At 63.1% G+C, this 115,343-nt stretch carries 100 protein-coding genes and 1 tRNA gene (2 of these 101 running past the window's edge); 42 read left to right on the top strand and 59 right to left on the bottom strand.

Translation table 11 applies throughout. The annotated features are described in order from the left end of the window. From ACP15R_RS11880 to yajC, 8 genes are all read right to left on the bottom strand, one after another. A protein-coding gene (locus ACP15R_RS11880; protein ID WP_424986622.1) for a heme ABC transporter permease crosses the window boundary here: on the bottom strand, positions 1-214 show its beginning. The gene continues 560 nt to the left of window position 1, outside the view; the window shows 214 of its 774 coding nt (coding positions 1-214); it begins with the start codon at positions 212-214; its stop codon lies beyond the left edge, outside the window. Between the two features lie 45 nt (positions 215-259). After that, positions 260-916 carry a heme exporter protein CcmB gene (gene ccmB, locus ACP15R_RS11875; RefSeq protein ID WP_424986621.1) on the bottom strand — a complete coding sequence of 219 codons (657 nt, stop codon included), beginning with the start codon at positions 914-916 and terminating at the stop codon, positions 260-262. After that, complete coding sequence (ccmA, locus tag ACP15R_RS11870) at positions 913-1,527, bottom strand: heme ABC exporter ATP-binding protein CcmA (protein WP_424986620.1); 615 nt, start codon at positions 1,525-1,527, stop codon at positions 913-915. The genes ccmB and ccmA overlap by 4 nt, the downstream gene beginning before the upstream one ends. A 37-nt stretch (positions 1,528-1,564) precedes the next feature. Continuing rightward, positions 1,565-1,918, bottom strand: coding sequence for an Mth938-like domain-containing protein (locus tag ACP15R_RS11865; RefSeq protein WP_424986619.1), 354 nt, complete (start codon positions 1,916-1,918; stop codon positions 1,565-1,567). A gap of 1 nt (position 1,919) precedes the next feature. Then, positions 1,920-2,675, bottom strand: a complete 756-nt coding sequence (locus ACP15R_RS11860) for a sulfite exporter TauE/SafE family protein (RefSeq protein ID WP_424986618.1) — start codon at positions 2,673-2,675, stop codon at positions 1,920-1,922. Positions 2,676-2,754: 79 nt separating this feature from the next. Further along, positions 2,755-3,723 (bottom strand): protein translocase subunit SecF, encoded by a 969-nt coding sequence (gene secF, locus ACP15R_RS11855; protein WP_424986617.1) that lies wholly within the window; start codon positions 3,721-3,723, stop codon positions 2,755-2,757. Position 3,724: 1 nt separating this feature from the next. Beyond that, positions 3,725-5,386: a protein translocase subunit SecD gene (gene secD / locus ACP15R_RS11850; protein WP_424986616.1), complete on the bottom strand. Its 1,662-nt coding sequence runs from the start codon at positions 5,384-5,386 to the stop codon at positions 3,725-3,727. A 33-nt stretch (positions 5,387-5,419) separates the two neighbouring features. Then, a complete protein-coding gene (gene yajC, locus ACP15R_RS11845; RefSeq protein WP_424986615.1) occupies positions 5,420-5,704 on the bottom strand; it encodes a preprotein translocase subunit YajC in 285 nt (94 codons plus the stop codon). A gap of 219 nt (positions 5,705-5,923) precedes the next feature. On the opposite strand from yajC, the gene ACP15R_RS11840 reads away from it, so the two are divergent. From ACP15R_RS11840 to ACP15R_RS11830, 3 genes are all read left to right on the top strand, one after another. Next, positions 5,924-7,621, top strand: a complete 1,698-nt coding sequence (locus ACP15R_RS11840; protein WP_424986614.1) for a pentapeptide repeat-containing protein — start codon at positions 5,924-5,926, stop codon at positions 7,619-7,621. 88 nt (positions 7,622-7,709) lie between these two features. Then, entirely contained in the window at positions 7,710-9,002 is a 1,293-nt protein-coding gene (gene serS, locus ACP15R_RS11835) for a serine--tRNA ligase (RefSeq protein ID WP_424986613.1), read from the top strand. Beyond that, complete coding sequence (locus tag ACP15R_RS11830; RefSeq protein ID WP_424986612.1) at positions 8,999-9,715, top strand: hypothetical protein; 717 nt, start codon at positions 8,999-9,001, stop codon at positions 9,713-9,715. The genes serS and ACP15R_RS11830 overlap by 4 nt, the downstream gene beginning before the upstream one ends. 35 nt (positions 9,716-9,750) lie before the next feature. On the opposite strand, the gene ACP15R_RS11825 is transcribed toward ACP15R_RS11830, so the two are convergent. From ACP15R_RS11825 to ACP15R_RS11770, 12 genes are all read right to left on the bottom strand, one after another. Next, positions 9,751-10,977 carry a hypothetical protein gene (locus ACP15R_RS11825; RefSeq protein ID WP_424986611.1) on the bottom strand — a complete coding sequence of 409 codons (1,227 nt, stop codon included), beginning with the start codon at positions 10,975-10,977 and terminating at the stop codon, positions 9,751-9,753. 9 nt (positions 10,978-10,986) lie between these two features. Beyond that, positions 10,987-12,792, bottom strand: coding sequence for a cysteine peptidase family C39 domain-containing protein (locus ACP15R_RS11820; protein ID WP_424986610.1), 1,806 nt, complete (start codon positions 12,790-12,792; stop codon positions 10,987-10,989). Further along, positions 12,779-14,383 (bottom strand): hypothetical protein, encoded by a 1,605-nt coding sequence (locus ACP15R_RS11815; protein ID WP_424986609.1) that lies wholly within the window; start codon positions 14,381-14,383, stop codon positions 12,779-12,781. Before ACP15R_RS11815 ends, ACP15R_RS11820 begins: the two co-directional genes overlap by 14 nt. Positions 14,384-14,464: 81 nt before the next feature. After that, on the bottom strand, positions 14,465-14,941 hold the full coding sequence (locus ACP15R_RS11810) for a hypothetical protein (protein ID WP_424986608.1): 477 nt from the start codon (positions 14,939-14,941) through the stop codon (positions 14,465-14,467). A gap of 244 nt (positions 14,942-15,185) precedes the next feature. After that, entirely contained in the window at positions 15,186-18,035 is a 2,850-nt protein-coding gene (locus ACP15R_RS11805) for a hypothetical protein (RefSeq protein ID WP_424986607.1), read from the bottom strand. A gap of 93 nt (positions 18,036-18,128) precedes the next feature. Beyond that, complete coding sequence (locus tag ACP15R_RS11800) at positions 18,129-19,619, bottom strand: radical SAM protein (protein WP_424986606.1); 1,491 nt, start codon at positions 19,617-19,619, stop codon at positions 18,129-18,131. Continuing rightward, positions 19,612-20,178 (bottom strand): type II CAAX prenyl endopeptidase Rce1 family protein, encoded by a 567-nt coding sequence (locus ACP15R_RS11795; RefSeq protein WP_424986605.1) that lies wholly within the window; start codon positions 20,176-20,178, stop codon positions 19,612-19,614. The genes ACP15R_RS11800 and ACP15R_RS11795 overlap by 8 nt, the downstream gene beginning before the upstream one ends. A 436-nt stretch (positions 20,179-20,614) precedes the next feature. Further along, complete coding sequence (locus ACP15R_RS11790) at positions 20,615-21,670, bottom strand: adenylate/guanylate cyclase domain-containing protein (RefSeq protein ID WP_424986604.1); 1,056 nt, start codon at positions 21,668-21,670, stop codon at positions 20,615-20,617. Further along, positions 21,667-22,035, bottom strand: a complete 369-nt coding sequence (locus ACP15R_RS11785; protein ID WP_424986603.1) for a group I truncated hemoglobin — start codon at positions 22,033-22,035, stop codon at positions 21,667-21,669. Before ACP15R_RS11785 ends, ACP15R_RS11790 begins: the two co-directional genes overlap by 4 nt. A 170-nt stretch (positions 22,036-22,205) precedes the next feature. Continuing rightward, positions 22,206-22,694, bottom strand: a complete 489-nt coding sequence (gene rpsI / locus ACP15R_RS11780; protein WP_424986602.1) for a 30S ribosomal protein S9 — start codon at positions 22,692-22,694, stop codon at positions 22,206-22,208. Positions 22,695-22,701: 7 nt separating this feature from the next. Further along, positions 22,702-23,160, bottom strand: a complete 459-nt coding sequence (gene rplM, locus ACP15R_RS11775) for a 50S ribosomal protein L13 (protein WP_369953157.1) — start codon at positions 23,158-23,160, stop codon at positions 22,702-22,704. 221 nt (positions 23,161-23,381) lie between these two features. Continuing rightward, entirely contained in the window at positions 23,382-23,804 is a 423-nt protein-coding gene (locus ACP15R_RS11770; protein WP_424986601.1) for a PaaI family thioesterase, read from the bottom strand. Between the two features lie 56 nt (positions 23,805-23,860). On the opposite strand from ACP15R_RS11770, the gene ACP15R_RS11765 reads away from it, so the two are divergent. The 4 genes from ACP15R_RS11765 (at position 23,861) to gluQRS (ending at position 27,762) form a co-directional block, all read left to right on the top strand. Next, positions 23,861-24,646 carry an enoyl-CoA hydratase gene (locus ACP15R_RS11765; RefSeq protein WP_424986600.1) on the top strand — a complete coding sequence of 262 codons (786 nt, stop codon included), beginning with the start codon at positions 23,861-23,863 and terminating at the stop codon, positions 24,644-24,646. Positions 24,647-24,903: 257 nt separating this feature from the next. Continuing rightward, the gene (gene trmFO, locus ACP15R_RS11760) at positions 24,904-26,259 is read left to right on the top strand and encodes a methylenetetrahydrofolate--tRNA-(uracil(54)-C(5))-methyltransferase (FADH(2)-oxidizing) TrmFO (protein ID WP_424986599.1); all 1,356 of its coding nucleotides are present in this window, start codon (positions 24,904-24,906) and stop codon (positions 26,257-26,259) included. Positions 26,260-26,281: 22 nt separating this feature from the next. Further along, positions 26,282-26,896 carry a class I SAM-dependent DNA methyltransferase gene (locus ACP15R_RS11755; protein ID WP_424986598.1) on the top strand — a complete coding sequence of 205 codons (615 nt, stop codon included), beginning with the start codon at positions 26,282-26,284 and terminating at the stop codon, positions 26,894-26,896. Beyond that, positions 26,893-27,762, top strand: a complete 870-nt coding sequence (gluQRS, locus tag ACP15R_RS11750) for a tRNA glutamyl-Q(34) synthetase GluQRS (RefSeq protein WP_424986597.1) — start codon at positions 26,893-26,895, stop codon at positions 27,760-27,762. Before ACP15R_RS11755 ends, gluQRS begins: the two co-directional genes overlap by 4 nt. A gap of 61 nt (positions 27,763-27,823) precedes the next feature. Here the strand turns inward: gluQRS and hisI are convergent, their stop codons facing one another. After that, entirely contained in the window at positions 27,824-28,183 is a 360-nt protein-coding gene (gene hisI, locus ACP15R_RS11745) for a phosphoribosyl-AMP cyclohydrolase (protein WP_424986596.1), read from the bottom strand. A gap of 67 nt (positions 28,184-28,250) precedes the next feature. On the opposite strand from hisI, the gene ACP15R_RS11740 reads away from it, so the two are divergent. After that, the gene (locus ACP15R_RS11740) at positions 28,251-28,703 is read left to right on the top strand and encodes an iron-sulfur cluster assembly scaffold protein (RefSeq protein WP_424986595.1); all 453 of its coding nucleotides are present in this window, start codon (positions 28,251-28,253) and stop codon (positions 28,701-28,703) included. Positions 28,704-29,160: 457 nt separating this feature from the next. Here the strand turns inward: ACP15R_RS11740 and recG are convergent, their stop codons facing one another. The 4 genes from recG to ACP15R_RS11720 all read right to left on the bottom strand — a co-directional run bounded on the left by recG (position 29,161) and on the right by ACP15R_RS11720 (position 34,595). Next, complete coding sequence (recG, locus tag ACP15R_RS11735; protein ID WP_424986594.1) at positions 29,161-31,251, bottom strand: ATP-dependent DNA helicase RecG; 2,091 nt, start codon at positions 31,249-31,251, stop codon at positions 29,161-29,163. After that, on the bottom strand, positions 31,248-33,356 hold the full coding sequence (gene ligA / locus ACP15R_RS11730; protein ID WP_424986593.1) for an NAD-dependent DNA ligase LigA: 2,109 nt from the start codon (positions 33,354-33,356) through the stop codon (positions 31,248-31,250). The genes recG and ligA overlap by 4 nt, the downstream gene beginning before the upstream one ends. Positions 33,357-33,500: 144 nt before the next feature. Beyond that, positions 33,501-34,217 (bottom strand): response regulator transcription factor CtrA, encoded by a 717-nt coding sequence (ctrA, locus tag ACP15R_RS11725; protein WP_424986592.1) that lies wholly within the window; start codon positions 34,215-34,217, stop codon positions 33,501-33,503. Positions 34,218-34,316: 99 nt separating this feature from the next. After that, positions 34,317-34,595 carry a DUF1153 domain-containing protein gene (locus ACP15R_RS11720; RefSeq protein WP_424986591.1) on the bottom strand — a complete coding sequence of 93 codons (279 nt, stop codon included), beginning with the start codon at positions 34,593-34,595 and terminating at the stop codon, positions 34,317-34,319. A gap of 131 nt (positions 34,596-34,726) precedes the next feature. On the opposite strand from ACP15R_RS11720, the gene mnmA reads away from it, so the two are divergent. Then, positions 34,727-35,869, top strand: a complete 1,143-nt coding sequence (gene mnmA, locus ACP15R_RS11715) for a tRNA 2-thiouridine(34) synthase MnmA (RefSeq protein ID WP_424986590.1) — start codon at positions 34,727-34,729, stop codon at positions 35,867-35,869. A 13-nt stretch (positions 35,870-35,882) separates the two neighbouring features. Here the strand turns inward: mnmA and ACP15R_RS11710 are convergent, their stop codons facing one another. The 3 genes from ACP15R_RS11710 to guaB all read right to left on the bottom strand — a co-directional run bounded on the left by ACP15R_RS11710 (position 35,883) and on the right by guaB (position 41,047). After that, the gene (locus tag ACP15R_RS11710) at positions 35,883-38,174 is read right to left on the bottom strand and encodes an ATP-binding protein (protein WP_424986589.1); all 2,292 of its coding nucleotides are present in this window, start codon (positions 38,172-38,174) and stop codon (positions 35,883-35,885) included. A 107-nt stretch (positions 38,175-38,281) separates the two neighbouring features. Then, the gene (locus tag ACP15R_RS11705) at positions 38,282-39,460 is read right to left on the bottom strand and encodes an RsmB/NOP family class I SAM-dependent RNA methyltransferase (RefSeq protein ID WP_424986588.1); all 1,179 of its coding nucleotides are present in this window, start codon (positions 39,458-39,460) and stop codon (positions 38,282-38,284) included. Positions 39,461-39,598: 138 nt separating this feature from the next. Beyond that, positions 39,599-41,047 carry an IMP dehydrogenase gene (gene guaB, locus ACP15R_RS11700; protein WP_424986587.1) on the bottom strand — a complete coding sequence of 483 codons (1,449 nt, stop codon included), beginning with the start codon at positions 41,045-41,047 and terminating at the stop codon, positions 39,599-39,601. 239 nt (positions 41,048-41,286) lie between these two features. Between guaB and ACP15R_RS11695 the strand changes: the two genes are divergently transcribed. Then, the gene (locus tag ACP15R_RS11695) at positions 41,287-43,329 is read left to right on the top strand and encodes an ASKHA domain-containing protein (RefSeq protein WP_424986586.1); all 2,043 of its coding nucleotides are present in this window, start codon (positions 41,287-41,289) and stop codon (positions 43,327-43,329) included. A 91-nt stretch (positions 43,330-43,420) separates the two neighbouring features. After that, complete coding sequence (locus tag ACP15R_RS11690; protein ID WP_424986585.1) at positions 43,421-44,812, top strand: T6SS phospholipase effector Tle1-like catalytic domain-containing protein; 1,392 nt, start codon at positions 43,421-43,423, stop codon at positions 44,810-44,812. Position 44,813: 1 nt separating this feature from the next. On the opposite strand, the gene ACP15R_RS11685 is transcribed toward ACP15R_RS11690, so the two are convergent. Beyond that, the gene (locus ACP15R_RS11685; RefSeq protein WP_424986584.1) at positions 44,814-45,239 is read right to left on the bottom strand and encodes an Lrp/AsnC family transcriptional regulator; all 426 of its coding nucleotides are present in this window, start codon (positions 45,237-45,239) and stop codon (positions 44,814-44,816) included. A 107-nt stretch (positions 45,240-45,346) separates the two neighbouring features. Here ACP15R_RS11685 and rocF point away from each other — a divergent pair, with 107 nt between their 5' ends. The 4 genes from rocF (at position 45,347) to ACP15R_RS11665 (ending at position 49,578) form a co-directional block, all read left to right on the top strand. Next, positions 45,347-46,261, top strand: a complete 915-nt coding sequence (gene rocF / locus ACP15R_RS11680) for an arginase (protein ID WP_424986583.1) — start codon at positions 45,347-45,349, stop codon at positions 46,259-46,261. Positions 46,262-46,272: 11 nt separating this feature from the next. Next, positions 46,273-47,187 carry a citrulline utilization hydrolase CtlX gene (gene ctlX, locus ACP15R_RS11675; RefSeq protein WP_424986582.1) on the top strand — a complete coding sequence of 305 codons (915 nt, stop codon included), beginning with the start codon at positions 46,273-46,275 and terminating at the stop codon, positions 47,185-47,187. 11 nt (positions 47,188-47,198) lie between these two features. Continuing rightward, positions 47,199-48,245, top strand: coding sequence for an ornithine cyclodeaminase (locus ACP15R_RS11670; protein ID WP_424986581.1), 1,047 nt, complete (start codon positions 47,199-47,201; stop codon positions 48,243-48,245). A 352-nt stretch (positions 48,246-48,597) separates the two neighbouring features. Then, positions 48,598-49,578, top strand: a complete 981-nt coding sequence (locus ACP15R_RS11665) for an HAD family hydrolase (protein WP_424986580.1) — start codon at positions 48,598-48,600, stop codon at positions 49,576-49,578. Between the two features lie 64 nt (positions 49,579-49,642). Here the strand turns inward: ACP15R_RS11665 and ACP15R_RS11660 are convergent, their stop codons facing one another. Then, positions 49,643-50,227: an HNH endonuclease gene (locus ACP15R_RS11660; RefSeq protein ID WP_424986579.1), complete on the bottom strand. Its 585-nt coding sequence runs from the start codon at positions 50,225-50,227 to the stop codon at positions 49,643-49,645. Between the two features lie 238 nt (positions 50,228-50,465). Between ACP15R_RS11660 and ACP15R_RS11655 the strand changes: the two genes are divergently transcribed. Next, a complete protein-coding gene (locus ACP15R_RS11655; RefSeq protein WP_424986578.1) occupies positions 50,466-51,038 on the top strand; it encodes a pseudouridine synthase in 573 nt (190 codons plus the stop codon). Positions 51,039-51,050: 12 nt separating this feature from the next. Continuing rightward, on the top strand, positions 51,051-51,482 hold the full coding sequence (locus ACP15R_RS11650) for a VOC family protein (RefSeq protein ID WP_424986577.1): 432 nt from the start codon (positions 51,051-51,053) through the stop codon (positions 51,480-51,482). 7 nt (positions 51,483-51,489) lie between these two features. Here ACP15R_RS11650 and ACP15R_RS11645 read toward each other — a convergent pair whose 3' ends face one another. The 4 genes from ACP15R_RS11645 to ACP15R_RS11630 all read right to left on the bottom strand — a co-directional run bounded on the left by ACP15R_RS11645 (position 51,490) and on the right by ACP15R_RS11630 (position 54,015). After that, entirely contained in the window at positions 51,490-51,789 is a 300-nt protein-coding gene (locus ACP15R_RS11645; RefSeq protein WP_424986576.1) for a putative quinol monooxygenase, read from the bottom strand. Positions 51,790-51,799: 10 nt separating this feature from the next. Then, complete coding sequence (locus ACP15R_RS11640) at positions 51,800-52,465, bottom strand: alpha/beta hydrolase (protein ID WP_424986575.1); 666 nt, start codon at positions 52,463-52,465, stop codon at positions 51,800-51,802. Between the two features lie 162 nt (positions 52,466-52,627). Next, entirely contained in the window at positions 52,628-53,263 is a 636-nt protein-coding gene (locus tag ACP15R_RS11635) for a DNA-3-methyladenine glycosylase family protein (RefSeq protein WP_424986574.1), read from the bottom strand. Then, a complete protein-coding gene (locus ACP15R_RS11630; RefSeq protein ID WP_424986573.1) occupies positions 53,260-54,015 on the bottom strand; it encodes a cobalt-precorrin-6A reductase in 756 nt (251 codons plus the stop codon). Before ACP15R_RS11630 ends, ACP15R_RS11635 begins: the two co-directional genes overlap by 4 nt. 75 nt (positions 54,016-54,090) lie before the next feature. On the opposite strand from ACP15R_RS11630, the gene ACP15R_RS11625 reads away from it, so the two are divergent. Next, complete coding sequence (locus ACP15R_RS11625) at positions 54,091-55,323, top strand: MFS transporter (RefSeq protein ID WP_424986572.1); 1,233 nt, start codon at positions 54,091-54,093, stop codon at positions 55,321-55,323. A 5-nt stretch (positions 55,324-55,328) separates the two neighbouring features. Here the strand turns inward: ACP15R_RS11625 and ACP15R_RS11620 are convergent, their stop codons facing one another. The 4 genes from ACP15R_RS11620 to cysS all read right to left on the bottom strand — a co-directional run bounded on the left by ACP15R_RS11620 (position 55,329) and on the right by cysS (position 59,947). After that, positions 55,329-56,114, bottom strand: coding sequence for a squalene/phytoene synthase family protein (locus tag ACP15R_RS11620; RefSeq protein WP_424986571.1), 786 nt, complete (start codon positions 56,112-56,114; stop codon positions 55,329-55,331). Beyond that, positions 56,111-56,824 carry a class I SAM-dependent methyltransferase gene (locus ACP15R_RS11615; RefSeq protein WP_424986570.1) on the bottom strand — a complete coding sequence of 238 codons (714 nt, stop codon included), beginning with the start codon at positions 56,822-56,824 and terminating at the stop codon, positions 56,111-56,113. The genes ACP15R_RS11620 and ACP15R_RS11615 overlap by 4 nt, the downstream gene beginning before the upstream one ends. Continuing rightward, positions 56,821-58,443, bottom strand: coding sequence for a citramalate synthase (gene cimA, locus ACP15R_RS11610; protein WP_424986569.1), 1,623 nt, complete (start codon positions 58,441-58,443; stop codon positions 56,821-56,823). The genes ACP15R_RS11615 and cimA overlap by 4 nt, the downstream gene beginning before the upstream one ends. Before the next feature lie 121 nt (positions 58,444-58,564). Continuing rightward, on the bottom strand, positions 58,565-59,947 hold the full coding sequence (gene cysS / locus ACP15R_RS11605) for a cysteine--tRNA ligase (protein ID WP_424986568.1): 1,383 nt from the start codon (positions 59,945-59,947) through the stop codon (positions 58,565-58,567). A gap of 256 nt (positions 59,948-60,203) precedes the next feature. Here cysS and ACP15R_RS11600 point away from each other — a divergent pair, with 256 nt between their 5' ends. Both ACP15R_RS11600 and ACP15R_RS11595 read left to right on the top strand, forming a co-directional pair. Then, a complete protein-coding gene (locus ACP15R_RS11600; protein ID WP_424986567.1) occupies positions 60,204-61,385 on the top strand; it encodes a pyridoxal phosphate-dependent aminotransferase in 1,182 nt (393 codons plus the stop codon). Positions 61,386-61,633: 248 nt separating this feature from the next. Then, positions 61,634-63,184, top strand: a complete 1,551-nt coding sequence (locus ACP15R_RS11595) for a trimethylamine methyltransferase family protein (RefSeq protein WP_424986566.1) — start codon at positions 61,634-61,636, stop codon at positions 63,182-63,184. Between the two features lie 105 nt (positions 63,185-63,289). Here ACP15R_RS11595 and ACP15R_RS11590 read toward each other — a convergent pair whose 3' ends face one another. From ACP15R_RS11590 to ACP15R_RS11580, 3 genes are all read right to left on the bottom strand, one after another. Then, a complete protein-coding gene (locus ACP15R_RS11590) occupies positions 63,290-63,526 on the bottom strand; it encodes a hypothetical protein (RefSeq protein WP_424986565.1) in 237 nt (78 codons plus the stop codon). A gap of 335 nt (positions 63,527-63,861) precedes the next feature. Then, positions 63,862-64,806 carry a calcium-binding protein gene (locus tag ACP15R_RS11585; RefSeq protein WP_424986564.1) on the bottom strand — a complete coding sequence of 315 codons (945 nt, stop codon included), beginning with the start codon at positions 64,804-64,806 and terminating at the stop codon, positions 63,862-63,864. A gap of 489 nt (positions 64,807-65,295) precedes the next feature. Continuing rightward, positions 65,296-68,970: a vitamin B12-dependent ribonucleotide reductase gene (locus ACP15R_RS11580; protein WP_424986563.1), complete on the bottom strand. Its 3,675-nt coding sequence runs from the start codon at positions 68,968-68,970 to the stop codon at positions 65,296-65,298. A 558-nt stretch (positions 68,971-69,528) separates the two neighbouring features. On the opposite strand from ACP15R_RS11580, the gene ACP15R_RS11575 reads away from it, so the two are divergent. Further along, positions 69,529-69,975, top strand: coding sequence for a hypothetical protein (locus ACP15R_RS11575; protein WP_424986562.1), 447 nt, complete (start codon positions 69,529-69,531; stop codon positions 69,973-69,975). 105 nt (positions 69,976-70,080) lie between these two features. On the opposite strand, the gene ACP15R_RS11570 is transcribed toward ACP15R_RS11575, so the two are convergent. The 4 genes from ACP15R_RS11570 to pdxH all read right to left on the bottom strand — a co-directional run bounded on the left by ACP15R_RS11570 (position 70,081) and on the right by pdxH (position 72,034). After that, positions 70,081-70,157, bottom strand: a tRNA-Pro gene (locus ACP15R_RS11570). A gap of 145 nt (positions 70,158-70,302) precedes the next feature. Next, positions 70,303-70,767 (bottom strand): DUF192 domain-containing protein, encoded by a 465-nt coding sequence (locus ACP15R_RS11565; RefSeq protein ID WP_424986561.1) that lies wholly within the window; start codon positions 70,765-70,767, stop codon positions 70,303-70,305. A 1-nt stretch (position 70,768) separates the two neighbouring features. After that, on the bottom strand, positions 70,769-71,305 hold the full coding sequence (locus tag ACP15R_RS11560; protein WP_424986560.1) for a cold-shock protein: 537 nt from the start codon (positions 71,303-71,305) through the stop codon (positions 70,769-70,771). A gap of 123 nt (positions 71,306-71,428) precedes the next feature. Next, positions 71,429-72,034: a pyridoxamine 5'-phosphate oxidase gene (gene pdxH, locus ACP15R_RS11555; RefSeq protein WP_424986559.1), complete on the bottom strand. Its 606-nt coding sequence runs from the start codon at positions 72,032-72,034 to the stop codon at positions 71,429-71,431. Positions 72,035-72,151: 117 nt separating this feature from the next. Here pdxH and fabI point away from each other — a divergent pair, with 117 nt between their 5' ends. From fabI to ACP15R_RS11495, 12 genes are all read left to right on the top strand, one after another. Then, positions 72,152-72,958 carry an enoyl-ACP reductase FabI gene (gene fabI, locus ACP15R_RS11550; protein WP_424986558.1) on the top strand — a complete coding sequence of 269 codons (807 nt, stop codon included), beginning with the start codon at positions 72,152-72,154 and terminating at the stop codon, positions 72,956-72,958. Positions 72,959-72,964: 6 nt separating this feature from the next. Beyond that, positions 72,965-73,573 (top strand): LysE family translocator, encoded by a 609-nt coding sequence (locus tag ACP15R_RS11545; RefSeq protein ID WP_424986557.1) that lies wholly within the window; start codon positions 72,965-72,967, stop codon positions 73,571-73,573. Positions 73,574-73,637: 64 nt separating this feature from the next. After that, positions 73,638-74,144 (top strand): xanthine phosphoribosyltransferase, encoded by a 507-nt coding sequence (gene gpt / locus ACP15R_RS11540; RefSeq protein WP_424986556.1) that lies wholly within the window; start codon positions 73,638-73,640, stop codon positions 74,142-74,144. Positions 74,145-74,174: 30 nt separating this feature from the next. Continuing rightward, positions 74,175-75,344 carry an aminotransferase gene (locus ACP15R_RS11535; protein ID WP_424986555.1) on the top strand — a complete coding sequence of 390 codons (1,170 nt, stop codon included), beginning with the start codon at positions 74,175-74,177 and terminating at the stop codon, positions 75,342-75,344. A 101-nt stretch (positions 75,345-75,445) separates the two neighbouring features. Continuing rightward, a complete protein-coding gene (locus tag ACP15R_RS11530) occupies positions 75,446-77,269 on the top strand; it encodes a peptidyl-prolyl cis-trans isomerase (RefSeq protein WP_424986554.1) in 1,824 nt (607 codons plus the stop codon). Between the two features lie 6 nt (positions 77,270-77,275). Next, positions 77,276-78,790 carry an anthranilate synthase component I gene (trpE, locus tag ACP15R_RS11525; protein ID WP_424986553.1) on the top strand — a complete coding sequence of 505 codons (1,515 nt, stop codon included), beginning with the start codon at positions 77,276-77,278 and terminating at the stop codon, positions 78,788-78,790. Between the two features lie 253 nt (positions 78,791-79,043). Beyond that, on the top strand, positions 79,044-79,451 hold the full coding sequence (locus ACP15R_RS11520; RefSeq protein ID WP_424986552.1) for a hypothetical protein: 408 nt from the start codon (positions 79,044-79,046) through the stop codon (positions 79,449-79,451). Positions 79,452-79,454: 3 nt separating this feature from the next. Further along, positions 79,455-80,822, top strand: a complete 1,368-nt coding sequence (locus ACP15R_RS11515) for a hypothetical protein (protein WP_424986551.1) — start codon at positions 79,455-79,457, stop codon at positions 80,820-80,822. A gap of 56 nt (positions 80,823-80,878) precedes the next feature. Beyond that, positions 80,879-81,133, top strand: coding sequence for a hypothetical protein (locus tag ACP15R_RS11510; protein ID WP_424986550.1), 255 nt, complete (start codon positions 80,879-80,881; stop codon positions 81,131-81,133). Between the two features lie 10 nt (positions 81,134-81,143). Then, on the top strand, positions 81,144-81,413 hold the full coding sequence (locus tag ACP15R_RS11505; RefSeq protein WP_424986549.1) for a hypothetical protein: 270 nt from the start codon (positions 81,144-81,146) through the stop codon (positions 81,411-81,413). A gap of 3 nt (positions 81,414-81,416) precedes the next feature. Beyond that, positions 81,417-81,863, top strand: a complete 447-nt coding sequence (locus tag ACP15R_RS11500) for a helix-turn-helix domain-containing protein (protein WP_424986548.1) — start codon at positions 81,417-81,419, stop codon at positions 81,861-81,863. Positions 81,864-82,418: 555 nt separating this feature from the next. Further along, entirely contained in the window at positions 82,419-84,629 is a 2,211-nt protein-coding gene (locus ACP15R_RS11495) for an NADP-dependent isocitrate dehydrogenase (protein ID WP_424986547.1), read from the top strand. A gap of 82 nt (positions 84,630-84,711) precedes the next feature. On the opposite strand, the gene ACP15R_RS11490 is transcribed toward ACP15R_RS11495, so the two are convergent. After that, positions 84,712-86,544 carry a calcium-binding protein gene (locus tag ACP15R_RS11490; RefSeq protein ID WP_424986546.1) on the bottom strand — a complete coding sequence of 611 codons (1,833 nt, stop codon included), beginning with the start codon at positions 86,542-86,544 and terminating at the stop codon, positions 84,712-84,714. A 246-nt stretch (positions 86,545-86,790) separates the two neighbouring features. Here ACP15R_RS11490 and ACP15R_RS11485 point away from each other — a divergent pair, with 246 nt between their 5' ends. Together ACP15R_RS11485 and typA are read left to right on the top strand one after the other, a co-directional pair. Next, entirely contained in the window at positions 86,791-87,126 is a 336-nt protein-coding gene (locus ACP15R_RS11485; protein ID WP_424986545.1) for a DMT family transporter, read from the top strand. Between the two features lie 85 nt (positions 87,127-87,211). Further along, entirely contained in the window at positions 87,212-89,032 is a 1,821-nt protein-coding gene (typA, locus tag ACP15R_RS11480) for a translational GTPase TypA (protein WP_424986544.1), read from the top strand. A 91-nt stretch (positions 89,033-89,123) separates the two neighbouring features. Here the strand turns inward: typA and ACP15R_RS11475 are convergent, their stop codons facing one another. From ACP15R_RS11475 to recA, 3 genes are all read right to left on the bottom strand, one after another. Continuing rightward, entirely contained in the window at positions 89,124-89,411 is a 288-nt protein-coding gene (locus tag ACP15R_RS11475; protein WP_424986543.1) for a DUF1330 domain-containing protein, read from the bottom strand. A 1-nt stretch (position 89,412) separates the two neighbouring features. Continuing rightward, a complete protein-coding gene (alaS, locus tag ACP15R_RS11470; RefSeq protein ID WP_424986542.1) occupies positions 89,413-92,070 on the bottom strand; it encodes an alanine--tRNA ligase in 2,658 nt (885 codons plus the stop codon). Between the two features lie 174 nt (positions 92,071-92,244). Next, positions 92,245-93,318 carry a recombinase RecA gene (gene recA / locus ACP15R_RS11465; RefSeq protein WP_424986541.1) on the bottom strand — a complete coding sequence of 358 codons (1,074 nt, stop codon included), beginning with the start codon at positions 93,316-93,318 and terminating at the stop codon, positions 92,245-92,247. A gap of 194 nt (positions 93,319-93,512) precedes the next feature. Between recA and ACP15R_RS11460 the strand changes: the two genes are divergently transcribed. Then, the gene (locus ACP15R_RS11460) at positions 93,513-94,106 is read left to right on the top strand and encodes a hypothetical protein (protein ID WP_424986540.1); all 594 of its coding nucleotides are present in this window, start codon (positions 93,513-93,515) and stop codon (positions 94,104-94,106) included. Positions 94,107-94,164: 58 nt separating this feature from the next. On the opposite strand, the gene pgi is transcribed toward ACP15R_RS11460, so the two are convergent. Genes pgi through zwf form a run of 3 tightly spaced genes read right to left on the bottom strand, consistent with a single transcriptional unit; the run spans position 94,165 to position 97,913 of the window. Continuing rightward, entirely contained in the window at positions 94,165-95,784 is a 1,620-nt protein-coding gene (gene pgi, locus ACP15R_RS11455; RefSeq protein ID WP_424986539.1) for a glucose-6-phosphate isomerase, read from the bottom strand. Positions 95,785-95,787: 3 nt separating this feature from the next. After that, the gene (gene pgl / locus ACP15R_RS11450) at positions 95,788-96,459 is read right to left on the bottom strand and encodes a 6-phosphogluconolactonase (RefSeq protein ID WP_424986538.1); all 672 of its coding nucleotides are present in this window, start codon (positions 96,457-96,459) and stop codon (positions 95,788-95,790) included. After that, complete coding sequence (gene zwf / locus ACP15R_RS11445) at positions 96,456-97,913, bottom strand: glucose-6-phosphate dehydrogenase (RefSeq protein ID WP_424986537.1); 1,458 nt, start codon at positions 97,911-97,913, stop codon at positions 96,456-96,458. The genes pgl and zwf overlap by 4 nt, the downstream gene beginning before the upstream one ends. A 165-nt stretch (positions 97,914-98,078) precedes the next feature. Between zwf and ACP15R_RS11440 the strand changes: the two genes are divergently transcribed. Beyond that, the gene (locus tag ACP15R_RS11440; RefSeq protein WP_424986536.1) at positions 98,079-99,032 is read left to right on the top strand and encodes a radical SAM protein; all 954 of its coding nucleotides are present in this window, start codon (positions 98,079-98,081) and stop codon (positions 99,030-99,032) included. Positions 99,033-99,122: 90 nt separating this feature from the next. Next, positions 99,123-100,655 (top strand): caspase family protein, encoded by a 1,533-nt coding sequence (locus tag ACP15R_RS11435; protein ID WP_424986535.1) that lies wholly within the window; start codon positions 99,123-99,125, stop codon positions 100,653-100,655. A 166-nt stretch (positions 100,656-100,821) separates the two neighbouring features. Here the strand turns inward: ACP15R_RS11435 and ACP15R_RS11430 are convergent, their stop codons facing one another. Continuing rightward, positions 100,822-101,091 carry an usg protein gene (locus ACP15R_RS11430; protein WP_424986534.1) on the bottom strand — a complete coding sequence of 90 codons (270 nt, stop codon included), beginning with the start codon at positions 101,089-101,091 and terminating at the stop codon, positions 100,822-100,824. A 193-nt stretch (positions 101,092-101,284) separates the two neighbouring features. Between ACP15R_RS11430 and gyrA the strand changes: the two genes are divergently transcribed. After that, positions 101,285-104,029 (top strand): DNA gyrase subunit A, encoded by a 2,745-nt coding sequence (gene gyrA, locus ACP15R_RS11425; protein WP_424986533.1) that lies wholly within the window; start codon positions 101,285-101,287, stop codon positions 104,027-104,029. On the opposite strand, the gene ACP15R_RS11420 is transcribed toward gyrA, so the two are convergent. Together ACP15R_RS11420 and lpdA are read right to left on the bottom strand one after the other, a co-directional pair. Then, complete coding sequence (locus tag ACP15R_RS11420; RefSeq protein WP_424986532.1) at positions 104,030-105,379, bottom strand: MATE family efflux transporter; 1,350 nt, start codon at positions 105,377-105,379, stop codon at positions 104,030-104,032. Positions 105,380-105,450: 71 nt separating this feature from the next. Next, a complete protein-coding gene (gene lpdA / locus ACP15R_RS11415; protein WP_424986531.1) occupies positions 105,451-106,845 on the bottom strand; it encodes a dihydrolipoyl dehydrogenase in 1,395 nt (464 codons plus the stop codon). A 153-nt stretch (positions 106,846-106,998) separates the two neighbouring features. On the opposite strand from lpdA, the gene ACP15R_RS11410 reads away from it, so the two are divergent. Continuing rightward, positions 106,999-107,451: a hypothetical protein gene (locus ACP15R_RS11410; protein WP_424986530.1), complete on the top strand. Its 453-nt coding sequence runs from the start codon at positions 106,999-107,001 to the stop codon at positions 107,449-107,451. Positions 107,452-107,463: 12 nt separating this feature from the next. Here ACP15R_RS11410 and ACP15R_RS11405 read toward each other — a convergent pair whose 3' ends face one another. The 4 genes from ACP15R_RS11405 to ACP15R_RS11390 all read right to left on the bottom strand — a co-directional run bounded on the left by ACP15R_RS11405 (position 107,464) and on the right by ACP15R_RS11390 (position 114,055). Beyond that, the gene (locus tag ACP15R_RS11405; RefSeq protein WP_424986529.1) at positions 107,464-108,042 is read right to left on the bottom strand and encodes a DUF924 family protein; all 579 of its coding nucleotides are present in this window, start codon (positions 108,040-108,042) and stop codon (positions 107,464-107,466) included. 102 nt (positions 108,043-108,144) lie between these two features. Further along, positions 108,145-109,425 (bottom strand): MFS transporter, encoded by a 1,281-nt coding sequence (locus ACP15R_RS11400; protein WP_424986528.1) that lies wholly within the window; start codon positions 109,423-109,425, stop codon positions 108,145-108,147. A gap of 107 nt (positions 109,426-109,532) precedes the next feature. After that, positions 109,533-110,609: a tRNA preQ1(34) S-adenosylmethionine ribosyltransferase-isomerase QueA gene (gene queA / locus ACP15R_RS11395; protein WP_424986527.1), complete on the bottom strand. Its 1,077-nt coding sequence runs from the start codon at positions 110,607-110,609 to the stop codon at positions 109,533-109,535. A gap of 95 nt (positions 110,610-110,704) precedes the next feature. Further along, positions 110,705-114,055: an AsmA-like C-terminal region-containing protein gene (locus ACP15R_RS11390; RefSeq protein WP_424986526.1), complete on the bottom strand. Its 3,351-nt coding sequence runs from the start codon at positions 114,053-114,055 to the stop codon at positions 110,705-110,707. Between the two features lie 84 nt (positions 114,056-114,139). Here ACP15R_RS11390 and ACP15R_RS11385 point away from each other — a divergent pair, with 84 nt between their 5' ends. Both ACP15R_RS11385 and ACP15R_RS11380 read left to right on the top strand, forming a co-directional pair. Beyond that, positions 114,140-114,601, top strand: a complete 462-nt coding sequence (locus ACP15R_RS11385; RefSeq protein WP_424986525.1) for a peroxiredoxin — start codon at positions 114,140-114,142, stop codon at positions 114,599-114,601. Between the two features lie 186 nt (positions 114,602-114,787). Further along, positions 114,788-115,343, top strand: the 5' portion of a protein-coding gene (locus ACP15R_RS11380; RefSeq protein ID WP_424986524.1) for a DUF6778 family protein. It continues 113 nt past the right edge of the window; 556 of the gene's 669 nt are visible here — the first part of the coding sequence; it begins with the start codon at positions 114,788-114,790; its stop codon lies off the right edge, out of view.

The raw sequence follows: 115,343 nt of genomic DNA, 5'->3' as shown, positions 1-115,343 counted from the left end.
CCATCAGCGCCGAAGGCACGTGAAGGTAGATGATCTTGACGGTCGAGCCCTGCCGGTAATCGTCCGGGGTAAAGAAAAAGCCCCAGGCCAGCCCGACAACCAGGCACAGGATCGCCGCGCTCCAGACATATGGTTGAACCCGTTCCGACGTGGTCAGGAACTTTTTCGGGTTGGCGTATTCCCAGAGGGCATTGGCTTTGGATGCAAGTGACATGCTGCCTATCTAGTCCGAGTCGGGGGGCTTCTCAATTGACAAAGGTCAACGCAGGTTCACGCGCAGCACCGCGGCGCTGGCAAAGGGCAGCAACGCAATCGTCGCCGCCGTGATCCCGGCCAGCAACAACAGCGGTGTCGCGGTATCCATGCCCGACGCGCCGCGCCGTGCAACCTCTGCGCCAAAGATCAGGGTCGGCACATAGAGCGGCAACACCAGCAGCGACAGCAACAGCCCGCCGCGTTTGAGCCCGACCGTCAGCGCCGCGCCGAATGTTCCAATCACCGACAGTGCCGGGGTCCCGGTCAAGAGCGAGACAACCAGCCACCCATAGCCCGGCACCGGCAGGTTCAGCAGCACGCCCAGCACCGGCGCGGCCAGGACCAACGGCAGACCTGTGGTGATCCAATGCGCCAGCGCCTTGACCGTGACCACCGCTTCGAGCGGCAGCGGGGCCGTGGCCAGCAAGTCGAGCGATCCGTCCTCCCAGTCCAGCGCCAGCAGCCGGTCCAGCGACAACAGACAGGCCAGCAACGCCCCCAGCCACAGCACCCCCGGCGCGATGGTCGCCAGCAGCGAAGATTGCGGCCCGACGCTGAAGGGCACGAGCACGGTGACGATCAGGAAAAACGCCAGCCCCAGCCCAAAGCCGCCCCCGGCGCGAAACGCCAGTTTCAGGTCGCGCAGCAACAGGGCAATCACAGGAAATCTCCGTCGAAATCATCCACCGGGCGGGCGGTGGCCTTGAATGGCGCGAGATCGAGCATATCCGCGTCCAGCCCCAGATCGATATGGGTCGCGATCAGGGCGCTGCCGCCCTGTTGCAGATGCCCCCGCACCGCATCGGCGAACATGGCAACCGCCGCCACGTCCAGCGACACGGTCGGCTCATCCAGAACCCAGACCGGGCGAGCGGTAACCAAAAGACGCGACAGGCCGAGCCGCCGCTTCTGACCCGCCGACAGGTTGCCCGCATGACGGTCCGACAGTTCGACGAGATCAAACGCGCCTAGCGCGCCGTCGATCCCGGCTGCACCAAACACGCTCGCCCAGAATCCAAGGTTTTCGGCCACTGTCAGCGTCGGCTTGATCCCGTCAGAATGCCCGGCATAGGCGATGCGATCTTCGGCCCCGTCGATCTGCCCGGCCAATGGCGGCTGTAATCCGGCAATCGTGCGCAGCAGCGTGGTCTTGCCAATGCCATTGGGCCCGCGCAGCACCAGCGCCCGGCCCGGCGCGAGCGTGAACCGCACGGCTTGCAACACGGGCACGCCGCCACGTGCGATGGATAGGTCCGAAACAGACAGGGTCATGACGCGCGAATAACCGATTGACCGGCGGCGAAAAAGCCTAAACCGGCAGCAATGCCAACGCGATGCGCCGCCCTTCGGCAAGCAGCACGTTATAGGTGCGGCAGGCAGCGGGCGAATTCATCACCTCGACCCCGATACCGGCCGTTTCCAGCGCGCTGCGCAAAGCGGCGGGAATATGGGAAATCTCTGCACCGGTTCCGACAAGCAGCACATCAACCCTGCCGGTCATGGCCAGCAGGGGCGCGGTGTCGTCGAAGCCGTTCCATGCCCCGGGACCGTCCGGACCGGTCAGCACGGCCCCCTCGTGAACCTTACCCCCGATGCGAAAGAATCCGGGGCCATAGCCATCGACCGGCATGGCATTGCCATAGGTGATTTCGTTCAACCGCATGTCAGTGCTCCATTCCCCAAACCGGCAGCCCCACCATCGCCGCCGCAAAGATCAGCGCGTAGGCAACCGCACGATACAGCCGTTCATAGCCCGGAATGAAGAGCCTTGCGCCCAGAATGTTGCCGGCCATGCCCGGAATGGCGAGCAACAATCCGGTCAGCACCGGTTCCGGTGCGAGACGGCCCGCGATCAGCATCATGCACAGGATCGCGCAATCATAGAAGAACAGGTAAAAGGTCGTGTTCGACCGGATCACCCGCGCCGGATGCGGGCTTGCCATATAGGCAAAGATCACCGGAGGGCCGGGAATACCGGCGATACCACCCAGAAAACCCGCCGCCGCGCCCGTGCCGAACACCGCGCGCGGACGCAGCGTGCCGGAATAGCGCCACCCGAATATCAGCACGCCAAGCATGGTCAGGGACACGATGGAAACCAGGGTGCGAAACAGCCCCGGATCCAGCACGAACAAGGCCGCCAGCCCCAGCGGAAGCGCCAGCAACGTACCCATCACCAGCCGCATCAGGTCGCCGCGATGAGTGTCGGGGGCCGCGCGCCGCAGGATCGGCAACGGGCCCAGCACATCCATGGTGGCCATGGTGATGATTGCCGATACCGGGTCGAGCACGATCCCCGCGATTGGCAGATAGATCAACGCGGTGCCGAAGCCCGCAAATCCGCGCACCGTGCCCGCCGTCAGCGCGGCACAGGTCAGCAGCAGCAGGTCGGGTGTCAGCAGAGACGAGAGCGTTTCCATTTGCTGCAACCTGCACGGGACATGCCGGGATCGCTAGGGCCAGTTGCCAATGGCTGTGGCACCAGCATCCGGGCCGCGATCAGGCGTCGACATTTGCAAACTGGTTGCCCGAAGTGTTGCTGGGTTTCGACCAGTCGCGCTTGACCCCGAGATAGAGCAACACCGCCGAGGCCACGAAGATCGACGAATAGGTCCCGACGATCACGCCCCAGATCATCGCAAAGACAAAGCCCCTGATCACGTCACCGCCCAGCACGAACAGCGAAATCAACGCCAGGAGCGTGGTGATCGAGGTCATGAAGGTCCGCGACAGGGTTTCGTTGATCGACAGGTTCAACACCTCGGCAAGCGACTTTTTCTTGTATTTGCGCAGGTTTTCCCGCACCCGGTCAAACACCACCACGGTATCGTTCAGCGAATAACCGACGATGGTCAGCAGCGCCGCGATGATCGCGAGGTCGAACTTGATCTGCACCTCGGAAAAGATCCCGATCGTCAGGATCACGTCATGCACCAGGGCGATCACCGCACCGAGCGCAAACTGCCATTCGAACCTGAGCCAGATATAGACCAGCACCGCGCCAATCGCGAGCGCCACGGCGATGACCGCCGTCTGGATCAATTCGCCCGACACCTTTGGCCCCACGGATTCGACCGACACAAACTTGATATCCGGCGCGACCGTGACCAGCGCGGCCTCGACATTGGCGATGGTTTCGGCGGTTGCGGCCTCCTGGTCGTCCTGCGCCTGGATACGGATCATGGCAACGTTCTCGTCATCGCCAAAGGCCGGGTCGAAAACCTCGCTGATCAGGACATCGCCGATCTCGAGCGCGGCCAGCGCATCGCGATAGGCCCCTACATCCACCGGCTGTGCGCTCTCGGTCCGGATGGTGGTGCCGCCACGGAAATCGATCCCGTAATTCAGCCCGCGTAACATGAATGAGCCAAAGGCCAGCAGCATCAGCACCGCCGAGATCCCCAACCACAGTTTCCAGCGGCCGAAGAAGTCGAACGAGGTTTGCTCGGGTACAATTTTCAGACGCATGTCAAACCTCGATGGTCTTGGGGCGGCGGCGATCATACCACGTCACGATGATCAGGCGCGTGACATAGATCGCGGTGAACACCGATGTCAGGATGCCCAGCCCCAGGGTGATGGCGAACCCGCGCACCGGCCCCGACCCCATCGCAAACAGGATCACGGCGGTGATGAAGGTGGTGATATTGGCGTCGAGAATCGCGCTCAGCGCCTTTTCATAGCCCAGCTCGATGGCGCGGGCCGGTCCGCGCGATGTCTTGAGCTCTTCGCGGATACGCTCGAACACCAGGACGTTGGCATCCACCGCCATGCCCACGGTCAGAACGATCCCCGCGATCCCCGGCAAGGTCAGCGTTGCGCCGATCAGCGACAGCAGCCCGAAGATCAGGCCGATATTCAGGATCAGCGCGATGTTGGCGAACAGGCCGAACAGCCCATAGCTCAGCCCCATGAAGATCAGCACCGCGGCAAAGGCGACAATCGTGGCCACCTTGCCCGCGTCGATGCTGTCCTGGCCAAGCTCGGGGCCGATGGTGCGTTCTTCGAGAAACTCAAGCTCTGCCGGCAAGGCCCCGGCGCGCAGCAGCACCGCGAGATTGGTGCTCTCCTCGACGGTGAAATTGCCGGTGATGATCCCCGAACCGCCGGGAATATGGCTCTGGATCACCGGGGCGCTGATCACCTCGTCATCGAGCACGATGGCAAAGGGGCTGCCGATATTCTCCAGCGTGTAATCGCCGAACTTGCGCGCACCCGATGTGTTGAAGCGGAAATTCACCGCCGGGCGGCCATTCTGGTCAAAGGCGGGCTGTGCATCGACCAGTTCCTCGCCGGTGACGACCGGGGCGGCCTCAAGCGTATAGAACGCGCCCGGCTCGTCCAGCGACGGAACGATCACGTTGCCGACGCCGGGATTGGCATTGGCGTCGCTGCCGCGCCCGACCACCGGCTGAAAGGTCAGCTGTGCCGTGGTGCCGATGATGTCCTTGAGCTCGGATGCGCTGCCGATCCCCGGCACCTGGATCAGGATGCGGTCGGCCCCCTGGCGCTGGATCGTCGGCTCGCGGGTGCCCACTTCGTCGATGCGGCGGCGAATGATCTCGAGAGACTGGCGCACGGTGCGGTCATCGCTGGCCAGCTTTTCCGCCTCCGACAGGGTCACGATCAACACGTCGCCCTCGCCGCGCACCTCGATGTCATTGGCCCCGACACCGGTCAGGGTCTGGATCGGGCGGGCCAGTTCGCGCACCACTTCCAGCGCGCGGGCCATGCCCTCGGGCTGGCTGATCTTGACGCGAATCTCCTGCGGGTCGGACGGTTGCAGGCGGATCGTGCCGATGGTGGCACGTTCCGGGCGCAGCGTGTCGCGGATCTCGGGCCACATGGCCTGCATCCGGCTTTCATAGACATCCTCGACCTTGACCTCGGCCAACAGATGCGCGCCGCCCCGCAGGTCAAGCCCCAGGTTGACCAGCGCACTCGGCATCCAGTTGGGCCAGAGCGCCGCCTCTGCGTCGAGTTCCTGCGACTGGCCCTGCATCTCGATCGCGGCCAGCGCGTCGTTATGCGTCTCGACCCGCGTGTAGAACGCGTTGGGCAGCGCCAACCACAAACCGACAGCGCAGACCGACCAGATCAGCACCTTCTTCCACAATTCGAATTGCAGCATGACCCTGCCTTTTCCGAGGGGTGAGACGCGAACCTAGTTCGCCGGCTCGGTCTTGCTCACGACATTGGCGATGGTCGATTTGACGACACGCACCTTGACGTTCTCGGCCAGCTCGACCTCGACCTCGTTGTCTTCCTTGACCTTGACAACCTTGCCGATCAACCCGCCCTGGGTGATGATCTGATCGCCCCGGCGCACGGCTTCGACCATGGCCTGGTGCTGTTTGACCTTTTTCTGCTGCGGACGGATCAGCAGGAAATACATGATCGCAAAGATCAGGATAAGCGGGAGAAACTGGGCGAGTGCGCCACCTTCCATGAGATGTTCCTTTGTCTGAAGGGCGGACCCCGGCCCGCGAGTTTGCCGGAACCTATGCGCAGAGGCAGGGCATTGCAAGGCGCGGCATGTGCAGTTTTTGACAACCGCCCGACATGGCCCAGGCCACGCATCGCCGCAACGCGGAAACCCACGCCAGGACTTGCGGAGCGAGGCGCAAGGACGCCATGGTGATGACATCACGTCAATGAGGCCGCACGCGTGCAAACCTATCTCTCAATCATGACCCATCCGTTGCTCTGGGTGTTTCTATGTCTGCTCGTCGGGTTTTACCTCATCCTCTGGACTGCCGGGTTGGATGTGCGGCGACAGGCCCCGCGTACGATCTGGCTGCGTCGAAATTATCCGGCAGTGATCCTGACCGGCGTCGCGATCCTGGCAATCATCGCACTGACATTCTACTTGATCGAGATTGGTATCAGCGTCCGGATACTTGTGGACCGTTTGCGCGAAGCGGCGAAAGACCCATGGACCAGCACCAGCGAATTGCAAAGCCTCGCATCCGCCGTCGCAATCCTCGTCGGTGTGCTCGCGGCGGCGGCAACGATTCTCTATTCCTCGATCCGGGTCTGGATCAACGAGCGTACCGCCACGGCAACCGAGGAAGGGCTGATCACCGACCGGATCAACAAGGCGGTTCAGGGGCTTGGGGCGGAAAAGGTTGTGAACCGTCTGGGCCGCACGGCGCGCTATACGGTCGATGGAGTCGACGGGTCGTATTTCGAATGGATCGATGACCGACAAACCCCGCCGGACAATCCCGATGTTGTGGATGGTAAGGTCAAGCTGACTAACGATCCATGGAGTTCCTTTCCGGATACGCAACCCAATCTGGAGGTTCGGATCGGGTCCATCTATGCGCTGGAGCGCATCGCGCAGGACAGTGATCGGGATCATGTGCAGGTTATGGAAATCCTCTGCGCCTATATCCGGCAGAATGCGCCAGACACGCTGGCGGAACCGTTACCGGAAAAATGGCAGAAAGCGCTTGATGCCGCCGAGAACGACATCGCCTCAATACCTTCTCGTGTCGAAATGTTTGAATGGGCAACGAACCAGCAGAAACCGCGCGAAGATATTCAGGTTGCCCTGACCGTACTGGGCCGCAGAACACCCCGGCAGATCGCGTTGGAAGGACACGGGGATGCAGAGAGTGAATGGGTTGGCTATCGATTGGATCTGCGTAACTCGTGTTTGCAAAACGCTTATCTGAGGGACGCAAGCTTTGAAAACGCTCGTTTCAACCACACAAAGCTTCAGGGAGCGGATCTGAGCGTGGCGATGATGCAGGCGGCAGACTTCAGCGATGCGCAGATGCAGGGGACAAACCTAAGCAGGGCGAAAATGCAGAGGACGAATTTCCGCAGGGCGAAGATGCAGGGGGCCAACCTTTGTGGGACGAAAATACAGGAGGCGGACTTCCTCTCGGCACAAATGCAGAAGGCCGACCTCAGCGCGGCTCATATGAAGGAGGCAAATTTCCTCGGGGCAAAAATGCAGGGGGCAGACCTCCGCGGGGCGAAGTTTGAGGAGGCGGACCTCCGCGGGGCGAAGTTGCAGGCGGCGAACATAGTCGCGGTTGAGATGCAAGGCGCGGACCTCTTCGGGGCACAGATGCAGGGGACAGAACTTCACTGGGCGAAGAAAGACGCTACAACAAATTTCAGCAGTACCGCTCTGCGTGGGGCTTCGCTGAGGTTTGTTGATCTAAGTGACACAAATATTTCGCAAGAACAGGTGGATTCCCTGTTTGGCGATCAAACCGTGACCTTACCCAAGGGGCTGACGCGACCGGACTGGCCCGAGATAGATGAGGACGACATGACAACGTTCCGTGACAAATGGCGCGCGTGGCAGAAATCCATCGGGTTCGTTCTCGAGGATGCAAGCACTTGGTAACCGGCGCGCTCAGCCAACCGCGCTCTACCACAGGACGGGATGTTGGGGCATAACGCCCTAAACGACTCGCACGATCAAGGACAGACCCATGCATGACATCCGCGCCATTCGCGACAATCCTGATGCCTTTGACGCCGCCCTTGCGCGGCGGGGGGATGCGCCGGTGTCGGCGGCTTTGCTCGAGCTTGACGCCGCCCGGCGCGGCAAGATCCAGGCCAGCGAAGCGGCGCAGGCCGAGCAGAACAAGGCGTCCAAGCAGGTGGGCGCGGCCAAGGCCAAGGGGGATGAGGCCGAGTTTGAGCGGCTGCGCGCACTGGTTTCCGAGAAAAAGGCCGAAGTGGCCGCGATGCAGGCCGAGGCCAAGGCGCTGGATGCGCAGCTGACCGATCAGCTGGCCCGCATCGCCAATGCCCCTGCCGAGGATGTGCCGGACGGGGCGGATGAGGACGACAATGTCGAGGTGAACCGCTGGGGCGAGCCGCGCGCGTTTGATTTTGCCCCCAAGGAGCATTTCGACATCGCGGGCGTGGCGGCGTCGATGGATTTCGAACTGGCGGCCAAGATTTCCGGCAGCCGGTTTGTGATGCTCAAGGGCGCGGTGGCACGGATCCATCGGGCGCTGGCGCAGTTCATGATCGACACCCATGTGGACGAAAACGGGCTGACCGAGGTGAACTCGCCCGTGTTGGTGCGCGACGAGGCGATGTATGGCACCGACAAGCTGCCGAAATTCGGCGAGGAGAGTTATCAGACGACAAATGGCTGGTGGCTGGTGCCGACATCCGAAGTGCCGCTGACCTATTCGGTGGCCGGTGACATCCTTGAGGCCGACGCCCTGCCGATCCGCATGACGGCGCATACCCTGTGTTTCCGCAGCGAAGCCGGAAGCGCGGGCAAGGATACGGCGGGCATGCTGCGCCAGCACCAGTTCGAAAAGGTCGAGATGGTATCGGTCACGCATCCGGACGAAAGCGATGCCGAGCAGAAACGCATGTTGCGCTGTGCCGAAGGGCTGCTGGAACGGCTGGGCGTGCCCTATCGCACGGTGATCCTGTGCACGGGCGACATGGGGTTTGGTGCCAAGCGGACCTATGACATCGAGGCGTGGCTGCCCGGCCAGAACGCCTATCGCGAGATTTCGTCGGTCTCGACCACCGGCGATTTCCAGGCCCGGCGGATGAATGCGCGGTTCCGCCCCGAGGGCGGCGGCAAGCCCGAGTTCCTGCACACGCTGAACGGATCGGGGCTGGCGGTGGGGCGGTGCCTGATCGCGGTGCTGGAGAACGGTCAGCAGGCGGATGGTTCGGTGATCCTGCCCGATGCGATCGCGCCCTACCTGGGCGGCCGCAAGATGCTGACCGCGGACGGCACGCTGGCGTGATCGAGCGGCCCTCATTGCTGCCTGCGGTGCTGGTTGCGGCGACAACGCTGGCCTTTGTCACATCGCCCCTGCTGGTGCCGGAATTCGGGGGCTTTGAGCCCGACCTGTTCCCGGTGCCGCAGGTCAATGCACCGGTTCAGCCCGCCGGCTTTGCCTTTGCGATCTGGGGTGTGATCTATCTCTGGCTGCTGGTCAGCGCCGGTTTTGGACTGATCGCGCGGGGCCGGGCGGCGGATTGGATGCCGATGCGCCCTGCCCTTGCCCTGTCGGTTGGGATCGGTGCGGCGTGGTTGCCGGTGGCCATGGTCAGCCCGCTGGGTGCCACGGTGCTGATCTGGATCATGTGGGGCACGGCGATGGTAGCCTTGCTGCGCGCGCCGGGGCTTGACCGGTTGCTTGCACGCGGCCCGGTCGGTCTCTATGCCGGGTGGCTCACCGCTGCCGGTTGTGTATCAATCGGCCTGTTGCTGGCCGGGTACGGGCTGATGAACCAGACCGGCGCCGCAATCATGGCGCTGTTGCTGGCGCTGGCCCTGTCGGTGGCAATCCTGCGATTTGGCGGGAACTTTCCGGAATTCGGTTTCTCGGTGGTCTGGGCCTTGATCGCGGTGGCCGTGGCGGGGTGGGATGACGCGACCGTGGTGACGTGGCTGGCGGCAACCGGGGCCGGGCTGGTGGCGGGCGTGACACTGGCCGCTTCGCGACGCGGCTAGGGCGTTTCGCCCGCCGGACTTTCGCCACCTGGCCGTTACCGGGTCAGCGCCATCAGCCGCCGGTTTGCAATCTGCGACAGGGCCACGGTGGATTTCGCGATGCTGAGCAACACCACCACCGGCGCGACCGAAAACAGTGACGTCGAGACCAGCGAGTCCGACAGGGTGATCGACATTTTCTGAAACCCCGCCGCGATCGGAAACGCATATGAGGCAAAGATGATCAGAAAGGCGATGCCCATGCCCAGGTCCTGGGTCAACCGGAACCGCGCATGGGTCTCGCGCACCTTGCCCTGCATGTCGCCATATCGGCGCAGGCGGTCGCGCAGAACCTCTTTCTTGGCCTGCCGCAAAGCAACCGGGGCCAGGTGATCGTTTGACGCCCGAAAGGACAGAAATGTCTTTTCAAGCCGGGTTTCCGCGCGGTCATAGGCCACGCCAAGCGCGCGCAGAATGCCGCGGTCGCCGATGGTCAGGGTCACGATGATCAGCGCGACGATCACCCCGATCACCACCAGCGGCGAGATGAAATAGACGAAACACAACAACAGCAGAAAGCCGAAGATCACGGCCTCTTCCTCGCGCTTGCGATCGTTTTCGCGCAGGATCGACGTTACGTTGTTGACCGTCAGCGGGGCGTGGTCGGCGGGGCGATACTCGAACTGGAACTGTTCGCGCACCCGGATGAGCCCCTCTTCGCTGAGCGTCTTGCACCGCGCCCGCAGACCCACGGCAATCAACCCGATCCCCGCCGCCAGCGCAAAGATCAGCAGGAATGGCTCAATCGCCCGGATCTCGACCCCGCGCCGCACCGCGAAAAACAGCACGATGATCGACATCACCGACAGGATTTTCGAAAGCAGCCGATAGGCCTTCATCTCGCGTTGCTCGCTGTGCAGCAATGCGTTCAACCGCTTGGTCAACGCCGGGATGTCGGCGACATTGCCCAGAACGACACCGCGCAATTCAATGATGGAACAGCCGGTGTCGCGATCGGGCACCGGGAAAAGATGCACCCTGCGCCATGTGCCGGATGCCGGGTGCCAGCGCGCCAGCTCGCCCTGCCCGTCCCGGCACAGCAACCTGAGCGCATAGCCCGCCCGAGGCGCATCCTCGGGGTCATCGGTGACGGTCCAATGGGCGGCGGTGATGCTGCTGCCCTTGGGGTCGGAAAAGAACACATCCAGCGGCAGCGGCGCCAGTTCGGGCGGCACCGTCGCCTCGCGATAGGGCCAGATGTCACCAAGGATCGGATAGGTCATGCTCATCTCTCAGGCCGCCTCAACCAGTGTCAGCCGCCGCATTGTCAGGTGCCCGGCCCGGTCGACACCGGACTCTCGCAGCCGGCTTTGCAAGTCCTTGAGCGCCAGCCGCTCGCGGAAATCCCAGAACACCGGGAAATCGCCCGGCGCGCAGCTGTGCAGATCGCGCAGCAACGTATCCTCCAGCCCGCGTTCCAGAATGGCACGGGTATCCCGGGGCACCGGCAGCGTATTGCCCGGGCGGGCTTCGCGCGCGATCATCAGATGTTCGAAATCGGCCAGGGTGGCATCCTGTCCGGGCCCAAAGATGCGCACCGCCCCGATGGTCTCCGGGCGCAGGTCATCGGGAAGTTCCTCCAGGGTCTGGCGCACGATTTCGGCCATGATCAAACGCTGCTCGCGCACGGTGAGGTCCGGCTGCTGCAGGCTGCGCGTCAGGGGGGTGATGCCTTCGATGCGGGTCAGCCCCTCGGCCTGGTGCAGCTTGAGATCAACCGGACCCATCACCCGTTGCCGGCGCAGCGGCACCTCGCTCGCGGTCAGTTCGGAGACCGGCTTGCGCGCCGCCAGCCCCGGCGCGATGGTCATTACCCGGCGGAAATCAAGCGGCACGATCTGCATCGCGGCCAGGATCCAGAACATCAGCGCCACCGGCGGCAGCGCCCCGATCAGTACCGCCATGCCGGCAACCCCGATCACCGTCCATTTCGCGATCTCGCCAAAAAGGTCGGGCGCGGAGAGCGCGTTGAACATGTCAACGCCCAGCCCCAGCTTGCTATAGCGGCCAATGCCCTTGCGCACCGAGCGGCGGCACATCTTGACATCGTCAAGCTGAACCACAACCAGCAACAGACCGAACAGCAGCAGATGCGCCAGCGCGATGTAGGGGCTGAGGAAGCAGAGCAGCGCCGGCACCGCGACAAATGCCCCAAGTGCCGCCGGCACCTGTGACCGCTGCGGGATCGACACGCTCAGACCCCGGCGCAGGGCCCCCGACACCTCGTGTTCCGGGCGGCCACGAAAACCGCTCAGGTCGCGCCCCCGTACCGCCGTGCGCAGCACCCCGCGCCAGAGCCGGTTCTGGTTGCGGCGGATCCAGCCGTCCTCGCCTTCGAACTTGACCTGGTGCGCCACCAAAAGCAGCACGCCGCAGACCCCGATCAGGCCAAAGGCCATCAACAGCGACGGAAAGCTCGCCTGGTTCAGCACCAGATAGAGCACCGCCACAAGACAGAGCAGGATGGCGCATTCCAGCAGCCGCGTGGCAAAGCCGACGACGAACAGCGCGGCGGGTTCGATGCTGCGCCGCCTCGCCCCGCCGACAATCGCGGGACGCATGTGCCGCGCCGGCAGCGTGGCCGCGCCGTCAGAACGGTTGCCGACCTCAAGCAGGCTGCCGGAATAGAGGCTCGCGAAATCGGCGGCGGGGTAGAACACCGGCCCGACCGCCGGATCGAAAACCAAAACCCCCCTGGCCCCGGCGCGCAGCAACACCACGTAATGCTGCTGCTGCATATGCAGGATCGCCCGGCCCCGGATCTTGCGCAGGCTCCTGGCCGGCACCTTGAGCGCCTTGGCGGCAAAGCCCAGCCGGTCCTGGAAATAGAGCCGCAGCGCCTCTAGGCTGGTGCCGGTCCGGTCCGGGTCCATGTCCTCGACCGCCTGCACGGGATCCGCCGGCCGCCCCAGCAGGTTGGCCAGCGTCAGGGCACAGGCCACGCCGCAATCGGTGCGCCCGGTCTGCATGACCAGCGCGCGGCGTCTGGTCAGAAGGGTCCAGACGGATGCGATCCAGAAGAGGCTAGATTGAAGCATTTCGGGCCAACAGGAAGCTGAACAGGGACTGTCGCGCCAGCGGGAAGCTGAGATGCACGACCGCACCGGGAAGATGGTCGATCTGCTGGGCGGAGCTGTCGCTCACCCCTACCACGACCTGCGAAAGCACACCGCGCTTGATGATCTTGGAGGCCAACGATTCATTGCCCAGCCGGATGCCAAGCTCTTTGGTGTCCACGGTCGAAAAGTCGCGATCAAGCAGCACCGCGTCAAACAGGATGTCCGACCCCGTGCGGGTATCGCTGATCGAGCCGCGCACCGGCTGACCGGGACGCAGGACCACCGCATGACGGTTTTCGAGAAACCCCACGATTTCATGCGCGTCACCGCCCATCTCCGCATCGCGGGGCTTGGGGAGGTTGATCGCGGTTGTCACCAGCACCGGCAGGTCATTTTCCGCGCGCGCAGATGTCGAGACCACGGTTACGCGCGCCTCGGGCGGTTCGGCAAATTCGGCAAAGATCGAGATCAGGTCAAAGGATCCGGCGGTCTGCCGGTCGATCCGCACCTCGCCGATGGCAAGCCCCGCATCCCCCAGCACCCGCCGCACCGCCGCCTCATCCGCCGGGAGCGGCACGCTGATGCTGCGCCCCCCCAGCATCAGGTCGATCGCACCGCTCACGGGCGCGCCATAGACCAGCGCGAACAGCCCGGCCACATCCTTGCCCGTCGCCAAAAGCCGCAACGCATCGCTCTTGTCCACATCGGCGCGACTGGCCTGAAGCGTGCGCATGTCCAGCGTCAGCCCATCCGAAACCGCCACCTGTGGCACCACCGCCTTGGCCAGGTAACGGGCCTCGGCCTCGGAACGGGTGGTTGCGCGCAACACGTCCAATTCGCGCATCTGCATCTTGAGATTGTCCAGCCGTTCCGTCAGGATCTCGACCTCGGCGGCATCGATGGAGTTGTCATATTTCAGGTCGTTCAGCGTCTTGACCATGTCCAGAACCATCTTGTCCGAGGAGAACTTGGTCCCCTTGCTGGTGATCACCGCCAGCCGGTCGCCCTGGATATCGTCCAGCATCGAGGCCAGTTTCTGCGCCGGAAGTGCCGACACCTCGCCCGAGCGTTTGACCAGGTCTTCGAGCCGCGCGATCTGTTCCAGCCGGGCTTCGTTCAACTGGTCGATGTCCGACACGCTGTCCTCGGTAAAGGATTGCAACGCCGCCAGAACCGCGGCGGTGTTTTCGCTCAGGTCCATACGCGCCGCCAGCCGCTCGGTCGTCGCCACCAGCTTGGCGCGATCCCGGCCCAGGTCCACTTCCAGTTTCGAAACCTGTTCAAGATGGTCGCTTTCGATCTTGGCCAGTTCACGCCGCATCGTACCTTCCAGCAGCGTGTTGTTCGCAACCGCCGTGCGGTCGACCACCGCCGTGACGATCTGCCCAGGCAGGAACCGCCCGTCCCGCGAAGGGTAATGCACCACGATCCCCGGTTCTGTCGCCCGGATCGTCCGCACGCCGCCCGGATTGACCACCAGCCCGAACCCGTCGACGGAAAACGACACCGGTACATAGAACACCCCAAGCGCCGCAAGCAGCAGGCCAACGGAAACAGAGAACAGTTTCATGATCTTACCCCCTCCAGCTCATGTGCCAACCGGGTTGTGGCGCGCACCGCCGACCGGTTGTATGGTGATCTGTGTGCCATGTCAGAGCGCCTCCGGATCGAGTTTCCTGGTGTGGTAATCGGCAATGACCGAGCGCAGGATTGCCATCAGGGTCATGATATCGGTTTCGATTTCAACCGCCGGCGGAATCTGCGGCTCGTCTACCGCCCGCACCCCATCCGCATCTATCAACAGCGCGCGCCGGACGCGCCCGTCGACCAGGAATGCCACATGCCATTGGTCGCGTCCGGTCTTGGCCAGGTTCTCCGCGTGAAAGAACCGGGGCAGCAGTTCCTCGATCATCAGGTCGAGCTTGTCCGGGGTGCTCAGGGTGTTGAACTTGACCCGGTCATTGATGTCGCGGTCAAAGGCCGTTGCCGCATCCAGCGCCGGCCGGAAACAGGCGGCAACCCGCGCGCCATCCGGCTCGACCCGGATCGTTGCCCGCCCGGCGGCAATCGCCTTGTCCAGCGACATGGATTTTACCGCGTATCCCGATGCCTGGTCGATGAACTGCATGATCGTGCCTTTGTCGCGTTGAAATCCTGATACCCATGTTTACGGGTATCGGTTGTTAAACAGAAAATGCAGGGCCAATGCCGGTCCTGCATCATGGGCCGGTCGTGTCATTCCAACGGGTCCGGCCAGAGCGAACCTGCCCGCAGGGAACAGGTCCGGGGCGTGCGAGCGCGTTTGCATCTGGTCACGCGGGGCGAAGTCCTTGCAAGGTCCTCGCCCCGCGCCCCATCAGCTAAGCACTCTCTCAGACCCCCGCGTCGAGGTCGTCCAGACCGCCGGCAAGGTCGGCACCGAAGAAGTCATCTCCGTCTTCGCCGCCAGAGCCGCCCCCGGCATCCACCGCGCAGGCATCCGTGCCGCAGGCGTCGGTTTCATCCGAGCCGCCATCCGCGCCGCAGGCAAACCCGGCTGCCGCCGGCACACCTTCGTCGCCCTCGTCGCCCTCGTCATTTGGCGTGAACTCGTCACCTTCGTCGCCTTCATCGACGCCGGCTTCGTTGCCTTCGTCGTTTTCATTGCCCTCGTTGCCTTCGTTGCCTTCGTCTTCTCCGGCACCGATGCCCTCGTCGCCTTCGTTGCCTTCGTTGCCCTCGTTGCCTTCGTCGGCGCCGGGCTCGTCACCCTCGTCGCCCTCGTTGCCTTCGTCGCCCTCGTTGCCTTCGTCGGCTCCGGGCTCGTCACCCTCGTCGCCTTCGTCGCCCTCGTTGCCCTCGTTGCCCTCGTCATCGGGGCTGCCGTCTTCATTGCCCTCGTTGCCTTCGTCGGCTCCGGGCTCATTGCCCTCGTCGCCTTCGTTGCCTTCGTTGTTTTCGTTGCCTTCGTCGGCGCCGGGCTCATCACCCTCGTCACCTTCGTTGCCCTCGTCGCCCTCATTGCCTTCGTCGACGCCGGCTTCATTGCCCTCGTCACCCTCGTTGCCTTCGTTGCCTTCGTTGCCTTCGTCCTGGCCGGCCCCGATGCCTTCATCGCCTTCGTTGCCTTCGTTGCCCTCGTTGCCTTCGTCATCGATGACGTTCTCGTTGCCTTCGTCGCCTTCGTCATTGGGCGTGGCATCCTCGTCGCCTTCGTCGCCCTCGTCGCCTTCGTTGTTCTCGTCGGCTTCGTCGCCTTCGTCGCCCTCGTCCTGTTCGTCGCCTTCGTCGCCTTCGTCGTCTTCGTTGCCTTCGTCGTTTTCGTCGTCCTCGTCGCCTTCGTCACCCTCGTTGTTTTCGTCGTTCTCGTTGTTCTCGTTGTCCTCGTTGTTCTCGTCGAACTCGTCGCCTTCGTTGCCTTCGTCACCCTCGTCGCCTTCATTGCCTTCCGACAGGGTGCCTATGTCTTCGTTGCCCTCGTCGCCTTCGTTGCCTTCGTCATTCTGGCCGATGATGGCAGGCTCGTTGCCCTCGTCATCTTCGTTGCCCTGGTTGTCTTCGTCGCCTTCGTTGCCTTCGTCACCCTCGTCACCCTCGTCACCTTCGTTGCCGGTGAACACGCCTTCGTCGCCTTCGTTGCCTTCGTTGTTCTCGTTGCCTTCGTCGTTTTCGTTGCCTTCGTCTTCCTCGTCGCTCTCGTTGGCTTCGTCGTTTTCGTCGCCTTCGTCGCCCTCGTCACCCTCATTGCCTTCCTGCAGGGTGCCAACGTTTTCGTTGCCCTCGTTGCCCTCGTTCTCGTTGTTGTACACGTCAGGATCTACGAGCACTTCGTTGAACTCGTTGCCTTCATCTCCCTCGTTGCCTTCATCATTTTCGATGTCTTCGTTGTTTTCGTCGCCTTCGTCGCCTTCGCCACCTTCATTGCCCTCATCGCCTTCGTCGTCCTCGTCGCCCTCGTCTTCGAAGTCGAACAGGCTTTCATTGCCCTCGTTGTCCTCGTCGCCCTCGTCGCCCTCGTCGGCTTCGTTGCCCTCGTTGCCTTCGTTGTTTTCGTTGCCCTCGTTGTTCTCGTCGCCCTCGTCACCTTCGAAACCGTTGCCTACGAGATCGTCGACAACCAGGGTCTCGTTGCCCTCGTTCCCTTCGTCGTTTTCGTCGTTTTCGTCATTTTCGTCGTTCTCGTTGTTCTCGTCGTTTTCGTTGCCTTCGTCGTTTTCGTTGTTCTCGTCGGCTTCGTCGCCCTCGTTGCCTTCGTCTTCCTCATTGCCTTCGTCGTCTTCGTCGCCCTCCTGGAGCGTGCCGACATTCTCGTTGCCTTCGTCGCCTTCGTTGTCTTCGTCGTTCTCGTCGCCTTCGCCGCCCTCGTTGCCTTCGTCGCCCTCGTTGTTTTCGTTGCCTTCGTTGCCGTCGTTCAGCTCGTCGTTTTCGTCGCCTTCATCGCCTTCATCGTTTTCGTTGCCTTCATCTTCCTCGACGTTTTCGTTGTTCTCGTCGCCTTCGTTGCCTTCCGCACCTTCGTTGCCTTCGTTGCCTTCGTCGTCTTCGTTGCCCTCGTCCTCAAAGTCGAAAGCACTTTCGTTGCCTTCGTTATCCTCATCGCCTTCGTCGTTTTCGTTGCCTTCGTTGTTTTCGTTACCTTCGTTGTTCTCGTTGCCCTCGTTGCCTTCGTCGCCTTCGTCTTCCTCGTTGCCCTCGTTGCCTTCGTCGCCTTCGTTTCCTTCATCGTCTTCGTCAAAAGCAACCGTTTCCTCGTTGCCTTCCGTGCCTTCGTTGCCCTCGTCGCCTTCGTCGTCGGCGGCTACGGTTTCGCCGCCCTCGTCACCTTCGTTGCCCTCGTCATCCTCGTCGCCTTCATTGGCCTCGTCGTTCTCGTCGCCCTCGTCGGCTTCGTCGTTTTCGTTGTTCTCGTCGCCCTCGTCGCCTTCGTTGTCTTCGTTGTTCTCGTTGAACTCGTCGTTCTCGTCACCCTCGTCGCCTTCGTCGGCCTCGTTGCCCTCGTCGTCCTCGTTGCCCTCGTCGCCTTCGTCGTTCTCGTTGCCCTCGTCGTTTTCGTCGCCCTCGTCGTCTTCGTTGCCTTCGTCAGCTTCATCGCCTTCATCACCGGAATTCTCTGATTGTTCCGCATCCGGAATCGGCATGCCGCCGTGAATTTCCGCCGCCTCCTGTGCAGTCAGTTCGATGATGTCTTCGGCCTCGGCCTGAATGGTAGCCGTCGTGGACCGCAGAATTGCGAAAAGATTCATGTCTTGGTCTCCAATATCAAAAATGAAACAACCCGCAGGTCGCTCCCTTTGTGCAGGGCCAACTATTGGCCCGCTTTTTTTGTTGTGAGCGCCCTAGGCGTCCGCCTGGAGCGCGTGATGAACCGCGCCCACGGAATCCAGCGTGTGCCGGTTGCCCGTGAGCAATCCATCGTCGTTGACCGTTGGACTGTTTTTCTGATGCCAGTCGTCATCCGTGACGAACCCCCGCGCTTTCGCGCGAAGAAACAGTTGCTCGGCCATGTTGAATTTCAAACTCGGGCAAGGCAGCTTGCCCGCCTCTCCCGATGCATAATCATTGTGTACAAATTTGAATGCACAGGCCCCACCGCAGGACGGCAAGAGCTTGCAGTTGCCGCAAACATCGTTCTCAAAAGGCGACCAGTTGTTCCACATCGCCTCGGTGCCCGCGTCCTTTTTGCGGGAATTGCCCATCACGCTGCCGACCCGCAGCGTGGAATCCATCACCGTGTCCCAGCATTTGTGCAGATCGCCATTGGGCACGACGACATAGCTGTTGGGTTTCACCGCCGTACACATCCCCAGAAAGCGCGGCATGCGCGGCATCGCCATCAGACCCTTTTCAAAGGCGAGCGCCTGAAGACGGTTCTCGACATCCGCGTAGTCGGTCTTGGACAGACAGCTGTCACAGCCCCCGGCGTTCTCCGCGACGCTTTCCACCGGTGCGAAATAGACTGAAACGCCGGTCTTGATGCTCAGGCCGTTCTGGCTCAGAACATCCAGCACCGCGCGGGCGTCGCGTTCGTTCTGGCCATCGATATTCACCCGCACCGACACCGTCAGCAGCTTGCGGGCGGTCACCGCCTTGATATTGTCGATGATTTTCTGGAACGTGCCGCGCCCCGAGGTCAGGTGACGGCGGCTGTCATGCGCGGCCTCGTCGCCATCGATGGTGATCTGCACCCGCGAGACCCGCGCCTCTTTCAGCTTTTCCGCCACCGGTACGGTCATCTTGTAACCGTTCGAGATCATCATCGAGCTGTATTTGATGCCGTGATCGTCGCAATAGCTGATCGCCTCGGCCGAGATATCCCAGATCGCCTCCTGGTCCATCAAGGGTTCGCCACCATACCAGGTCAGGTGAAAGCTCTTCTTGCCCGCCAGCCGATCCAGCACGAAATCCTTGGTCGCCGCCCGCACCTTGGGGGTCATCTTGGTGAGCGGTTTGTCGAGGCCCTGGAAACAATAGTGACAGCCGAAATTGCACGACAATGTCGGCGCGATGGTGAGCATCATATGCCCGTCATTGTGGCGTATCCGGTTATAGCTGGCGCGCACGACCTCGCGCTCATCCGCATCGGCGTTGAGCACATAGCCGCCTTGCACAAAGCCACGATAAACCGGCGAGAACGGCATGGACCCCGCCAAACCAAGGTTGTTCCAGAGCGCAAAATCTTCGGCATCCCAGATCGAAAACGACTGTGACACGGTGTTATAGGCCAGGTGCCGCTGGTGTTTGAGTGGCACCAGGATCGTATAGCGCGAAGGCTTGATACGGGTCGCCCCATCCGGCGGCGTGTCATTGGAAAATTGGCCATCAGGCATAGCGCGCCTCCCTTGAGGACGGAGCAAAGAGCATGAAAACCAACATCGACAGAGCCGCCGATGCGGTCATGAAATATATCGAGTACGGCCAGAATTGCCCCTGGGACAGGCCGAGCGAAAGGACTTTGCCGAACAGGATCAATGTCACCCCGTGCAACGCCGCCACGATCCAGATGTTAGTGCCGATCAGGCGCAGCGTCAGGTAATAGATTCCTGACCCCGCGGCGATCATCGCCATCGGCAAACCGGCAGGCAGGTGGAAAATCAGCAACGCCAATGCCGAGATGACATAGACCGGCAGGGTGTCGCGCCCGAACGCCCGGATGACCGCCTCGCGAAAGAACAACCCCTCGGCAATCACAACCAGCAGGACCTGGGTCAGCAGGGTCTGCATCACCATCTGTGAATTGATCGGATTGATGTCGATCTGCACGAGTGCAAAACCATAGGCGACCGGCACGATCCAGAGCAACGGCCCCAGGCACGCCCCCAATACGGAACGCGGCCATGACCAGTTCAGCCGTTCGCGTCCATACAGGGGATCTTTGGAGTAGTGCATTGTCGTTATTAGGTCACTTCTCAGCAGAAGCAGGGCACAAATCGCAAGCGCGCCGTATATGAGTGTTGGCGTTTCGCTCGGATTCAATCCGAACACACCATGTCTGAGGGTTTCGGAAACCCCGACGAATATGAAAAAAGTCATGGCATAGGCGACTTGCATCGCTGCCTCCGGCAAAAAACAACTCATTCAAAACACCGCAAGTTTGCGGGAGGGCTTAACGTTTTGTAAAGACTTTTCTGGGGGCACTGACTGGGACGTTGGTATTTATCGACGGGTTTTGCCGCCAGAGACGCAATATACTGCGGTACGCAAAAAACAAACCACCATATATAGACCGCCCCGCTCTTAACCAATAAATCAAACGCAATTGACCCTGGGGAAGCGTGTCAACCTTGGGGCGACCTTGTCATTTGCCGGCACACGCCATACCCGATCAAAACGGCCGCGCGGCCCCCGATCCCTGAAGATTCGCCGCCACATTGATGAGTTCCATATCCCCAAGCCCCTTGATCGCAACGGTGCCGATATCGGTAATCTGGAATTCATCAATCAGCGCGAATTTCATCGACTCGGGCGCCGCGATATTGCCCGGATTGGCAAAGATCTGCAGCCGTGACGCCATGTTCACCGCCGGGCCGAACACGTCATACACGTATTTCTGGATCCCCACGACCGACCCCACCGCCGCACCGCTGCCAAGCCCGATCCGCGCGCGCCATTTGTGCTGGTGGCTTTCATTGCGCCGGTTGAGATACCTCAGAAAGCGCACGGCGCAATGGGCGACGGCGGTGGCATGGTCGGGCGTCGCATCCGGCATTCCGGCAACGGCCAGATAGGCATCGCCGATGGTCTTGATACGTTCGCAGCCATATTGTTCGACAATGCGATCAAAGGCGGTGAAAATGTCGTTCAGCTCGCCCAGCGTCACGGTCGGATCGGTTCGGGCCGCGAAATCGGTGAAATCGACAAAATCCAGCATCACCACCGACACTTCGGGATAGAGCTGGGGCGTGACGACACCAAATGTCTTGAACTCCTCGTAGACCGCCCGCGGCATTACGTTGAGCAGCAACCGTTCCACCCGTTCTTTCTCGCGCTCAAGCTCGCGGGTGTTGCGTTCGACCATGGTGGAATAGCTGTCGATCATGCTTTCGAGTTCGCGAATGCGGGTGATGTTCTGGCATTCCACCACCAGCAGCGGATCCTCCTGTGCCGGGGCGAGCGAAATCGAAACGGCTATGACCAGGGTGCGGCGTTTGGGCTTGATCCTGATCTCGCCGGCAAAGCGGTCACCGCTGGCCAGCACCCCCGCAACCGCATCCGGCTCCAGCCCTTCAAGCAGGGCGTTCAGCGGTCCGCCCTCTGCGGCGCCGAACCATTCGGTAAAGGATTCGTTCTGAAAGATCAGGGCCATGTCCGAAGCGCGGACAATCGCAACACCGACACCGATGGCGCGCAGAAGATGTTCGTTGATGGTCGAAATGCTCATGCGGCCTCGCGCGCGACGATGATTGCCCGCTTGCTTTCGACCGCGTCCAGCGTTTGCAGGATGTCATCCTCGGCCATGCGATGCGCGCTCAGGGCAGCGCGCAGCAGCACCACCACCTCGTCGAAATCCGCGTGGGAAATGCCCAGGTGCCGGTGCACCGCTTCGAGCCGTTCGTCGCTGATCGAGGCCGGTCCCCCCATCAGCGAAGAGACGAATTTGGTCTGGTGATCGATCAGGCGTGCCATGTCGACATCGTCAAAGTGATCGCCGATCTGGTCGGAGTCCAGAACCATCTCGTAGAATGTCATGATGATACGGCTGACGGTCTTGAACCCGCCATATTTCTCGAAAAGCGATTGCGCCATGTGACCCCCGCCCATTCCCCCGACGATCTTCCCAGCCTATCGCGAAATGGCCATAAATCAAAAATTTTTCGAAAATCACGCCGGTGCAAGCCGATCCGCCCCCGCGACCCGCCCACGAAAAAGGGCCACGCAATCGGCGCGGCCCTTTCGGAAAACATGGTCTCTGGCAATCAGCGCTTGGAGAACTGGAAGCTCTTGCGGGCCTTGGCCTTGCCGTATTTCTTGCGTTCCACCACGCGGCTGTCGCGGGTCAGGAAGCCAGCGGCCTTGAGCGCGCCACGCAGGCTGGGATCGTAGAGTTGCAGCGCCTTGGAGATACCGTGCTTGACCGCACCGGCCTGACCGGAGAGGCCACCGCCCTTGACCGTTGCATTGACGTCGAACTGGTCTTCGACCCCGGCAACCGAGAACGGCTGGCGCAGGATCATCTGCAACACCGGACGGGCGAAATAGGTGGTCAGTTCCTTGCCGTTGACGACAACCTTGCCCGAGCCGGGCTTGATCCAGACGCGGGCCACCGCGTCCTTACGCTTGCCGGTGGCATAGGCACGGCCCAGCTCGTCGCGGACGGGTTCGCGCGAGACGAGTTCGACTTCCGGAGCCGCTTCGAGTCCGGCGACCTGGTTCAGGTCTTCGAGTGTGTTGATTTCTTCAGCCATGGCTCAATCAGCTCCGGGTGTTTTTCTTATTCATGGATTTGACATCCAGAATTTCGGGGCTTTGCGCCTCGTGGGGGTGTTCAGTGCCGGCATAGACGCGCAGGTTGGTCATCTGCTTGCGGCTCAGGCGATTGCCCGGCAGCATGCGCTTGACAGCCTGCATGACAACGCGTTCGGGATGCGCGCCTTCCAGGATCTGCTGCTTGGTACGGCTCTTGATGCCACCGGGGTGACCGGTGTGCCAGTAGAAGTGCTCTTCGCGCTTCTTGCCGGTTATCTGCACCTTGTCGGCATTGATGATGATGACGTTGTCGCCCATGTCCATATGCGGAGTGAAGGACGCTTTGTGCTTGCCACGCAGACGCATGGCAACGATCGAGGCAAGACGACCCAGAACAACGCCCTCGGCGTCGATCAGGACCCACTTCTTGTCGATATCTGCTGGTGTGGCAGAAAAGGTGTTCATGGCAGGGGTTTCCTGTTTGACGTGAAAGGCGGGCGCAACACGCACCCGCCCGAATTCGATGCACGGGGTTTACGGAGATCGGAAGCCACAGTCAAGCACCACAATTCCGCATTTATCGTGCATTTTCAATTGCTTACAATTTAGGTATCAATATACCCCAATTCAACCACGGGAAATCACCGGTTTTGATGCCCCCCCCGCGCGGACGGCATCGGCAATTGCTAGCGCGATGGCGGGATCGAATAGGTCAGAGAGGCCCGCGCCACCGGTTTGTCGACACCGTCCGACCAGATCAGCACATCGGTGACCGAAAGCGCCCTGCCCAGCTTGAGCAGCGTCCCCCGCGCGATCAGGTCACGCCCGCCCGCAGGCTTGCGCATGAAATCCATCGAAATGTTGGTGGTCACCGCCAATGCCTCTTTGCCGATCGGAGCCATGGTCGCCACATAGGCGGTGACATCCGCCAGCGCGAACATCGAGGGGCCGGAAATGGTGCCGCCGGGCCGCAGGTGGCGTTCGCCAACTTTCAACCGCATGGTCACGGTTTCCCCATCCAGATGATCGATGGCAAAATCACCCCTGACCTGGGGAAAAACCTCGTCCAGGAAATCCATCATTTCTGACGCGGTAAATTTCGGCTCCATGCTTTCCTCCGGCTCGATAGGCGCTTAACGTCGCCGCAAAATTCAGCGAGGGCAAGATGACAATACTGGAACGTAACGACACCGGGGCGGTGGCGCATCTGACGATGAACGCGCCCGACCGGCTGAACGCGCTGTCAGACGAAATGATCGCCGCCTTGCAGGCCGAGTTCGACACCCTGCGCGAGGATCCAAGCGTGCGGGCGGTCATCATCTCGGGCGCGGGCAAGGCATTTTGCGCCGGTCACGACCTCAAGCAGATGACCGCCGGGCGCCAGAACCCGGACGGAGGCCGCGCCTATTTCACCGACCTGTTCAGCCGCTGCACGGCGATGATGCTCAGCATCCGGTCCCTGCCCCAGCCGGTGATCGCCCAGGTGCATGGCATCGCCACGGCGGCGGGCTGTCAATTGGTCGCGACCTGTGATCTGGCGGTTGCCGCCGACGACACGAGGTTCGGAGTCAACGGCGTCAATATCGGCCTGTTCTGCTCGACCCCGATGGTGGCGCTGTCGCGGAACATCCCGCGCAAGAAGGCATTCGAGATGCTGACCACCGGGCAATTCATCGCGGCCCCCCGCGCCGAGGCGCTTGGCCTGGTCAACCGGTCGGTGCCCGCGGCGCAGCTCGAAAGCGAAACCATGGACCTTGCCAACACCCTCGCGACCAAACTTGGCAGCGCGGTCAGGATCGGCAAGCGCGCGTTTTACGAACAACTCGAACAGCCGCTGGAGCAGGCCTATGCCTATTGCGGCGATGTCATGGTGCAGAACATGATGATTCGCGACACCGAAGAGGGGATCGCCGCCTTCATCGGCAAGCGCAGCCCCGACTGGGCCCAATAGGCCCGTCCCATACGCCCCTTATGAAGGCGGTTTACCTCGTCTTCATCGCAGGCTTCCATTCGTGACGGGTTTGTGTCAAATTTTATCCAAGGGCCTGACCCTTGCGAAAATCGGTCGCCGCTGACCAAACGTCCCTCCAGACTGGCTCTCTCACCGGTCCGACGGATGTCAGCGGCGGCCCTTTTTCATTGCCATCGGCTCCGATCGTCACCTTCTGCCAGTTGCGCCACAACCGCCCCTGCCCTAAATGGCCTGTCATGACAGACATTCTACATATCGTCGGCGGCGGAATGGCCGGTTCCGAAGCGGCCTGGCAGGCGGCAGAAATGGGCGTGGACGTGGTGATCCACGAAATGCGTCCCAAGGTCGAAACCTTTGCCCACAAGACCGGCAATCTCGCCGAGATGGTCTGTTCCAATTCCTTTCGTTCCGACGATTCCGAACAGAACGCCGTGGGGCTGCTGCATTGGGAAATGCGGGCCGCCAACGGGCTGATCATGTCCGCCGCCGATGCCCACCGCCTGCCCGCCGGAGGCGCGCTTGCCGTGGACCGCGATCCCTTTGCCGAAACCGTGACCGCGCGGCTCATGGCGCATCCGCGCATCTCGGTCTCATATGACGAGATCACCGCCCTGCCCGAAAGCGGCTCATGGATCCTGGCCACCGGTCCGCTGACCTCGGCCGGGCTTGGCGCAGCGATCCAGGCCGAAACCGGCAGCGAGGCACTGGCCTTTTTCGACGCCATCGCACCCATCGTCTATTTCGACAGCATCGACATGTCGCGGGCCTGGATGCAATCGCGCTATGACAAGGGCGATACCGAGGAAGAGCGCACCGCCTATCTGAACTGTCCGATGACGCGGGACCAGTACGACGCCTTCATCGACGCCCTGCTCGCGGCGGACAAGACCGAGTTTCACGAGGGCGAGACTGCCGGCTATTTCGACGGCTGCCTGCCCATCGAGGTCATGGCCGAGCGCGGACGCGAGACCCTGCGCCACGGCCCGATGAAACCCGTCGGCCTGACCAACCCGCACCAACCCGACATCAAGGCGCATGCCGTGGTCCAGCTTCGCCGCGATAATGCCTTGGGAACGCTGTATAATATCGTCGGGTTCCAGACCAAGATGAAATATGGCGCACAGACCGAAGTGCTGCGCATGATCCCCGGCCTGCAAGACGCCCGCTTTGCCCGGCTTGGGGGCATTCATCGCAACACCTTCCTGAATTCTCCGCGCCTGCTGGATGACCGGATGCGCCTGAAGTCCCGCCCGAACATCCGCTTTGCCGGCCAGATAACCGGGGTCGAGGGCTATGTGGAAAGCGCCGCCATGGGGCTTCTGGCCGGACGCATGGCCGCCGCCGAATTGCTGGGCGAAAATCTGGCTCCACCGCCCCCCACCACCGCAACCGGTGCCCTTGTCACCCACATCACCGGCGGTGCCGATGCCAAGACATTTCAGCCGATGAACGTCAATTTCGGCCTGTTTCCCCCGGTCGAGGGCCTGAAAGGCGGCCGTCGTGGCCGCAAGGATCGCTACAAGGCCTATACCGATCGCGCCAAGGCAGACTGGCACGGCTGGCTGCACCAATCCGCGCTGGACGTCGCCTGATCTTGCCGCCTAAGCTGGCCCCATGACCAAGAGATTTCTGGACAAGGCCTATGGCGCGCGAGATGCGGCCGACACGCGCACCCTCTATGATGAATGGGCCAGCAGCTACGACTCCGAAGTGGCCGGGCACGGCTATGCCACGCCGGGCCGCTGCGCCGATGCGCTCATGGCGCATATCCGCGACCCGAACCAGCCGATCCTGGATTTCGGATGCGGCACCGGCCTCTCAGGGCTGGCGCTCGGACTGCGCGGCTTCACCTGCATCGACGGCGTCGATCTCTCCGCCGAAATGCTGGAACGGGCCCGCGCCAAGACCCTTTACCGCAAGCTTGATCTGATCGGCCCGGACACGCCCTTGCCCCACACCCCCGGCGATTACGCCGCCATCGCGGCCATTGGCGTCATCGGTGCCGGTGCCGCGCCGATCTCGGTATTCGATACGCTGATGGCCGGTCTGGCCCCAGGCGGCTTGCTGGTGTTTTCCTTCAACGATCACGCGCTTCAGGATCCCGAGAACCAGGGCCGCCTCGACGCCTATCTCGCGTGCGGCACCGCACGATTGCTGTTTCAGGAATATGGCGAGCATCTGCCGGGGATCGACTTGAAGAGCAACGTATACGTTATTGAAAAAACGTGACATTCCTGACCAGATTCGCCCCATCCCCGACCGGTCCTCTGCATCTGGGCCATGCCTATTCCGCCCTTCTCGCGCATGACATGTCGCGGGCCCGGAACGGTCGCTTTCTGCTGCGCATCGAAGACATCGACCAAAGCCGCGCCCGCCCTGAATGGGAAACCGCGATCCATGACGACCTGCGCTGGCTGGGCATCACCTGGTCCGGCACCGTGCTCCGGCAATCGGAACGGGCCCCAACCTATGCCGCCGCCCTTGCGAAACTCTGGTCCCGAGGGCTGCTCTATCCTTGCACCTGCACCCGGCGCGATATCGAGACCGCCGCCGCGGCCCCGCAAGAAGGTGCCCCGCCGCACGGGCCGGACGGGCTGATCTATCCGGGCACCTGCCGCCCGACCCGGCCTGTCACAACGCTGCCCTACCCCACCGACACCGCGCTCCGCCTGGACCTCCGCCGCGCCCTCGCCAGCCTGCACTCCCCCGCACTCGGCTTTCACGAAACCGGATCAGGCCCAGCGGGCGATACCGGCGGGATCAACATAACCCAGGCCAGCCTGCTGGACACGGTCGGCGACGTGGTCCTTCTGCGCCGCAACATGGGTACATCCTACCACCTCTCGGTGGTGCTCGATGACGCCGCGCAGGGCATCACCCTCGTGGTCCGCGGTCAGGACCTGTTCGAAGCCACCCGCATCCACGTTCTCCTGCAACGCCTGCTTGATCTGCCGACGCCGATCTACCACCATCACCGTCTGATCCGTGACGAGAACGGCAAACGCCTCGCCAAACGAGATGACGCACGCGCCATCGCAAAATACCGCGCCCAAGGGGCGACTCCCGCCGACATCCGCGCCATGGTGGGCCTCTGACCCTTTCATCTTTGGCAAAATACTCCGGGGAGTTTGAGGGGCAGCGCCCCTCATCACCCCATCAACATTCCGGTGCCATCAACTCCACCTCGTCCCCGTCGCGCACCGCGGTGTAAAAACAGCTGCGTCGATTGGTATGACAAGCCGGTCCCGTCTGCCGCACCACCACCAACACGCAATCCTTGTCACAATCAAAGCGAAACTCCACCAGCTCCTGCACGTGGCCCGAGCTTTCCCCCTTGACCCAAAAGGACTGCCGCGACCGCGACCAATAGGTCACCCGTCCGGTTTCCAGCGTTCGGCGCACCGATTCCGCGTTCATCCACGCCATCATCAGGACTTCACCGCTCACCGAATCCTGCGCAATGGCCGGGATCAGGCCCGCATCGTTATAGACCAAGGTATCGGGTTCAAAGGACATGGTGTAAAACCTTTTGCATCACAGTTTCGCGGCCTTATGTATGGAGAAGTCAGCAAGAGGAAAAGACATGTCCGGCGATACCGACCTGATCAAGCTCTACTCGGCCCGCATTCTTGCGCTGGCCGCGGATATTCCGCATCTTGAACGGCTTGACGCCCCGCATGCCACCGTCAAGAAGCGCTCGCCGCTCTGCGGATCGACGGTCACCGTCGACATACAGGTTCAGGATGGCCGCATCACCGGCTTTGGCCAGGACGTCAAGGCCTGTGCGCTTGGACAGGCCTCGGCTTCTGTGGTCGGCGGTGCGATCATCGGGGCCACGCGATCACAGGTCGAAACCGCCCGCGATCAGCTCAAGGCCATGCTGAAACAGGACGGGCCGGTGCCGGATGCCCCGTTTGACGGGCTCGAAGTGCTGATCCCGGCCCGCGATTACAAGAACCGCCACGCCTCGATCCTGCTTGCGCTCGACGCCACCGCCGAAGCCATGGAACAGGCCGAACAGGCCAATTGCGCCTGACGGCCTGCTGCCCATGAAAAAAACCGCCGCACATCCCGGGCGGATGGCGGCGGCAGTCAAAGCTCTCTCATGCGGGATCCGGGACGACCGTTGGAACCAAGAGGCATGGTTCCGGGGGAACAGGACAGGACCCCCTTGCTGCATCGGTATGGGACGGGATGCAGGTCGTCCGGCATGAGATTGCAGGCAGAAACAGAAAAACTCGTATCAATAAACTCCGGGCAAATGCAGCGCGACCACCAGCATCACCACCAAAGCCCCCGCCCCGATTGCGTCTTGCAACAAGGTATCCTGGGTGCGGCGAAGGGCGGTTTTGATCTGGCTCATCATGGCGTCTGCTCTCCCGGTCAGTGGTTAGGTATCTGGATTAAGTATTTGTTGACCTTTTGTTCTCATTTTTACCGAGATCGGTCAAGAACTTTTTGAGAACATTTGTGAACCTACAAGAACAAAACACCTAACCGACTGTAATCAAACGGATCGCCCGATCCTGCCGCATCAACCACAACAACACCCGCGCGGCGCGGCCCCGCTCGGAATTCAACTCGGGATCCGCCGCCAGAAGCGCGCGGGCATCGCTTTGGGCCACCGCCATCAACGCCGCCTGCCGCTCAAGATCGGCGATCTGGAACCGGGGCAGGCCCGACTGCGCCGTGCCGATCACATCCCCCGCCCCGCGCATCTTCAGGTCGGTCTCGGAAATGACAAACCCATCCTCGGTCTCGCGCAGCACCTCCAGCCGTTTGCGACCGCCGTCCGACAGCGGCGGGCGGTACATCAACAGGCAGGTGGATTGCGCCGTGCCCCTGCCGACGCGGCCGCGCAGCTGGTGCAGTTGCGCCAAGCCAAAGGTCTCGGCCCGTTCGATCACCATGATCGTCGCGTTCGGCACGTTCACCCCCACCTCGATCACCGTGGTCGCCACCAGAACCTTGGTGTCCCCCGATTGAAACGCCGCCATCGCCGCGTCCTTGTCGGCGGGCGGCATCTGTCCATGAACCAGCCCAACCACATCGTCGCCCAGCACCGCGCGCAGCCGCTTGAACCGCTCATCCGCGGCGGTCAGATCAACCAGCTCCGATTCCTCGACTAGCGGACAGACCCAGTAACATTGCCGCCCCTCGTCAATCGCCCGGCGCAGATGTCCGACCACCTCGTCCATACGTTCGGTGCTCACCACGGCGGTCTTGATGGGTTTGCGGCCCGGCGGCTTTTCATCCAGAACCGACACATCCATATCGCCATATTGCGCCAGCGCGAGGCTGCGCGGGATCGGGGTTGCGGTCATCACCAGCACATCCGCCGCGACGCCCTTGTCGGCCAGGTCCATCCGCTGGCGAACACCAAAGCGATGCTGCTCATCAATGATCGCAAGTCGCAGGTCGTGAAACGTCACGTCCGGCTGAAAAACCGCATGGGTTCCCACGAGCACCTGAATTTTGCCCCCGGCCAATGCGGCAAGCTTGGCCTTGCGCTCGCCGCCCTTGTCGCGCCCGGTCAGGATCTCGAGCACCACCCCGGCCTCTTCCGCCAGGGGGGCCAGCGCCTCAAGATGTTGCCGGGCCAGGATCTCGGTCGGGGCCATCATCACGCCCTGGCCACCGGCCTCGACCGCCACAAGCAGGGCGATAAACGCAACCAGGGTCTTGCCCGCGCCCACATCCCCTTGCAGCAACCGGTTCATCCGCTGCGCCACCGCCATGTCGCCAGCGATCTCCTCGATCGCACGGGATTGCGCCGATGTCGGATGATATGGAAGCGATTGCAATACCTTGCCCTGCAAACTTCCAGTGCCCATACTGGCGATTCCCGGAGCCTTTCGATCTCTTTGCCGGGCCAGCGCCAGGGTTAGCTGATGTGCCATCAACTCGTCATAGGCCAGCCGTTCACGCGGTGGCGTGGTGGCCATAACATCGTCCAGCCCTGACGGCGCATGTGCCAGGCGCATCGCCGCGGCCCAATCCGGCCAGTCCCGACGGTCGAGCTGCGCCCGGTCGATCCATTCCGCAAGCTCGGGCAGCCGGGCCAACGCCCCCTGCACCGCCTTGTACATGGTCTTTTGTGTCACGCCCTGCGTCAGATGATAGACCGGTTCAAACTCTGGAATATCACCCGCATCCCCGGGCGACAGGATATGGTCGGGATGCACCATCTGCGCCAAGCCGTCGAACAATTCCAACTTGCCCGAGACCACGCGCCGTGCGCCTTCTGGAAGCTGCCGCCTGAGAAAATCGCCGCGCGCGTGAAAGAACACGAGCTGAAAATCGCTCTGCGCGTCTTCCACATGCACCCGATAGGCCCCGCCGCGCCCCGAAGATGGCCGATGCGCCCCGACCGTTACCTCGACCGTCAAGGTCGACGGCAGATCCGCCCCCTTGATCGTGTCTCGCCGGCGCCGATCAACAACCGCATAAGGCAATGAAAACAACAGGTCACGCGGGGTTTCTACAGCGATCTGTGAAAAATGCTGCGCGGTTTTCCGCCCCACTCCGGGCAGGGTCTCCAACCCGGCAAACAGCGGAAAAAGCTGCTCTGGACGGCCGCTCATGCGGCGCCGATCAGGGCCAGCCAGCCATCTTCGTCCAGCGTCTCGATCCCGAGATCGGCCGCCTTCTTGGCCTTGGACCCGGCCCCTGGCCCCGCCACCAGCAGATCGGTCTTGGCGCTCACCGAACCCGACACCTTTGCCCCCAGGGCCTCGGCGCGTGCCTTCGCCTCGGCCCGTGTCATCTTTTCCAGCGTTCCGGTAAAGACCACGGTTTTCCCGGCGACCGGGCTGCCCTCGGTATCGGGACGACGGGCCTCGCCGACGGTCAGATGTGCCACCAGCCTGTCGATCGAGGCCCGTTCGCTTTCCTGTGCGAACGCCGTCACCAGCGATGTCGCCATGACCACGCCCACGCCATCAATCGACATCAGGTCGTCCCAGTCCGGCCCTTCCTTGCCAGCGGCGCGGGTGATCGCGGTTTCAAACGCCTCCCAGCTGCCGTAATGCGTCGCCAGCAAATTCGATGCCGCCTCGCCCACATGGCGCAGCCCAAGCGCAAAGATCAGCCGGCCAAGCGGTATGTGGCGTTTTTCGTCGATGGCCGTGAACAGGTTGGTAGCCGACTTGTCGCCCCAGCCCTCGCGGTTGCGCAGCTGTTGCAGGCCACTGCCAAAACGATCACGCAGCGTAAAGATATCCGCCGGCTCCCTGATCCAGCCATCCCCGTGGAACTGTTCTACCTGCCTGGCCCCGAGACCTTCGATATCAAACGCCGCACGGGATACGAAGTGTTTCATCTTTTCAACCGCTTGCGCAGGGCAAATCATCCCGCCCGAGCAACGCCGCACCGCGTCGCCCTCTTCGCGGATGGCGTCACTGTGGCATTGCGGACAGGACGTCGGAAAGCGATAGGCCTGGCTCTCGGATGGGCGTTTGCCCAGGTCCACATCCGCGACTTTGGGGATCACGTCGCCTGCGCGATAGACCTGGACCCAATCACCCACCCGGATATCCTTGCCGCCCCGGATTTCCTCACCGCGCGCATCCCGTCCGGCGATGTAGTCTTCATTATGCAGGGTGGCGTTCGACACCACGACCCCGCCTACCGTCACCGGGGTCAACCGCGCCACCGGGCTGAGCGCGCCGGTGCGCCCCACCTGGATGTCAATCGCCTCGAGCCGTGTCCAGGCAAGCTCCGCCGGAAACTTGTGCGCGATTGCCCAGCGTGGCGTGGTCGACCGGAACCCGAGCCGCCCCTGCAGCGCAAGATCGTTTACTTTGTACACAACACCGTCGATGTCATAACCCAGAGTCGCGCGCTGCTCTTCGATCACTGCGTAATGCGCGAGCAATTCATCCGGCCCGGCGCAAAGCCGGGTCAGCGGGTTGGTCGAAAACCCCATTTTTGCAAGACGCGCCAGGGCCTCTACCTGGGTTTCGCCCAAAGGTTCGGACAACTCCCCCCAGCTATAGGCAAAGAACCTCAGCGGCCGGGATTTGGTAATGCTGGCATCCAACTGGCGCAACGACCCCGCCGCCGCGTTGCGCGGGTTGGCAAACCGCTTGCCGCCAACTTGCTCTTGCCGTTCATTGAGGGACGCGAAATCCGGGTGGGACATATAGACTTCGCCGCGCACTTCAAGCGTTCTGGGCGCGTCCTGCACGGTTTCCGGAATGTCCCGGATCGTGCGGGCATTCGCGGTCACGTTTTCGCCGACCGCCCCGTCACCGCGGGTTGCCGCCTCGACCAGGACGCCGTTTTCATAGCGCAGCGCAAGCGACAGACCATCGATCTTGGGCTCTGCGGTATAGGCAAGCGGCGCATCAACGGTAAGCCCGAGATACTTGCGGATACTGGTATCGAAAGCGGCGACATCATCCCGGTCGAACGCGTTGCCCAGAGACAGCATCCGCACCCGGTGCTCGACCTTGGCAATGCCATCGGCAACACGGGCACCGACCTGTTCCGACGGGCTGTCCGTACGTTTGAGATCGGGAAACCGGGTCTCGATCTCGGCATTGCGCCGGCGCAGCGAATCATAGTCCGCGTCCGGCATCTGCGGCGCGTCTGAGATGTAATAGGCTTGGTTCGCCTGATTCAACAGCGCGGCGAGCCGGGCAAGTTCTGCCTTGGCCTCGTCCGGCGTCATCTCTGCGATATTCACGTGCTCTGTCAAAACTCCGCCCCACACCGGTTTTCAGACCAGTGATAGGGCGCAGCTTGGGTCAGGTCCAGATCGCAATCTCCGTGAGTGGTGGTTCACCCCCCGCCCGACCCATTCGGGGGGTGCGATGCTTTGTCCCGGTGCCTAGGCACCAACCGCGATGCGCGGACCTTCAAGCTGGTCGTCCTGCGGGTCACGCAGCACGTAGCCCCGGCCCCAGACGGTTTCGATATAATTGTCGCCATCCGTGGCATTGCTCAGCTTCTTTCGCAGCTTGCAAATGAACACGTCGATGATCTTGAGTTCTGGCTCGTCCATCCCGCCGTAAAGATGGTTGAGGAACATCTCCTTGGTCAGGGTCGTTCCCTTGCGCAGGCTCAGCAATTCGAGCATCTGGTATTCCTTGCCCGTCAGGTGAACAGGCTGATCGCCGGCGCTGACCGTTTTCGCGTCAAGGTTGACCGAGATCTTGCCAGTGTGAATGATCGACTGCGAATGGCCCTTGGACCGCCTGATTATTGCGTGAATGCGCGCGACCAGTTCTTCGCGGTGAAACGGCTTGGTCAGATAATCATCCGCGCCAAAGCCAAATCCCTTGATCTTGTTCTCGGTATCGTCGGCGCCCGACAGAATCAGGATCGGCGTTTCGACCCGCGCCATGCGCAGTTGACGCAGCACATCATGGCCGTGCATATCCGGCAGATTCAGATCAAGAAGAATAAGATCGTAGTCATAGAGCTTGGCCAGATCGATGCCCTCTTCGCCCAGATCGGTCGCATAGACATTCAAATTGGCATGCGTCAGCATCAATTCGATGCTCTTTGACGTCGTTGGGTCATCCTCAACCAATAATACGCGCATTCCGAGTTCTCCGCCTCAATCGTTTTCCCGTTCCGCATTAACCTTGAACAAGAAAAGTTAACCGTGCGTTACCGTCATATTCGATTATGGCATTGCAACTTATGGTTGTCGATACTTTTTCAACGCCGTCGCCTTCAATGCATCTTCGCCATGATCAGCGACGGCGGCAACCCAGCTTTTGAATTCCTCATCGCTCAGCCCGTATTTACGAATTGCGTCCGATTGCGTGATCAGCCCGTACAACACCCCGCGCACCACCGCCGCCTTGCGCGAGGCCACCCAACGGCGCGTGTTCGCCGCGGGCAAATCCGCCCGCGTCATGATCGTTCCGTCCGGAAGCGTCACGGCGCGCGGCCCCTCCACCTTTTTCAGAAACATCTGTCATTCCTCTACTTCACCCAGATCAACGTGACGCAGCAGGCTTAACGAGGCATGAAACCGCCCCTTGAGAGTCTGTACGATTTTCCTATATTCTGCGAGGCCTTCCCAACCGCGCAGGAGACGCCGACATGGCGCTGGATTCAGACACCCCGCTCAACTCACTCGGCTTTGCCAAACCACCGGCCGAAACGCGTGTCGTGGTGGCCATGTCCGGCGGCGTGGACAGTTCGGTCGTGGCCGCGCTGCTGGCGGATGAAGGCTATGACGTGGTCGGCGTGACGCTGCAACTCTATGACCACGGCGCGGCGCTTGCCAAGAAGGGCGCCTGTTGCGCCGGGCTCGATATTCACGATGCGCGCCGGGTGGCCGAGGAACGGGGCTTTCCGCATTACGTTCTGGATTACGAAAACATCTTCAAGGATGCGGTGATCGACGAATTCGCGGACAGCTATCTTGCCGGCGCGACACCGGTGCCCTGCATTCGCTGTAACGAGCGTGTCAAATTCAAGGACCTGTTGGAAACGGCCAAGGATCTCGATGCCGATTGCATGGCAACGGGCCATTACATCCAGCGCAAGGTCGGTGCGCATGGCGCGGAACTGCACAGCGCCGAGGACGCCGCGCGCGATCAATCCTATTTCCTGTTTTCCACCACGCCGGAACAGCTCGATTTCCTGCGTTTTCCGCTCGGGCATCTGCCGTCCAAGGCCGAGACCCGCGCGCTGGCCGCAAAATACGGGCTGAGCGTTGCCGACAAGCCCGACAGCCAGGACATCTGTTTTGTCCCCAACGGCAACTATGCGGCAGTGATCGAGAAGCTGCGCCCCGATGCCGCCGATCCCGGCGACATCGTGCATGCGGATGGCCGGATTCTGGGACATCACGAGGGCATCATCCACTATACGATCGGACAGCGCCGCGGTTTGGGTATTGGCGGGCTGTCCGAGCCGCTCTACGTGGTCAAGCTCGATGTCGAGAATCACCAGGTCATCGTGGGCCCCAAGGAGCTGCTTGCGACCCGCTCCGTGCCGGTGCGCGAAATCAACTGGCTGGGCGACGAGCCGCTGACCAGCCGGTCGGAATGGCATGTCTCGGTCAAGGTCCGCTCGACCCGCCCCCCGCGCGAGGCGATCCTGCGGCCGCTGAGCGATACAACCGCCACCGTCGAACTGTTCGACGCCGAAGAAGGCGTCTCGCCCGGGCAGGCCTGCGTGTTCTACGAAACCGGCGGCAGCCGTATCTTTGGCGGTGGCTGGATCTGGCGGGGCTGATCCGCCGTCCCGGTCAGTGCAATTGCTGATGCACGGTTTCGGTCAGCTGGTTGAGCGAGAACGGCTTGGGCAGGAAAACCGAATTCGGAACCGTCGGCTGCGCATCTCCGAACGCGCCCTCGGCATATCCCGACACAAAGACCACGCGCACGTCCGGGCGGGTTTTCAGCGCTTCGCGCACCCAGCTGGGCCCGTCCATGCCCGGCATGACCACGTCGGTGACAAAAACGTTCACATTGAGGCCCGGATCTTCCAGCGTTTTCAGCGCGTCTTCCGCCGATTCTGCCTCGAGTACCGTATAGCCCCGCAGCCTGAGCGCGCGCGACGCGAAGGCCCGCACCGGGGCTTCGTCCTCGACCAGCAGGATCACGCCCTCGCCCTGCTTGGCCACAGGTTGCGGCGCGGCCTTGGTGACTTCGGGCACCGCCTCGGCCACGGCCTCATGCACCGGGAAAAACAGCGTGAACACCGTGCCATTGCCCACCGTGCTATCGACAAAGATAAAGCCGCCGGTTTGTTTGACGATACCATAGGCCGTCGACAGGCCCAGCCCGGTGCCCTCGCCCGTCCGCTTGGTGGTATAGAACGGCTCAAACACCTTTTGCAGCCGGTCGGGCGGGATACCGACCCCTTCATCGCTGACCTTGACGGTCACATAGGACCCCGGCGGGACCGTCGCACGGTCACGGGTGAGCGGCGTCTTGAGCGTGGTGATTTCGGTTTCGATCCGGATTTCCCCCCCGGATGGCATGGCATCGCGGGCATTCACCACGAGGTTCATCAACACCTGCTCAAGCTGCCGCTTGTCGGCCCGGATCGGATTCAGCACCGGATCATGGCTGAGGGTGAGTGTCACCTTTTCCCCGACCAGCCGGTTCAGCAGATGCGTCAGGTCAGACAGCGTATCGCGTAGATCGAGCACCTCGGGGCGCAGGGTCTGCTTGCGTGAAAAGGCCAGCAACTGGCTGACCAGGGCAGCCGCGCGATTGGCGTTCTGGTTGATCTGCACCAGGTCGCCATAATCCTGATCCCCCTGGTCATGCCGCAGCAGCAACAGGTCGCAATGCCCGGAGATCGCCGTCAGAAGGTTGTTGAAATCATGTGCGACCCCGCCGGCCAATTGCCCGATGGCCTGCATCTTCTGGCTCTGAACGAACTGCGCCTCGAGGGTCTTCAACTCGGTCGCGTCATTGAGCACCGCGATAAGGATCGGTTCGCCATTCTCTGTCACGCGGCTCAGCGTGACTTGCAGAAACACCTCTCGATCCTTGCGGCTGACCCGGAGAAACTCGGAGATTTTCTGGGCCTGGCCCGACACGGTTTCCTGTAACCAGTCAGAGATCGGCCGACCCAGCCCCTCCATCGTCTGTCCGAGCATCAGCCCCTCGGCGCTGTCATTGCCCAGAAGCCGTGCCGCCATCTGGTTGACCAGCAGGATCCGCCCATCGGTCGCGATCTTGATCATCGGAACCGGCAAGGTTTCAAACACGATGTCATGCCCCTGGCTCTCGGCGGGTTCGGCGGGCAGGAAAAAGAGCTCGCGTCGCCCGGCAAAACCGTCATTTTCGGCGACCATCACATCAACTGGCCCCCGCTTGGCGCTCAGCCGGTTGACGCTGCCCGGCTTGACCGGCAGCGCGGCAAACAGCCGGTCCAGCGATTTGACACGTTCCCCCACCAGTTCGAGCGCCGCGTCATTCATGAACAGCACCGCCCCGGACCGCCCGGTTGTGATCATCGGCACCGGCAGCGTTTCCGCGCCACCGGCGTTTGGCGGTCGTTCGGGCATGTCCTCAAGGCGCCACAGGAACGCGGTCTCGCCCACAAGGTGCACCGACAGGCGGACATGTCCGCGTCGTGTCACCAGGTCTTCCTGCGCAGCCCCATCACGCCGTGCGCGGCATTGCAGCCGATAGATCACCGCCGAGGGGTTGGCGAACATGATGCGCAGCGTGCCCGCAAGCGTTTCGCTTTCGGTATCGGTGAACCGTGTCTTGGCGGCGGCGTTGCGGACCCGGATCATGCCATCTTCGTCGGCGACAAAGCCCGGTGCGGCATCCCGCTCGATCACCGCGGCCAGGGCCACGCCCTCGCCCGGCTCCAAACCGCGATTGGCAATGTTGCGCACCGAGAAAATCACCGACACCGCCAGCAACGTGGCCGCCCCCGCGAGCATCGTCTGGGACGCCAGTCCGACAGGCATCGCGAACATCCCGATTGCCCCCAGGGCGCAGGCCAGCCCGACAACGACACCAAGACGCGCGCTGTTGGGAAAATGCGCCTCGAGAAAAGGGTGAAATGACATTCGGCGGATGTTCAAACGACGGCTCCCAAACCTGTGTTCGTTCACGCTACTGTCATGGGCGAAAAGTTAACCCATGCTTAACGTGCGAACTTTGCCGTATAGGTTGTCTATGTGCCGACAACATCCCGCGTCAAGTGTGCCGTGAAAAAGCCGTCTGTCCCGTGTTGCATTGTCCACTGGCGCTGCACAGCGAGGCTCCAGCCGGGGTTTTGTTGCAGGAAATGCGCCATCTGATCGTCATTCTCATCGCGCAGCACCGAGCAGGTCGCATAGGCCAACAGTCCGTCGCTGGCCACGAGCTGCGATGCGGTGTCGAGAATCTCCGCCTGGAGCCGGCAAAGTTCTTGCAGACCGGCCTCGTCCAGCCGCCATTTCCCCTCGGGCGAACGTCGCCATGCACCGCTTCCGGAACACGGTGCGTCGCAGAGGACGATGTCAAACGGGGCAGCCTGTTCCAACGCCTTGCCCGCGATCAGATTGACCGTCACCCCCGCCCGCGCGGCGCGGGCCGGCAGATCGCCCATGCGCTCCGGCGCGGCGTCATGGGCAAAGAGATCAAGCTGCGCCTGCGCCGCCATTGCCAGCGATTTTCCCCCGCCACCGGCGCAGAAATCAAGCACCCGCAGGCCGTCGCGCAACGGCAGCATCTCGACAACCGCCTGGCTCGCCGCGTCCTGCAACTCGACCAGCCCCGACTGATACGCAGCCGACTGCCGCAACCGCCGCGCCCCTTCGGTGATTTCCAGCGCGGTGGACGCCGCCGCATGGGGTATCGTCGCGATCCCGTCCGCCAGCAGGCTGTGCTGCGCCTCTTCGATCCCGGCCTTGCGGCGGTTCACCCGCAGATGCACCGGCGCGCGCGATTGCAGCGCCCCGGCGCAGGCCGCGCCATGCTCGCCCAGGCTTTCGTGGAAGCGGGGCCAGAGCCAGTCGGGGATGTCCAGCGCCTCGGGCCCCGGAGCGGGCGCGCGCCCTGCCCCCCGTTCCGCGTCACTCAGCATCGCAGGGGCGTAATTGGCCCCGGTAAACACCGTGTCCGGATCGATACCCGCCTGTCGCAGCGCCCCAAGCATCCAGCCGCGACCGGTCTCGCCGCCCCCAAGCGCCGCAAAGGACCGTCGGCAGCGCAGCACGTCGAACACGTGATCGCGCACCGCGGCACGATCCTTGGACCCGGCATAGCGGCTGCGCCGCGACCAGCCGGTCAGCGCCTGTTCCGCCGCCTTGCCAGCCGCGATCTCATCGAGGATCTCGATCGCCGCCTGAACCCGGGCCGCCGGCGTCATCGCCGCGCCCCCGCATCGGGCACGACAATGGCCGGAACCTGATTGCTGCGCTGCTGTCTCAAGGCGCCTTCCTGTCTGTGTCCGCTTCGCCTCGGGGCGCGACCGCCCCAACTTGAGCGGTGCGCCGCGACACCGGGCCTAGCCGATGCGATAATTGGGAGATTCCCGCGTGATCTGCACGTCATGCACATGGCTTTCCTTGAGCCCGGCACCGGTGATCTTGACGAAGCTACAGTTCTTGCGCATCTCGTCCACCGTTGCGCAACCGGTATAGCCCATCGCCGCACGCAACCCGCCCACCAGCTGGTGAATCACGGTTCCGGCGCTGCCCTTGTAGGGCACCTGACCCTCGATGCCTTCGGGCACCAGCTTGTCGCTGGCCGCGTCCTTCTGGAAATACCGATCTGCCGAACCGCGTGCCATCGCGCCCAGCGACCCCATGCCGCGATAGCTCTTGAAGCTGCGGCCCTGGTACAGGATGACCTCGCCGGGGGATTCGTCGGTGCCGGCAATCATGCTGCCCACCATCGCACAGGATGCCCCCGCCGCGATGGCCTTGGCAAAATCGCCCGAGAACTTGATGCCGCCATCGGCGATCACCGGAACGTCCCCCGCCCCGGCGGCGCAATCCATGATCGCGGTCAGCTGTGGCACCCCGACACCGGCCACCATGCGCGTGGTACAGATGCTGCCCGGTCCGATCCCGACCTTGATCGCATCCGCGCCGGCCCCGATCAGCGCCCGGGTCGCCTCGGCGGTGGCGACGTTGCCGGCAACGATCTGCACCTCGTTGGACAGCTTCTTGGCCCGCTCGACCGCATGGGCCACGCCCTCGGAATGGCCATGCGCGGTGTCGATCACCACCATGTCGACGCCCGCATCCACCAGCGCCTCGGCGCGTTCATAGCCGGCGTCACCCACCGTGCTCGCCGCGGCCACCCGCAGGCGGCCCAGTTGATCCTTGCAGGCGGTCGGGTTCAACACCGCCTGTTCCGTATCCTTGAGCGTCAGCAAGCCCGTCAGCTTGCCCTCGGCATTGGTCACCAACAGCTTTTCGATCCGGCGCGCCTTCATCAGGCTGATCGCCTCGTCCCGATCCGCCGGTTCCTGAAGGATCGCCAGCTTGTCCGAGGTCATCATGACGCGCACCGGGGTGCTGTCATCGGTGGCAAAGCGCATGTCGCGATTGGTGACGATGCCGACCACCCGCCCCGACTCGTCCACCACCGGAAAGCCGGTCACGCTGTAGCGTTCCTGCAAGGCCTTGGCATCGGCCAGCGTCTGATCCGCACGCAGCGTGATCGGGTTATAGACGATGCCGCTCTCAAAGCGCTTGACCCGCCGCACTTCCTCGGCCTGTTCGGTGATCGACAGGTTGCGGTGCACCACCCCGATGCCACCGGCTTGCGCCATGGCAATCGCCATGCGCGCCTCGGTCACCGTGTCCATCGCGCTGGACAATAGCGGGATGTTCATCTGGATGCTCTGCGTCACCCGCGTCACGGTACTGGCCGTCGAGGGCAGCACGTTGCTGGCCGCCGGAACCAGCAGAACATCGTCAAAGGTGAGGGCCTCGCGAATCTCCATCGTCTCTCTCCGTGGATATCTCGTTTGGCGCTTCCCTATGGCACGGTTGGATGGTGGGGGAAAGGGTTCACACAGCATATTGTGGCCGATCCCGCGCTTTTTACACGCCGCCCATGGGCCCGGGACGGTTCACGCGCCGCCGATGACGCTGGCGCGCCAGAAATTGCCGTTACCCGCGTTTCGCTTTACACAGCCCCGGCTATGGTGACCCAAGTCGACACACAAGGTGGAACAGAGGCATGCAAACCGACCCTCTCGTGATCTTTACCCCCTCGGGCAAACGCGGCCGGTTCCCGGTTGGCACGCCGGTCCTGACCGCCGCGCGCCAGCTTGGCGTCGATCTGGACAGTGTCTGTGGCGGGCGGGGCATTTGCAGCAAGTGCCAGGTCACGCCGTCTTATGGCGAGTTCTCCAAGCATGGCGTTACCGTCGCCGCCGATGCCTTGACCGAATGGAACGCGGTGGAGGAACGCTATAAATCCAAGCGCGGAATGATCGATGGCCGCCGGCTGGGTTGCCAGGCGCAGGTTCAGGGCGACGTGGTGATCGACGTACCCCCCGAAAGCCAGGTCCACAAACAGGTGGTCCGCAAACGCGCCGAAGCCCGTGACATCGTGCTCGACCCGAGCGTCAAGCTCTATTACGTCGAGGTCGCGGAACCGGACATGCACGATCCCACCGGCGATCTCGAACGCCTGCGCAACGCCATGCGCGATCAGTGGGACGTGACCGATTTGCAGATCGACCTGCCGACGCTGCAAACCCTTCAGCCGGTTCTTCGCAAGGGCGCGTGGAAAGTCACCTGCGCGGTCCACCTGGGGTCGCGTGCCTATCGTCCGCGCATCATGCAGGTCTGGCCGGGCTTTCACGATGCGCCGGTCTATGGCCTTGCGGTCGATCTCGGCTCGACCACCATCGCCGCGCATCTGTGCAACATGCAGACCGGCGAGGTCGTGGCCTCATCCGGCATCATGAACCCGCAGATCCGCTTTGGCGAAGACCTGATGAGCCGGGTCAGCTATTCGATGATGAATGCCGGTGGCGCGGCGGAAATGACCGCAGCCGTGCGCGCCGGGATGAACACGCTGTTTGACCAGATCGCCGCCGAGGCCGGGATCGACAAGACCGAGATCATGGATGCGGTCTTTGTGTGCAACCCGGTCATGCATCACCTGTTCCTTGGGATTGATCCGTTCGAGCTGGGACAGGCACCGTTTGCGCTGGCCACGTCGGACGCGCTGAACCTGACCGCCGCCGAAATGGACCTGACCCTGCATCCGAGCGCGCGCATCTACCTGCTGCCCTGCATTGCCGGCCATGTCGGTGCCGATGCCGCTGCCGTGGCCCTGTCCGAAGCGCCGGACAAATCCGAAGACCTCGTTCTGGTGGTGGATGTGGGCACAAATGCCGAGATCCTGCTGGGCAACAGGCACAAGGTTCTGGCCTGTTCCTCGCCCACCGGCCCGGCCTTTGAAGGTGCCCAGATTTCCTCCGGCCAGCGCGCCGCCCCCGGTGCCATCGAGCGGGTCGAGATCGACCCCGTGACCAAGGTGCCCCGCTTTCGGGTGATCGGCAGCGATGTCTGGTCGGACGAGGACGGGTTTGCCCAAGCCATCGCCACCACCGGCATCACCGGCATTTGCGGCTCGGGCATCATCGAGCTGGTTGCCGAGATGCGCTTGGCGGGTATCGTGGATGCGCCGGGGCTGATCGGCTCGCCCGAACAGACCGGCAGCGACCGCTGCGTTCTGGATGGACGGACCTATTCCTACCTGGTCTGGGATGGCACCGCCGATGGCGGGCCGCGCATCACCGTCACCAACCGGGACATTCGCGAGATCCAGATGGCCAAGGCGGCGCTCTATTCCGGGGCACGCCTGTTGATGGACAAGTTCGAGGTCGACCAGGTGGACCGGATTGTCCTGGCCGGCGCGTTCGGTGCCCATATCAGCCCGAAACACGCCATGGTTCTGGGCATGATCCCGGATGCGCCGCTGGACAAGGTAAGCTCGGCGGGCAACGCGGCGGGAACCGGGGCGCGGATCGCGCTGCTGAACCGCAAGGCCCGCGACGAGATCGAACAGACCGTGCGCGCCATCCACAAGATCGAGACCGCCATCGAACCGCGTTTCCAGGAACATTTCGTCAACGCGTCGAACATTCCCAACGCGATCGAGCCCTATCCGATCCTGAACAGCATCCTGACCCTGCCGGAGGTAAACTTCAACCAGGGCGGCCGCGACACCCAGGCGCGCGAACGGCGACGGCGGCGCAAACCGTAAGCCCCCCCGCCAGTCAGGTATCCCGGACTTGCCAATCCGACCGGAACCGGCATTCTGGTTGTCCTGATCCAATCATGGCGTGGGGTTGTGCATGTTGGCGCGCAAGATCATCATCTGTATCGACGGCACCGGCAACGAGGTCGGCGACAACGAAAGCAACATCCTCAAGCTCTACAAGGGATTGGTGCAATCGGATCGGCAAATCGTCCATTATGTGCCCGGCGTTGGCACCATGGACGGCCCGCGCCTGTTTGAATCCACGCTCACGCGCAAGGCCCGGGCGCTGGCCGGGCTGGCCTTTGGCATGGGGCTGGAGGATGATGTGCTGGATGCCTATCGCTTTCTCTGCCACACCTACCAAAGCGCCACGGACAAGCGCCGCGCACATAATGCCGAGCGCGCCGCCCTGCGTGACACGGCCCGCAAGCTGGGCATGAAATCACCCCGCAAACAGACCGCCGCGCCCGAGGCCGAAGATGATCAGATCTATATCTTCGGGTTTTCGCGCGGCGCCTATGCGGCGCGGATCCTCGCGGGTTTCATCCATAATTTCGGACTGGTCGCCCCGGCAAACCTGCACATGATCACCGAGGCCTTTCGCGCCTACAGGATCGTCACCGAGCATGACCGCGATGCGCCCGATGCGGTGGTGTTCAAGAAGCTGCGCCAATACGAATCCGTGCTCCGCCCCAATGCGCGTGTTCCGATCCGCTGCCTTGGCCTCTTTGATACGGTGGCGTCGATGGTGCGGCTGAACCGGCCGGTCTCGTCCTTCTTCAAGTATCGCAGCCCGATGGAACTGAGCACCCATGCCAATGTCGAGCGCAACAGCTCGGTACGCATCGTGCTGCACGCGATGGCGGTGGACGAACGGCGCAGCATGTTCCGCCCGTTACGCTGGACGCAAGGGCCCTATTACGGCAACCGGTTTCGCCACCCCGATCACGAGCGCACGCAATTCGTACACCAGCGGTGGTTCCCCGGATACCATTCAGACATCGGCGGCACCCCTCGCGAATATTTCAGCGGCATCGGCAAGATCACCCTGTTATGGATGCTTGACGAGCTGAACCGCATGGAATTGCGCGCCTGGAAAGAGGACATCGCCCGCGATCCACCCAAACCCGGCGAACGCCGCGGCAAGCCGGTGCATGGGATCGAGGTGAAATCGCGCTATCGCAGCCGGTTCCTGCAAGGCAATGACCGCAAACGCCGCACTCCCGATGGCCAGAGATACGCGCGCCCGGACGCGCTGGCACCGCTGCACAATTCGATGTCGCTGGCCTGGGCACCGCTGGAGATCTTTCCCAAGACCACGCTGCGGCGGCAATGGCGGCGGCGGCCGGGATGGCTGTGGTATCTGCCCCTGTCGGAACCGCGCGTCATCGAGCCCGGCGATACGATTGACGGTTCGGTGCATGAACGGATGCGGCGCTGGCGGTTTTACCGCCCGATCAACCTGCCCGACAGCACGGCAAGCTAGATCAGGTCGCCTTGCGGGTGGCGAGCAACAGGCTGGTTTCACTGGTGCTGACCCCGTCGATCCGCCGGATCGTGCCCAGGGCCGCATCCAGCGCCTCGAGCGTTTCGGTGCCCAGCTCCACGATCAGATCCCAGCGGCCATTGGTGGAATGTACCGCCCGCACCGCGGACAGCCCGTAAAGCTGGCGCACGACCCGTTCGGTGCCGCGCCCTTCGATTCCGATCATCATCAGGCCGCGCACCGGATCGCGCAGCGTGTCTTCTTTCATCACCACGGTAAAGCCGAGTATCCGGCCACTTTGCTGCAACCGTTCGATCCGCGTGCGCACCGTTGTGCGCGACAACCCCAACCGGCCCGCCAGCTCGGAGAGCGACGCGCGTGCATTGTGCCGTAGCGCGGCAATCAACCGTTCATCCGTTTTGTCCATTGCGCCTTCCGTTTTGGATAATATGCCGAACATTTGCGCAAAATACAGGCTTTCTGCAACAACAATTCGGAAGTTAAACATGTGTCATCCAATTCTGCGAGGCTTTCATGACACATAAAACCTGCATTTTGATCGGCGCTCCCGTGGACAGCGGAAAAGCGCGGCGCGGCTGCCTCATGGGGCCTGACGCCTATCGCACCGCCGGCCTGTCCGAGGCGCTTGGCGATCTTGGCCACACGGTCAAGGACATGGGCAACCTTACCCCTGCCTCGCACGCTCCCGACACCGGTGAGGGCAAGCTGGTGCGCCCCAACGAAACCATCGGCTGGACCAACCGGCTGATCCGTGCCGCCGAAGACGCCATGGCGCGTGGCGTGCCGATTTTCATGGGCGGCGATCACTCTTTGTCGCTGGGCAGCGTCGCTGGCGTCGCCAACCACGCCGCCGCCCAGGGCCGGCCGCTCTTTGTGCTGTGGCTTGACGCGCATAGCGACTATCACACGCCGGAAACCACGGATTCCGGCAACCTGCATGGCACCCCCCTGGGCTATGTCACCGGCCGGTCGGGTTTTGGCGGCTTTCCACAGGTCACCAACCCGGTGCCGCAGGAAAACATCTGTATCATCGGGCTGCGTTCGGTTGACGCGGCGGAAAAGCAGGCCCTGCAACAGACCGCGATCGAACGTCACGACATGCGCGCCATCGACGAAACCGGCATCGCGGCCCCGCTGGCGGCCTTCCTCGACAAGGTCGCAGCCGCGAACGGGTTGCTGCATGTCAGCCTGGACGTGGATTTCCTCGACCCGATGATCGCCCCGGCGGTCGGCACCACGGTTCCCGGCGGCGCCACCATCCGCGAGGCGCACCTGGTGATGGAGATGATCTGCGACAGCGACCTGATGACCTCGCTCGACCTGGTGGAGCTGAACCCCTTCCTTGACGATCATGGCCGCACCGCGACGGTGATGGTGGACCTTGCCGCCTCGTCGCTCGGGCGCCGTGTCTTTGACCGTCCAACCTGAAAGCCCCGATAATGACCCTGCAAGCCCCTTCTTCCGTCATCATGATCCGGCCGCATGCCTTCAGGTCGAACCCGGAAACCCGTGGTGACAATGCGTTTCAAAGCGCCCTGCCCCTGAGCGACGACGAAATCGCGGCACTGGCCCGTGACGAGTTCGACGCCGCGGTGGCGCGGCTGCGCAATGCCGGCGTGACCGTGCATGTTTTCGAGGATACCGGCACCGAGACCCCGGATTCGGTGTTCCCCAACAACTGGTTTTCCACCCATGCGGGCGGTCACGTCGCGGTCTATCCGATGTTCGCCAAGAACCGGCGCCGCGAGCGCCGCTGGGACGTGATTGACATGCTCAAGCAGGATTACCGCGTTCAGGCGGTGATCGACTATTCCGGGCTCGAAGCCGATGACCTGGCGCTCGAAGGCACCGGTGCCATGGTACTCGACCATGCCGAACGCGTGGCCTATGTCGCACGCAGCAAGCGCGCCGACCCGGTGCTGCTCGAACGGTTCTGCACCCATTTCGGCTTTGAGCCCATTGCGTTCGACGCGGTCGATGCAACCGGCGCGCCGGTCTATCACACCAATGTCCTGATGGGCATCGGCACCTCCTATGCGATGGTCGGGCTCGGGCTCATCCCCGATGCAGAGCGCCGCGCCACCGTGGCCGCGCGCCTTGCGGAACCGGGGCGCGAGGTGATCGACCTCACCGACGACCAGATCGCGAATTTCGCGGGCAATGCCATCGAACTGTCCGGGCGTGACGGTCCGGTTCTGGTGCTGTCCTCGCGCGCGCTCGCTTCCTTGCGCGAAGACCAGATCAACGTGATCACCCGCAGCGCCAGCCTGTTGCCGCTGGACCTGCCCACAATCGAAACCGCCGGAGGCTCGGCCCGCTGCATGATCGCGGGCGTGCACTTGGCCCGTCGCTGAAAGAGACCAACATGACCCAACCTTCCGACAAGGCCCTCGTTCCCTTTGTATCCGTCGACCACATGATGCAGCTGATCCACCATATCGGGATCGAACCGATGCTGCGCGGGCTCTCGGATTACATCGAGGCCGATTTCAAACGCTGGGAACTGTTTGACAAGACCCCCCGCGTTGCCAGCCACTCGGCCGAGGGTGTGATCGAACTGATGCCGACCTCCGATGGCGAGGTCTATGGCTTCAAATATGTCAACGGCCACCCCAAGAACACCGCCGAAGGGCTGCAAACCGTGACCGCGTTCGGGCTTCTCGCCGATGTTGCCTCGGGTTATCCGGTGCTGCTGACGGAAATGACCATCCTGACCGCCATGCGTACCGCCGCCACCAGCGCGATGGTTGCCAAGCATCTCGCGCCCAAGGGGTCCGACACCATGGCGATGATCGGCAACGGAGCGCAATCGGAATTCCAGACCCTTGCCATGAAGGCCATCTGCGGGCTGAAATCGGTGCGCCTCTATGACATCGACCCGGCCGCAACCGCGAAATGCGCCGCCAACCTCGCCAGCCACGGCATCGAGGTCGTGTCCTGTGCATCGCCTGAAGAGGCCATCGAGGGCGCGCAGATCCTGACCACCTGCACCGCCGACAAGCAATATGCCACCATCCTGACCGACAACATGGTCGGCGCCGGTGTGCATATCAACGCCATCGGCGGCGATTGTCCGGGCAAGACCGAACTGGCCCCGGCGATCCTGCATCGTTCGGACATTTTCGTGGAATTCCCGCCCCAGACCCGCATCGAAGGTGAAATCCAGCAGCTCGACCCCGACCACCCGGTCATCGAATTGTGGAAGGTCATTTCCGGCACCGCCCAGGGCCGCACCTCGGACCGGCAGATCACGCTGTTTGACAGTGTCGGCTTTGCCATCGAGGATTTCTCGGCGCTGCGCTACGTACGCGATCAGCTGGCAGACACCGGCCTGTATCACCCGCTCGACCTGCTGGCCGATCCGGACGATCCGCGCGACCTGTTCGGCATGGTGCATCGCGCCGCGAACTGATCGCGGGCGGGGCCGCTTTCCGGCCCTGCCTTGCCATGCCGCACGTTCAGGGCCGGCTGGCCGGTGGTTGCACATCACGCGCAGCCACCGGTCGCCGCGCCGCGCGGTCTCCCGCAATGCCCCCCGGCATGCACCGCCTGTATAAACCTGTGCCTGTGGGCGCAGGCCAGAAAACCGCAAAGATGACTGTCCTTGCCGTCCGCCTTGCCGGTTTGGGCCATATCGGCGGCGGACCTGCCATAGATCGAGTCAGCATCGGCTTGCCGACCGGCAATTGAGACCTAGACTGGGATTCGGGCGGGCCGCGTCTGGCGCGTCCTGATCTGGCACATATCTCAAAGGCGGACTCGACATGAAATCACTTATACCCGGCCTCGCCACGGCCCTTGCCCTGGCGGTCCCCGCAATGGCGCAGGACGATCCCCTGCCCTCGTGGAATGACGGAGACACCAAGAGCGCGATCATCGCCTTTGTGCAGGGCGTGATAGATGAAAACGGCGATACCTATGTCGATGCAAGCGACCGCATTGCGACCTTTGACAATGACGGCACGCTCTGGGTCGAACACCCCACTTATGCGCAGCTCGCCTTTGCGCTGGACCGGATCAGGGCAATGGCCGCCGATCACCCGGAGTGGAAAACCACCCAGCCGTTCCAGGCCGTGCTCGAAAACGACATGGATGCCCTTGCGGCGGCGGGCGAAAAAGGCCTGCTGGAGATCGTCGCCGCCAGCCATTCCGGGATGAGCACCGACGATTTCGAGCAGATCACCCTCGACTGGCTGGCAAGCGCGAAACACCCGCGGTTCGACCGCCCCTATACCGAACTGGTCTATCAGCCCATGCTGGAACTGATCGACTATCTTCAGGACAATGATTTCCAGACCTATATCGTGTCCGGCGGCGGCATCGAGTTCATGCGCCCCTGGACCGAGGCGGTCTATAACATCCCGCCGCAACAGGTTGTCGGGTCATCCATCACCACCGAATACCGGCTCGTGGATGGCGAACCGGCACTGATGCGCACCGACAAGATCGCGTTCATCGACGACAAGGCGGGCAAACCGGTCGGGATCAACACGCATATCGGACGCCGGCCCATCGCGGCGTTTGGCAATTCGGACGGCGATTTCGAGATGCTGGAATACACCACCAGCGCCGTTGACGGCCCCAGCCTCGGGGCATTTGTCCACCATACCGATGCCGACCGGGAATATGCCTATGATCGCGACGCGCCGATTGGCGCGCTTGACAAGGGGCTTGATGCCGCCGGGGGCAATGGCTGGCTGCTGATCGACATGAAGACCGACTGGAAGACGATCTTTCCCGAGTGACCGTCCCAGATCGATGCGCCGATGCGATATCCCGTATCGGCGCCCTGGCACGTGGCCACCTGGCTCAGGCTTCCAGTTCCGCATCCCAATAGAGGAAATCCATCCAGCTTTCGTGCAGGTGGTTCGGCGGGAATTTGCGGCCCATGTTGCGCAGCTCTTCGGCGCGCGGCTGTCGCGGGGGTTTGCGCAGCGACATGCCGGTGCGGTGCAGGGGCTTGGACCCCTTCCTGAGGTTGCACGGCGAACAGGCCGCGACCACGTTTTGCCAGCTTGTAACCCCGCCACTGGCGCGCGGCACCACGTGGTCAAAGGTCAGCTCTCCCTTGCTGCCGCAATATTGACAGCGGAATTCATCCCTCAGAAACAAATTAAAGCGCGTGAAGGCCACGCGCTTTTGAGGTTTTACATAGTCCTTCAGTACCACCACCGAGGGTATTCGGATACTGGTACTGGGACTGCGCACCACCTCGTCATATTCGGCCACGATATCGACCCGGTCCAGCCACGCCGCCTTGATCGCTTCCTGCCAGCTCCACAGGCTCAGCGGATAATAGGACAAGGGACGGTAATCGGCATTCAGGACCAATGCCGGGTTGTGGCGCAACGCACCGGGTTCTCTGACAAAATCCGTCCTGAATTCAGCGTTCATGGGTGACTCCGTCCTCGCCCTGTCTGCCCGTTTCACGGCACCAGAGCGGGGAACCCGCCCCAGCTTGAGGATGACTATATATCGTGGTTGGCACCTGACAAGTCCTGTTTTGCCACAATATGTCGCCATCAAACTGCGCACATGCTGCAAGTGCAAGGTAACTCTGGTATGACAGTTATCCACAATGTGGCGCTTTGCATGGTTGAACCGGCGTCGCCGCGCGCTGTAGGAGGGCACCATGACCCGCCTGATCCGCTTTAACAAACCCTTTGACGTGTTGTCGCAATTCACCGATTCGGGCACCGAGGGCAGCCCCCGCCGCACCCTGTCGGATTTTATCGACCTGCCCGGATTCTACCCCGCCGGGCGGCTGGATCGCGACAGCGAGGGCTTGATGCTGCTCACCGATGACGGCCGTCTTCAGGCCCGCATCGCAGACCCGCGGCACAAGATGGCCAAGACCTATTGGGCGCAGGTCGAAGGGATACCCGATCCGCGGGCCCTCGCGGCGCTGCGCGACGGGGTCACGCTCAGGGATGGGCCGACCCGACCCGCCCAAGCGCGCCGCATAGAGGCACCCGCCGGCCTGTGGCCCCGTACCCCGCCGATCCGGGTGCGCAAATCGGTGCCGGACTGCTGGATCGAACTGGTGATTTCCGAAGGGCGCAACCGGCAGGTGCGCCGCATGACGGCGGCGGTCGGCCATCCCACCCTGCGCCTGATCCGCGCGCGCATCGGGCAATGGTCGCTTGACGGGCTGCCCCCCGGCGAATGGCGCGATGCGGACGCTGACAGGACAGGACGCCGTTGATACCATGGGCACATGACACAGACAGATCTCCCCGCCGCACCGGCCCCCAACCGGGTGCTGGAAACCGCGCTCTATGCCGACGACCTTGATGCGGCTACCGGATTTTACCAGGGATTGCTGGGGCTTGAGGCCTTTCAGACCGTTCCGGGACGGCATGTGTTTTACCGCATCGGCGAGGCGGTTCTGCTGGTGTTCAACGCCGAAGCGACAGCCGCGCCGTCAGGCAACACCCGCATGCCGGTGCCGACCCATGGCGCGCATGGGGCCGGTCATGTCTGTTTTGCGATGCCGCGTGCCCAGATTGCCCGGATGCGCGCCCGGCTGCTGGCCGCCGGCATCGCGGTGGATGCCGAGTTCGACTGGCCCAATGGCGCCCATTCGCTCTATGTGCGCGATCCCGCCGGGAATTCGGTCGAATTCGCCGAACCCTGGCTCTGGGACTGACCCGCGTCTAGAGCGCCACCCGCTCGCCGGCCGGGAATTTCACGATATCCTTTGAAATCACGCCGATCTCGCCCAGGGCTTCGCGAAAGGCCGCCATGTGCGGGGCGTCGGAATGCGCCGCCAGCGCCGCGTCGCCGGTCCATTCCTCGTAGACACGAAACCGGTGCGGGGCCTCGACCAGCTGCGAGAATTCATAGACGATACAGCCCGCTTCCTTGCGGGTTTCCTCCATCATCTTGGTAACCGCCGCCTGGGCCGATCCGATGCGCTCGGGGTTGAATTCGATGGTGCCGGTCACGATCAGCATGGTGTTCTCCTCACAGGCTCAGCTTGTCGCGCATGAAGGCCAGCGCCACGCTCAGTCCGTCCGGCGCAATGCCATGGGCGGTGCCCTTCATCACATGGGCGTAGACATCCTGCCAACCGGCCTCCTGCAACGCCTCCGCCGCCTGCGGCAGGGATTGCGGCGGCACCACATCGTCCTGATCGCCATGCACCAACAGGATCGGCGGGCGCGCGACAACCTCGTCCGCCAGCGTTTCCGGCGACAGCAACCGGCCCGAGAAACCGACGATCCCCGCGATCTCGTCCTCGCGGCGCGGACCCACATGCAGCGCCATCATCGTTCCTTGCGAAAAGCCGAACAGCACGAGCTGTTCCGGCAACAGGTCCTCGTCCACCATCAGCGCATCCAGGAAGGCGTTCAGATCGTCGATCGCCGCCGACATGCCGCGCATCGACTCTTCTTCGCTCGACCCGTCGATCCACGGGATCGGAAACCACTGGTAGGCATTGGGCATCCCGGGAATGCTCTCGGGAGCATCCGGCGCCACAAAAAGCGTGTCCGGAAGATGTTCGCCAAGGGGATCGGCCAGCCCCAGCAGGTCGGCACCATTGGCCCCGTAGCCATGCAGGAACACCACCACCGATCGTGTCGTGCCCGAGACCGGCTCTTTGCGGCCAGCAGTCAATACGCGCGTCATGAAATCCTCGTTCCAGTTTGCCGCAGGGTGTCCCGCGGCTTGGCGGCACGACCTGCAATTGCATGGTTCTGGCACGCGGCCCGGCGACTGACAAGGCAATTGACGCAATCGGTGCCCCTGTCACCGGTCCGGCCACGGTGCTGCCCAAAAACGCCGCGCGGCTCAGTCCGAGATGCCCGTGCGGCGGGTTGCAACACGATAATAGGCCCAGAGTATCCGCGCCGCCACCGACCGCCACGGCGACCAGGCCCGTGCCATTTCTCGCAGGGCGCGTTCCTTGGGACGATCCGGCAGTTCATAGAGAATGCGCGCGGCTTCCTGCAGGGCCAGATCGCCGGGCGCGAATACATCGGCGCGGCCAAGGCTGAACATGGCATAGATCTCGGCCGTCCATGCGCCGATGCCCGGCACCTGTGTCAGGGTCTTGACCACCTCGGGCGACGGGGAAGCGCGCAGCGCGTCATAGTCGATCTCGGCCTCGGCCAGGGCGCGGGCATAGCGCATCTTCTGCCGGCTCAGGCCAACCGCGCGCAACGCGGCATCATCGGCCCGCCGCACCCCCGCCTGATCGGCCAGCCCGGCCTCTTGCATCCGCGTCCAGATGGCGTTGGCCGAGGCGACGCTGACCTGCTGGCTGACGATCGCACTCAGAAGCTGCGCAAACCCGTCCGGGCGCAGGCGCAGTGGCAAGGGCCCCGTGTCGCGCAATGCCGCCGCCATCCGGGGGTCTCGCCCGGCCAGCCACGTGGCCCCTTCGCGCACACAATCATCGCCGGTGATGATCCGCCCGACAGTCATAACCCTTCCACCCAGTTCAGCGCCCCGGCCTCGGTCTCGACCCGCGGAACATCCGGCTGCGGTGGCCGGGCGATCAGGATCACCGGCAGGCCAAGCGTTCGTGCCGCGATCAGCTTGGTCTGGCTGGCCGCGCCGCCGCTGTTCTTGACCACCAGAACGTCAATCTCCAGCGCATTCAGGGTTTCGCGCTCTTCCTCGACCGAAAACGGCCCGTTGCCGGTAACATAGCGAACATTCCCGAGAGCCTCTGGCGGCCTGCGCTCTTCGAGCTGGCGCACGAAGAACCGGGCGCTGCACCGCGCCACCAGGTGTTCAAGTGTCGCGCGCCCGGTGGTGGTGAACACCCGCTGACCGGGGCGCAGATGTGCCGCAACCGCACGTTCATCCGCAACCTGGGTCCAGCGATCCCCCTCGCCCGGCCGCCAGGGCGGGCGCAGCACCTGCACCAGCGGAATCGCCAGCCGCGCGCACACCCGCGCCGCGCTTGCGCTGATCTGGTGGGCAAAGGGATGGGTTGCGTCGATGACCGCATCGACACGCTCGGCCGTCAGGTAACGGGCCATACCGTCCTCGCCGCCGAACCGGCCATAGCGGGTCGGCACCGGCAATGGACCAAAGCTGCGCGGCGGATAGAGGAACGAGCCCGTGACCCTGCAATCGTCCCGCCGGGCGAGCACCGCGGCAATGCCGCGCGCCTCACCCGCCCCGGCCAGAAGCAGGATATGCCGTTGCTGTTGCGATGCCTGTTCCATTGCCGCGACAGTATCCCTGCCAGACACAAGCGCAAGCCGCTTGTGCCCCGGGGATTTCGCGGATACCCAACCCGCATGACTGACCCGATCGACGATAAACGCGCCCGCCGCAATGTCTGGGTGCTGGTGGCGGCACAGGCCTTTCTTGGGGCGCAGATGCCGATGATCTTCACTGTCGGCGGGCTGGCCGGCCAGTCGCTGGCCTCCAATGTCTGCCTCGCCACGCTGCCGATTTCGCTGATCGTGCTGGGCTCGATGGTCTCGGCCACACCGGTATCGGCGATCATGCAGCGATTCGGACGCCGCGCCGGGTTCTTTCTCGGCGCGCTTGGCGGCGCCCTTGGCGGCGCGGTGGGTGCCTATGGCCTCTATCTCGACTCTTTCCCGGTGTTTCTACTGGGCAGCTTCCTGACGGGGCTCTACATGAGCGCGCAGGGCTTTTATCGCTTTGCCGCCGCGGATACCGCGTCAGACAGCTACCGCCCCAAGGCGATTTCATATGTCATGGCGGGCGGATTGTTGTCGGCGGTGATCGGCCCGCAATTGGTCAAGGCGACATCCGGTCTGGTGCTCTCACCAAATGCGGTGGTCTCGGCATTTGCCGGCACGTATCTGGCGATCATCGCGATCAACCTGATTGGTTCGTTGCTGTTCTTGTTCATTGACATCCCCAAACCGCCGCCGCCCGGTGCCGACAGCCCGCGCGGCCGCAGTCGATGGGAGCTGATCACCACCCCGCGCATTGCCGTGGCAGTGATCTGTGCGATGGTGTCCTATGCGTTGATGAATCTCGTAATGACATCGACCCCGCTGGCCGTGGTGGGATGCGGATTTACCAAGGGCGATGCCGCCGACATCGTTTCGGCGCATGTCCTCGCGATGTTTGCCCCGTCCTTTTTCACCGGTCACCTGATCGCCCGTTTCGGGGTCGAGCGGATCGTCGCGCTTGGCCTGATGATCCTGGCCAGTGCCGGTGCGGTGGCGCTGAGCGGGGTCGAACTCGGCAATTTCTTTGTGGCGCTTGTGCTGCTGGGGCTGGGCTGGAATTTCGGATTTATCGGCGCAACCACCATGCTGGCCAGCGCCCATCGCCCCGAGGAACGCGGCCGGATGCAGGGGCTGAACGATCTACTGGTGTTTGGCGGTGTGACCGTGGCCTCGCTGGCTTCTGGCGGGCTGATGAACTGTTCCGGCGGCAGCGCCGTCCAAGGCTGGACCGCCGTCAACATGGCAATGGTGCCGCTCTTGTGCCTTGCCGGCGGGGCCTTGCTCTGGCTGGTGCTGCAACCGCGCGAACAAGGGGCCTGAGCCGCCTACCAGCGCCCGGTCGCGGCCTGCATCATCAGACGCAACCGTCTGTGCGCCTCGCTGCTGCCCAGCCTGCCCTGCGCCACCCGCTCGGGTGTGGCACGCGCCTGTTTCAGGATGGGTTCCGCCTGCCAACCGGCCAGCAATGCCGCCCGTGCGGCGGGCGCGATACCCGCCCTGCGCCCCCGTGCCCGCGCCAGCCGTGCCAACCCCTGCTCGGCAAGGCCGCGCACCCCATCGCTCGTCCCGTCCAGCAGTGGCACGCGTCGCTGCGCCTCAAGCTCCGGGATCGCCCGAAACCAGTTCGCAAGCCCCACGGCAAAGGCATAATCGCGGACCACGGCCTCATCCGCCCGCCCAAGGCTGCGCGCCGCCAACCACATGAGCGTTCCGGAACTCTGGTCGATATAGCGGGCGAAATGCGCGCTGTCCTCGAACGGGTCGCGGTAGATGTCCCAGCGGCGCACCGCGATCATCTCGTCCGCCTGCGCCGCGAGGTCCCGCGACAGGCAGCCGGCCAGCGGCGTCACGATCTCGTGCCGCCGCACCGGACCGCCTGCCGCGATTTCTGCAAGCGCGTCACGCCACCATTGCAGGCGCATTTCGGCAATCATGCTTTCCTGTGTCACCCAGGGCGCGCGGGCAATTTCGACATTCATCGCATACAGCGGGAACAGCACCCGCCGCGCCGCGACCGGTGCCGCCATCGCTGCCATGAACCGATCCGGATCACCGCGCTGCACCAGCGCGGCACAGGCATTGAGATCGTCCGGAAAACCGCCCCCGGTCACCGGGGCCGCACCAGCATCAGCGCATAGGCAATCCGCTCCGGTGCCGCGCGCCACAGGGCGATTTCCCGTTCCCCCGCCACAACCGCCGCGCGCAACTCGGGGTCATCCCCGGTGCGCAGCCGCGCCAGATGCGCCGCCAACGGGGTATAATACCGCTCCCACGGGGCAGCGACGATCACCCGATGGCCCAACACTTCGAATTCCGCGGCGTCGATGCGCGCGACAATCCCGTCAAGATCGGTGATCGCGGGGTATTCCTCCCAAAAGGCGGCAACCGTGTCATCCGCAGGCCCGAGCAGCACCGGCTCGGAAAATGCCACGGCCCCGCGCCCGGTCAGCGCATGGCGCCAACGGCGCAACCCTTCGGTCACCCCCAGGAAATAGAGCGCCCCGGCGCACCAGATCAGGTCATACGCCCCTGCGAGGTCCGCCATGTCGCCCCGTTGCACGGTGACATTGTGCAAGGCGGCACACCGGGCGCGCGCCTCGTTCACAAGATGCGGCAATTGCTCGATGGCGGTGATCTGCGCCCGTGGCAGCAGCCCGGCAAGAGTGGCACTGTCGGCCCCCGAGCCGCAACCCGCGTCGCAGATCGCCGCCGCGCCCGCGAGGCTCAGCCGCTCAACCGCCCAGGCCACGTCGGCCGGTTCGCCCGGCCCCTCGCGTTCCAGACCCGTATAGATCCGCGCCAGCAGTTCGGCCTCGGTCATGTGGCGGTCCCGCAATCCCGGACAAGCTTCCAGCGGATGGCATCCAGCAGCGCCTCGAAACTCGCATCCACGATGTTGGGGCTGACCCCCACGGTGGACCAGCGCCGCCCCTTGCCGTCCTCGCTGTCGATGATCACGCGGGTCACGGCCTCGGTACCGCCCTGGGTGATCCGCACCTTGAAATCCACCAGCCGCATGTCTTCCAGCACCCAGGAATATTGCCCCAGATCCTTGGCCAGCGCCTTGCTCAGCGCGTTGACCGGGCCGCGATCGCTGCCATCCGCATCCAGAGATTCGCTCACCGAGAGCAGCTTTTGCCCATCGACCTTGACCACCACGACCGCCTCGGACAGGCTGACCATCTGGTCATACTTGTTCTTGCGCCGCTCGACCGTGACCTTGTAACGCTTGACCTCAAAGAACTCGGGCAGCTGTCCAAGCGCGTCGCGCGCAAGCAATTCGAAGCTCGCCTGCGCCGTGTCATAGGAATAGCCCTGATCCTCGCGCTGCTTGATCCGCTCAAGGATCAGCCCTAGCGCCGGGTCGTCCCGGGTCACGCTCAGCCCCGCCTCGGACAACCGCTTGCGCAGGTTCGATTGCCCCGCCTGGTTCGACATCGGCACGATGCGCTGGTTGCCCACCAGGTCCGGTTCGATATGTTCATAGGTCCCGGGATCCTTGAGGATCGCGCTGGCATGCAGCCCCGCCTTGTGGGCAAAGGCGCTGGCCCCGACATAGGGCGATTGCCGCATCGGCACCCGGTTCAGGATGTCGTCGAGCATCCGGCTCGTCCGGGTCAACTCTCTGAGCGCCGCATGGCTGACGCCGGTGTCGAACCGGCTGGCATAGGGCTCCTTGAGCAACAGCGTCGGGATCAGCGAGGTCAGGTTGGCATTGCCGCAGCGTTCGCCCAACCCGTTCAGCGTGCCCTGAACCTGTCGTGCCCCGGCCTCGATCGCGGCCAGCGAACAGGCAACCGCGTTCTCGGTGTCGTTATGGGTGTGAATGCCCAGCCGGTCGCCGGGAATGCCGGCGGCGATCACCCCGGCCACGATGCGCGCGACTTCGGATGGCAATGCGCCGCCATTGGTGTCACACAGGACCACCCACCGCGCCCCCGCCTCGAGCGCCGCGCGGCAACAGGCCAGCGCGTAATCGGGATTGTCCTTGTAGCCGTCAAAAAAATGCTCGGCATCATACAGCGCCTCGCGCCCCTGCCCGACGATATGGGCAATCGACGCGCCGATATTGTCTAGATTCTCCTCGAGCGTGATCCCGAGCGCGGCGGTCACGTGATAATCATGCGATTTACCCACGAGGCAGACCGTATCGGTGCCGGCATTCATCACGGCGGCAAGCACGTCGTCATTCTCTGCCGAACGGCCCGCGCGCTTGGTCATGCCAAAGGCGGTCAGGCGCGCACGGGTCTGCGGCGCTTCGTCGAAAAACGCGCTGTCGGTGGGATTGGCTCCGGGCCAGCCGCCCTCGATGTAATCCACGCCCAGATCATCCAGCGCGCGGGCAATCTGCATCTTCTCGGCGGTCGAGAATTGCACCCCCTGCGTCTGCTGCCCATCGCGCAGGGTGGTGTCGTAGAGATAGAGGCGTTCGCGGGTCATAGGACTCCCCCTCGACAATCAACCGGGACGGGCCAACGGCTCGGCCAGCGCCCGACCCTCCCCCCGGGAGGGCGCTTTGCCCCCCCCCAGGGTCGGGCGCTGGCCTGTGTCACGCACATCATTACAGCGCCTCCAGTTTGGAAGGATCGAAGTCAGGCGAAACAGAAAACTCGGAGACGCCTTTGCTACTGCGTACTTGAACACCTGCCGCTGCAAGCCCTCCTCGCAGTTCATCTGCCGCGGCATAGTTCTTTTCATCACGAAATCTGTCCAAGTCAGAAACCAGTTTTCGAATACGCCGCGATGTCTCTTCGGATGGAAGCAGATCAAAGAACCACTTTCCGGAGAACCCCAGGAACCGCAATGAAGCGAACAATTCGTCATAGGCGCTTTGCTTTGCTAGATCGCGGAGGATTTTCAACACCTCGGGTGTATTCAAATCGTCAACCAGAGCTGTCAGAATGCCTTCTGCGGGTTCACTGTTATTGCCCTGCATAAAACCGGGGTAACGATACCAGCGCGCGAGTTCCTCTATGGCGCTTTTTGCTGTCGATTCTGTCCAATCCATCGGCTTGCGGTAATGCGTCGACAGGAACACAAAACGGATGACTTCCCCAGGTACCTTCCACCCCCCGCTCCAGTTTCCCTCCAGCAAATCCCGCACCGTAAAGAAATTGCCCAGCGACTTGGACATTTTCTTGCCCTCGACCTGCAACATCTCGTTATGCATCCACACCTTGGCAAAATCGCCTTCGGGATGGGCGCAGCAGCTTTGGGCGATCTCGTTTTCGTGGTGCGGGAACATCAGGTCGTTGCCGCCGCCGTGGATGTCGAAACTCTCGCCCAGCAGCTCATAGGCCATGGCCGAGCATTCGATATGCCAGCCCGGACGCCCCCGGCCCCAGGGAGAGTCCCAGCCCGGCAGGTCGTCGCTTGACGGTTTCCACAGCACGAAATCCATCGGGTTCTTCTTGTAGGGCGCGACCTCGACCCGGGCGCCGGCGATCATGTCATCGACCGACCGGCCCGACAGCCTGCCATAGCCCTCGCGCCAGCTGTCCACCGCAAAAAGCACATGGCCCTCGGCCGCATAGGCGTGGCCCCGTTCGATCAGATCGCCGATCATCGTGATCATCTGCGGGATATACTGGGTGGCGCGCGGCATGTGGTTCGGCTCCAGCGCCCCAAGTGCCGCCATGTCATCCAGGAACCACTGCGTGGTCTCGGCGGTGATCTCGCCAATCGAGCGCCCGCTCTCGGCGGCCCGTGCGTTGATCTTGTCATCCACGTCGGTGAAATTGCGCACATAGGTCACATGGTCGGCCCCGTAGGTATGACGCAACAGCCGGTAGAGCACGTCAAACACCACCACCGGGCGCGCGTTGCCCAGATGCGCGCGGTCATAAACCGTCGGCCCGCAGACATACATCCGCACATTGTCGGGATCGATGGGGGCAAACACCTCTTTCTTGCGGGACTTGGTGTTGTGCAGCTTGATCGTCATGGCAATATCCTCACGCAGGCAGCGCGGGCATAGCAACTTGGTCAATGGAAGAAAATGACAGAAACCGGCCCGCTGGTAAGATCAGCAGGGAATGCAACAAGTAATGGTGCAGATGCGGTTCATGTCCGATCGCATAGCACAGGTTCCCGCGCCGGGCCAAGATGATTCATCGGGCCGGTCCGCTGGGCGGTCATCGCATTGACAAAGCCCTGCGACTCTGACCCTCTCGCGCGCGAAATCAGTGACGGAGAACCCCATGCACCTGTCCCAGCGTATCACCAACATCACCGGCGGCGGATCGGATGGATGGGATCTGTTCAATCGCGCGCGCGCCATGATCGCGCAGGGCACCGAGGTCACGGAGCTGACCATCGGCGAGCATGACATCCCGACCCATCCCAGCATCCTGACCGCCATGCACGAGGCCGCGCTTGGCGGCCACACGGGCTATGCCGCGGTTCCGGGCACCGACCAGCTGCGCGAAACCGTTGCCGCGCGGCTTGAGGCGCAGACTGGCGTGCCCACCACCGCCGCCAACGTGATGATCACGCCGGGGGGCCAATCGGCGCTGTTTGCCAGCCATATGGCGGTGTGCGACGACGGCGATGTCGCACTGTATATCGACCCGTATTACGCCACCTATCCGGGCACGATTCGCGGCGTCGGCGCAGTGCCGCGCCCGGTTGCGGCCCATGCCGAAAACGCCTTTCAGCCGCGCGCCGAGGATATCGAGGCCGCCGCCGTCGGGGCTGCATCGCTGCTGATCAATTCGCCGAACAACCCGACCGGCGTGGTTTACCGCGAGGACACCCTGACGCGGATTGGCGAAGTCTGCCAGCGTCACGACATGTGGCTGATCTCGGACGAGGTCTATGACACCCAGGTCTGGGAAGGGCAGCACCTGTCGCCCCGCGCCCTGCCCGGCATGGCCGAACGCACGCTTGTCGTGGGGTCGATGTCGAAATCCTTTGCCATGACCGGCTCGCGCTGTGGCTGGATAGCCGGACCGGAATCGGCAATCGATCACCTGATCACGCTGGCCACCCACACCACCTATGGCGTGCCGGGCTATATCCAGGATGCATCGGTCTTTGCGTTGACGCAAGGATCTGATCTGGAACAGGAAATCGCCGCTCCGTTCCGCCGGCGGCGGGTCATCGCGCAGGACATCCTGGCACGGCAGAACACCGTGGGGCTGATCCCGTCGCAGGGTGCCATGTACCTGATGCTCGACATTCGCGCGTCCGGCATGACCGGCGAGGCGTTTGCCGGGGCACTGCTGGATGCCCATCACATCGCGGTCATGCCGGGCGAAAGCTTTGGATCGGCGGCGGCGGGCCATGTGCGCGTCGCCATGACCATCGAAGACCGGGCCTTTGCCAGGGCCCTGGCCACCCTCTGCACATTCGCCGAAAGCCGCGCCCACGAGACCGCCTAGGCACGAGTGCCGGGCAATTGCCGGGATCGCACACCACCCACGGCAAATGCGTCACCTGCGTCGCAAACAGGACAGATCCGTCGCAAAACCGCGTCACACTCGGGCGTATAGAGGAGACGCGATGCAGGCTGAAGAGAGCAAGATCAGGCTGATTTCCCGCACCATCGGTGCGGATCGCGGACGTGCCGCGCGTGGAAGGCCGGACGCGGCCTGAGCGCCTTTCCTTTCTCTCAACACGAGTGTCCCACATGAATGATCAGTCGACCTCCTCCGCCCCCGGTCGCAGCGGCGGCCGCGCCGCGCGTCGCGCCGCGCGTACCGCGCCCCTGGCCGAACACCTGCGCCCCATTCGCCCCGGCCTGCCCGGCGGCACCTACAAGCCGCTCAGCCAGCAGGACATGGAGCGCATCCACGCCACGGCACTTGACGCCCTTGAACAGGTCGGCCTGGCGGATGCCCCCGAAAGCGGCGTTCACTACCTGACCGGCGCCGGCGCGGTGCTGGGCGATGACGGCCGTATTCGATTTCCCCGCGCCCTGGTCGAAGACACCATCGCCACGGCCAACCGGTCGGTTACCCTGATGGGGCGCGACCCCGCCCATGACCTGACACTGACAGGCAGCCGGGTGCATTTCGGCACCGCCGGTGCGGCGGTTCACATGGTCGATGTGGATGGCCGCAGCTATCGCGACAGCACGGTACAGGATCTGCATGACGCCGCCCGCATTGCCCAGCAACTGGGCAACATCCATTTCGTCCAGCGCCCGATGGTGTGCCGTGATATCACCGACAACCAGGAAATGGACCTGAACTCGATCTATGCCTGTTGCGCGGGCACAACCAAGCATGTCGGCATGTCGTTCAGCGATCCGGCCTATGTGGCGCAGGGGCTGGAATTGCTGCACATGATCGCCGGCGGCGAAGACAAATGGCGCGAACGCCCCTTTGTCAGCAACACCAATTGCTTTGTCGTGCCGCCGATGAAATTCGCCACCGAAAGCTGTGAAACCATGGAGCGCTGCATCGAAGGCGGCATGCCGGTGTTGCTGCTGTCTGCCGGGATGGCCGGTGCCACCGCGCCATCGACCATCGCCGGGGCCATCGTACAGGCGGTGGCCGAATGCCTGGCCGGGCTGGTCTATGTCAACGCGGTCCGCCCCGGACATCCCGCGATCTTTGGCACCTGGCCCTTCGGGCTTGACCTGCGCAGCGGGGCGATGACCGGCGGTTCGGGCGAACAGGCACTGCTGACCGCGGGCTGCGCCCAGATGCACCAGTTCTACGGCGTTCCCGGCGGCGCGGCGGCGGGCATCACCGATTCCAAACTGCCAGACATGCAGGCGGGATGGGAACAGATGTGTTCCAACGTGATGGCCGGGCTGTCAGGGCTGAACATGGTGTACGAGGCCGCCGGCATGCACGCCTCGTTGCTCGGGTTCTGCCATGAATCGCTGATCATGGGCGACGACATCATCGGCCAGGCGCTGCGCTGTGTGCGCGGCATCGAGGTCAGCGACGACACCCTCGCGCTCGAACAGATCCGTTCGGTCTGCATAGGCGGGCCGGGGCACTACCTGGGAACCGATGAAACCCTCGGGCGGATGCAGACCGACCATGTCTATCCCGCCATGGGCGACCGCTCTTCGCCAAAGGAATGGGACGAGCTGGGCAAGCCCGACCTCGTACAGCGCGCCACCGCACGCAAGAACGAGATCCTTGCGCAACCGGCCGCCGCGCGGTTCGACCCGCTGACCGATGCAGAGATCCGGGCGCGGTTCAACATCCACCTGCCCGCGTAAGCCTCGCAAAGTTGAAAGCGCCCGGCAACGTGCCGGGCGCTCTTGTCATTCCATGCAGGGCACGGGCCATGCAGGACACGGGTGATCCGTGTCGCGCCAATCGTGTCAGCCCTGTGACTTGGGCATCAGCCCGGCATCCTGCGCGGCCACCGATTCGGCGTCATCCAGCGTGCCGTCCGCGTTCAGGTCCATTGCCGAAAAGCTCTCGACGCTGATTTCCGGATAGACCGCCTGAACCTCGTCCAGTGTCAGCACGCCATCGCCATTCGCGTCGATTTCGGTTGCGGCAAATGCCATTGCCGGCAGGCCAATCGCGAGGGCTGCAAGTGCTTTGAGTTTCATGGTCTGATACTCCTCATGTGTCGTTAGAGTTTGCTGTTATGTCCGTGAGTGGTGGACAGCCCCACCTGGCACCGGCGGCGGCACCCTGTCATCCGGCAACGGGCATACCGCCTAGTCCACGCCAAAGATTGCCGGAATTGCCGCGCCCGATGGGCGAGGTTTTGCGCCCCGCGCGGTGGCGAGGGTTGCTCGGCGATTCCCGACCTATCCGTCAGCCGGAATCCGGCAAGTCATTGCTGGTAAAAGACCAATCCCGTTCTCGGCGGTTTCCGGCCACGCCCCCGGACGAGTCGTGCCGCCGGGACAAACCGGGACACGGGTCGAAAGAATCGGGATCAGAACAGGAAATCGGCGGCGTCGAGATCGGCCAGGCTGACATTCTCAAGCGTGATGATGGTCTTGTCCGTGTCGTCGATCACCACATTGGCGCCAACCTGGCTTATGTGATTGTTCATCAGGTCGTTGAAGGTCTTGATCCGGGTGACGGCGCTCAGGTCGATCTGTTCGTTGTCATTTGTCGCGTCAAAGTCACGAACGGAATCGTTGCCGTATTTGTTGGCGAATACAAAGACATCATCCCCGGCACCGCCATGCAGCACGTCATCGCCCTTGCCGCTGTCCAGCTGGTCATTGCCATTCTGACCAAACAGCCGGTCGCGTCCGATCCCCCCGATCAGGATGTCATCGCCGTCGCCACCCTTGAGATTGTCCTTGCCCTCGCCACCGCTCAGCCTGTCATTGCCCTGGTTCCCGGAAAGCTTGTCATTGCCATCCCCGGTGAACAGGTCGTCATTGCCCCTGCCCCCGTTGAAAACATCGTCGCCGACCGTATTGAACGGGGCCCCGTCACCGATGGTCGACCCTTCGGGAAACACGTCATCGAGATCTCCAAGCGTGATGTCCCAGGCCCGGCTCATGATAAAGGTCTCGATAGCAAACGGATCGCTGCCCGACAGATCCGCGAGACGAATCGGGGCAAAGGCCGCCATGTCGATATCGACGCCTTCGATCGTCATCGATTCGACCACCGTGATAACAAGTACGGTTTCGATCACCCCGGTCGCCACATAGGTCAGCCCCCCCGGTGTCACGGCGGTGGTAAAGCCGGTTCCAACCGCCGAATAGGTCGCGGCTTCGTCCTCATAGGTGCCGCTGCCGGTGAATTGTGTCGAGCTGAACCGGGTGCCCAGAACGGTTTCCGTGGAAATAAAGTCAATGATTTCAGGTATGTCTGAAATCGAAAAATGAGTGTTCTCAGGCAGGACGATGGTAAATGGCATGTGCGTTTTCCTCGCGACAGGTTCATTTGACTGGATGCGGAAAAGATAGCACTCGTGCGTAACGGTTATTGCCGGAAGCAAACCATTTCCGGGATTTAACGAATGTTAATATCTCCTTTTGATTGAGTCACGCCGCTTGTGCCGCATTCTTTGGCGAATTGAAAAACAGTCTGTTTGCAAAATGGAAAAAACGGGGGCCGTATGACCCCCGTTTGAGTTTCGCCGTTCAGGCTCATCTAGTTTACCGCCCGGTGTTTTTTGCCTGCGGCCTGAACGTCGTCCGGAGCGAGCGCACCCGCCCCTTGTCTCGGGTGAAACCACCTGGTTTCACCGAGCAGGACAGAGCGGAAACCATGGGTTTCTGCGGAGTCCTGCCCCGGTAGAGTGAAGCGGGCCATCCGATCGCCCGGCTTCGTTGTTTCGTCGGGGTCCGGCCACCGGTCGGCAGCCCCGCGACCCCTACGCGCCCCTCGCGGAGCGCGATCCCGGTCAGCTACACCCGCTCGTCGCGCCACAGGTGTTGCATTTCATGCAGGTACCGTTGCGCACCAGCGTGTAGTTGCCGCATTCGCCGCAGGCCTCGCCTTCATAGCCCTGCATCTTGGCCTTGGTGCGCGCGTCCAGCGATAAGGTGCCGCTGGCCATGGCGGTTGTCGTGGTCGCGGCGTTCACCGCCGTTGCCGTCTCGGGCACCAGGGTTTGCAGCGCTGCCTGGGCATCGGCTCCGCTCAGCGCGGTGGCCCCCATATTGGCGCCGCCCTGCAACACCACGAGTTCCTGCGGCAGGCGCTTGCGCAGATAGCCGGTCGAGCTGATCTGCTTGAGCACTTCCAGCGATTTGCTCGCGGCGCTCTCGCTGATTTCACTGACGTTGGATACACCTTCCTCTTCGCCGCGACCCAGGTCATCAAAGGTTGCCCCCTCGGGTTTCACATGCGCCAGATCGGTCCGGTCGAGGTAAGACACGGCGAGTTCCCGGAACACGTAGTCGAGGATCGAGGTTGCGTTCTTGATGCTGTCATTGCCCTGCACCATGCCGGCGGGTTCGAACTTGGTGAAGGTAAAGGCATCGACGAATTCCTCGAGCGGCACCCCGTATTGCAGGCCCACCGAAACCGCGATGGCGAAATTGTTCATCATCGCCCGGAACCCGGCCCCCTCTTTATGCATATCGATAAAGATTTCGCCCAGGTTGCCGTCTTCGTATTCGCCGGTCCGCAAATAGACCTTGTGGCCACCGACAATTGCCTTTTGCGTATAGCCCTTGCGCCGTTGCGGCATCTTTTCGCGATGCGATTTGATGATTTCCTTGACCACCACCTTTTCGATGATCTTTTCGGCAATGACCGCGGCCTTTTCATGCGGCGTACCGCTTTCGAGCGTTTCCGCCGCGTCGTCATCGTCTTCGATCAGCGCCGAGGCCAGCGGCTGCGACAGCTTGGAGCCGTCACGATAGAGCGCGTTGGCCTTGATGCCCAGCGACCAGCTGAGTTCATAGGCTTTCTGGCAATCCTCGATACTGGCATCGTTGGGCATGTTGATCGTCTTGCTGATCGCGCCCGAGATAAAGCTCTGGGCCGCCGCCATCATGGTGATGTGGCTGTTGACCGAGAGATAGCGCTTGCCTTTCTTGCCACAGGGGTTGGCGCAGTCGAAGATGCCGTAATGCTCCTCGCGCAGGAAGGGCGCGCCTTCCAGTGTCATGGTGCCGCAGACGTGGTCATTCGCCAGCTCGATATCCTTGCGGCTGAAGCCCAGGTGGCGCAGCAGGTCAAAGCCCGGATCGTTGAGCTTGTCCGCCGGAATTCCCAGCACGTTCTGACAGAACTCTTCGCCCAGCGTCCACTGGTTGAACACAAAGCGGATGTCGAACGCGCTTTCGAGCGCCGCGTCCACCTTGGCCAGTTCGTTCGCGCCGAACCCGTGCCCCGCCAGCGTGGTGTGGTTGATCGCCGGCGCGTTGCCGATGCTGCCATGGCCAACCGCGTAAGACACGATTTCCTCGATCTGTGCCGAGCCATAGCCCAGCTTTTCCAGCGCCGCGGGTACCGATTGGTTGATGATCTTGAAGTAGCCGCCCCCGGCCAGCTTCTTGAACTTGACCAGTGCGAAATCCGGCTCGATGCCCGTGGTGTCGCAATCCATGACCAGCCCGATCGTGCCGGTCGGTGCGATCACTGTGGCCTGCGCGTTGCGATAGCCATGCTTCTGCCCAAGGCTCAGCGCCTCGTCCCATGCGGATTTGGCCAGATCGACCAGCCGCGTATCCGGGCAATTGCCATGATCGAGCGGCACTGGCCGGACCGACAGGTTCTCGTATCCCTCGGTGGCGCCATAGGCGGCATTGCGGTGGTTGCGGATCACCCGGAGCATATGGTCGCTGTTGCGCGCATATCCCGCGAACGGTCCCAGTTCCCCGGCCATCTCGGCGCTGGTGGCATAGGCGACACCGGTCATGATCGCGGTCAGGGCACCGCAAAGCGCGCGGCCCTCGTCGCTGTCATAGCTATAGCCCATGTTCATCAACAGCCCGCCGATATTGGCATATCCCAGCCCCAGCGTGCGGAAATCATAGGACAGCTGCGCGATCTCGCGGGACGGGAACTGCGCCATCATTACGCTGATTTCCAGCGTCACGGTCCAGAGCCGCGAGGCGTGCATGTAGTCCTCGGCCTGGAATTCGCCATCCTTGAGGAAGGTCAGCAGGTTCATCGACGCCAGGTTACAGGCGGTGTCGTCCAGGAACATGTATTCGGAACAGGGGTTCGACCCGCGGATCTCGCCATCTTCCGGACAGGTGTGCCATTCGTTCACCGTATCGTGGTACTGGATCCCCGGATCGGCACAGGCCCAGGCGGCATGCCCGACCTGCTCCCACAGATCACGGGCCCGTACGGTGCGCGCCACGCTGCCATCCACCCGGTTGATCAATTGCCAATCCGCATCCTTTTCGATCGCGGTCAGAAAGGCATTGGTCACGCGGATCGAATTGTTCGAATTCTGCCCCGACACGCTGTTATAGGCTTCGGAGTCCCAATCGGTGTCATAGGTCGGGAACTCGATGCTGGTATGCCCCTGCCGTGCGTAATCCAGCACCCGCTTGATATAGGTCTCGGGGATCATGTTGCGCTTGGCGTCGCGCACCGCATCCTTGAGCGCCGCGTTCTTCGCGGTGTCATAGGCATCGTTCTCGGCCCCGTCCCACGCGCGGATCGCATCAAACAGGCGGTTCAGCTTTTTCTCGTGCATTTTCGAGCCGGCAACGATGCTGGCCACCTTCTGCTCCTCGAGCACCTTCCAGTTGATGAAATCCTCGATATCCGGGTGGTCCGCATCGACGATGACCATCTTGGCCGCGCGCCGGGTTGTGCCGCCCGACTTGATCGCGCCCGCCGCCCGGTCGCCGATCTTGAGAAAGCCCATCAGACCGCTGGACTTGCCACCGCCCGACAGCTTTTCGCCCTCGCCCCGCAGGTGGCTGAAATTGGTGCCCGTGCCCGAGCCGTATTTGAACAGCCGCGCCTCGCGCACCCAAAGGTCCATGATGCCGCCGTCATTGACGAGATCATCCTGCACGCCCTGGATGAAACAGGCATGTGGCTGCGGATGCTCATAGCTGGATTTCGACTTGGTCAGCTTGCCGGTCTTGTGATCGACATAATGGTGCCCCTGCGCCGGGCCGTCGATGCCATAGGCCCAATGCAGGCCGGTGTTGAACCATTGCGGACTGTTCGGGGCTGCCTTCTGCGTGGCGAGCATGAACCGCATCTCATCGTAATAGGCGCGCGCATCTTCCTCGGTGCTGAAATAGCCCCCCTTCCAGCCCCAATAGGCCCAGGCCCCCGCCAGGCGGTTGAACACCTGCTTGGACGAGGTTTCGCCGCCCATTTCCACGTCATCGCCATCCGGCACCGACCGCCACAGGAACTCGGGCACGTCCTTTTCGCGTACCTTCTTCAACCGGCTCGGCACCCCCGCCTTGCGGAAATATTTCTGCGCGATCACGTCGCTGGCGACCTGGCTCCAGGTCGACGGCACCTCGACATTCTCCAACCGGAACACGGTGGTCCCGTCCGGATTGCGAATCTCCGACGTTGCCGAGATGAAATCAAGCGCGGCATAGGCGTCCTGGCCGGCGGTGGTGAATTTGCGTTCAATCTTCATATGCGCTGCCTCTGTCTTCCAGCTGTCTTCAAAGCCCGATTTCAGGCCCGCGCCGGACGGACCGACGCTCTCTCATGTGCCCGGTTGCACGGGGCAAAACGATCCCGGTCTCTTGCTGACCAAGAGAGATGTCGGCGTGCGCGCCGAGATGTTCCAGTGATGCCTTACCGTCCCAACCTTGTCAGAGCCTTCTGGTTTTCCCTACCAGATTTAGTGGCTCAGCGGCCGGCCCATACAACTTGGCGTATCCACCCATGGATGGTCAACGCAAATTTTCCAGAATTTTCGACTCTTTTCTGTTGACCCCGCCACCCCGCATTTCGCCCACGCCAGGCTGACCGATTCATCCACAAAAGGTTAATTTCACAAGGCATTCCGGGGCTTGCCACAGCCATCGCGGGATTCCGCCTGTTTCAATGGGCTTTGACATGTCATGTTAAGAATTCGGATTGCCTTTTGCTGCGACGCGGCACTAGGAAATCCACGACTTATACACCGAAGACCGGCCCGGACCCCGGAGTCGCATTCCGGTCACAGTTTCATTCGGAGATCCGCCCGATGCACCCGTTCCTCCCCGTTTTCGGACTGCTCGCGTCCGTGGTGCTTGCGGGCTGCGCACCACAAGATGTGGTGGAAACCAACGCCAAGGCCCGCTTCGCCGCCTATCCCGACTCGCTGGTTGCCGCGCTGGAATCGGCCTGCAAGGGGCCCGCCCAGACCTTCGCGCGCCCTGTGCCGGATTCGATCGAATGCCGAGAGTACCTGCCCCCCGAGCCCACCGCCGCGATCATCCTGACCTATGATGGTATCGCCGGCGACCTGCCTCAACTGGTGATCCGGTTTCAAACCCGAGAGGACGCCCAGGGATACCTGGTGGAAAACGACGTCTACCTGAACGTGCCGCAAAAATCCGGCCCCCCGCTCAAGGTCAAGCAACAGGATCCCCGGCTCAACCGCGTCGTCAACGCGCTCTACCGCCGCTCCGGCGGAACACCAGAGCCCTGACGCCCCATTTCATCTTTGTAAAAATACTCCGGGGAGTCTGAGGGGCAGCGCCCCTCAGCACTCGAATGACATGCCAGGCCCACAGGCCTGGTCCGCATTCGAAAATGGTCGGGGCGGCGAGATTCGAACTCACGACCCCCTGTACCCAAAACAGGTGCGCTACCAGACTGCGCCACGCCCCGGACCGTGCGCCTCTCTAGCCAAGCAAATCCGATTTGAAAAGCCCTAATGCGTTTCCCGGCCAGGCGGCTTCACCCATTCGCCGATAAATCCGCGTGTCCGACGCACCAGCCAAGTCGTTCGCTGCGAGACATCCCCGAAACAGCACTAGCAGGGCCAGATCGCCGGACCATCGGCAAATGCCGGGTGCTGCATCTGCGAGCCGGGCTTGATACCATAGCTTCTGGCCAGACCGCCATTGATTTCTAGCACCGCAAGAATACCCGCTCCGCCCTCGATCGATGTCAGATCACCGGGAATCGCGCGGTGATGCACGTGTTTCACGGTGCCGGTCTGATCGACAAAGATCATGTCCAGCGGGATCAGCGTATTCTTCATCCAGAAACTCGCGGGGCGCGGTGCCTCATAGACAAACAGCATGCCCGCCCCGCGTGGCAGCGACTCGCGAAACATCAGGCCCTGAGCACGGGTTCTGGGCGTGTCGACCACTTCCACCGCGAATGCCGCCTCGCCCCAGGGGCCACGCATCCGCACGTGATCCTCACGGCAGGAATCGGCGGCCACGACCGTCCCCCAGGCCAGCGCCCCAAATACCGCAACTGCGCGCATCATGTCAGTTGTCGGAAGCGGATACGGCCATTTCCCAGGCCATCACCTCGGCGGCCATGCGCCCGCGCTTGCCCTCGATCACCCGCATCGCCAGGGCCTCTCCGGGTTGCAGGTCGGCCAGGCCCGACTGGCGCAGGACCTCGATATGCAGAAAGACATCTTCCGGACGGCCGAACACATTGGCAAAACCGAACCCCTTGGACTTGTCAAACCACTTGACCCGCGCCGGTTCCAGCGGCGCATTGTGGATGACATCGGAATCCAGCGTCGCGAAATCGGTCAGCACCGGCACCTCGTCGCGCACCGGCGGTGTGATGCTGACGATCTCGACCGCCTGAACACCGCGATCGGTTCGATGAGTCACGACTTCAATGCCCGCCCCGTCGGCGACCGAACTCTGTCCGAAATTGCGCAGAACGTTCACGTGCAGCAATATATCGGGCCCGCCCTCGTCACTTACGACGAAGCCAAACCCCTTGACGGGATCGAACCACTTCACCTGACCGCGCACGTGGTACATGCTATTCAGATCGTCCGCCACAAATTAACCACCACGATGATTGTTGCCCCATTGTTACACGAAGTAGTGGACAAGTTTAAGCACCAATTTCAAGAAGAAATTAAGAAGTCTTAACAGACAGTTGCATTTCGCGTGACGTGAATGTCACGGACTGAGTCGCTGAATCCGCCATTCCGGGCCCTCATCCTGGCGTTGCCAGAGGAAGCGGTCATGCAATCGAAATGCCCCATCCGCCCAGAATTCGATATGGCTCGGAACCAGGCGATAGCCGCCCCAGAACGGCGGCCGTGCCGGGTTTGTTCCCTGCTGTGCCGTGACCTTGGCAACCTCGGCCATCAAGGCCGCCCGGCTGCCGAGCGGCTGCGATTGCCGCGAGGCCCAGGCACCAAGACGGCTCTTGAGCGAGCGCGAGGCGAAATAGGCATCCGCCTGTGCGCCGTCTTCCCGGCTGATCGTGCCGCGTACCCGCACCTGACGGCGCAGGGACTTCCAGTGCATCACGAAGGCCGCCTTTCCAGCCCCGTCAAGCTCGCGCGCCTTCTGGCTTTCATAGTTGGTATAAAACACGAAGGCCGCCGGTTCGATATCCTTGAGCAGCACCATCCGCGCATTGGGCAACCCGTCCGCGTCCACCGTGCTCAGTGCAATAGCATTCGGATCGTTGGGCTCGACCGCCTCGGCTTCGGCCAGCCAGCGCCGCACGATTGCAAACGGGTCGTCACCCGCGAATATCCCGTCCCGTTCCGCCATCGTATCCTCTCTGCATCGATCGCCCATGTGCCGCATATGACGGCTCTCCGGCCCTTGAAGCAGTCAGATCAATGGCCTAAAGGTCAAGCCCACAAAACGCTTTGGTCGGAGAAAAAAATGTCAAATCAGCTAATGGCCGGCAAACGGGGTCTTATCATGGGCCTCGCGAACGACAAGTCGATCGCCTGGGGCATTGCCAGGGCGCTGTCCGATGCCGGGGCGGAACTGGCGTTTTCCTACCAGGGCGATGCGCTCAAGAAACGTGTTGATCCACTCGCCGCGCAACTGGGCAGCGAAATCGTGCTGCCCTGCGATGTCAGCGACGAAGCCTCGATCGATGGGCTGTTTGACGAATTGCAGCAACGGTGGGGCAAGCTCGACTTCGTGGTTCACGCCATCGGCTTTTCCGACAAGAACGAATTGCGTGGCCGCTATGTCGACACCAGCCGCGCGAATTTCCAGATGTCGATGGATATCTCGGTCTATTCCTTCACCGCCGTGGTGCGCCGCGCCGAAAAGATGATGACCGAGGGCGGCTCCTGCCTGACCCTGACCTATTACGGCGCGGAACGTGTCATGCCCCATTACAACGTGATGGGCGTTGCCAAGGCGGCGCTCGAAGCATCCGTGCGCTATCTGGCCGAGGATCTGGGCAAGGACGGGATTCGGGTCAATGCCATTTCGGCCGGGCCGATCAAGACCCTGGCCGCCAGCGGCATCGGCGATTTCCGCTATATCATGAAGTGGAACGAATATAACTCTCCCCTGCGCCGCAACGTGACCATCGACGATGTGGGCGGATCGGCGCTCTACCTGTTGTCCGGTCTCGGCGCGGGCACGACCGGCGAAGTCCTGCATGTGGATGCGGGTTATCACGTGGTTGGCATGAAGGCCGTCGATGCGCCGGACATGGCCAAGGGCTAGGTCGCGATGGAGCTTGCACATGTCATCGCGTTCAACCTGACGCTGCTGGCGGCCATTGCAAGCCCCGGTCCCTCCCTGCTCTTCCTGACGCGCAGTTCGATGGCGCATGGCAGGCGCGCCGGTGTCGCCGCCGCCTGCGGGCTCGCGGTCATGGCCGCGCTCTGGACATTGATGGCGCTGCTGGGTCTTGAGGGGCTGTTTACCCTGTTCCCCTGGGCCTATGGCGCGTTCAAGCTGCTGGGCGCGGGCTATCTGCTTTATATCGCGTGGACCACGTGGCGCAGCGCCCGCGAGCCATTGGACGAGGTGGCCGCGCCTTCGGGACGGCGCATGTTCCTGCAAGGGGCGCTGATCAATCTGGGCAATCCCAAATCGGTGATGTTCGCCGCCGCCGTGTTGCTGGTGATCTTTCCATCCGATCTGAACGTTGCCGAAAAGACCTTTATTTTCTTCAACCACCTGGTCGTCGAACTGACCGTACAGCCCTTGCTGGCGGTGCTGCTGTCGACCGCGGTGATACGGCGTCGCTATCTGGGCCTGAAACCGGTTCTGGACAGGATCGCCGCCGCCGTTCTCGGTGCGCTTGGCCTGCGGCTGCTGTTGTCGCGCGGATAGGGCGCGATCGGGCTTTCGCCGACCCCGCGCTTGCGCTAAGGCGGCACAGACGAGGAGAGATCACATGACCGACAACCGCCTGCCCCATGAGAAAGGCTTTCACATCAGCTGGGACCAGATTCACCGCGACAGCCGCGCGCTGGCCTGGCGACTGGACGGTCACGGCCCCGATGAAGGCGGCTGGCGGGCGGTTGTGGCGATCACCCGTGGCGGCATGGCCCCTGCAATGATCGTGGCGCGCGAGCTCGATATCCGCACCGTCGACACCATCAGCATCAAGTCCTACGACCACCAGAAACAATCCGAGGCCAAGGTGCTCAAGGCCCCCGATACCGGGATGATGGGTGACGGCACCGGCATCCTGATCGTCGATGACCTGGTTGACAGCGGCAAGACGCTTGAAGTGGTGCGCAAGATGTTCCCCAAGGCCCATTTCGCCACCGTCTATGCCAAGCCCAAGGGGCGCCCGCAGGTGGACACCTTCATCACCGAAGTCAGCCAGGACACCTGGATTTTCTTTCCGTGGGACATGGCCCTGCAATATGTCGAGCCCTACCGGGGCAAGGACTAAGTGCACGATTCACCGTTTCCGGGGCCTGCCATGACGCGCACGCGATCCACCTTTGCCTCTCCCATCGTCGAGACCTTTGGCTGGCTCAAGGGGATCGAGCACCCGGCGGACCGTCCGCTTATGCTGGTGTCTCAGGCCGCGCCGGTCGCGCCGCCACCGCAGGAATTGCGCCAGGCGCTTGCCGATATGGTGATGCACAATGATGCGATCCACCTCTACGGGCCGGTGCTCGGGCTGCCGGCGCTGCGCGAGGAGCTCGCCGCGCAATGCAGCGCCAAATATGGCGGCCGGATTACCCAGGACCAGGTTGCGATCACCTCTGGCTGCAACCAGGCCTTTGCCGCGACCATCGCCACCCTGACCGATCAGGGAGATGAAGTTATCGTGCCAACCCCTTGGTATTTCAACCACAAAATGTGGCTTGACATGTCTGGTGTCCGGGCCGTGCCGCTGCCGGTGCAGGGTGACATGCTGCCCGATCCCGAGCAGGCCGCGGCGCTGATCACCGAACGCACCCGCGCCATCGTGCTGGTCACGCCGAACAATCCCACCGGGGCGGAATATCCTTCCGGGCTGCTGCGGGCGTTCTGCGATCTGGCCAGATCACGCGGGATCCGGCTCATCGTCGATGAAACCTATCGCGATTTCGATAGTCGCGACGGGGCGCCGCATGATCTTTTCACCGATCCGGACTGGCACCGCACGCTGGTGCATCTTTACTCCTTTTCCAAGGCCTACCGCCTGACCGGCCACCGCGTCGGCGCGCTTGCGACCTCTGCCGAGTTGCTGGGCGAAATCGAGAAATTCCTCGACACCGTCACCATCTGCCCGACCCAGACCGGCCAGCACGCGGCGCTCTGGGGCATGCGCAACCTGTCCGGCTGGCTGGCCGGCGAGCGTGACGAAATCCTGGCCCGCCGCAACGCCATCCGCGACGGTTTTCCGGTTCTGGCCGAACGCGGCTGGAAGCTGCGCGGTCTGGGGGCCTATTTCGCCTATCTCGAACATCCGTTCGATCGCGCCTCGGACACGCTGGCGAAATCCATGGTCGAAACCGCGGGCATTCTGGCCCTGCCCGCCACCATGTTCACCCCGCCCGGCGATTCCCACGGGGCCCGTCATCTGCGCGTTGCCTTTGCCAACCTCGATCGCGCCGGAATTGCCACCTTTTTCGACCGAATGGCGGCCCTGCCCGCCTGAACCCGTCTTGCCCCCCCAGAACGCGCGTCGTAGACAAGGCGGCGAAATTCAAGGCAGATCACTGCCAGCAGGGAGGCATCATGGCCGCAGGCGCAAAAAGTTTGTCCAAGACATTCGTCTGGATCATCCTCGCACTTCTGATCGTGGGGCTGGCCGGGTTCGGGGCGACCAACCTGAGCGGGACCATCCGGACCATCGGCTATGCCGGCGATCAATCGATCAGCGTTGATGCCTATGCCCGCGAACTCCAGCGCGAAATCCGCGCCATCGAGGCCCAGTCGGGCCAGGCTCTGCCGATGTCGCAGGTGCGTGCCATGGGGCTGGACCAGGTTGTGCTGTCGCGATTGGTCGGGCTGGCATCGATCGACAACGAAGTGGCCGGGCTGGGCATATCGATCGGCGATGGCAACCTGCAAAGGGAAATCGTTCAGATCCCCGCCTTTCAGGGGATCGATGGCACCTTTGACCGCGAGGCCTATCGCTTTGCGCTCAGCCAGGCGGGCCTGAACGAGACCGAGTTCGAAGACGACCTGCGCGCCGAATCCGCCCGCACGCTCGTGCAGGGGGCGATCATGGCGGGCACCGAGATGCCGCAGACCCTGACCGACACGATGGTTGACTATATTGCCGCGCGCCGCAGTTTCACCTGGGCACGCTTGTCGGCAGAGCAATTGCAAACGCCGATCCCCGATCCAACCCCCGAACAGTTGCAGGGCTATTACGATGCCCACCCGGACGAGTTCATGCTGCCGGAAACCAAGCGGCTGACCTATGTGCTGATGACGCCCGAGATGATCCTGGACGAGGTCGAGGTGGACGAATCCGCCCTGCGCGATCTTTATGACAGCCGCAGTGCCGAGTATGACGTGCCGGAACGGCGGCTGGTCGAGCGGCTGGTGTTTTCCGATCAACCCGCCGCATCCAGCGCCAAGGCGCAGCTGGATGTCAATGGTACCACCTTCGAAGCCCTGGTCGAACAACGCGGCCTTGCTCTGGCCGATATCGACCTGGGCGACGTCACGCGTGACGATCTCGGGGACGCCGCCGACGATGTGTTCGCCGCGGAGGTCGGTTCGGTTGTCGGCCCCCTGCCGTCGTCGCTTGGCCCTGCATTGTTCCGGATCAACGGCACGCTCGCGGCACGCGTGACCCCGTTCGAGGATGCCGAGGAGGAATTGCGCGCCGAGCTTGCCGGGGATCGCGCCCGCCGCCTGATCGAAGCCCGCGCCGAAGAGATCAACGACCTGATGGCTGGCGGCGCGACGCTCGAAGAACTGGCCGGGGAAACCGACATGGAGCTTGGTACCGTGAACTGGACCAGCGACGCCCATGAAGGCATTGCCGCATATGAAGAATTCCGCGCCGCCGCAGCCGCCGTGACGCAGGATGATTTCCCCGAGATCGACTTTACCGAAGACGGTGCGATTTTTGCCCAGCGTCTGGAAGAGGTGCTCGCGGTGCGCCCGGAACCCTTTGCCTCGGCACGGCCGAAGGTAGCCGATGCCTGGATGCTCGAGCAAACCGGGGCGGCGCTGCGTGAACAGGCCGAAGACATCGCGGCCCGCCTTGAGGAGACCGGAGATTTCGCGGCCACCGGCCTGCCCGTCCGGGTGGAAAACAGCATGACCCGCACCGCCTTTGTCGATGGCACACCGGCGGATTTCATGACCCAGGTCTTTGAGATGGACAAGGGCGAACTGCGGGTCATCTCGGGGCCGGGCAGCGTGGTCATCGTGCGGCTTGACGAAACCCTGCCGCCGGATGAAACCGACGAATTGGCGGCGATGCAGACGGCCTTTGCCGACGGGCTGGATCAGGCGCTGGCAGAAGCCCTGTTCGAAGCCTTCATGCGCGACGCCCGCCTGCGCGCCAAACCCCAGATCGACCAGCAGGCGCTGAATGCCGTGCAGGCCAGTTTCCAATAAGGGCTGATGAACGTGCTGACCCCCGACTATGAGAGCTTTGCCCGCGCCCATGAGGCCGGGGAAAACCAGGTTGTCTATACACGGCTGGCCGCCGATCTGGATACGCCGGTGTCATTGATGCTCAGGCTGACAGGGGCACAAAAGGACGCTTTCATGCTTGAATCGGTGACCGGCGGCGAGGTGCGTGGCCGCTATTCGATCATTGGCATGAAACCCGACCTGATCTGGCGGTGCCGGGGAACCGAAAGCGAATTGAACCGCTCGGCGCGGTTTGATCCCGACGCGTTCGAGCCGCAGCCGGGCGACCCCATGGACAACCTGCGCGCGCTGATTTCGGAGAGCCATATCGCGCTGCCCGATGACCTGCCACAGGCGGCGGCCGGGCTGTTTGGCTATCTTGGCTATGACATGGTGCGGCTGGTCGAACGCCTGCCCGACGTGCCCCCCGACCCGATGGGGCTCCCTGATGCGGTGATGATGCGCCCGTCGGTCGTGGCGGTTCTGGACGGGGTCAAGGGCGAAGTCACCGTGGTTTCGCCCGCCTGGGTCAGCGAGGGACAGACCGCGCGCGCCGCCTATGCCCAGGCCGCCGAACGGGTCATGGACGCGGTGCGCGACCTGGAACGGGCGATGCCGGCGGAAACCCGCGATCTGGGCGATGCCGCCGAAATCGCCCCGCCGGTCAGCAATTTCAGTCCCGAAGCCTATCGCGCGGCGGTCGAAACCGCCAAGGAGTACATTCGCGCGGGCGATATTTTCCAGGTTGTCCCGTCACAGCGCTGGACACAGGAATTTCCCCTGCCTCCGTTTGCGCTCTACCGCAGCCTGCGGCGCACCAACCCGTCGCCCTTCATGTTCTATTTCAACTTTGGCGGCTTTCAGGTGATCGGAGCCTCGCCGGAGATCCTCGTGCGGGTCTTTGGCAAGGAAGTGACGATTCGACCGATCGCCGGCACCCGTCCGCGCGGCGCGACACCGGAAGAGGATCGCGCGCTCGAGGCCGAGTTGCTGGCAGACAAGAAGGAATTGGCCGAGCACCTGATGCTGCTCGATCTCGGGCGCAATGACACCGGCCGCGTGGCGCGCATCGGCACCGTGCGCCCGACCGAGCAATTCATCATCGAGCGCTATTCCCACGTCATGCATATCGTCAGCAACGTGGTTGGCGAGCTTGATGAGAACAAGGACGCGCTGGACGCGTTTTTTGCCGGGATGCCCGCAGGCACCGTCAGCGGCGCGCCCAAGGTACGGGCGATGGAGATCATCGACGAGCTGGAACCGGAAAAGCGCGGCGTCTATGGCGGTGGTGTCGGGTATTTCTCGGCCGGTGGCGACATGGACATGTGCATCGCGCTGCGCACCGCCGTGGTGCAGGACCGCAAGCTGTATATCCAGGCGGGCGGCGGTGTTGTCTATGACAGCGATCCCGAGGCCGAGTACCAGGAAACGGTTCACAAATCCAACGCCATCCGGCGCGCGGCGGCGGATGCGGCCCGGTTCGCAGGCAATGGCAACGGCTGAGCAATGACGACCTGAGCGCGCCGGCGATTGGTTTTGGTGTCCGGCGACGATGGGGTTGAGCGGCATCGGGCGGCCTGTTGGCCGCGACGCACGGCTCCAAGCGGCTGTTTTTCGGCGAGGTCAAATTCCGGATTTGGGGTGTCCTCGTCGGGCAAGGGCGTGCAATCGCCAAGTCAGCAGATCACCTTCCTGGGCGAGGTCCGCGATACCCAACGCCTGATTTGAAGCTCCCGCGGCGGATGCCTTGCGGTTCGTGCGCGACACTTCCGGCGATCTGCCGATGGCGGCGCTGCACGCCGTGCAGAACGGTCTCGCCAGCGCCAAGGCGGCAACCTATGCCGCGCTCGCCGAGGGCGGCAAGAACCCGGCCCTGGCGGCACAGTTCATGGCGACGATCGACGGGCCGGAAAGCCTGGAAACCTACCAGGACAACGCCGCAACGATCGAGACCGCGGCCGCCGCCTGGAACACCATGCTGCAGACCCAGCTGCGCGCCCTCCCCGCCGCCAGGCTGATCTCGCTGCCGGTGCGTTCGGACAATGGCATCGACAGCCGGCATATCGCCACCATCGGCACCCTGACGGCTGCCGAGGCTTCGGGCATTCGCACGTCAACCGAACTCGCCAACCTGGTCGCCGCGTTCGAAGCCGCCGGGGCCTGACCGATGCCCTATGCCGTCGTCGGCTCGCATGTCGGTGGGTCCCGCACCACCGTCAACATCGGCGGCACCGACTATGATGTCTATACCGACTGCTCCTCGATCACCTTCGCATCCGCGGGCGATGTCGACTTCCTGATCGTCGCCGGCGGCGGCGGGGCTGGCGGCAGCGAATTCGCCCGGGGCGGCGGCGGTGGCGGCGGCGGCCAGGCCGCAAGCGGGACCTTTGTCGCGACGGCCTCCACCTACGCCCTGGCCATCGGCTCGGGCGGCTCCGGCGGGCCCCGCTCTGGCGCTGACTTCTCCGACCCCGGCGGCAATGGCGGCGCATCCTCGATCAGCGGAACCGCCGCGCCCGCCCCGGTCGCGGGCGGCGGCGGCGGCGGGCGTGGCCTCGACTTTGGCGACACCTCCCTGAATGACGGGCGCGACGGTGGAACCGGCGGTGGCGGCGGGGCCAATTCCGGCGCGGGCGGAACCGGCGCGGGCGGACTTGATGGTGCCGGTTTCGCGGGCGATTACGAGGGCGGCGGCGGTGCGGCCGGAGCCGCAACCGGCGGCAGCGGCGGCGCGGGCCTCACCTCGGCGATCAACGGCACATCCTTTGACTATGGCACCGGCGGCGATGGCGGTGACACCGCGGACACCGGGCTGGATGCGACGGACGGGTTCGGTGGCGGCGGAACCGCGCATGGCACGTTCGGCGACGGCGGTCGCGGCGGCAACGGCACGGTCATCCTGCGGGTTGCGACCCCGACCGCCGGCGGGTTTTCCGGCACCGGAGGGCTGACGAGCCCGCTCGCGGATGTTGCGGGCGGCGGGGTCATCGGCATGGGCGGCGACGGGGCCATCGCCCCGCCGGCCCCGAACCTCGCCACGACCGGACATGCGGCGGTCACACTTGCCGGCCAGGGGGCGTTTGCGCTGCCCCTGCCCGCCCCGACCGGTGCGGCGGCGAGTGGCCTGCCCGCCACCGGGGCCATCGCGCCGCCCCTGCCCGACCTCGCGGGGGCCGCCGTCATCGCCCTCGCCGCCGACGGATCGCTGGCGCTTCCCGCCCCCCGGCCAGAGGGTCTTGGTGCAACCGGCCAGATCGGCGCGGGCGCGCTGTCGCTGCCCGCACCGGTGTTGGCGGGCGCAGGCAGCGTTGCTCAGATCGCCGCAGGCAGCCCCGCGTTGCCCGTTGTCACGATCGCGGGGGACGGCAGGTTCCTCCTCTCCGTCACCTCCTCAGCGTCACTTCCCACACCGGTTCTGTCAGGGAACGGCGGCATCGCCGGAATTGCAGCAGGATCGATCGCACTGAGCGCGCCGGTTTCGGCGCGGTTCAGCAGATTGGCATCGCGGCGGTTCACGCCCCTGCCCCCGCCCTGACCGGTTCGGGAGCGGTCACCGGGCCGATCGGCGGACCCGGCAGCGTCGCGCTTGCCGTGCCGGTTCTGGGCGGATCGGGCGTGGTATCGGGCGACGCGCAAGGCGGGATCACCCTGCCCTTTGTCACGGTCTTGGGGAGCGGCAACCTCCCCGTCACGATCACCGGCAGCGCCAGCGTTCTGTTGCCGATGTTCACCATCCTGGGCGGCGTTGACCCCATGGCCCCGCCACATCCCGGCCGTGTGGTCGTGCTGCCGCCCGAACCCCGCCTCGCGACCCTGCCGGCCGAGCGCCGGATCATCACCGCATAGGAGCCGACAGATGCACTGGAGCCACGCCAAAGACCCCGACGACAACGCCGACTACGCGATCGACTGGAGCAACCTGCTGGCCGGCGACACCATCCAGGCATCGGAGTGGATCGTCCCCGAGGGCCTTGTCGCCGGTGACAGCGCCGTGGCGGGGGACGTCACCACGCTCTGGCTGAGCGGCGGAACGCATGGCACGGTCTACCAGGTCACCAACCGCGTCACCACGCTGGGCGGACGCCGTCTCGACCGGTCGGTCGCGCTCCTGGTGCGGAACCGCTGACCCATGCCCCGGCGCTGCGCCGCATCCCGCCCCGCCGCGCAGGTCACACCGCATTGGCGCACGGCGATCCTGGAATTGCCAACCGAAGAGCGCCTCGCGGCGGCGCTCGACATGTTGTCGGACGTGCTGGGCGACGATGCCGCGCTGCGCGACCATTGGTGCGGCGCGCTCGGGATATGGCCGGGCGTTTCGGTGCTGCTCTGCGCGCTGCTGGCCCGGCCGGGCATCATCGTGCAGACCAACACGATCGCCATCGCGCTCGAGGCGCAAGGCAGCGAGGGCACACCCGAGCGCCTGATCCCGGTCTACATCCACCACCTGCGCCAGGCCATGAAACCCCTGGACCTCGCCGCCGCGATCCGGACCCATCGTGGCATCGGCTGGTCCATCACCCCCGACGCCACCACCAAGCTGAAACGCCGCTTCCCATTCCCGAACCGGCACCTTTAACCCACACTTCAATCACCGGAGAAACCGATGCCACTTCTTGATGACGAAACTGCCAAGCGGGTGCGAGCGAAGCGCGATTTTGAGATGGCTAGCGCCCTCGCCAATCCTACGGTTTTGGCGGCCCTCTAAACACTGATCGAGGAAGGCGTCGAACCCTCAATAGCTTACGACTGCATGATATACCTACGCCGCAAGATCAGACATGCCAAATAGCCCAGGATGCCGATATGATCGACGCTGAAGAAGGCACCTTTAACCCACGTTTCAAACGCCCGTTGAAACCCCCTTGTCGAGTCGCGCGCAAAACCTCAAACTCACCCCCAAGACTCGCCCCGATCCCGAAAACCGTTTGCTGAAAGTTTCTCTGTCAATCTATGAAAAAATAAGTGTCGCGCTACAGTCGCGCTACAATTTCCATGAAAAAGCAGCCACCGCGCCAGACTGACAGGCTTTCCTGCGACAAATCGGTATACCATGGCATACAGGACTTTAAGATGCTGCAGGGATCGGTTATATCGCCCGTGAAATTGACCCAAGGCCCGAAAGGCAGACCCTATGGCAGACCTCTCTGATACCGATATTGTCTATACAACCGTCGATGAAGCGCCGGAACTGGCAAGCGCGTCGTTGCTTCCGATCGTGCGCTTTTTTGCCAATGCCGCCGATATCACGGTCGACACCCGCGACATCTCGCTGGCGGGCCGGATCATCTCGGCCTTTCCGGATTACCTGAGCGACGATCAGAAACAGAATGACGACCTTGCCGCCCTGGGCGAATGGGTCAAGACCCCCGACGCCAACGTGATCAAGCTACCCAATATCTCGGCATCGGTGCCGCAGCTGGTGGCGGCAATCAGCGAATTGCAATCCAAGGGCTATGCGCTGCCCGACTATCCCGAAGAACCCGCAAACGACACCGAAAAGGACGTTCGCGCGCGTTATGACGCGATCAAGGGCTCGGCGGTGAATCCGGTGCTACGTGAAGGCAACTCGGACCGGCGCGCGGCCAAGGCGGTCAAGAACTATGCCAAGGCCAACCCGCACCGCATGGGCGCATGGAGTGCCGACAGCAAGACGCAGGTCGCATCGATGCCCGGCAACGATTTCTATGCCAACGAAACCTCGGCCACGGTCAGCGCGGCGCAAGCAGGCGCCGCCAAGATCGTGCTGACCGGCGCGGATGGCAGTGAGACCACTCTCAAGGAAGGCGTCAAGCTTGACCAAGGCACAGTGGTCGATGCCACCTTCATGTCGGCTGCCGCCCTGCGCAGCTTTCTGAAGGGTGAAATCTCCAGCATGGAGCCGGGCGTCTTGTTCTCGTTGCACATGAAAGCGACGATGATGAAAGTGTCCGACCCGATCATCTTTGGCCACGCCGTTTCGGTCTATCTCGAAGAGTTCTTCGCCAAGCATGGCGACGCGCTTGACGCCCTGGGCGTGAACCCCAATTCGGGCATTGGCGACATCGAGGCCCGGATTGCCGACAATGACGCGCTCAAGGCCGATCTCGCGGCGGCGCTGGCGGCGCAACCGCCGATGTACATGGTGAATTCCGACAGGGGCATCACCAACCTGCACGTGCCTTCGGACGTGATCATCGACGCCTCGATGCCCGCGGTGATCCGCGCGGGCGGCAAGGGCTGGGGCCCGGATGGCAACGAGGCCGACACCAAATGCGTGATCCCCGACCGTTGCTATGCCTCGGTCTATGACGAGACCATCAGCTATTTCAAGGAGACCGGTGCGCTGGACGTTGCCACCTCGGGCACGGTGCAGAATGTCGGCCTGATGGCGCAAAAGGCCGAGGAATACGGCTCGCACCCCACGACGTTCGAAATCCCGGCGGCGGGCACCATCCGCATGATCGCGGCAAATGGCGACGTGCTGCACACGCATGAGGTCGAGGCCGGCGATATCTGGCGCTCGTCCACCGCGAAACAGGCGCCGATCGAAGACTGGGTGCAACTGGCGATTGACCGGCAGGCCGCAACCGGGGCGCAGGCGATTTTCTGGCTGGATGCCAACCGGGCGCATGACGCGGTGCTGATCGGCAAGGTCAAACCCATCCTCGACGCCAAGGGCGTGACCGACAAGTTCCAGATCCTCGCCCCGCGCGAGGCCACCCGCCTGACGCTGGAAACGATCCGCAAGGGCGAGGACAGCATCGCCATCACCGGCAACGTGCTGCGCGATTATCTGACCGACCTGTTCCCGATCCTCGAATTGGGCACCTCGGCCAAGATGCTGTCGATCGTCAAGCTGATGCAGGGTGGCGGGTTGTTTGAAACCGGTGCCGGCGGCTCGGCCCCCAAGCATGTGCAGCAGCTGGTCGAGGAAAACCACCTTCGCTGGGACAGCCTGGGCGAGTTCTGCGCCCTGGGCGAGAGCATCTCGTTCCTCGCCGAGCGCAAGAACAATGCCAAGGCCGCCGTGTTGGGCAAGGCGGTTGATGCGGCGACGCAGGGCATCCTGGATCACGACCGCAGCCCCAGCCGCAAGGTCGGCCAGCCCGACAACCGCGACAGCCATTACTGGTTCGCGCGCTATTGGGCCGAGGCGCTTGCGGCGCAGACCGAGGACGCCGAGCTTGCCGCCCGGTTCGCCCCGGTGGCGCAGGCGCTGGCAGATGGCGAATCGGCAATCGTGGCAGAGCTCACCGCGGTTCAGGGCAACGCGGCGGATATCGGTGGCTATTTCAAGGCCGCTCCCGACAAGCTGGCCAACGTGATGCGCCCCAGTGCGACCCTGAACGCCATCATCGGCTGACAAACAAACCGCGCGCGCCCACATGATCGGGGCGCGCGCATTGCATTTCCTGTCCGGGCCGCTTTGCCACCCGCGGCAATCATCAAATGAACTGGAACGTGATGTCGGATTCCTCCAGTATCACGCCGGACAATACCACATCCACCGTATCAAGTTGGATCGTGGTGTCTCCCCCGCCTGACCGGACCAGCAGATCCGAGGCATCGGCACCGCGCAGCTCGATCTGGATCCTGTCAAGATCTGCGGAAAAATCGGTGATCGTATCCTGCCCGCCATGGCCGTTGACAAAGACAAATGTATCAAGCCCGGACCCGCCGATCAGGGTGTCGGTGCCGCCGCCGCCCTTGAGCACATCGTTGCCGCTGCCCCCTGACAACAGATCGTTGCCGCCGCCGCCGCCAAGGATGTCGCGCCCCGCCTCGCCATAAAGCCGGTCGGCACCGGCATCGCCGCTGATGCCGTCATTGCCCTTGCCGCCTTTCAGCAAGTCATCGCCGGCTCCAGCGCGCAGCGTATCGTGCCCCGCACGGCCATAGAGCGTATCCGCGCCCTCGTCGCCACGCAGAATGTCGTTGCCCGCGCGCCCGTTGATGGTGTCATCGCCCGCCAGCCCGAGGATCCGGTCGGCCCCCGCCAACCCGCCAAGCTGATCGGCCTGCGCGGTCCCGGCGAGATGCGCGCGCGGTTCGCTGACGTCGAAAAACGCAAGCTGAAGCGGGTTGCCGCTTGCCGTCCCTTCATCGGTATAGGCCAGCGCGATGGTGCCGTCCGGCAGTTCCGTGAGCGATGGCATGCCCTGCGCCCCTGCATCCGAGAACCCCACCGTGATCGCGTCGCCTTGCGGCCGGCCATCTTCGTCAAACAGCAAGAGTTCGATACCCTGCGTTCCCTCCGATGCATCCGCCACGACCATCGCCAGTGCAAGACCGCCGCCCGACAACGCGAGCATGTCGAACTCGCCCTGATCGCTGTCAAAGCTCATTTCACGCGGGATCGGGCTTGCCGCGAACTGCTGCATCGCCTGCGCCGAAAACAGCTTGAGCCTGAGCGTCGATGCGCCAGGGCCGTTTTCCTCGACATAGGCAAGCGCGAAACCACCGCCCCCCAATGCCGCAAGTTCAAGAGTGTTCCCGGCCAGCCCCCGGCCCGGCGCCGCGTCGATGAAAAAGGGCAGCGGTTCGTAGACCCCCATAAGCCCATCCGGCCCCTCAAACCGATCGTCGCTCAGAATCAGGCGAATATAGTCCCTGTCCGGGTCATCCGGCGACACGTATGTAGTGGCACGCAGGATGTTGCCGTTGCTCAGCTGCACCATGTCATCGACGTCATCGGACAGGCTCCCACGCGACAACCCACCGGTATCATAGATGTAGGTCCCGCTATCCGCGTCCGTCCCCGATGCCGAGGCCGGTCCCTTGAGGATGACCGCAAAGCGGTTGCCGCTCAGTTCGACCATGCGATGCAGCACCTGCATCTCGCTCGCATCCCCGAACAGCCCTGACGGGGTGTCCTCGACCACATCGATGTCGAAATTCGCAATCGCGGTTCCATCGGCCTGATAGAACCTGACAAAAACGTCCTGGTCCATTGGGTGATCGCCATATCGTGCCGTATGGGTGAAACCCACCGCGAAGCCGCCATTGGACAGCGCAAGCACCTGTGGCCGATCCTGGAGGAACGCGGCCTCGTCATTGACCTGAATGATCTCGCTGATCGGCGACCCGTTGCTGTCCAGGACCCGCAGGAATACCGCACCATCGGTATCCTCGAACTGGTCTGTCGGCTGGCCAAGTATCTCCGACCAGACCACGACGATATTACCGTTGGGTAGAACCTCGATCTCGGGATCGCTCCCCCCGGTTCCATAACCCGCGGAGGGAATCGTGATTGCCGAAGCGCGTTGTTTCAGTTCCATTATTCTGCCTTTCGATGGTTGTGACCCTGGTTTGCCTGCCTGGCATTTGCCACCGCCCCGCCATTGTGTCCCGGGTGCCCTGCACCGTCGGATGGCTGCTCGATTTTGAGCGCATTCCCTTGACCAAGTGTGACAATCACATAGAGAACAGGCCGAGGCGCGAGTTCAACCATGACGATAGGGAATTGTCAGTTTTCCCCGACCGGTCTAGACGCGGTGCAACAGCGTCGCAGACAGGGTACCGACATGCCGATCCATTATCTCTATCTCTTCATGGCCATCGTCGCGGAAACCATCGGAACCACCGCGCTTCAGGCCAGCCAGCAATTCAGCCGCATCGGCCCGTCGATCCTCGTGGTGATCAGCTATGGCGCGGCCTTTTACCTGCTGGCGCTGGCGTTGCGGTTCATGCCGGTCGGCGTTGCCTATGCGATCTGGTCGGGGCTTGGGATCGTGCTCATCGCGCTGATCGGACTGGTGATGTTCGGACAGAAACTCGACCTTGCGGCGGTGGTCGGGCTGGCGCTCATCATCGCCGGCATCGTGATCATCCAGCTGTTTTCCCACACCGCGAGCCATTGAACCACAGGTAAAACACGGATTTGCTCTGGCCTTTGACGGCGTGTCGCGCTATGCGCGCGGCAACTCCCGCACAAAGGCTGAACCTATGGACCTGCGCAATATCGCAATCATCGCTCACGTGGACCACGGCAAGACCACGCTGGTGGACGAACTGCTGAAACAATCCGGAACCTACCGGGACAACCAGGCCACCACCGAGCGGGCCATGGACAGCAACGACCTGGAGCGCGAGCGCGGGATCACCATCCTGGCCAAGGCCACCTCGGTCGAGTGGAAGGGCACGCGCATCAACATCGTCGACACGCCCGGCCACGCCGATTTCGGTGGCGAAGTCGAGCGCATCCTGTCGATGGTGGACGGGGTGGTGCTGCTGGTTGATGCCGCCGAGGGCCCGATGCCGCAGACCAAGTTCGTGACTTCCAAGGCGCTGGCGCTTGGGCTGCGCCCGATCGTGGTTCTGAACAAGGTCGACAAACCCGATGCCGAGCCCGACCGCGCGCTGGACGAATGCTTTGACCTGTTCGCCAATCTCGGGGCCGATGACGACCAGCTCGACTTTCCCGCGATGTATGCCTCGGGCCGATCCGGGTGGGCCGACATGGAGCTGGACGGGCCGCGCAAGGATCTGACCGCGCTGTTCGACCTGATCGTCGATCACGTGCCCGCCCCGGCACAGATCACGCGCAAGGACGAACCCTTCCGCATGCTCGCCACCACGCTGGGCAGCGATCCCTTTATCGGCCGCATCCTGACCGGGCGCGTCGAGAGCGGCACGCTCAAGGCTGGCGATACGGTCAAGGCGCTGAGCCGCGATGGTGCGTTGATCGAGAACTTTCGCTGCACCAAGATCCTCGCCTTCCGTGGCCTGAGCCAACAGGCCATCGACATGGCCGAATCCGGTGACATCGTTTCGCTTGCCGGCATGTCCAAGGCAACCGTGGCCGACAGTATCGTGGCCCCCGCCATCAATGACGCCCTGCCGGCCCAACCCATCGACCCGCCGACCATCACCGTGACCTTTGGAATCAACGACAGCCCGCTGGCGGGCCGCGACGGCAAAAAGGTGCAGTCCCGCGTGATCCGCGAACGGCTGCACAAAGAGGCCGAGAGCAACGTCGCCATCAAGATCAGCGACACCCCCGGCGGCGAAGCCTTTGAGGTCGCAGGCCGGGGTGAATTGCAGATGGGGGTTCTGATCGAGAACATGCGCCGCGAAGGGTTCGAATTGTCGATCTCGCGGCCGCAGGTGCTGTTTCAGGATATCGACGGGCAACGCATGGAGCCCATCGAAGAAGCCACCATCGACGTGGATGACGAATATTCCGGCGCGGTCATCGAAAAGATCACCGGCGCGCGCAAGGGTGAACTGGTCGAGATGAAACCCGCTGGCGCGGGCAAGACCCGCATCATCGCGCATGTGCCGTCGCGTGGGCTGATCGGGTATCATGGCGAGTTCCTGACCGATACCCGCGGCACCGGTGTTCTGAACCGGGTGTTCCACGGCTGGGCGCCGCACAAGGGCGCGATTCCGGGTCGCCGCGCCGGGGTTCTGATCTCGATGGAAAAGGGCCAGTCGGTTGCCTATGCCCTGTGGAACCTGGAAGAGCGCGGCCGCATGTTCATCGGCGCGCAGGCCGACGTGTACCAGGGCATGATCATTGGCGAACACAGTCGCGAGAACGATCTCGAGGTCAACCCGCTCAAGGGCAAGAAGCTGACCAACGTGCGCGCCAGCGGCACGGATGAAGCGGTGCGCCTGACCACGCCGATCACCATGTCGCTGGAAGAGGCCATTGCCTATATCGACGATGACGAACTGGTCGAGGTCACGCCCAACGCCATCCGGCTGCGCAAGCGGCATCTCGATCCGCATGAGCGCAAGCGCGCCGCCAAGGCCGCCGGCTGAGGCAAGCGACCAACCAGAAAAACAAAGGCCGGGCAGATGCGCCCGGCCTTTTTTGTTGTAAAAAAAGTGCGCCGATCCGGGTCGGCCGCGTTCAGTCGCTGGTTTCGACAACCATCAATTCGCGTTCCGAAGCACCGCGCGCGAAATCCAGCGCCGCCTGGTACTCTGCCGAGTTGTAACACGCGACCGCTGCCTCGACCGAGGGAAACCGCGCCACCACGTTGCGCGGGCGCTCCTTGCCCTCAAGCTGAACAAAGCGACCGCCGCGCGCGACGAATTCGCCGCCATGCTTGGCAATCGCCGGGCCTGCAAGCTCGGCGTATTTCCCATAGGCCTCGACATCCGTCACCGTGACATGTGCAATCCAAAGCGCGCCCATCTTATCCTCCGATGACCTGTTCCGCGGCGGCAATCGCCGCCTCTGCATTCGCCGCGTCGCGGCCCCCGCCCTGCGCCATGTCGGGGCGGCCGCCGCCACCCTTGCCGCCAAGCTCCTGCACAGCGGCCTTGACCAGATCGACCGCCGACAGCCGGTCGGTCAGATCATCCGTGACCCCGGCCGCCACTGCCGCCTTGCCACCGGCATCCGCGATAAGCAGCACCGCACCGCTGCCGATACGTGCCTTGTGCTCGTCGATCAGCGCCGGAAGATCCTTGCCCGTCACACCGCTCAGAACCTGCGCCACAAGGGAAACGCCATTGATCTGCCGGGCTTCCGGTGCCGCCTGTCCGCCGCCCGCCATCGCCAGTTCCCGGCGCAGCTGGGCGACCTCGTTGGACAGGGCCTTGCGTTCGTCCATCAAGGCGCGCACCCGGTCCGGGACAACGGCGGCCTGCGCCTTGAGCGCGCCGGCAATGTCCGAGAGCCGCTGATCCTGTTCGCGCAGATAGCGGAACGCCTCGGCCCCGGTCAGCGCCTCGATCCGGCGCACCCCGGCGCTGGATGCGGAATCCCCCAGCGTCACGAACACCCCGATATCGCCGGTCTGACGCACGTGGGTGCCGCCGCACAGCTCGATCGAATAGGTTGCCCCATTGCCGCCCTTGCCCGATTGCGGGTCGACACCCATCGACACCACGCGCACTTCGTCGCCGTATTTCTCGCCGAACAACGCCTGCGCACCGATTCCGCGCGCGTCATCCGGGGTCATGATGCGGGTCTCGACCGGGGAATTCTGGCGGATATAGCTGTTCACCTCGTCCTGTACCTGCTGCAACTCTTCGACCGTCAGCGCCTTGGTATGGCTGAAATCGAACCGCAGGCGATCCTCGGCATTCAGCGAGCCGCGCTGCGCCACGTGATCGCCCAGGGCCCGACGCAGGGCCTCGTGCAACAGGTGGGTTGCCGAATGGTTGGCACGGATCGATGTCCGGCGCGCGTGATCGACCGTCAGCGTCGCCGCCTCGCCAGCCTTGAGCTGGCCTTCAATCACCCTGGCGATATGCACGAACACGCCCGCCGTCTTGCGGGTATCGGTGATCTCGGCAACGCCGCCCTCGGTCCGGATCTCACCGGTATCGCCAACCTGGCCACCGCTTTCAGCATAGAAGGGCGACTGGTTGAGCGCGATCTGCACCTCCTGCCCCTGCCCGGCCAGATCAACGGTTGCGCCATTCTGCACCATCGCCACGATCTGCCCCTCGGCGGTCTCGGTATCGTAACCGAGGAAATCCGTGGTGCCATGCTGGTCGGCCACGTCGAACCAGACGGTGGCATCCGCCGCCTCGCCACTGCCCGACCACGCGGCCCGCGCCTTGGCCTTCTGTTCGGCCATTGCGGCGTCGAACCCGTCGGTATCCACGGCGCGATCCATTTCGCGCAGTGCGTCCTGTGTCAGGTCCAGCGGGAAACCGTAGGTATCATAAAGCTTGAACGCCGCCTGCCCCGGCAACGCCGCGCCATCCGGCAGTTTGGAAACCTCGTCATCCAACAGCTTGAGACCGCGATCCAGCGTCTGCTTGAACCGGGTTTCCTCGAGTTTCAACGTCTCTTCGATCAGCGATTGCGCCCGGCCAAGCTCGGGATAGGCCGCGCCCATCTGCTGAACCAGGGCGGGCACCAGGCGATGCATCAACGGATCCTTGACGCCGAGCAGATGCGCATGCCGCATCGCGCGCCGCATGATCCGGCGCAGCACGTACCCCCGCCCGTCATTGGACGGCATCACGCCATCCGCCATCAGGAACGAAGTCGAGCGCAGGTGATCCGCGATCACCCGGTGATGGGTCTTGCCCGGCCCGTCAGGGTCGGTGCTGCTGGCATCGGCGCTGGCCTCGATCAGGCTGCGCATGAGATCGGTGGCATAATTGTCGTTGGTGCCCTGCAACAACGCCGCAACCCGTTCGATCCCCATGCCGGTATCGATCGACTGCGCATCGAGCTCCCGGCGGCTGCCATCCTCGAACTGCTCGTATTGCATGAAAACGAGGTTCCAGATCTCGACGAACCGGTCGCCATCCTCTTCCGGGCTGCCCGGGGGGCCACCCCAATATTGCTCGCCGTGATCATAGAAAATCTCGGTACAGGGGCCGCAGGGACCGGTCGGCCCCATTTGCCAGAAATTGTCGTTTGTGGGGATGCGGATGATCCGGTCATCCGACAGGCCGGCGACCTTTTTCCAGATCTCGGCGGCTTCGTCATCCGTATGGTAGACCGTGACCAGCAGGCGGGATTTGTCGATCCCCAGGTCCCTGGTGATCAGTTCCCAGGCAAAGGGGATCGCGTCGGATTTGAAATAGTCGCCAAAGCTGAAATTGCCCAGCATCTCGAAAAACGTGTGGTGGCGCGCCGTATAGCCCACATTGTCCAGGTCGTTGTGCTTGCCCCCGGCGCGCACGCATTTCTGCGCGGTCGTGGCTCGCGTATAGTCGCGATGTTCGACGCCGGTGAACAGGTTCTTGAACTGGACCATGCCGGAATTCGCGAACATCAGGGTCGGGTCATTGCGCGGCACCAACGGGCTGCTTTCCACAACCTCATGACCTTGCTTGGCAAAATAGCTCAGAAAGGTGGAGCGGATGTCATTCAACGTGGGCATGGGCTAGCTTTCGGCGGTTCTGGTCTGGCAACTCAAATAGCCGCAAGCCCCGGCACTGTCCACCGCCGCCATGTGCCTTGTGGCAACAAGAAAAAGGCGCGCCCGACGGCACGCCCCGAATTTTCTTTCTATCCCTCGCCGACGGCGCGTCCCGCGGCTGCATGCAGCGGGCAATCACGCCTCGAGCACGTCCTCGCCGCTGGCATCACCCGGCTTGGGCATATCGAAATCCAGCCCGTGCGCCGCCCGGATCTTGTCTTCGATCTCATAGGCGATATGGGGATTGTCGCGCAGATACTGCTTGGCGTTCTCGCGTCCCTGCCCGATGCGTTCATCGCCATAGCTCATCCAGGCACCGGATTTGTCCACGACACCGGCCTTGACCCCGAGATCAAGCAATTCGCCCATCTTGGAAATGCCCTCGCCATACATGATGTCGAATTCAACCTGCTTGAACGGCGGCGCGACCTTGTTCTTGACGATCTTGACCCGCGTGGCGTTGCCGACAACCTCGTCGCGGTCCTTGATCGAGCCGATGCGGCGAATGTCCAACCGCACCGAGCTGTAGAACTTGAGCGCGTTGCCGCCGGTGGTGGTTTCCGGGCTTCCGAACATCACGCCGATCTTCATGCGGATCTGGTTGATGAAGATCACCATGCAATTGCTGCGCGAGATCGAGCCGGTCAGCTTGCGCATCGCCTGGCTCATCAGGCGGGCCTGCACGCCGACGCTGCTGTCGCCCATGTCGCCCTCGAGCTCGGATTTCGGGGTCAGCGCGGCAACCGAATCCACGACCACCATGTTCACCGCCCCCGAGCGCACCAGAGTATCGGTGATCTCGAGCGCCTGTTCGCCGGTGTCCGGCTGGCTGATCAGCAATTCGTCGATATCCACGCCCAGCTTGCGGGCATATTGCGGATCAAGCGCATGTTCCGCGTCGACAAAGGCACAGACCCCGCCGCGCTTCTGCTGTTCCGCGACGCAATGCAGGGTCAGCGTGGTCTTGCCCGAGCTTTCGGGACCGTAGATCTCGATGATACGGCCCATCGGCAAACCACCGATCCCGAGCGCGATATCAAGCCCCAGCGAACCGGTCGAACTGGCTTCGATTTCCTGGATGGCGCCCTCGGCCCCCAGCTTCATGATCGACCCCTTGCCGAATTGCCGTTCGATCTGGGCAAGCGCGCTGTCCAGCGCCTTTTGCTTGTCCGCGTTCTTCTTGCTGCTCATGGTCAATAGATCCGCCATAGTCCCGTTTCCCTGTCTTATTGTCACACCCGCGGACGGGCGGCAATCGCTGCTTTGTTCACCTCTTGTTCCTGATAGGATCAAAAAGAGAACATTACAATTGAAATTTTTCCCGGTTTCACTGTTTCCGAAAGATGTTAAAGATTGGTTTACTGGTTTCCGACGTCGCTGCCGCCTTGAGAGACGCCCTCTAGATGCTTGTTTTCCATAAAGAACGCCTGGCCTTTCTGGCTGTTCCCAAAACCGGCACCACCGCCTATCACGCGGCCCTTTCGCGGCGGGCGGACATGGTCGTGTCGCATCCTTCGGGGCTGAAACATGCCTCGGTCTATCGCTACAGCCGGTTTTTCAAGCCGATGTTCAACAAGGTTGGCGGCGCAGAAATGGAGCTTCTTGCGGTAATGCGCGAGCCGATCGACTGGCTCGGAAGCTGGTACAGGTATCGCCAGCGCGACGATCTGCGCGACACCGAACGCAGCACCCACGGGATGAGTTTCGACGCCTTTCTCAACGCCTATATGCAAGGCGAAAGACCCGCCTTTGCCGATGTCGGAAGCCAGGCCAGCTTTCTCAAAACCCATCCCAGCGGCACCGCGATCACCCATCTTTACCGCTACGAAGACCTTCCCCGCCTCAACCGGTTTCTTGAAGCGCGCCTGGGCGTCGAGATTCAACTGAAACGCAAGAACGTGTCGCCCGAAATGGACCTGCACCTGTCGCCCGAGGTGGAACGCAAATTCCGTCGCAAACATAGCGAAGAGTTCCGCCTGTACGACGGTATCGGCTGATCCGGACCCCGGTCGGCAATCGGGTGTGTTGCAATGGGAGCTGCGCCGCGCGGCCGGGTCAGGCCGCCCCCCCATGCCGATGCACGTAAGCCACCAGCGCCGCGGTCGACCCGTCCTTGCCCGATGCATCCTGCGTGCCATCCACCACCGGTCCCAGCGAGGTGGCCAGTTCCTTGCCCAGTTCAACCCCCCACTGGTCATAGGAGTTGATCCCCAGGATGACACCTTCGACGAACACGCGATGCTCGTACAGGGCGATGATCTGCCCCAGCATGAACGGCGTCAGAAGCGGATAGGCCAGCGTGGTCGACGGACGATTTCCGGGGAATACCCGGTGCCGCGCCTGACGCTCGAGCTCGGCCCCCGCAAGGCCTGTTGCGGCCATGCGCGCCCGTGCCTCGTCAAGCGAACGACCGCGCATCAGGGCCTCGGACTGCGCCAGGCAATTGGCGACCAGCAGGCGGTGCTGATGCGCCAGCTCCGGCTCATGCCCCTGCGCCGCCACCATGAACTCGCAAGGCACGACGCCGGTTCCCTGGTGGATCAGCTGGTAGAACGCGTGCTGGCCATTGGTGCCCGGCTCGCCCCAGACCACCGGCCCTGACACCGCAGCGAGGTCACCGCCATCCATCGCCACGCTCTTGCCGTTTGATTCCATCTCAAGCTGCTGCAAATAGGCCGGCAACCGCGCAAGACGCTGGTCATAGGGCAGCACCGCCCGCGTCGGATACCCACAGACCTGGTGATGCCAGATGCCGATCAGCGCCAGCAGCACCGGCAGGTTCTCGTGCCACTTTGCGGCCTGGAAATGCCGGTCCATCTCCTGCCCGCCACGCAGGAACGCATCAAACGCCTCGGGACCAATCGCGAGCATCAGCGAAAGCCCGATCGGCCCCCAGACGGAATATCGCCCGCCGACCCAATCCTCGAAACCGAACACATGCGCGTCATCGATGCCAAAGGCCGCCGTCTTGTCCCGCGCGGTGGACAGCGCCGCGAATTGCCGCGTCGGATCGCCCCCGCCTTCTTCGAGCCAGGCCCGCGCGGTGCGGGCATTGGTCATGGTCTCGATGGTGGTAAATGTCTTGGACGCAACAATGACCAGAGTGGTTTTCGGGTCCAGCCCGCGCAGCGTATCGGCAATATGCGCCCCGTCCACATTGGACACGAAATGGCAGCGCGGACCGTCGTGATAGGGCGACAGGGCAAGCGCCGCCATCGCCGGCCCGAGATCGGAGCCACCGATGCCGATATTGACCACATCGGTAAAGGCACCGCCGGCCCCGTGCTTGGCCCCCGAACGAACCTCATCACAAAACGCCCGCATCCGCGCCAGCGTGGCCAGAACGCCCGGCATCACATCGACACCGCCCGAGATCACCGGACCGCCATCGAGATTGCGCAGCGCCGTGTGCAGCACCGCGCGATCCTCGGTCTCGTTGATGCGTTCGCCCGAGAACATCGCCGCACGACGCCCGGCGACATCCGCTTCATCGCACAGCGCGAACAGCGCCTCCATGATCCCGGCATCGACAAGCGTCTTGGAATAATCCAGCCGCAGATCGCCGGACTGTGCGGAAAACCGTTCGGCGCGCGCGGGATCCGCCGCGAACAGGTCCAGCATCCGCCGCGATGCAGCGGCCTTGTGCAGCTCGTTCAGACGTGTCCAGTCAACCATGTCTCACTCCGCCCAATGAATTGTCATTTCATCAAGAACCGCGCGAATGGGCGCTTGCTCGGGCGCCAGCCCCTGCGCCTTTTCAAGCGCTGCACGCTTGTCCGCGCCAAAGACGACCAGGTGTTTCGACATCGCCCCGTTGAGCACATGGGCGCTCAGGCTGACCCGCGTTTCGGGCACCGTGTCCGGGCGCAGGATCGACAGGATCGGCGCGTCATCCGCAAGCGCCGCCTGCAATCCGTCCACTCCGGGAAACAGCGACGCGGTATGCATGTCCTGGCCCATCCCGAGCAGCAGCACCGAGATCGGCAGTTCCGGCTCCAGCCCCGCCGCGATGTCCGGCAACACCTCGTCCGGCTCGGGCGCAGGCGCGTAAAAGGGCAGCATCGTCGCCGCGGCGGCCCGCCCGGTCAACAGCCGAGAGGCAATCAGCCCCGCGTTGCTGCGCGGATCGTCCAGCGGCACCCACCGTTCATCGGTGGCAAAGACATGCACCCGGCTCCAATCCAGATCGGCGGCACAGAGCGCGTCAAAGATCGGCCCCGGCGTCGTGCCCCCCGGAACCGCGAGCGAGGCCCGATCATGGGTCAGCAGCACCGACTCGAGATCCCCCGCAAGCGTGTTCGCCAGGTCGATCGCGGCAAGTTCTCGATCGGCGTATTCAACGATATTCATGGTTTGATCCCCCGCCATGCACGTCCGTCGCGGCGCAACATCTGGTCCGCGTCATCTGGCCCCACGCTACCACTTTCATAGGGTTTGGGCACCTCTCCGCGCGCCTTCCAGCCGGCGATGATCGGATCGGCCCAGGCCCAGGCGGCCTCGACCTCGTCCCCGCGCATGAACAGAGTCTGGTTGCCCCGGATCACATCCATGATCAACCGTTCATAGGCATCCGGCGGGTCGCCCCCGTCCGGGCCAAGCGCCTCGGCAAAGGTCATGTCCAGCGGCACGTCAACCAGCCGCATGCCCCCGGGGCCGGGTTCCTTGATGGTCACTTGCAGGGTGATCCCCTCGTTCGGCTGCAACCGGATCGACAGGACATTGGCGTGACGGCCCGCCTCGGGACCAAAGATCGAATGCGGCGCGTCCTTGAACACCACGCTGATCACCGATGACCGCGCCACCAGCCGTTTGCCCGTACGTAGGTAGAACGGCGTGCCCGCCCATCGCCAGTTGCTGATATGTGTCTTGAGCGCCACATAGCTCTCGGTGCTGCTGCGCGGGTTGCCGGCGGCCTCGCGATAGCCCGGATGTTCTCCGTCAAGCTCCTGGTACTGGCCACGCACGATGTGATGCGGCTCGACCGCGTCCAGCGCCCGGATCACCTTGAGCTTCTCGTCGCGCACCGCGTCGGGCTCGAACTTGGCCGGGGGCTCCATCGCGATCAGGCACAAGAGCTGCATCAGGTGGTTCTGCACCATGTCACGCATCGCGCCGGCCTTGTCATAATATTCGCCGCGCCCGCCGACCCCCACGGTTTCCGCCACGGTGATCTGGATATGGTCGACATGCTGGCTGTTCCAGAGTGGTTCGAACAGCATGTTGCCAAAGCGGATCGCCATGAGGTTCTGCACGGTTTCCTTGCCCAGATAATGGTCGATACGGTAAATCTGGCCCTCGTCGAAATGCTCGGCCAACGTGCCGTTCAACGCCCGCGCCGTTGCCAGGTCATGACCGAAGGGCTTTTCGACAACGATACGCGAATGCTCGGTCGACATCCCGTGCAGGTGAATCCGCTCGGCCAGATCGCCGAACAACGCCGGGGCAACCGAAAAGTAAAACGCCCGCACCGGCCCGTCGCGCATCTTGCCGGCCAGTTCCTCCCAACCATCGGTGCCGCGTGCATCGATCGTCACATAGTCTATTCGCGCGGCAAACCCGTCCAGCTGTGCCGGCTCCACGTCATCCGCCCCGACGAATTCGACGATCGCGTCCCGCACGGCCGTGCGGTATTCCTCGACATCATGCTCGGACCGCGCGGCGCCGATGATACGCGCCTCATCGGGCATCTGGCCCGCGCAGAACCGGCGATACAGCGCCGGCAGAATCTTGCGTCGTGCCAGATCGCCGGTGCCGCCAAATATCACCAGATCGAACGGTTCCACCGGAATGACTCGTGATACCATGATCAGCCCTACCCTTGTGTCTAGGTGATTCAAGTCGAATGTTAGCGCTCACATACACCAAAACACCAACGCATCACAACTGTGTCAAACGCCGCATCGCGACATTTCTCCGCCGGTGTGCCTCGGTTAAACCGGTGACATGCTTATCACAACGAAAGATGACAAATGAAAGATCTGGACATGAAACCAGCCAATGCCGGCAAGTTCCAGGATCCGTTTGTCACCGCAGATGGTCAGCGGCGGGCTTCGGTATCGCTCGGCAGGCCGGAAACACTGTGGTTCAACACCGGGACACAATGCAATATCGAGTGCGAGAATTGCTATATCCTGAGCAGCCCGACCAATGACGCGCTGGTCTATATCACCACGCCCGAGGTGATTGGCTACCTCGACCAGTTGACGGAACGTGGCTGGCCGGTGCACGAAATCGGCTTTACCGGCGGCGAGCCCTTCATGAACCCCCAGATGATCGACATGGCCCGCGCCGCGCTGTCACGGGGGTACGAGGTTCTGATCCTGACCAACGCCATGCGCCCGATGATGCGCAAAGGCGTGCAACAGGGCCTGATCGCGCTGCATGCAGAGTTCGGCGCGAAGCTGACCTTGCGCGTGTCGCTCGACCACCACAGCCGCGAGGTCCACGATGCGGAACGTGGCACGGGAAGCTTTGACAAGACGCTGACCGGGATGGCCTGGCTGCGCGACGCGGGCATTCGGACAACGGTGGCCGGGCGGGCACAATTCGACGAAAGCGAGAGCGCCGCGCGCACCGGATTTGCGGAGCTTTTCCGGGAACAGGGTTTCGCTATCGACGCCCAAAGCCCAGCGGAACTGGTGCTGTTTCCCGAAATGGATGAAGGCGTCGAGGTTCCCGAAATCACCACTGCCTGTTGGGGCATTCTCGGCAAGCGGCCACAGGACATCATGTGCGCGTCGTCACGCATGGTGGTCAAACGCAAGGGCGCGGAACATCCCGCGGTGCTGGCCTGTACCCTGCTGCCCTATGTGCCCGAGTTCGAGCTCGGCGCAACCCTGGCCGAGGCCGAGCGCGATGTGCAGCTGAACCATCCGCATTGCGCTAAGTTCTGCGTTCTGGGCGGAGCGAGCTGCTCTGCGTGATCCGGTTCACGCAACCCCGGCGAATCCTGCGCTATAGTGCCGGGGAATCGCTGCGGAGCCTGTAACTTGAAACAACTTGCACTGACCCTATTGCTGCTCTTCCTGCTGCCAGTTGCGGCCATGGCAGAGCGCCGGATTGCCCTGATCCTTGGAAACGATGCCTATGACCAGGTCCCGGCGCTTGAAAAAGCCGTTGCGGACGCCACCGCGATCTCCGAAACTCTCGCCGCGCAGGGGTTTGAAACGGTCACCGCGACCGATGCCAGCCGCAGGCAGATGAACCGCAGCATTTCCGAATTCACCGGCATGCTGCAACCCGGTGACACCGCCGTTCTGTTCTTTGCTGGCCATGGGGTGGAAATTGACGGCGAGAATTACTTGTTGCCAACCGATATCGTCGCACCGGGCAGCGGCGAGCGGGATTTCATCAAATCCGAATCCATCGCACTTTCCACCCTCCTGGACCGGGTCAGGTCCACAGGAGCGCGCACCACCATCGCCATTATCGACGCCTGCCGCAACAACCCGTTCCAAAGCACCACGGGCCGCAGCATCGGTGGCACGAGGGGCCTGGGCCGCATCACGGCCCCGCAAGGCACATTCGTGATCTTCTCCGCAGGTGCCGGGCAACTGGCGCTTGACGAATTGACCGAAGACGAGGACGCGGCGAACTCGGTCTTCACCCGCACCCTGCTCCCGCGACTGACGCAACCCGACCTTGAGTTGCGCGCATTGGTGGCCGACCTGCGCACCGAGGTCCGCGACCTCGCCCGCAGCGTCAATCACCAGCAGTTTCCGGCCTATTACGACGAATTGCTGGGCGATTTCTATTTCGCCAGTGCAGCCGCTCCGTTCCCGGCCGGCGGCGCGCCGGAGCCAACACCCGCAGACAACATGCGCGCCGACTTCGATCTCGCCCGCAGCATCGGCACAGCAGAAGCAATGCAGGAATTTCTGGATCGTTACGCGGGACGCGAGGATGAATTCACCTATCGGATGGCGTTGCAACTGAAGGAACCGCAAGTCGCCGCGACACCGGCGAACCCTCCTTCCGAGCCCCCCCGCGAGACCGACCGTCGCGCCATCATCCGGGAGACGCAAACCGCATTGAACGCCGCTGGCTGCTCAGCCGGATCGGCGGACGGCATAGCCGGACCCCGCACGCGCCAGGCCTTGCGGAGCTTCATAGCCGAGACGGGCGCAGATCTGCGGGTGGAGCAACTTGGAACCAAGGCGATGCTTCGCACCGTCAAGGAACACGGAAGTGCTGCCTGTTCTACCCCGCGTGCACAAGCAAGTGACACGCCGGCAAGTGCACCCGGTACAGCGACGCTCAACATCGCCGGAACGTGGCAATTTCGCGCCAGTTGCCCGCTCTTCATCAAAACCACCGGGTCAGTGCGGTATGCGCGAACAGGTGCCAATAGCTACAGGGGTGTGCTGAACGACTCGCTCGGGCAGACCGCGACGGTCCAGGTGAAGCAATCCGGTCAGAGCCTGAAACTGACGCTGTACTGGCCACATGTCACAACCTACGCCAATGGCACGCTCGCCGCAGATGGCAACAGTTACTCGGATGTGGGGTCCAATGGCTGCAATGCGACGGCCTGGCGGACAGGGTGATTGATTTGCGCCTCGCGGCGATACAAGCCGCTTGCAAGCGGCTCGTATCAAACGTCTTGCAAGACGTTTAACGCGAATATTCATTCGCGTTTGCAAGGCCGTTTCAACGGCCTTGTCTGCCAATCCAACATGGGCATTGCCGATCAACACTCATCCAGCCCAACGCTCAGTGCAGCGTGAACTCTCCAACTTGGTTTTGCCACTCACCCGACGACAGCATCCTGCGGTGCGTGAAGCGAACGGAATGGAGCGGACCATCTATCTCGCGCTGCCAGAACTCCACGAATTTGAACAATGCCGGATGATCGGGCGCGAGATCATAATCCTGCCAGATAAAGCTGTTGAGGACGTGCGTATAGTCCGGCATGTGATAAAACAGCTCTGCCGTTGTCAGCCCATACCCTTTTAACATCAGTTCGGTTTCAGTTGTTTCCATCATTTCACTCGTACATTGCCTTGATATGTTCATGATCGGCAAAAATAGTTAACTTACAACAAAAACAGCATGTTATCAGTGTGCTGCCCTGGCTGCCAAATGAGAACCCCCTGTGCCATTGCACCTTATGTACGACGTCTGATATGGTCCGACTACTACATATAGTCGATGCACAATAAGTGGGCAAATAAACGTGAGCGACACGCCGGAACCACCTGAAAACACGGATGAAACACCGCAGGAGCGCCCCGTCTATGACGGCCCCAGCGTTTCCATCGAATCCGAGATGCGGACATCCTATCTGGACTATGCGATGTCGGTCATCGTGTCCCGTGCCATACCCGACCTGCGCGACGGGCTGAAACCGGTGCATCGACGCATTCTCTATGCCATGCATGAAACCGGCAACACACATGACAAGCCCTACCGCAAATCGGCGCGCCCCGTCGGCGATGTCATGGGTAAGTACCACCCGCATGGCGACAGTGCGATCTATGACGCACTGGTCCGCATGGCTCAGGACTTTTCCATGTCGCTGCCGCTGCTGGATGGCCAGGGCAATTTCGGATCGATGGACGGCGACAACCCGGCGGCCATGCGGTACACCGAGGTGCGTATGGACAAGCCCTCGGCCGCCCTGCTTGCGGATATCGACAAGGATACCGTGGATTTCCAGGACAATTACGATGGCAAGGACCAGGAGCCGACCGTCCTTCCCGCGCGTTTTCCCAACATGCTGGTCAATGGTGCCGGCGGCATCGCGGTTGGCATGGCCACCAACATCCCGCCGCACAACCTTGGCGAGGTGATCGACGCGACCTTGGCGCTGATCGAGGATCCGGACCTGACCAGCGAGCAGCTTATCGACTTTGTGCCCGGCCCCGATTTCCCGACCGGCGGGATCATGCTGGGCCGTTCGGGCGCACGCAAGGCATATCTTGAAGGCCGTGGCAGCGTCATCGTGCGCTCCAAGACCCGCGTCGAGGAGATTCGCAAGGACCGATACGCCATCGTTGTGGACGAGATCCCCTATCAGGTGAACAAGGCCGCGATGATCGAAAAGATCGCCGAGGCGGTGCGCGAGAAACGCATCGAGGGCGTGGCGCATGTGCAGGACGAAAGCGACCGAAACGGCGTGCGCGTGGTGATCGAACTGAAGCGCGATGCCACCCCGGATGTCGTGCTCAACCAGCTCTGGCGCTTCAGCCCGATGCAAACGCATTTCGGCTGCAACATGCTGGCACTGAACGGCGGGCGCCCCGAACAGCTGACCCTGCGCAGGTTCCTGACTTCGTTCATCGATTTCCGCGAGGATGTCGTTGCCCGCCGCACCGCCTATTTGTTGCGCAAGGCCCGCGAACGCAGCCACATCCTGTGCGGCCTTGCCGTTGCGGTCACCAATATCGACGAGGTTGTCGCCACCATCCGCGCCTCGGCCGATGCGGCGGAAGCGCGGGAAAAGCTGATGACACGCCGCTGGCCGGCCGCGTCGATCATGGAATATATCGCGCTGATCGACGACCCGACCCATACGGCGAACGAGGACGGCACCTATAACCTGTCCGAGACCCAGGCCCGCGCGATCCTGGAACTGCGCCTGCAACGGCTGACCCAGATCGGCGTCAAGGAAGTCACCGACGAACTCGAGGAACTGGCCGCCAAGATCAAGGAATACCTTGAGATCCTGGGCAGCCGCGAGCGGATCATGGGCATCATCGCCGACGAGCTGCGCGAAGTGCGCGAACAATTCGCCGTGCCGCGCCGTACCGAGATCGTCGAATGGTCGGGCGACATGGAGGACGAAGACCTGATCGAGCGCGAGGACATGGTGGTGACCGTGACCTCGGGCGGCTATATCAAGCGCACCCCGCTGGCCGATTTCCGCAGCCAGCGCCGGGGGGGCAAGGGGCTGTCGGGGATGCAGACCAAGGAAGAGGACGTGGTCACCACCCTCTTTGTCGCCAACACCCATACGCAACTCCTGTTCTTCACCACCGAGGGGATGGTCTATAAACTCAAGACCTGGCGTCTGCCGCTGGGCGGGCGCACCTCCAAGGGCAAGGCGATCGTCAACATCCTGCCGATTCCCACCGGAGTCTCGGTGGCGGCAATCATGCCCATCGACCGGGACGAAGATCATTGGGACGAGTTGCAGGTGATCTTTGCCACTTCGGGTGGCGATGTGCGCCGCAACCGGCTCTCCGATTTCACCAATGTACGGCGCAACGGCAAGATCGCGATGAAGCTCCCCGAAGACGGCTCGGTGCAGCTGGTCGATGCCCGTATCTGTTCCGAAGACGATGACGTGATGCTGGTCACCGATTCAGGCCGCGCGATCCGGTTCCGCACCACCGATGTGCGGGTGTTCAACTCGCGCGAATCGACGGGGGTGCGCGGTATCCGGCTGAACGGGGATGCCCGCGTGGTGTCGATGTCGGTCATCCGCCATTTCGAATCCGAACCGGATGAGCGCGCCGCCTATCTCAAGATGCGCCGCCTGATGGCCGGGGTGGTCGAGGATGCCGAGACCGACGAGAGCGAAGGCAATGCCGATACCCCGCTGCCACAAGAGCGTTATGCGGAAATGTCGGCCATCGAGAACCTGATCCTGACCATCACTTCGGGCGGGTTGGGCAAGCTCAGCTCAAGCCATGATTACCCGGTGCGCGGACGTGGCGGCCAGGGCGTGACCGCCTGGGAAAAATCCATGCGGGGCGGCAACCTGGTGGCCTCGTTCCCGGTGGAGCTGGATGATCAGATCATGCTGGCGACCTCCAAGGGCCAGTCGATCCGGGTGCCGGTCGAGGGGATTTCCTTCCGATCGCGCTCGGCCGGGGGGGTCAAGGTGTTCAACACCTCCAACGGTGAAGAGGTCGTGAGCGTGGCCTGGATTGCCGAACAGGGCGACACAGAGGAAGAAGAGGCTGGCGGCGAATAATCAGGCCGCCACGCCTACCGCCTTGATGGCCCGCCCCCAAAAGCGGGTCATCAGGAAGACCGCGGTACAGGCCAGCCCGACCACCAGCCCGAGCCAGATCCCGACCCCGCCCATACCCAGAACAAAGCCAAGGTAGTAAGAGGTGGGGATCCCGATCAGCCAGTAGGACATCGCCGCCATCAGCATCGGCACCTTGGTGTCCTGCACCCCGCGCAACAGCCCCAGGGCCATGGCCTGCGCGCCGTCGACAAGCTGAAACAGCGCGGCAACCGCGAGCAACAGCACCCCGATTTCGAGAATCTCGGCCCGGTGCGGATTATCCGCCTCCATGAAGGCCGAAAGCAACGGAACCGGAACCAGGAAAAAGGCGATCATGGTCAGTGCCGCGAAAACCAGCGACAGGCCGGTCACCGCGATGGCCCCTCGCGCCATATGCGCCCGGTCCTGCCGGCCATAGGCATTGCCCGCCCGGATCGTGGCCACGTTGCACAGGCCCAGATGCACCATGAAGGTAGCCGAAGCCACGGTGACAACAATCCCGTGCGCCGCCAGCGACAGCGTGCCCAGCCACCCCATCATCAACGCCGAGGCCGCAAAGAGCCCGACCTCGCTCACCAGGGTCAGCCCGATCGGCACCCCCAGGCGGAAGACGCGGCCCATCATCTCCCAATCCGGCCGCCAGAGGCGCAGGAAGATCTGGTGATCCGGCAAGCGCCACGCGGCATAGGCGACGATGGCAACCAGCGACACCATCTGGGTCACCAGCGAGGCCAGCGCGGCGCCCATGAGGCCAAGCTCTGGCGCGCCCCAATTGCCAAAGATCAGCATGTAGTCGACAACACCGTTGGTCACCGCCGCCCAGACCGTGACCCACAACACCACCTGTGTCCGTTCAAGCGCCGCGAGATAGGATTTCAGCACCATCACCAGCAAGGCCGGGATGATCCCCCAGCACGCCACCCGCAAATATTCCGACGCCAGTTGCGCCACATGGGGTTCTTGCCCCAACAGTTGCAGGATCGGGCGGGACCAGATCATCAGCGGCATCACCGCAAGCGCATAGCCAAGCGACAGCCACAACCCCATGCGGGTGGCGCGGCGCACGCTGATCTCGTCGTCAGATGCCTCGGCGGCGGCAACCATGGGCATCACCGCCATGGCGAACCCCGCCCCCAGGATGAAGAGCACAAAGAAATAGGTCGACGCCAGCGTGACCGCGGCAAGTTCGTCAACACCGTACCAACCCAGCATCACCGTATCGACCATGCCGATGGCGAATTGCGCAAGATGCCCCCCGACAAGCGGCAGACCCAGCACGAGAATGGCCTTGACGTGGCCGGGATATGTCATCGGGGTGCTCATCAGGCCCCTGCATTAGGGCAGAACCTACCCCAACGGCAAGAGCGCGTTGCGCGACGTCATCACATGTGAATCACCCGGTCCCAGGCATCCAGCACCGACTCGTGCATCATCTCGCTCAGGGTGGGGTGCGGAAAGACGGTATTCATCAGGTCCTGTTCCGTGGTTTCAAGCTGGCGCCCGACCACATAGCCCTGGATGAGTTCGGTCACTTCGGCCCCCACCATATGCGCGCCCAGCAACTCGCCGGTCGCGGCGTCAAACACTGTCTTGATCATTCCCTCGGGTTCACCAAGGGCAATGGCCTTGCCGTTGCCGATGAACGGGAACCGACCGACCTTGATGTCATGGCCAAGCTCTTTGGCCCGCGCCTCGCTCAGCCCCACCGAGGCCACCTGCGGCTGGCAATAGGTACAGCCGGCGATGCTTTCGGGGCGGACCGGGTGCGGGTTTTCGCCGGCGATCAACTCGGCAACCATCACCCCTTCATGGCTGGCCTTGTGCGCCAGCCACGGGGCCCCCGCGATATCGCCAATCGCATACAGCCCCTCGACACCGGTGCGGCAATACTCATCGACCACCACATGTGTCCGGTCGATCTTGACCCCGAGCGCCTCAAGCCCAAGGTTCTCCACGTTGCCGACAATGCCCACGGCGGAAATCACCGTATCGAACTCCAGCGCCTCGGTCTTGCCGCCGGTCTCGATATGGGCCGTGACCTTGCCCTGCGCGCGGTCAAGCGTCTTGACGCTGGCCTTTTCCATGATCGTCATGCCCTGCTTGACGAACTGCTTCCTTGCAAAAGCGCTGATCTCGGCATCTTCGACCGGCAGGATACGGTCCATCACTTCGACAACCGTGGTATCGGCCCCCAGCGTGTTGTAAAAACTGGCAAATTCGATCCCGATGGCCCCGGACCCGATAACCAGAAGTTTCCTGGGCATCCGCGCCGGCTGCAACGCATGTTTGTAGGTCCAGACCAGATCGCCATCCGCTTCAAGGCCCGGCAATTCGCGCGCCCGCGCGCCGGTGGCCAGAACGATATGCGCTGCGCTCAGTTCCTGCTGTCCCTTGTCGGTTGTCACGCTGACCCGGCCCTTGCCGGTCACTGTCGCCGCGCCCATCACGGTGGTGATCTTGTTCTTCTTCATCAGGTGGCCAATGCCGCCCGACAACTGCCCTGCAACCTTGCGGCTGCGTTTGACAACCGCGTCCAGATCATAGCCGATCTTGTCGGCCCTGAGACCGAACTCTCCGGCCCGCTCCATCAGGTGGAACACCTCGGCGCTGCGCAGCATGGCCTTGGTCGGAATACAGCCCCAGTTCAGGCATATCCCGCCCATGTGCTCGCGTTCGACAATCGCCACGTTCAAGCCCAGCTGCGCCCCGCGAATGGCGGCGACATATCCGCCGGGCCCCGCCCCGACAACGATCATATCAAAGGATTTGGCGACCATGATTACCCTGTTTCCAAAAGGAGTTGCACCTGTAGCGCTCAGCCTAGCAACAGCCTCCCGCCTTTGCAAAGATATCGGCAACTCGCCCCGAGATTGCGCTGGCCAGCCACAGATCGCGTGATAGTCTGAGCCCACACAAAGCGGAGTGAAATCATGGGTAAGACGTTGAAAGACCTGGCGCTGGCCTTGCTGAATGCCACGTTGATCCTGGTGGCGCTCTGCCTGGTGCTGGCCCTGATGGTGTTCAACCGCGCCAATTCACTGGCCGACAGCTTTGCCGAGAACCTCCAGATCGTGACCCCGCTTCAGGAGAGCGTTCAGACCACAGGGGCCGAGATCGCGGCGCTGCGCACCGATCTCGCCGAATTGAAAGACCAATCCGGCGATGTTTCGTCCGCCGCCATGACACGGGTCCAGGATCGCATCGAGATGATGCAAGCCCGGCTTGACGACATGATGAATACCGTCACCGAATTGCGTGGCACCCCCGAACGCCTGCTGGACCAGGCCATCGAGACCGCCGGGGATCAGGCTGTCATGACGGTCAGCCGTATCCGCGGCTGCGTCCCGCCAGAGACCGCATCCGCCCCGTCACCGTCAAGCTAGGCCGCGGCGGGATTAACCCGCCTGCTGCAACTCGCGCACGGTCGAGCCATAGCCACCGGCAACTACATAGGCGGTTTCCGGTTCGCTGGACGGGCGCGCCAGGGCGTCGTTGCGATAGGGGAAACGGCCGAACTTGCGGATCACCTCGCGATGCGCCCGCGCATGCAACAGGTTGGATGCGCCGAATTCCGGCATCCGTTCGCACATCAACCGCACACAGCGTTCCTGGTCACACAGGTTTTCCGAATGCATCATCGGCAGGTAGAAAAACTGCCGCGCCGGTTCATCGATCCGCATGTCCCACCGCTTGTCGACACAGGCCTTGGCCACGGCAAGAGCGGCGTCATCGGTGGCAAAGGCCTTGCTGCTGCCACGGAACATGTTGCGGGGGAATTGATCGGTCAGGATGATATAGGCAAGGGCACCGCTGGGATATGTGAGCCAGAGCGAAAACCGCCCGTCGCGCGCACCCTCCCAGGACGTTTCGAACCGTCGCGTGATCTCCGCGTCCAGTTCCTTGTCCTGGGCATACCATCCGGCTTCACCCACTTGATCCAACCAAAAACTCAGTACTTCTTCGGGGCCAACCATGGTCCACTCCCTACTTTTTCGACATCCCCTCCCAAGTCACGCAGATATTGAAACTGATTTACAAAATTTTTACAGTAACAAATTGCTACACTCGGGACATTCTCAACCTTGCTGTGGCGTTTCCGTCACCTGCTCGTCTTCCAAGTCCGCTTCGATAGCCAGTTCCTGCGCGTATTCAACTGCCACATATGTCGAGGACGGGTACATCGGCGCAATGCTGCCGGTTTCCTCGACCGGAACGGCGGGGCGCCGGGTGCTGCGATAGGCGGCATAGGCGGCAAGCACGAAGAGCAGCCCCGCCATGAACAGGAAAAAGCCCGGCGGCCCAAAGACCCCGTCATCCATCAGCCAGCCGATGATCAGCGGCCCGGTGATCGCGCCCAGCCCGTTGATGAATACCAGCCCGCCCGAGGCGGCGGCCATGTCCTCGTGATCGAGATGATCGTTGGTATGGGCCAGCAGCAGGGAATAGAGCGGATTGCTGAGCCCGCCGATCAGGAAGGCCCCTAGCAGCAGCAGCGTGAAATCCGCGCCGAACATCATGCCGATACAGGCCCCGATCCCGCCGCAGCCCGATACCGCGAGGATCAGCAGGCGCCGGTCCATGCGGTCCGAGATCCAGCCCAGCGGGTATTGCAGCAACATTGCACCGATATAAAAGGTCGCCACAAAGATCGAAATCTGGCCCACGCTCAGCCCGGCGCGGGCCCCGTAGACCGCGCTCATGCCGAATTGCGACGCAAAGACACCGCCCAGCAGGAACATGCCGACACAGCCAAGCGGCGAGATCTTGAGCAATTCACGCAGGGTCATCGGCTTGGTGGTGTCAAAGGCCGGTGTCGGGCTGATCGACAGCAGAATCGGCGCGAAGGACACCGAGATCAGCACCGATGCGATCACAAAGGTCACGAACCCCGCCGGATCGCCCGCCAGCATCAGCGCCTGCGCCGACACGATCCCGACCATCTGCACGATCATGTAGAGCGACAGCGCCTGCCCACGGGTTTCATTGGTTGCCGAATTGTTCAGCCAGCTTTCGGCGGTCACGTACACGCCCGAAAAGCAGAAGCCGATGATGACCCGCCCCAGGGCCCAGGCATAGGGGTCGGTAAAGGTCGGATACAGGATCATCACCGCCGAGATGAACGAGGCCAGCGCCGCGAACACCCGCACATGTCCGACCCGCCGGATCATGTCCGGGGCCAGCCGCGAACCGCCGAGAAAGCCGACGAAATACGACGACATGACGATCGACATCTGCAATGTCGAAAAGCCCTCGATCTCGCCGCGCACCCCGAGCAACGTGCCCTGAAGCCCGTTTCCGACCATCAGCAGCATCATGCCCAAAAGCAACGCCCACGCGCTCGACAGAACCTGTAACATCTCGCGCCTCCGGTGGATTGGCATTGCGGTTTCGGTGTCGGGTATCGCGGTTCAGACCGGACACGTCCCCCTTGGCAGCGACATCCTGTGAGTCGCAAGAGGCAAAATCAGCCTTTTTGCGGGATCAGCAGCGACGCATCGCCATAGGAAAAGAACCGGTACCCTTCGCGCACCGCGTGGTCATAGACCCGCGCGATGCGGTCCTGCCCCATCAGCGCCGAGACCAACATCAGCAGGGTCGATTTGGGCAGGTGGAAATTCGTCATCAGCGCATCGGTGACGTGAAATTCAAAGCCGGGATAGATAAAGATGTCGGTATCGCCTTCCCAGGCCGCGATCTCGCCGCCCCTCGCGGCGGTTTCGATCAGCCGCAGCGCGGTCGTGCCCACGGGGATGATCCGCCCGCCCGCCGCGCGGGTGGCGGCGATTTCGCTGGCGGCGGTGGCGCTGACCCGGCCCCATTCGGCATGCATCCTGTGGGTCGTGACGTCATCGACCTTGACCGGCAGAAAAGTGCCCGCGCCCACATGCAACGTGACCTTGGTGAATTCGACGCCCCTGTCCCGCAGCGCCGCAAGCAGCGCCTCGTCGAAATGCAGCGATGCGGTGGGCGCGGCAACCGCCCCGGCGTTGCGCGCAAACACCGTCTGGTAATCGGTCTTGTCCTGCTCGTCCGCCGCGCGCTTGGCGGCAATATAAGGCGGCAGCGGCATGGCCCCGGCTTCGGCCAGCGCGGCGTCGAAATCATCGCCGTCCAGGTTGAAATGCAGCACGCCCTGCCCGTCCTCCACATGGTCGAGCACCGCAGAGAGCCCCGCAGAAAAGCTGACGGTCTCGCCCGGGCGCAGTTTTTTCAGGGGCTTGATCAGTGCCGACCAACAGTCATCCGCGCGCGGTTCCAGCAGCGTGACCTCGATGCGCGCGCTGGTGTGCCCCTGCGCGCTGTGGCGTTCACGGGTGCCGCTCAGGCGCGCGGGGATCACCTTGGTATCGTTCAGAACCAGCCGGTCGCCGGGGCGCAGCCAGTCGGGCAAGGCGCTGACCCGCGTGTCGGTGATCTCGCTGCCCTGCGCCACCAACAGCCGCGCCGCGCTGCGCGGAACCGCCGGGCGCGTGGCGATGCGGTCCTCGGGCAAATCGAAATCAAAATCGCTCAGCTTCATCGGCGTGATCCTGTCGGGCATTCGGGATGATCAGGTTTCGCCGGCTTCTATCCTTGGCCGCGACCGGCTGCAACGCATGGCAGCCGCCCCGGTCAACATCCCGGTCAGCGTCCCGGTCAGCGTCCCCAATCGGCGTCATTGGGCGACTTGCGGGGGGCGGGCGCGGGTTTCGGGGCAAATTCGTCAACCGGCGGCGGCGCGCGGCGCATGATGTCGCGCAAAAAGCCCGGGGCAATACCCGAGAACGGATTGACCCTCACGCGCGGATTCCTGGCCGGGCCGGTCAGGGTATAGTTGAAACCGAATACCCCCTCGCCCTTGCGCGCGATCAGGTTCCCCACCTGGTTGAGCAGGTAGAGCGGCGAAATCACCCCCTGCATGTTCAGTGTCCCGCGCGGCACGTCAAAGGTGCCATCCATCGACAGGCCCATGGCCGGACCGGTGGCGCTGCTTTCGAACACGGTGACCCTGGACGGCCCAAGCCGGAACCGCGCCTCGACATCGGAGAACTGGATGCCCTGCCCCGACATCTCGTCCAGCAGTCCAACCACGCTGATCGCGTTGAGCAGGGCCGCAATAGCGGGCGCGTCATGGACCTGGGTGTCGGTGATCTTGAGGGTTCCGTCGAATTGCCCGCTGCGCACACCGGGGCGCAACGACATGTCGAACTGCCCGCCCCGCGCCATGGTCAGCAACCCCGCCGAGCGCACCACGCCGCCCGCGTCCCCGGACTGGATGCGCACGGCGCTGCGCCCGGATTGCGGCTGCACCTGCCCGGATACCCGCGTGTCGCCGTTCACCCGGCCGGTGAACGGCCCCTTGACGCCGCCGGTGGTGGTGAATTGCCCGGAAAACTCGGTAAGCGAGATCGTGTCGGTGATCTGCAACCGGTCCAGTGCCACCTCCATGCGGCCGCTTTCACCGCCGGCCGAGCCGCTGCCGAAACTGGCCTTGCGCAGGTCCAGGGTGCCGCTGAGCACTCGGATATCCGGTGGCGCGCTGCCCCGGCCCACCAGTTCGACCGCCGCATCCAGCCAGCCGCCCAGGCGCACGGAGCTCAGCAAGGCGCGATCCAGCCCGCCGCCCGGCCTGTTGCTCACCGCCCCGTTTGCCGACAGGCCCGCGGCCTCAAGGACAAGGCGATCGATGCGGGTCTGATCGCCGACGATGCCCGCAATCTGCAAACGTCCCGCCGCCGGGGCCGGTTTCGCCCAGCCCAGCGGCGGCAGGGCAAGCCCCACCCCGCGCAGATCGGACTCAAGCGTCAAGGCCGGCGGGCTGCCCGCGGCGAACTGCATCGAGAAGGTCGCGCTGCCGCTGCCCGACACGCTGCCATCGGGCAGCCCGATCCCGAACGTGTCGACAACGGCGGGGGACAATTCGATCGTCCCGTCAAGGCGGCTGCCCTTGGGCACATCCTTGCCCAGGGGCTGCTGCCAGCGGACCGAAACCGGCACCGGGCCGATCCGCCCGGCGCCCGACAGCGCAATGCCATCCTGATCCCCCGTGATGTCCATGACCTGCGCCTGCACGGTCTGCCCCGGCACCAGAACCGTGCTCGTCACATCCGAAATCGTGCCGCGCAGGTGGAATTCGAGCTCTTCAAACGGCACTTTCGGTTTCATCGGCAAGGCCAGCGTTCCGGTCAGCCGCGCGCTGCCATCCGCCATGTCGACCGGCAGCGGCGTATCCTTGAGCACCGCCAAAGGCGGCCGGTTCAGCAGCGACAGGATCGACGTGACCGACCCGCCCGCCTGCACGCGCACCACCGCCGGCGTATCCGGTTTCACCGCCATCTGCGGAATGATGAAAGACGTGCCCGCCACATCGAGCGCACCGCCCTGCCCGGCAACGACCCGCCCGGCGGTGGCGGTGGCGACAAAGCGGTCATCCGCGATCGTGACCTGTCCGGCGGCCCCCATGATCGGCGGCATGGTCTTGAGAAACTTGATCTCGGTGTCTTCATAGCTGAAGTCGAGATAGATATCGGGCCGTTCGCCCGGATCGATGCGCAGGGCAAAACCGATATCCTCAAGCCACCCGCCCGAGACATTCTCGTTCACCCATTTTCGCGGCTTGGGCGCGGCGAAATCCGGCCAAAGCTGTTTCAGCCGCTCGGGCGTCAGCCGGTCCATGCTGCCGTCAACCGCCAGCTTCCAACCTTCGGGATGGGCATCAAGCCTGCCCGACAGGTGTAGGCGGCTGTCCTGCTGGGTGATGAACATATCGCCCAGGGTCATCCGGAACGGCGCGAGCTGCAGCCGGAAATCCGCCGATGTGCGGGCGATTTCGACGGGTTCTTCGTAGAGGCCATCGGGGTTCAGCGACAAGTCGGTGAGCGTCAGTTGCCCAATCAGGTCGCTGAACCCGCCCGAATCGATCCCCAGATAGGCCCGCCCCTCGGCCGCCCCCGAGCCCCAGGCGCTTTGCACCGACACCTCGTCAAAGATCAGCACCTGTTCCCGCGGGTCATAGGTGAAATAGCTGCGCGCATCGTCAAACGGCACCGGCCTGGTCGCCTCGGTCGGCTGCACCACCCCGGCACCGATCTGGAGCGTCGCCGATAGCGGTCCAAGCGCGCCATCGCTCTGGATACTGCCGCGCAGCGCGCCCGAAATCGGGGCCCGCAACACGTCGAGCCAGGCCAGCGCCACGGATTGCGCGGCGATGTCCTGTGCCGGGATGTTGGACACCGCAACGCCAAGCTCGGCATTGGCCTGGCCGATGCGGCTGACATAGTTCATCTCGATCGAGCCGGCGCTGTCTCCGCCGCTGAGCAGCGAAAAACTGCTGGCGATCCGGATGTCGGCATCGTCGCGGTCCAGCGTGATCCGCCCGCCATCCAGCGTCCAGCTGCGCCCCTGCCGCAGATCGTCATAGCGCAGCGTCAGCGCCTCCATCTCGACCGCGACAAGCGATGACAACGGTGGCGAGGTCAGACGACGGTCCCACTCTTCGATCAGTTCGGCAACCGTTGTCGCCTCACGCACCACGGTGTTGTCCTGACCAAGCGCCAGCGACAGTTTGCCATCGGTCTCGCGCCGCAGGGTGATGAAGGCCCCGGCGAGCGAAATCGACTTGGGCTGGAGCCGCCCGCGCAGCAAGGGGCGCATCGCCAGGCTGGCCTGCGCATCGGCAAGCTGCACGACGGGACGGCCATCGGCCTCGCTCAGCACGACATCGCGCAACCGCACCCGTGGCCGCCAGCCGCGATTGACCACCATCTCGACATCGCCGAAAGCGATCTGGAGCCCGCCGAGATTCTGTTCGATCCGGGTTTCGATCCGGTGGCGCAGCCAGTCGGGCATTGTCAGCGTCTGACCGATCCCCCAGAGCACCAGCCCGCCCACCAGCAAGGCGACGATTCCGCTACACCAGGCCGACCAGATCCCCACCCTGCGCCGTCGCGAGCGACGACGCGGTTGTTCCACCTCGTCCGAGGCATTGTTTTTCGGTTCCGTGGTCATCAAAACCGGCCTGCGCGTCTTTTCGTTTTGCCGGAACAGCCTATTGTCCTTTGCATCCCTGATCCAATCACACGGAATTCGCACATGCTCGACGTCAACGAAGCTGCCCCCGACTTTGCCCTGCCCAGCACCGGTGGCGACACTGTCCGCCTGTCTGAACTGCGCGGTCAGACGGTTGTTCTCTTTTTCTATCCCCGCGATAATACTCCGGGCTGCACTAGGGAATCCATCGGATTTTCAGAGCATCAGCAAGCCTTTTCCGACGCCGGTGCGCTGGTCTTTGGCATCTCCAAGGACAGCCTTGCGAGCCATGACAGGTTTGTCGCCAAACAGGGCCTGACCGTGCCGCTCCTGTCGGATGAACACGGGCAGGTCTGCGAGGATTACGGCGTGTGGAAAGAGAAAAAGATGTATGGCAAGACCTTCATGGGCATCGAGCGCACCACCGTCCTGATCGACCCGCAGGGGCGCATCGGCCGCATCTGGCGCAAGGTCAAGGTGCCCGGACACGTGGAAGACGTGCTCGCCGCCGCAAGGCAGGACTAGGCGGGATGGGCGCCATCTGTGGACCTATGGCAACGATTTGATCCCGACCTTGGCCGGAAATGTCGGTTTTGCCTACACAAATGCGGGAATATGCCCTACCGACAGCACGTACCCTGTGCCATATGGGCGGCGTTGTTGTTACCGGCCCGGCCCGCGCGTTGATGTTCTTTTGACGGGAGAGCCCACATGCTCCGTTCCTTCACGACCCTTCCCAACCCTGCCAGCAGCGCGTTTGGCCGCGTGCACCGCGCCCTGCGTCCGGCGCTCATGCTCTTTGCCGGGGCTTTCCTGCTGGCCGCCTGCGAAAGGGAATGGTCCACCGATTACGACGACCCGCTGACCAGCGCCGCCACCGGCAACTGGCGGGTCAGCAGCGTGCAGGTATCGGTGCCGGATACGCTGAGCGTTTCGGATGCAAACCGGTTCTTTGTGCATTCCGATATCGTCTGGCATGGCGACCCGGCAGGGGATCGCCGCGCCCAGGTTGCCGCGATCACGAAAACCGCCGCACAACAGGCTGCCAGCGGCCTGCATGGATCGCGCCCGGTCGAGTTCGACATCACGATTCTCAAGTTTCACGGCGTGACCCCGATCACCGTCGCCCGCGCACCGGCCGCCGTTCACAACATGCAGTTCGCGGTGCAAATCCGCGATGCGCGCACCGGTGCCGTCCTGGCCGGCCCCAGCATGATCCGCGCCGAGATGCCCGCCCTGGTGAACGAACAAGCCTATGAGGCGGCGC

Source organism: Microbulbifer sp. S227A, assembly GCF_049800935.1.
The sequence above is the reverse complement of the archived record's forward strand: the minus strand, read 5'-3'. Positions and strand labels throughout refer to the sequence as shown.

What these genes read in the sequence shown, in the direction of transcription:
- ACP15R_RS11815 (WP_424986609.1), bottom strand. Translation starts at nt 14,383, where the DNA reads ATGAAACTGTTCTCTGTTTCCGTTGGCCTGCTGCTTGCGGCGCTTGGG.
- ACP15R_RS11410 (WP_424986530.1), top strand. Translation starts at nt 106,999, where the DNA reads ATGGGTAAGACGTTGAAAGACCTGGCGCTGGCCTTGCTGAATGCCACG.
- ACP15R_RS11660 (WP_424986579.1), bottom strand. Translation starts at nt 50,227, where the DNA reads ATGAACGCTGAATTCAGGACGGATTTTGTCAGAGAACCCGGTGCGTTG.
- ACP15R_RS11795 (WP_424986605.1), bottom strand. Translation starts at nt 20,178, where the DNA reads ATGCACTACTCCAAAGATCCCCTGTATGGACGCGAACGGCTGAACTGG.
- ACP15R_RS11770 (WP_424986601.1), bottom strand. Translation starts at nt 23,804, where the DNA reads ATGGAGCCGAAATTTACCGCGTCAGAAATGATGGATTTCCTGGACGAG.
- yajC (WP_424986615.1), bottom strand. Translation starts at nt 5,704, where the DNA reads ATGGAAGGTGGCGCACTCGCCCAGTTTCTCCCGCTTATCCTGATCTTT.
- ACP15R_RS11790 (WP_424986604.1), bottom strand. Translation starts at nt 21,670, where the DNA reads ATGAGCATTTCGACCATCAACGAACATCTTCTGCGCGCCATCGGTGTC.
- ACP15R_RS11740 (WP_424986595.1), top strand. Translation starts at nt 28,251, where the DNA reads ATGTCCGGCGATACCGACCTGATCAAGCTCTACTCGGCCCGCATTCTT.
- ACP15R_RS11545 (WP_424986557.1), top strand. Translation starts at nt 72,965, where the DNA reads ATGGAGCTTGCACATGTCATCGCGTTCAACCTGACGCTGCTGGCGGCC.
- ACP15R_RS11400 (WP_424986528.1), bottom strand. Translation starts at nt 109,425, where the DNA reads ATGTTACAGGTTCTGTCGAGCGCGTGGGCGTTGCTTTTGGGCATGATG.
- ACP15R_RS11565 (WP_424986561.1), bottom strand. Translation starts at nt 70,767, where the DNA reads ATGATGCGCGCAGTTGCGGTATTTGGGGCGCTGGCCTGGGGGACGGTC.
- ACP15R_RS11405 (WP_424986529.1), bottom strand. Translation starts at nt 108,042, where the DNA reads ATGGTTGGCCCCGAAGAAGTACTGAGTTTTTGGTTGGATCAAGTGGGT.
- trpE (WP_424986553.1), top strand. Translation starts at nt 77,276, where the DNA reads ATGAACGTGCTGACCCCCGACTATGAGAGCTTTGCCCGCGCCCATGAG.
- rplM (WP_369953157.1), bottom strand. Translation starts at nt 23,160, where the DNA reads ATGAACACCTTTTCTGCCACACCAGCAGATATCGACAAGAAGTGGGTC.
- rpsI (WP_424986602.1), bottom strand. Translation starts at nt 22,694, where the DNA reads ATGGCTGAAGAAATCAACACACTCGAAGACCTGAACCAGGTCGCCGGA.
- ACP15R_RS11535 (WP_424986555.1), top strand. Translation starts at nt 74,175, where the DNA reads ATGACGCGCACGCGATCCACCTTTGCCTCTCCCATCGTCGAGACCTTT.
- ACP15R_RS11420 (WP_424986532.1), bottom strand. Translation starts at nt 105,379, where the DNA reads ATGACATATCCCGGCCACGTCAAGGCCATTCTCGTGCTGGGTCTGCCG.
- ACP15R_RS11505 (WP_424986549.1), top strand. Translation starts at nt 81,144, where the DNA reads ATGCACTGGAGCCACGCCAAAGACCCCGACGACAACGCCGACTACGCG.
- gpt (WP_424986556.1), top strand. Translation starts at nt 73,638, where the DNA reads ATGACCGACAACCGCCTGCCCCATGAGAAAGGCTTTCACATCAGCTGG.
- ACP15R_RS11615 (WP_424986570.1), bottom strand. Translation starts at nt 56,824, where the DNA reads ATGACCGAGGCCGAACTGCTGGCGCGGATCTATACGGGTCTGGAACGC.
- queA (WP_424986527.1), bottom strand. Translation starts at nt 110,609, where the DNA reads ATGCCCGACAGGATCACGCCGATGAAGCTGAGCGATTTTGATTTCGAT.
- ACP15R_RS11670 (WP_424986581.1), top strand. Translation starts at nt 47,199, where the DNA reads ATGACCCAACCTTCCGACAAGGCCCTCGTTCCCTTTGTATCCGTCGAC.
- ACP15R_RS11385 (WP_424986525.1), top strand. Translation starts at nt 114,140, where the DNA reads ATGCTCGACGTCAACGAAGCTGCCCCCGACTTTGCCCTGCCCAGCACC.
- ACP15R_RS11580 (WP_424986563.1), bottom strand. Translation starts at nt 68,970, where the DNA reads ATGAAGATTGAACGCAAATTCACCACCGCCGGCCAGGACGCCTATGCC.
- serS (WP_424986613.1), top strand. Translation starts at nt 7,710, where the DNA reads ATGCATGACATCCGCGCCATTCGCGACAATCCTGATGCCTTTGACGCC.
- ACP15R_RS11665 (WP_424986580.1), top strand. Translation starts at nt 48,598, where the DNA reads ATGAAATCACTTATACCCGGCCTCGCCACGGCCCTTGCCCTGGCGGTC.
- ACP15R_RS11825 (WP_424986611.1), bottom strand. Translation starts at nt 10,977, where the DNA reads ATGACCTATCCGATCCTTGGTGACATCTGGCCCTATCGCGAGGCGACG.
- mnmA (WP_424986590.1), top strand. Translation starts at nt 34,727, where the DNA reads ATGGCGCTGGATTCAGACACCCCGCTCAACTCACTCGGCTTTGCCAAA.
- pgl (WP_424986538.1), bottom strand. Translation starts at nt 96,459, where the DNA reads ATGAATATCGTTGAATACGCCGATCGAGAACTTGCCGCGATCGACCTG.
- recG (WP_424986594.1), bottom strand. Translation starts at nt 31,251, where the DNA reads ATGAGCGGCCGTCCAGAGCAGCTTTTTCCGCTGTTTGCCGGGTTGGAG.
- ACP15R_RS11430 (WP_424986534.1), bottom strand. Translation starts at nt 101,091, where the DNA reads ATGGAAACAACTGAAACCGAACTGATGTTAAAAGGGTATGGGCTGACA.
- ACP15R_RS11630 (WP_424986573.1), bottom strand. Translation starts at nt 54,015, where the DNA reads ATGGAACAGGCATCGCAACAGCAACGGCATATCCTGCTTCTGGCCGGG.
- ACP15R_RS11650 (WP_424986577.1), top strand. Translation starts at nt 51,051, where the DNA reads ATGACACAGACAGATCTCCCCGCCGCACCGGCCCCCAACCGGGTGCTG.
- ACP15R_RS11800 (WP_424986606.1), bottom strand. Translation starts at nt 19,619, where the DNA reads ATGCCTGATGGCCAATTTTCCAATGACACGCCGCCGGATGGGGCGACC.
- pgi (WP_424986539.1), bottom strand. Translation starts at nt 95,784, where the DNA reads ATGGTTGACTGGACACGTCTGAACGAGCTGCACAAGGCCGCTGCATCG.
- ACP15R_RS11785 (WP_424986603.1), bottom strand. Translation starts at nt 22,035, where the DNA reads ATGGCGCAATCGCTTTTCGAGAAATATGGCGGGTTCAAGACCGTCAGC.
- ACP15R_RS11600 (WP_424986567.1), top strand. Translation starts at nt 60,204, where the DNA reads ATGCACCTGTCCCAGCGTATCACCAACATCACCGGCGGCGGATCGGAT.
- ACP15R_RS11585 (WP_424986564.1), bottom strand. Translation starts at nt 64,806, where the DNA reads ATGCCATTTACCATCGTCCTGCCTGAGAACACTCATTTTTCGATTTCA.
- recA (WP_424986541.1), bottom strand. Translation starts at nt 93,318, where the DNA reads ATGGCGGATCTATTGACCATGAGCAGCAAGAAGAACGCGGACAAGCAA.
- ACP15R_RS11640 (WP_424986575.1), bottom strand. Translation starts at nt 52,465, where the DNA reads ATGACGCGCGTATTGACTGCTGGCCGCAAAGAGCCGGTCTCGGGCACG.
- ACP15R_RS11460 (WP_424986540.1), top strand. Translation starts at nt 93,513, where the DNA reads ATGCTTGTTTTCCATAAAGAACGCCTGGCCTTTCTGGCTGTTCCCAAA.
- ACP15R_RS11500 (WP_424986548.1), top strand. Translation starts at nt 81,417, where the DNA reads ATGCCCCGGCGCTGCGCCGCATCCCGCCCCGCCGCGCAGGTCACACCG.
- ACP15R_RS11655 (WP_424986578.1), top strand. Translation starts at nt 50,466, where the DNA reads ATGACCCGCCTGATCCGCTTTAACAAACCCTTTGACGTGTTGTCGCAA.
- typA (WP_424986544.1), top strand. Translation starts at nt 87,212, where the DNA reads ATGGACCTGCGCAATATCGCAATCATCGCTCACGTGGACCACGGCAAG.
- ACP15R_RS11490 (WP_424986546.1), bottom strand. Translation starts at nt 86,544, where the DNA reads ATGGAACTGAAACAACGCGCTTCGGCAATCACGATTCCCTCCGCGGGT.
- ACP15R_RS11575 (WP_424986562.1), top strand. Translation starts at nt 69,529, where the DNA reads ATGCACCCGTTCCTCCCCGTTTTCGGACTGCTCGCGTCCGTGGTGCTT.
- ctrA (WP_424986592.1), bottom strand. Translation starts at nt 34,217, where the DNA reads ATGCGCGTATTATTGGTTGAGGATGACCCAACGACGTCAAAGAGCATC.
- secD (WP_424986616.1), bottom strand. Translation starts at nt 5,386, where the DNA reads ATGCTGCAATTCGAATTGTGGAAGAAGGTGCTGATCTGGTCGGTCTGC.
- ACP15R_RS11440 (WP_424986536.1), top strand. Translation starts at nt 98,079, where the DNA reads ATGAAAGATCTGGACATGAAACCAGCCAATGCCGGCAAGTTCCAGGAT.
- alaS (WP_424986542.1), bottom strand. Translation starts at nt 92,070, where the DNA reads ATGCCCACGTTGAATGACATCCGCTCCACCTTTCTGAGCTATTTTGCC.
- hisI (WP_424986596.1), bottom strand. Translation starts at nt 28,183, where the DNA reads ATGTCCTTTGAACCCGATACCTTGGTCTATAACGATGCGGGCCTGATC.
- ACP15R_RS11685 (WP_424986584.1), bottom strand. Translation starts at nt 45,239, where the DNA reads ATGGACAAAACGGATGAACGGTTGATTGCCGCGCTACGGCACAATGCA.
- ACP15R_RS11755 (WP_424986598.1), top strand. Translation starts at nt 26,282, where the DNA reads ATGACCAAGAGATTTCTGGACAAGGCCTATGGCGCGCGAGATGCGGCC.
- ACP15R_RS11765 (WP_424986600.1), top strand. Translation starts at nt 23,861, where the DNA reads ATGACAATACTGGAACGTAACGACACCGGGGCGGTGGCGCATCTGACG.
- ACP15R_RS11625 (WP_424986572.1), top strand. Translation starts at nt 54,091, where the DNA reads ATGACTGACCCGATCGACGATAAACGCGCCCGCCGCAATGTCTGGGTG.
- ACP15R_RS11390 (WP_424986526.1), bottom strand. Translation starts at nt 114,055, where the DNA reads ATGACCACGGAACCGAAAAACAATGCCTCGGACGAGGTGGAACAACCG.
- cysS (WP_424986568.1), bottom strand. Translation starts at nt 59,947, where the DNA reads ATGACGATCAAGCTGCACAACACCAAGTCCCGCAAGAAAGAGGTGTTT.
- ctlX (WP_424986582.1), top strand. Translation starts at nt 46,273, where the DNA reads ATGACCCTGCAAGCCCCTTCTTCCGTCATCATGATCCGGCCGCATGCC.
- ACP15R_RS11690 (WP_424986585.1), top strand. Translation starts at nt 43,421, where the DNA reads ATGTTGGCGCGCAAGATCATCATCTGTATCGACGGCACCGGCAACGAG.
- pdxH (WP_424986559.1), bottom strand. Translation starts at nt 72,034, where the DNA reads ATGGCGGAACGGGACGGGATATTCGCGGGTGACGACCCGTTTGCAATC.
- ccmA (WP_424986620.1), bottom strand. Translation starts at nt 1,527, where the DNA reads ATGACCCTGTCTGTTTCGGACCTATCCATCGCACGTGGCGGCGTGCCC.
- ACP15R_RS11635 (WP_424986574.1), bottom strand. Translation starts at nt 53,263, where the DNA reads ATGACTGTCGGGCGGATCATCACCGGCGATGATTGTGTGCGCGAAGGG.
- lpdA (WP_424986531.1), bottom strand. Translation starts at nt 106,845, where the DNA reads ATGGTCGCCAAATCCTTTGATATGATCGTTGTCGGGGCGGGGCCCGGC.
- ACP15R_RS11805 (WP_424986607.1), bottom strand. Translation starts at nt 18,035, where the DNA reads ATGAATCTTTTCGCAATTCTGCGGTCCACGACGGCTACCATTCAGGCC.
- trmFO (WP_424986599.1), top strand. Translation starts at nt 24,904, where the DNA reads ATGACAGACATTCTACATATCGTCGGCGGCGGAATGGCCGGTTCCGAA.
- ACP15R_RS11595 (WP_424986566.1), top strand. Translation starts at nt 61,634, where the DNA reads ATGAATGATCAGTCGACCTCCTCCGCCCCCGGTCGCAGCGGCGGCCGC.
- ACP15R_RS11515 (WP_424986551.1), top strand. Translation starts at nt 79,455, where the DNA reads ATGCCCTATGCCGTCGTCGGCTCGCATGTCGGTGGGTCCCGCACCACC.
- ACP15R_RS11705 (WP_424986588.1), bottom strand. Translation starts at nt 39,460, where the DNA reads ATGACGCCGGCGGCCCGGGTTCAGGCGGCGATCGAGATCCTCGATGAG.
- ACP15R_RS11645 (WP_424986576.1), bottom strand. Translation starts at nt 51,789, where the DNA reads ATGCTGATCGTGACCGGCACCATCGAATTCAACCCCGAGCGCATCGGA.
- ACP15R_RS11720 (WP_424986591.1), bottom strand. Translation starts at nt 34,595, where the DNA reads ATGTTTCTGAAAAAGGTGGAGGGGCCGCGCGCCGTGACGCTTCCGGAC.
- ACP15R_RS11820 (WP_424986610.1), bottom strand. Translation starts at nt 12,792, where the DNA reads ATGCTTCAATCTAGCCTCTTCTGGATCGCATCCGTCTGGACCCTTCTG.
- rocF (WP_424986583.1), top strand. Translation starts at nt 45,347, where the DNA reads ATGACACATAAAACCTGCATTTTGATCGGCGCTCCCGTGGACAGCGGA.
- fabI (WP_424986558.1), top strand. Translation starts at nt 72,152, where the DNA reads ATGTCAAATCAGCTAATGGCCGGCAAACGGGGTCTTATCATGGGCCTC.
- cimA (WP_424986569.1), bottom strand. Translation starts at nt 58,443, where the DNA reads ATGACCCGCGAACGCCTCTATCTCTACGACACCACCCTGCGCGATGGG.
- ACP15R_RS11860 (WP_424986618.1), bottom strand. Translation starts at nt 2,675, where the DNA reads ATGGAAACGCTCTCGTCTCTGCTGACACCCGACCTGCTGCTGCTGACC.
- secF (WP_424986617.1), bottom strand. Translation starts at nt 3,723, where the DNA reads ATGCGTCTGAAAATTGTACCCGAGCAAACCTCGTTCGACTTCTTCGGC.
- ACP15R_RS11485 (WP_424986545.1), top strand. Translation starts at nt 86,791, where the DNA reads ATGCCGATCCATTATCTCTATCTCTTCATGGCCATCGTCGCGGAAACC.
- ACP15R_RS11710 (WP_424986589.1), bottom strand. Translation starts at nt 38,174, where the DNA reads ATGTCATTTCACCCTTTTCTCGAGGCGCATTTTCCCAACAGCGCGCGT.
- guaB (WP_424986587.1), bottom strand. Translation starts at nt 41,047, where the DNA reads ATGGAGATTCGCGAGGCCCTCACCTTTGACGATGTTCTGCTGGTTCCG.
- ACP15R_RS11495 (WP_424986547.1), top strand. Translation starts at nt 82,419, where the DNA reads ATGGCAGACCTCTCTGATACCGATATTGTCTATACAACCGTCGATGAA.
- ACP15R_RS11810 (WP_424986608.1), bottom strand. Translation starts at nt 14,941, where the DNA reads ATGCAGTTCATCGACCAGGCATCGGGATACGCGGTAAAATCCATGTCG.
- ACP15R_RS11475 (WP_424986543.1), bottom strand. Translation starts at nt 89,411, where the DNA reads ATGGGCGCGCTTTGGATTGCACATGTCACGGTGACGGATGTCGAGGCC.
- ACP15R_RS11865 (WP_424986619.1), bottom strand. Translation starts at nt 1,918, where the DNA reads ATGCGGTTGAACGAAATCACCTATGGCAATGCCATGCCGGTCGATGGC.
- ACP15R_RS11590 (WP_424986565.1), bottom strand. Translation starts at nt 63,526, where the DNA reads ATGAAACTCAAAGCACTTGCAGCCCTCGCGATTGGCCTGCCGGCAATG.
- ACP15R_RS11695 (WP_424986586.1), top strand. Translation starts at nt 41,287, where the DNA reads ATGCAAACCGACCCTCTCGTGATCTTTACCCCCTCGGGCAAACGCGGC.
- zwf (WP_424986537.1), bottom strand. Translation starts at nt 97,913, where the DNA reads ATGGTATCACGAGTCATTCCGGTGGAACCGTTCGATCTGGTGATATTT.